This window comes from Pedobacter steynii, assembly GCF_900103665.1.
GTDB lineage: Bacteria > Bacteroidota > Bacteroidia > Sphingobacteriales > Sphingobacteriaceae > Pedobacter > Pedobacter steynii.
In genome coordinates this window covers 461,372-576,714 of sequence record NZ_FNGY01000003.1, presented here as the reverse complement: position 1 = coordinate 576,714, position 115,343 = coordinate 461,372, and the positions used below count along the sequence as shown (strand labels likewise).

The 115,343-nt window shown below is 41.9% G+C and carries 81 protein-coding genes (2 of these 81 running past the window's edge); 55 read left to right on the top strand and 26 right to left on the bottom strand.

The features are described from left to right. Positions 1-2,356, bottom strand: partial view of a TonB-dependent receptor gene (locus BLQ87_RS10690; protein ID WP_074606298.1) — the 5' portion only. Its footprint begins 311 nt before the window's first position; 2,356 of the gene's 2,667 nt are visible here — the first part of the coding sequence; it begins with the start codon at positions 2,354-2,356; the stop codon falls past the left edge of the window. Further along, on the bottom strand, positions 2,353-3,294 hold the full coding sequence (locus tag BLQ87_RS10685) for a GLPGLI family protein (protein WP_074606296.1): 942 nt from the start codon (positions 3,292-3,294) through the stop codon (positions 2,353-2,355). The genes BLQ87_RS10690 and BLQ87_RS10685 overlap by 4 nt, the downstream gene beginning before the upstream one ends. Positions 3,295-3,497: 203 nt before the next feature. On the opposite strand from BLQ87_RS10685, the gene BLQ87_RS10680 reads away from it, so the two are divergent. The 29 genes from BLQ87_RS10680 (at position 3,498) to BLQ87_RS10540 (ending at position 51,592) form a co-directional block, all read left to right on the top strand. Next, positions 3,498-4,826, top strand: a complete 1,329-nt coding sequence (locus BLQ87_RS10680; protein ID WP_074606294.1) for a cytochrome ubiquinol oxidase subunit I — start codon at positions 3,498-3,500, stop codon at positions 4,824-4,826. Positions 4,827-4,830: 4 nt separating this feature from the next. Further along, positions 4,831-5,850, top strand: coding sequence for a cytochrome d ubiquinol oxidase subunit II (locus BLQ87_RS10675; RefSeq protein ID WP_074606292.1), 1,020 nt, complete (start codon positions 4,831-4,833; stop codon positions 5,848-5,850). A 552-nt stretch (positions 5,851-6,402) separates the two neighbouring features. Beyond that, positions 6,403-7,284, top strand: coding sequence for a hypothetical protein (locus BLQ87_RS10670; protein WP_074606291.1), 882 nt, complete (start codon positions 6,403-6,405; stop codon positions 7,282-7,284). 35 nt (positions 7,285-7,319) lie between these two features. Continuing rightward, on the top strand, positions 7,320-10,241 hold the full coding sequence (locus BLQ87_RS10665; protein WP_074606289.1) for an outer membrane beta-barrel protein: 2,922 nt from the start codon (positions 7,320-7,322) through the stop codon (positions 10,239-10,241). 254 nt (positions 10,242-10,495) lie between these two features. After that, positions 10,496-13,417 (top strand): triple tyrosine motif-containing protein, encoded by a 2,922-nt coding sequence (locus BLQ87_RS10660; protein WP_074606287.1) that lies wholly within the window; start codon positions 10,496-10,498, stop codon positions 13,415-13,417. Between the two features lie 217 nt (positions 13,418-13,634). Next, entirely contained in the window at positions 13,635-16,754 is a 3,120-nt protein-coding gene (locus BLQ87_RS10655) for a SusC/RagA family TonB-linked outer membrane protein (RefSeq protein ID WP_074606285.1), read from the top strand. Between the two features lie 16 nt (positions 16,755-16,770). Beyond that, positions 16,771-18,264 carry a RagB/SusD family nutrient uptake outer membrane protein gene (locus tag BLQ87_RS10650; RefSeq protein ID WP_074606283.1) on the top strand — a complete coding sequence of 498 codons (1,494 nt, stop codon included), beginning with the start codon at positions 16,771-16,773 and terminating at the stop codon, positions 18,262-18,264. Between the two features lie 11 nt (positions 18,265-18,275). Further along, positions 18,276-19,676 carry a PKD domain-containing protein gene (locus tag BLQ87_RS10645; protein WP_074606281.1) on the top strand — a complete coding sequence of 467 codons (1,401 nt, stop codon included), beginning with the start codon at positions 18,276-18,278 and terminating at the stop codon, positions 19,674-19,676. 67 nt (positions 19,677-19,743) lie between these two features. After that, positions 19,744-20,622, top strand: coding sequence for a glycoside hydrolase family 16 protein (locus BLQ87_RS10640; RefSeq protein WP_245723833.1), 879 nt, complete (start codon positions 19,744-19,746; stop codon positions 20,620-20,622). 18 nt (positions 20,623-20,640) lie between these two features. After that, the gene (locus BLQ87_RS10635; protein WP_074606277.1) at positions 20,641-22,407 is read left to right on the top strand and encodes a cellulase family glycosylhydrolase; all 1,767 of its coding nucleotides are present in this window, start codon (positions 20,641-20,643) and stop codon (positions 22,405-22,407) included. Between the two features lie 290 nt (positions 22,408-22,697). Further along, positions 22,698-23,069: a hypothetical protein gene (locus tag BLQ87_RS10630; protein WP_143010406.1), complete on the top strand. Its 372-nt coding sequence runs from the start codon at positions 22,698-22,700 to the stop codon at positions 23,067-23,069. A gap of 150 nt (positions 23,070-23,219) precedes the next feature. Further along, a complete protein-coding gene (locus BLQ87_RS10625) occupies positions 23,220-23,813 on the top strand; it encodes an RNA polymerase sigma factor (protein WP_074606272.1) in 594 nt (197 codons plus the stop codon). 60 nt (positions 23,814-23,873) lie between these two features. Further along, positions 23,874-25,076 carry a FecR family protein gene (locus BLQ87_RS10620; protein WP_074606270.1) on the top strand — a complete coding sequence of 401 codons (1,203 nt, stop codon included), beginning with the start codon at positions 23,874-23,876 and terminating at the stop codon, positions 25,074-25,076. Positions 25,077-25,350: 274 nt separating this feature from the next. Beyond that, the gene (locus tag BLQ87_RS10615) at positions 25,351-28,746 is read left to right on the top strand and encodes a TonB-dependent receptor (protein WP_172664754.1); all 3,396 of its coding nucleotides are present in this window, start codon (positions 25,351-25,353) and stop codon (positions 28,744-28,746) included. Between the two features lie 9 nt (positions 28,747-28,755). Further along, the gene (locus BLQ87_RS10610; protein WP_074606266.1) at positions 28,756-30,249 is read left to right on the top strand and encodes a RagB/SusD family nutrient uptake outer membrane protein; all 1,494 of its coding nucleotides are present in this window, start codon (positions 28,756-28,758) and stop codon (positions 30,247-30,249) included. 14 nt (positions 30,250-30,263) lie between these two features. Beyond that, positions 30,264-31,292, top strand: a complete 1,029-nt coding sequence (locus BLQ87_RS10605) for a DUF4465 domain-containing protein (RefSeq protein WP_074606263.1) — start codon at positions 30,264-30,266, stop codon at positions 31,290-31,292. 24 nt (positions 31,293-31,316) lie between these two features. Next, complete coding sequence (locus BLQ87_RS10600; protein ID WP_074606261.1) at positions 31,317-32,444, top strand: TlpA disulfide reductase family protein; 1,128 nt, start codon at positions 31,317-31,319, stop codon at positions 32,442-32,444. Between the two features lie 111 nt (positions 32,445-32,555). Beyond that, complete coding sequence (locus BLQ87_RS10595; protein ID WP_074606258.1) at positions 32,556-33,155, top strand: RNA polymerase sigma-70 factor; 600 nt, start codon at positions 32,556-32,558, stop codon at positions 33,153-33,155. A 108-nt stretch (positions 33,156-33,263) separates the two neighbouring features. Continuing rightward, complete coding sequence (locus BLQ87_RS10590) at positions 33,264-34,424, top strand: FecR family protein (RefSeq protein ID WP_074606256.1); 1,161 nt, start codon at positions 33,264-33,266, stop codon at positions 34,422-34,424. Positions 34,425-34,628: 204 nt separating this feature from the next. Beyond that, positions 34,629-38,138: a SusC/RagA family TonB-linked outer membrane protein gene (locus BLQ87_RS10585; RefSeq protein ID WP_172664755.1), complete on the top strand. Its 3,510-nt coding sequence runs from the start codon at positions 34,629-34,631 to the stop codon at positions 38,136-38,138. Positions 38,139-38,179: 41 nt separating this feature from the next. After that, complete coding sequence (locus tag BLQ87_RS10580; protein WP_083361792.1) at positions 38,180-39,637, top strand: RagB/SusD family nutrient uptake outer membrane protein; 1,458 nt, start codon at positions 38,180-38,182, stop codon at positions 39,635-39,637. Between the two features lie 22 nt (positions 39,638-39,659). Then, the gene (locus tag BLQ87_RS10575; protein ID WP_074606249.1) at positions 39,660-40,580 is read left to right on the top strand and encodes a hypothetical protein; all 921 of its coding nucleotides are present in this window, start codon (positions 39,660-39,662) and stop codon (positions 40,578-40,580) included. Between the two features lie 40 nt (positions 40,581-40,620). Beyond that, positions 40,621-41,748, top strand: a complete 1,128-nt coding sequence (locus BLQ87_RS10570) for a TlpA disulfide reductase family protein (RefSeq protein WP_074606247.1) — start codon at positions 40,621-40,623, stop codon at positions 41,746-41,748. A gap of 104 nt (positions 41,749-41,852) precedes the next feature. After that, positions 41,853-42,431 (top strand): RNA polymerase sigma factor, encoded by a 579-nt coding sequence (locus tag BLQ87_RS10565; protein ID WP_074606245.1) that lies wholly within the window; start codon positions 41,853-41,855, stop codon positions 42,429-42,431. Between the two features lie 147 nt (positions 42,432-42,578). Further along, positions 42,579-43,742: a FecR family protein gene (locus BLQ87_RS10560; RefSeq protein WP_074606243.1), complete on the top strand. Its 1,164-nt coding sequence runs from the start codon at positions 42,579-42,581 to the stop codon at positions 43,740-43,742. A gap of 240 nt (positions 43,743-43,982) precedes the next feature. Then, entirely contained in the window at positions 43,983-47,603 is a 3,621-nt protein-coding gene (locus tag BLQ87_RS10555; protein ID WP_083361791.1) for a SusC/RagA family TonB-linked outer membrane protein, read from the top strand. A 12-nt stretch (positions 47,604-47,615) separates the two neighbouring features. Then, positions 47,616-49,061: a RagB/SusD family nutrient uptake outer membrane protein gene (locus BLQ87_RS10550; RefSeq protein WP_074606241.1), complete on the top strand. Its 1,446-nt coding sequence runs from the start codon at positions 47,616-47,618 to the stop codon at positions 49,059-49,061. A gap of 199 nt (positions 49,062-49,260) precedes the next feature. Further along, the gene (locus tag BLQ87_RS10545; protein ID WP_074606239.1) at positions 49,261-50,445 is read left to right on the top strand and encodes a thioredoxin family protein; all 1,185 of its coding nucleotides are present in this window, start codon (positions 49,261-49,263) and stop codon (positions 50,443-50,445) included. Between the two features lie 19 nt (positions 50,446-50,464). Continuing rightward, positions 50,465-51,592: a TlpA disulfide reductase family protein gene (locus tag BLQ87_RS10540; protein ID WP_172664757.1), complete on the top strand. Its 1,128-nt coding sequence runs from the start codon at positions 50,465-50,467 to the stop codon at positions 51,590-51,592. Between the two features lie 113 nt (positions 51,593-51,705). Here BLQ87_RS10540 and BLQ87_RS10535 read toward each other — a convergent pair whose 3' ends face one another. Then, positions 51,706-52,035, bottom strand: coding sequence for a DUF3276 family protein (locus BLQ87_RS10535; protein ID WP_069377834.1), 330 nt, complete (start codon positions 52,033-52,035; stop codon positions 51,706-51,708). Between the two features lie 177 nt (positions 52,036-52,212). Then, positions 52,213-54,015, bottom strand: a complete 1,803-nt coding sequence (locus BLQ87_RS10530; protein ID WP_074606235.1) for an ABC transporter ATP-binding protein — start codon at positions 54,013-54,015, stop codon at positions 52,213-52,215. 113 nt (positions 54,016-54,128) lie between these two features. On the opposite strand from BLQ87_RS10530, the gene BLQ87_RS10525 reads away from it, so the two are divergent. The 9 genes from BLQ87_RS10525 (at position 54,129) to BLQ87_RS10490 (ending at position 60,247) form a co-directional block, all read left to right on the top strand. After that, on the top strand, positions 54,129-55,217 hold the full coding sequence (locus BLQ87_RS10525) for a Glu/Leu/Phe/Val family dehydrogenase (RefSeq protein WP_074606233.1): 1,089 nt from the start codon (positions 54,129-54,131) through the stop codon (positions 55,215-55,217). A 46-nt stretch (positions 55,218-55,263) separates the two neighbouring features. Next, positions 55,264-56,214, top strand: coding sequence for a transcription antitermination factor NusB (gene nusB, locus BLQ87_RS10520; protein ID WP_074606232.1), 951 nt, complete (start codon positions 55,264-55,266; stop codon positions 56,212-56,214). Positions 56,215-56,219: 5 nt separating this feature from the next. Beyond that, positions 56,220-56,684 (top strand): DUF1573 domain-containing protein, encoded by a 465-nt coding sequence (locus BLQ87_RS10515; protein ID WP_074606230.1) that lies wholly within the window; start codon positions 56,220-56,222, stop codon positions 56,682-56,684. A gap of 28 nt (positions 56,685-56,712) precedes the next feature. Then, on the top strand, positions 56,713-57,054 hold the full coding sequence (gene yajC / locus BLQ87_RS10510) for a preprotein translocase subunit YajC (RefSeq protein ID WP_074606229.1): 342 nt from the start codon (positions 56,713-56,715) through the stop codon (positions 57,052-57,054). An 81-nt stretch (positions 57,055-57,135) separates the two neighbouring features. Then, positions 57,136-58,083: a CdaR family protein gene (locus BLQ87_RS10505; RefSeq protein ID WP_074606227.1), complete on the top strand. Its 948-nt coding sequence runs from the start codon at positions 57,136-57,138 to the stop codon at positions 58,081-58,083. Then, complete coding sequence (coaE, locus tag BLQ87_RS10500) at positions 58,083-58,679, top strand: dephospho-CoA kinase (RefSeq protein WP_074606226.1); 597 nt, start codon at positions 58,083-58,085, stop codon at positions 58,677-58,679. The genes BLQ87_RS10505 and coaE overlap by 1 nt, the downstream gene beginning before the upstream one ends. After that, positions 58,679-59,620: an exonuclease gene (locus BLQ87_RS10495; RefSeq protein ID WP_074606224.1), complete on the top strand. Its 942-nt coding sequence runs from the start codon at positions 58,679-58,681 to the stop codon at positions 59,618-59,620. The genes coaE and BLQ87_RS10495 overlap by 1 nt, the downstream gene beginning before the upstream one ends. A gap of 1 nt (position 59,621) precedes the next feature. Next, a complete protein-coding gene (locus BLQ87_RS33740) occupies positions 59,622-59,783 on the top strand; it encodes a C1orf53 family protein (protein WP_172664758.1) in 162 nt (53 codons plus the stop codon). After that, complete coding sequence (locus BLQ87_RS10490) at positions 59,783-60,247, top strand: MarR family winged helix-turn-helix transcriptional regulator (protein WP_317048270.1); 465 nt, start codon at positions 59,783-59,785, stop codon at positions 60,245-60,247. Before BLQ87_RS33740 ends, BLQ87_RS10490 begins: the two co-directional genes overlap by 1 nt. Before the next feature lie 8 nt (positions 60,248-60,255). Here BLQ87_RS10490 and BLQ87_RS10485 read toward each other — a convergent pair whose 3' ends face one another. The 3 genes from BLQ87_RS10485 to BLQ87_RS10475 are packed head-to-tail and all read right to left on the bottom strand — an operon-like array spanning position 60,256 to position 62,275. Continuing rightward, positions 60,256-60,984 (bottom strand): ZIP family metal transporter, encoded by a 729-nt coding sequence (locus BLQ87_RS10485; RefSeq protein WP_074606222.1) that lies wholly within the window; start codon positions 60,982-60,984, stop codon positions 60,256-60,258. Beyond that, a complete protein-coding gene (locus BLQ87_RS10480) occupies positions 60,984-61,547 on the bottom strand; it encodes a phosphatase PAP2 family protein (RefSeq protein ID WP_074606220.1) in 564 nt (187 codons plus the stop codon). Before BLQ87_RS10480 ends, BLQ87_RS10485 begins: the two co-directional genes overlap by 1 nt. After that, positions 61,544-62,275, bottom strand: a complete 732-nt coding sequence (locus BLQ87_RS10475) for a class I SAM-dependent methyltransferase (protein WP_074606218.1) — start codon at positions 62,273-62,275, stop codon at positions 61,544-61,546. The genes BLQ87_RS10480 and BLQ87_RS10475 overlap by 4 nt, the downstream gene beginning before the upstream one ends. Positions 62,276-62,450: 175 nt before the next feature. On the opposite strand from BLQ87_RS10475, the gene glmM reads away from it, so the two are divergent. The 4 genes from glmM (at position 62,451) to BLQ87_RS10455 (ending at position 68,324) form a co-directional block, all read left to right on the top strand. Then, positions 62,451-63,839, top strand: a complete 1,389-nt coding sequence (gene glmM, locus BLQ87_RS10470; RefSeq protein WP_074606929.1) for a phosphoglucosamine mutase — start codon at positions 62,451-62,453, stop codon at positions 63,837-63,839. Next, entirely contained in the window at positions 63,839-64,993 is a 1,155-nt protein-coding gene (locus BLQ87_RS10465) for a cysteine desulfurase family protein (protein ID WP_074606217.1), read from the top strand. Before glmM ends, BLQ87_RS10465 begins: the two co-directional genes overlap by 1 nt. Positions 64,994-65,005: 12 nt before the next feature. After that, positions 65,006-65,539, top strand: a complete 534-nt coding sequence (locus tag BLQ87_RS10460; RefSeq protein WP_074606215.1) for a GNAT family N-acetyltransferase — start codon at positions 65,006-65,008, stop codon at positions 65,537-65,539. A 490-nt stretch (positions 65,540-66,029) separates the two neighbouring features. After that, complete coding sequence (locus BLQ87_RS10455) at positions 66,030-68,324, top strand: GH92 family glycosyl hydrolase (protein WP_074606927.1); 2,295 nt, start codon at positions 66,030-66,032, stop codon at positions 68,322-68,324. Between the two features lie 77 nt (positions 68,325-68,401). Here BLQ87_RS10455 and accD read toward each other — a convergent pair whose 3' ends face one another. From accD to BLQ87_RS10440, 3 genes are all read right to left on the bottom strand, one after another. Then, entirely contained in the window at positions 68,402-69,247 is an 846-nt protein-coding gene (gene accD / locus BLQ87_RS10450) for an acetyl-CoA carboxylase, carboxyltransferase subunit beta (RefSeq protein ID WP_074606214.1), read from the bottom strand. Positions 69,248-69,355: 108 nt separating this feature from the next. Beyond that, on the bottom strand, positions 69,356-71,149 hold the full coding sequence (locus BLQ87_RS10445) for a RagB/SusD family nutrient uptake outer membrane protein (protein ID WP_074606212.1): 1,794 nt from the start codon (positions 71,147-71,149) through the stop codon (positions 69,356-69,358). A 34-nt stretch (positions 71,150-71,183) separates the two neighbouring features. After that, entirely contained in the window at positions 71,184-74,447 is a 3,264-nt protein-coding gene (locus BLQ87_RS10440) for a SusC/RagA family TonB-linked outer membrane protein (RefSeq protein WP_074606210.1), read from the bottom strand. 193 nt (positions 74,448-74,640) lie between these two features. On the opposite strand from BLQ87_RS10440, the gene BLQ87_RS10435 reads away from it, so the two are divergent. After that, positions 74,641-75,297: a TetR family transcriptional regulator gene (locus BLQ87_RS10435; RefSeq protein ID WP_074606206.1), complete on the top strand. Its 657-nt coding sequence runs from the start codon at positions 74,641-74,643 to the stop codon at positions 75,295-75,297. Here BLQ87_RS10435 and BLQ87_RS34325 read toward each other — a convergent pair. Continuing rightward, positions 75,236-75,499, bottom strand: coding sequence for a CBU_0592 family membrane protein (locus tag BLQ87_RS34325; RefSeq protein ID WP_074606204.1), 264 nt, complete (start codon positions 75,497-75,499; stop codon positions 75,236-75,238). The two genes, BLQ87_RS10435 and BLQ87_RS34325, sit on opposite strands and share 62 nt — an antisense overlap. 108 nt (positions 75,500-75,607) lie before the next feature. On the opposite strand from BLQ87_RS34325, the gene fbaA reads away from it, so the two are divergent. Next, on the top strand, positions 75,608-76,687 hold the full coding sequence (gene fbaA, locus BLQ87_RS10425; protein WP_074606202.1) for a class II fructose-bisphosphate aldolase: 1,080 nt from the start codon (positions 75,608-75,610) through the stop codon (positions 76,685-76,687). A 65-nt stretch (positions 76,688-76,752) separates the two neighbouring features. Here the strand turns inward: fbaA and BLQ87_RS10420 are convergent, their stop codons facing one another. Further along, on the bottom strand, positions 76,753-78,663 hold the full coding sequence (locus tag BLQ87_RS10420; protein ID WP_074606200.1) for a T9SS type B sorting domain-containing protein: 1,911 nt from the start codon (positions 78,661-78,663) through the stop codon (positions 76,753-76,755). Positions 78,664-78,957: 294 nt separating this feature from the next. On the opposite strand from BLQ87_RS10420, the gene BLQ87_RS10415 reads away from it, so the two are divergent. Then, positions 78,958-79,383: a GNAT family N-acetyltransferase gene (locus BLQ87_RS10415; protein WP_074606189.1), complete on the top strand. Its 426-nt coding sequence runs from the start codon at positions 78,958-78,960 to the stop codon at positions 79,381-79,383. Between the two features lie 29 nt (positions 79,384-79,412). Here BLQ87_RS10415 and BLQ87_RS10410 read toward each other — a convergent pair whose 3' ends face one another. Together BLQ87_RS10410 and BLQ87_RS10405 are read right to left on the bottom strand one after the other, a co-directional pair. Continuing rightward, positions 79,413-80,276, bottom strand: coding sequence for a hydroxymethylglutaryl-CoA lyase (locus tag BLQ87_RS10410; protein WP_074606187.1), 864 nt, complete (start codon positions 80,274-80,276; stop codon positions 79,413-79,415). Then, positions 80,254-81,558 carry an NAD(P)/FAD-dependent oxidoreductase gene (locus BLQ87_RS10405; protein WP_074606185.1) on the bottom strand — a complete coding sequence of 435 codons (1,305 nt, stop codon included), beginning with the start codon at positions 81,556-81,558 and terminating at the stop codon, positions 80,254-80,256. The genes BLQ87_RS10410 and BLQ87_RS10405 overlap by 23 nt, the downstream gene beginning before the upstream one ends. A gap of 520 nt (positions 81,559-82,078) precedes the next feature. Between BLQ87_RS10405 and BLQ87_RS10400 the strand changes: the two genes are divergently transcribed. From BLQ87_RS10400 to BLQ87_RS10385, 4 genes are read left to right on the top strand one after another with little or no spacing between them, the layout of a single operon-like run. After that, positions 82,079-82,621: an OmpH/Skp family outer membrane protein gene (locus tag BLQ87_RS10400; RefSeq protein WP_074606183.1), complete on the top strand. Its 543-nt coding sequence runs from the start codon at positions 82,079-82,081 to the stop codon at positions 82,619-82,621. Continuing rightward, positions 82,608-83,186, top strand: a complete 579-nt coding sequence (locus BLQ87_RS10395) for a hypothetical protein (RefSeq protein ID WP_074606181.1) — start codon at positions 82,608-82,610, stop codon at positions 83,184-83,186. Before BLQ87_RS10400 ends, BLQ87_RS10395 begins: the two co-directional genes overlap by 14 nt. Before the next feature lie 10 nt (positions 83,187-83,196). After that, complete coding sequence (locus BLQ87_RS10390; RefSeq protein ID WP_143010405.1) at positions 83,197-88,845, top strand: carbohydrate binding domain-containing protein; 5,649 nt, start codon at positions 83,197-83,199, stop codon at positions 88,843-88,845. 12 nt (positions 88,846-88,857) lie between these two features. Further along, positions 88,858-92,958, top strand: a complete 4,101-nt coding sequence (locus BLQ87_RS10385) for an RHS repeat domain-containing protein (protein WP_074606176.1) — start codon at positions 88,858-88,860, stop codon at positions 92,956-92,958. A gap of 357 nt (positions 92,959-93,315) precedes the next feature. Here the strand turns inward: BLQ87_RS10385 and BLQ87_RS10375 are convergent, their stop codons facing one another. The 4 genes from BLQ87_RS10375 to BLQ87_RS10360 form a co-directional block, all read right to left on the bottom strand. After that, on the bottom strand, positions 93,316-93,684 hold the full coding sequence (locus BLQ87_RS10375) for a hypothetical protein (RefSeq protein WP_074606172.1): 369 nt from the start codon (positions 93,682-93,684) through the stop codon (positions 93,316-93,318). A gap of 650 nt (positions 93,685-94,334) precedes the next feature. After that, complete coding sequence (gene secDF / locus BLQ87_RS10370) at positions 94,335-97,295, bottom strand: protein translocase subunit SecDF (RefSeq protein WP_074606170.1); 2,961 nt, start codon at positions 97,293-97,295, stop codon at positions 94,335-94,337. 114 nt (positions 97,296-97,409) lie between these two features. Then, entirely contained in the window at positions 97,410-97,895 is a 486-nt protein-coding gene (locus tag BLQ87_RS10365) for a dihydrofolate reductase (protein WP_074606168.1), read from the bottom strand. Next, positions 97,892-98,686, bottom strand: coding sequence for a thymidylate synthase (locus BLQ87_RS10360; protein ID WP_074606166.1), 795 nt, complete (start codon positions 98,684-98,686; stop codon positions 97,892-97,894). The genes BLQ87_RS10365 and BLQ87_RS10360 overlap by 4 nt, the downstream gene beginning before the upstream one ends. Before the next feature lie 639 nt (positions 98,687-99,325). Here BLQ87_RS10360 and ispE point away from each other — a divergent pair. Next, a complete protein-coding gene (gene ispE / locus BLQ87_RS10355) occupies positions 99,326-100,129 on the top strand; it encodes a 4-(cytidine 5'-diphospho)-2-C-methyl-D-erythritol kinase (protein WP_074606164.1) in 804 nt (267 codons plus the stop codon). Between the two features lie 6 nt (positions 100,130-100,135). Beyond that, a complete protein-coding gene (locus BLQ87_RS10350) occupies positions 100,136-100,552 on the top strand; it encodes an OsmC family protein (protein WP_074606162.1) in 417 nt (138 codons plus the stop codon). A gap of 6 nt (positions 100,553-100,558) precedes the next feature. Here BLQ87_RS10350 and BLQ87_RS10345 read toward each other — a convergent pair whose 3' ends face one another. From BLQ87_RS10345 to tgt, 5 genes are all read right to left on the bottom strand, one after another. Then, the gene (locus tag BLQ87_RS10345) at positions 100,559-100,840 is read right to left on the bottom strand and encodes a LapA family protein (RefSeq protein WP_074606161.1); all 282 of its coding nucleotides are present in this window, start codon (positions 100,838-100,840) and stop codon (positions 100,559-100,561) included. A 3-nt stretch (positions 100,841-100,843) separates the two neighbouring features. Continuing rightward, entirely contained in the window at positions 100,844-103,459 is a 2,616-nt protein-coding gene (locus tag BLQ87_RS10340; protein WP_245723832.1) for a TolB family protein, read from the bottom strand. Between the two features lie 999 nt (positions 103,460-104,458). After that, positions 104,459-105,352: a DMT family transporter gene (locus BLQ87_RS10335; protein WP_074606157.1), complete on the bottom strand. Its 894-nt coding sequence runs from the start codon at positions 105,350-105,352 to the stop codon at positions 104,459-104,461. Then, positions 105,353-106,456 (bottom strand): LptF/LptG family permease, encoded by a 1,104-nt coding sequence (locus BLQ87_RS10330; RefSeq protein WP_083361789.1) that lies wholly within the window; start codon positions 106,454-106,456, stop codon positions 105,353-105,355. It lies immediately after the preceding gene. Further along, positions 106,457-107,587, bottom strand: a complete 1,131-nt coding sequence (gene tgt / locus BLQ87_RS10325) for a tRNA guanosine(34) transglycosylase Tgt (protein WP_074606923.1) — start codon at positions 107,585-107,587, stop codon at positions 106,457-106,459. It abuts the gene before it with no gap. Positions 107,588-107,717: 130 nt separating this feature from the next. Between tgt and BLQ87_RS10320 the strand changes: the two genes are divergently transcribed. The 4 genes from BLQ87_RS10320 (at position 107,718) to BLQ87_RS10300 (ending at position 112,624) form a co-directional block, all read left to right on the top strand. Then, entirely contained in the window at positions 107,718-108,839 is a 1,122-nt protein-coding gene (locus tag BLQ87_RS10320; RefSeq protein ID WP_074606155.1) for a glycosyltransferase, read from the top strand. After that, positions 108,830-109,462, top strand: a complete 633-nt coding sequence (gene rsmG / locus BLQ87_RS10315; protein ID WP_074606152.1) for a 16S rRNA (guanine(527)-N(7))-methyltransferase RsmG — start codon at positions 108,830-108,832, stop codon at positions 109,460-109,462. Before BLQ87_RS10320 ends, rsmG begins: the two co-directional genes overlap by 10 nt. 556 nt (positions 109,463-110,018) lie before the next feature. Continuing rightward, entirely contained in the window at positions 110,019-111,137 is a 1,119-nt protein-coding gene (gene dprA, locus BLQ87_RS10305; RefSeq protein WP_074606147.1) for a DNA-processing protein DprA, read from the top strand. A gap of 125 nt (positions 111,138-111,262) precedes the next feature. Continuing rightward, positions 111,263-112,624, top strand: coding sequence for a pyridoxal-phosphate dependent enzyme (locus BLQ87_RS10300; protein ID WP_074606144.1), 1,362 nt, complete (start codon positions 111,263-111,265; stop codon positions 112,622-112,624). A gap of 94 nt (positions 112,625-112,718) precedes the next feature. On the opposite strand, the gene murA is transcribed toward BLQ87_RS10300, so the two are convergent. The 3 genes from murA to BLQ87_RS10285 all read right to left on the bottom strand — a co-directional run. After that, on the bottom strand, positions 112,719-114,044 hold the full coding sequence (gene murA / locus BLQ87_RS10295; protein WP_074606142.1) for a UDP-N-acetylglucosamine 1-carboxyvinyltransferase: 1,326 nt from the start codon (positions 114,042-114,044) through the stop codon (positions 112,719-112,721). A gap of 38 nt (positions 114,045-114,082) precedes the next feature. Then, on the bottom strand, positions 114,083-114,772 hold the full coding sequence (locus BLQ87_RS10290; RefSeq protein WP_074606140.1) for a DUF4290 domain-containing protein: 690 nt from the start codon (positions 114,770-114,772) through the stop codon (positions 114,083-114,085). 181 nt (positions 114,773-114,953) lie between these two features. Continuing rightward, on the bottom strand, positions 114,954-115,343 hold the end of the coding sequence (locus BLQ87_RS10285; RefSeq protein ID WP_074606138.1) for an ATP-dependent helicase. The gene runs 1,920 nt beyond the window's last position; 390 of the gene's 2,310 nt are visible here — the last part of the coding sequence; its start codon lies beyond the right edge, outside the window; its stop codon occupies positions 114,954-114,956.

Genomic DNA, 115,343 nt, shown 5'->3' with positions numbered 1-115,343 from the left:
GCTCCTCTTGATTTACGCTGCTTTTACTCTCCATCAGGTTGTAATTTACCCCATAGTTTAGATTGGTATTCTTGCTGATTTTACTTTGAAATCCTGCTTTTATGCCATTGTTTATTGCTTTGTATGGGAGAAGTGTGTTGTTCTGAAACTGGTTATTCATGCTTTGCGACCAGCTCAGTCCCATACTGAAGGTCGTTCTTAGTTCAAACCAATATTTACTGACATTTCCGGCCAGATTATACGCACTGATGTTGTTGTCGTAAGGCAATACAATTCTTTGCTGCAGGTTGTCGGTCAGGATGCTGGAAGATATGGTATTCAGGTTGATCCTGCTATAACTCGCCTGCAGATTGAAAAAGAACATCGTGATGGCTTTTCTGTAATTGAAAGTAAGTGCTGCCGTATGGTTCTTTTGTTCAGACAAGGGAGCATTGTTGGCGTACAAACTGCGGTAATTTTTCAATATAGCACCCCGGTAGACATCGTCCATAGTACCCAGTTCATTTTTTAAAGCATAAGAAAATTGCAAATAGTTTTCTACTCCTGTCTGATATTTGAGCCTTACACCCGGATTCACAAAGAACTTATTCATTTTTTGATCAAGTGCATACCCGGGATCCCGGTAATGAATGTACTGATAGCTCAATGGTATACTGAGACTGGCCTTTAGTTTTTCATCTTCAGTTTCATATTCATACAATCCTTCCGTATAGAGGTTCGATCGTTTCCATTTTAGGTTATTGAAGGCCTCAATTGCGGCCGGTTGTATTTGTGAGTCCTCCTGAATGGTGTTTAGTGTGGAGTTTAATTGCTGCGCCTGGAAACTAAAACCCGTTTTATAAGTCTGGATAATTCCGGAAGATACTTTTTTGAAAGAGAGGTAGGTATTGGTAAAATAAGCAGGCGTATTGCTGGTTTGTATCAACGCTGAATAGGGAATTCCATGGTTCAACTGATCTTCGTTTAAACCGGAATTGACCTGCAGTTTCTCCGGCTGACTGCTATAGCTAAGATAGGAGTACAGGTTGTAAATATTTCCATTTTTCAGCGTATTGAGGTAACTGAATTCATTAGATACATCAAATGCTTTTTGCTGGAGTTGCTGTCCGAATGGAGTTCCATTAGTGTTTAAGCCCACCTGATATTTCATTGGGTTATAATTGCTGATGAAGGTGTTGTTGAGGTAAGATTTCTCTCTGTTCATGTTCAGGCTTGCCTGTGCACGGAACTGATTCGGTTTTGAAGTATTGGACTGTTTTTCTGTAAAACTCACATTTCCTGAAGGCAGGTAATACTCCGTAAATTTATCGTAATCTCTTTGTTGCCGGTCTAAAAGGTAATAGAGATTTGTTTTTAACTGAATGTCTTTTTTCAGGTTAAACAGGTTATTTACATTGAGCAGGGCGGCGCGGTTAAAAAGATACCTGTTTTGTGGCAGGTCGGGTACACCTGCTGCTCCGGTAGATAAGATTGTGCCTGGCTTGTTATTATTGAGGCGGTCTTTGAGTTCTGAAAAGTTATGGGAGGTGATTTCTCTGGCTGGATCATTCCCGATGTTGTTCGCTTTGAGGTAGTTGATGCCTTTGTATTTTTTATTGAACATCATGCCATTGATATTCTCATCAAAGCGATTTGGCAGGCCGGCTCCCAGACTGGCCTGTCCTATGAGTTTGATTTTCGCCTCGTCTTTTATCGTTATGTTTAGGGCAACATCATCGCTGTGCATCTTGTTCCTGAGCACCTTGATCGGTTGATCATTTTGAATCACCTGGACCTTATCTACCGCTTCTTTGGGAATGCTCTTAGTGGCAATGTTATATTTATCATCCAGCAGGTTGTCTCCATCAATGTAAAAATTCGAAATGTTCTTGCCATTATAAGAGATTCTGCCGTCGGTAGCCACCTCGATTCCTGGCATTTTTTTTAGAACATCACCTAATACCCGGTCTTGCTTATTGCTAAAATCCGACAGTTTATAATTTAGGGTATCGCCATCTACTTTTAGTCGGGGTCTATTGTTAACGACTACCGTTGGCAGATCTATCGCCGATTCATTGAGCACAAAATCATAGCTTTTAGTCCGATCGGTAACCGGCAGGATTTCACGTTTATACCCCAGACTACTCACTTCAAGAGAAAAACCATTGGTTGGCACTGCGGGGACTTTGAGCTGGTAAGCTCCCTTTTCATCGCTGCGGGTATAGGCAATGATCTTTCCATCCCCGCTTTTCAAAGTTACGGTAGCTGAGTTTATGGCTTTGCCTTTAAGGTCTTTAACATGACCCTGAATCTGGCTTTGTGCGGTGCCCTGCTTCATCAAAAACAAAGAAAGGATCAGGAGAATGGTTAATTTCATTTTACGTCAGGTAATTCTATAGGGTTATTAACCGTCTCAGTGATGAATTTACTTCTGGTCATTGTTTTTTGTCCCGTTGTTATGCGTCCTTCGCCTGCCATCTGAGAATTAATGAAACCATCCGGGTCCTTTTTCATGGCCTCGTTAAGCTTATCAAATTCTTTTTGTGTGGTTTTTATACTTCCTTTAGGCAAGTAAAAGGTTGGAGAGTTTAACAGGTCGGCACTGCTTAATCCGGAGATTTTCACCTTTCCACCAATACTGACTCCTCCAATGGACGACTCGGGTTCGTCTTCTTTTATTGCGGCAGTATTGTGAACCTTCTCAAATCCCTGAAACTTGAAAACCACTTCTTTTTTTGCATCCTGTGCTTCCACAATCAATCCGGGTAAGCCATTGAGTTTCCATGGCCCGCTTTGGAAAGGAAGATCAGGACAAAACCAGGCCGTATAATCTCTGCCTTTAAAATGAGCTGTTGCTTTCTGACATTTCAAACCGGAAATTGTACTGGTATCTGAGCTAATGTTCCAATTGATTTCGGGAAGGGCTTCCTCGACGAGGTAATTGTTGACCAGTCTTTTTTTGATGATGATTTTCTTTTCTGCAGGATATTGATAGAACTCATCATTGGTGATACTCTTCGGGTTGCTTTTGATGTTGATGCTCATCTTTCCGGGAACAGAATTCCTGATCTGTTCTTCAATGTCTTTTTTACGTTGAATGTCGAACAGGATTTTATCCATGCTCAGGTATGCACTGGTTTTTGTACCGAGAAGAAGCACCATTTGTTCGCTCGAGGCCTTATCACGCTGTGTGGTGTCTTTGATATGGGTAAAACCGTAAATTGCTTTTGCGCGGATGCTGTCTGCTTTCTGGGCTTTAAGGGAGCCGAAAAGTAACAAGGTAAGGCCCGCTGTTAACAGAATTTGTTTTTTCATGTGGTTCGTTTTTGGTTCAATAATCAGGTTTATCTACGATAATATTGTAAACATACGAAACTATCGTAATAATACTAATTACTCGTAGATCTTTTTTACTTCATTATGTTTAATTAATCCCGAAATAATATGTTCTGCAGTCATTATGCATTAACTTTGCCGGCAGTATTCTTTTAGCCATTACCGTTTATTAAAATCTTAATATGGACGATTTTTTAGCTGCCCGCCTTCAGATGGCCTTTTCCCTTGGCTTTCACATTGTTTTTGCTTGTATAGGAATGGTGATGCCATTTTTCATGTCTTTAGCACACTTTTACTGGCTTAAAACCAAAAATGTAGTTTACCGGGATGTCACGAAGGCCTGGAGTAAGGGAGTGGCAATTTTCTTTGCTACCGGAGCGGTTTCAGGAACCGTATTGTCTTTTGAGCTGGGCCTGCTCTGGCCCAGGTTTATGGAACATGCAGGACCCATATTCGGAATGCCTTTCTCTTTAGAGGGAACGGCATTTTTTATTGAAGCGATTGCGCTTGGCTTCTACCTGTATGGCTGGAACAGGATCAATCCCTGGTTTCATTGGGCAACAGGTGTGGTGGTTGGCATCAGCGGTTTGTTATCAGGGATTTTGGTAGTCGCTGCAAATGCCTGGATGAACAGTCCGGCGGGTTTCGATTACATAGACGGACAATACCTTAATGTCGATCCGATCAAGGCCATGTTTAATGACGCCTGGTTCTCTCAGGCATTACACATGACGGTGGCGGCTTTTGTGTCCACAGGTTTTGCAGTTGCCGGAGTTCATGCCTTAATGATCCTTCGGGGTAGAAATGTAGCCTTTCATAGTAAAGCCTTTAAGATTGCCGCGGTATTCGGAACGATTGCAGCTTGTTTACAGCCAATCAGTGGCGATATCTCCGCTAAAGATGTAGCAAAGCGTCAGCCAGCGAAACTTGCCGCCATGGAAGCCCATTTTCATACCGAAAGAAATGCCCCCCTGATTATTGGAGGAATTCCGGATACTGCCGGAAAAAAAGTGGATTATGCGGTCAAAATTCCCGGATTACTCAGCTTTATGGCCACGGGTGATTTTAATGGCGAGGTAAAGGGACTGGACAGCGTACCCAGGGAAGATCAGCCACCGATAGCCGTAACCCATTATGCCTTCCAGATCATGGTTGGACTGGGGATGGCCATGGTAGGACTTGCAATCGTGTATTTCATCGCCCTTTGGAAGAAGAAGAAATGGCTGAGCAGCAACTGGCTGCTGAAATTATTTGTGATGGCTACTCCGATGGGCTTTATTGCCTTAGAAGCTGGCTGGACCGTGACTGAAGTTGGGCGGCAACCCTGGATCATTCATGGGATCATGAGGACTGCAGATGCCGTAACCCCAATGCCGGGAATTGCCTATTCTTTTTACCTTTTTACAGCAGTATACATTTCGCTTGCGGTAATTGTGAGTTTGTTATTGTACCGCCAGATTACTATGGTGGGTAAGTTATACGATTCTTCCACTGAAGTCCCTAAAAACTAATTCTATGATATACGTTGTTATTATTTTTCTCTGGACCGCGATTTTACTGTACATCCTTTTAGGGGGCGCCGACTTTGGCGCAGGAATTATTGAGCTTTTTACCTCCAAAGGAAATAAAGACCGGACCCGGAAAACCATGTATGAGGCCATAGGCCCGATCTGGGAAGCCAATCACATGTGGCTGATCATTGCTATTGTTATTCTTTTTGTAGGTTTTCCTAAAATATATACCACGGTTTCTGTTTACCTGCACATTCCGCTGGTTTGTATGTTGCTCGGCATTATTGCCCGCGGAACCGCTTTTGTTTTCAGAAATTACGATGCCGTAGAAGACGACATGCAAAAGTTATACACGCCGATATTTGTATATTCCAGCCTGATTACGCCTTTTTTTCTTGGGATCATCGCGGCAAGTGCCGTTTCCGGCAGGATAGACCTTTTGGCAAATGACTTTTTATCGGCCTATGTTTTTAGCTGGCTCAACTGGTTTTCTATAGCGGTCGGAATTTTTACAGTCAGCATTTGCGGATTTTTAGCCACTATCTTTATCATTGGGCAAACCGACAATGAAAGCGACCGAAAATACTTTACCGGAAAAGCAAGGAGAACGATTTTTATTGTAATGGGCTGTGGAGCACTGGTCTTTCTTGCCGCTTATCTGGAACAAATTCCTTTATTTAACTGGATCTTTGGAGATACTCCGGGGCTGATTGCAATTATTGCTGCCAGTATTTCATTGGTGCTGATGTTCTTTATTTTAGAACGCAACAAGCCGATTATGTTGAGGTTGCTGGCCGGTTTTCAGGTCTCCATGATTTTGTTTGCGGCAACTTACAGCCATTTTCCGGATATCGTGATGCTGAAGAACGGCACAAATCTTTCTTTGTTGATCCATCAGGGACAAGCGAAAACCATAGATTCTTTGGCCTATGCGTTGTTGATTGGAAGTATTTTCATTTTGCCCGCTTTATTTTACCTGATTTACGTTTTTACAAAACGGAAAGAAGTGCCTTCAGATCATTAGGTGTTTTTATCCCTAAAATAACGGCCTTAATCTGCAAATGGTTTCAGAACGGTAAAAGATCAGCATCATACAATATGTAAACTTATTGCAGTATAGGACAGTTATTCTATCACTATTCTTTAAAAGGTTTTATTCCCGATGAGAAGAGACTTCCTGTGTGGAAAACTACAGGAATCAGGTCTGCGCTGAAAAAAAATCAGAGACCGACTTAACTTCTGGGTTGAAAAATGAAGGCCCTGACCACCAGAAAAAGTATGATTAGACCCATCATCATGATCATTATTTCTGAAAATCCAACTTTTACTCCGTATATCATCATTTTTGCTCTTTTTTTCAAGGTATACAATAAAAACGCTAAACAATAGGTTTTCGTTTAAAAAATATCAATATACCTGTTTTCCGGATGTGGCATACCTGCTACCGAAATCTATAGGTCATTGTAACAAACTAATTGAAGCGGAAAAAAATTAATTATAGCGATTAAACCTAAATCATTTTACAAAGTCTTAACCACATCAACCATACAAAATACTGCCATTAATTTGACCCGTTATGAAAGCTAAACTCTTCAGATTCACCTTCCACACCATTTTACTAGCCGGTTTCAGTTTATCAGGATATGCACAGAAATTACCAGACGTACAGGCAACCGCGTTAATTGCGCCTGCCGGAATCAGGGTGGATGGTAAAAATAAAGAATGGAATGACAGTTTTCAGGCTTTGAATAAGCGGACAAATATTTATTATACCATCGCTAATGATGACAATAATCTTTATGTCGCGATTAAATCAACGGAGGGGGCAAATAACACTAAGATCATGGCTGGGGGGATTACATTCTCTGTAAATCCTGATGGTAAAAAGAAAGAAAAAGAAAGTATTACTCTGACTTATCCGTTGATAAACCGTGGCAATATGAACCGCGGAGGCGGACAGGGTGGAGGCCGAAGAATGATGATGGGAACGGTGATGTCTGGCAGTAGTGGTGGACAGCAGCAAAGTAAGCAACAGCGGGACTCGATGATGGCTGCCATGCAGAGAACACAACTTGCTCAGGTTAAGGAAATTAAAATCAGCGGATTTAAGAATACCACAGATACCTTGATATCTATATATAATGAACATGGAATTAAAGCGGTGGCATCAGTGGGTGCCGACAATGCTTTTTTCTATGAAATAGCGATTCCATTGGCCGCTTTTGGTCTTTCAAAAGACAGCAATACGGAGTTCGCTTATAACATCAAATTAAACGGATTACAAATACAAGGATTTGATGGTGGCGGTGGTGGTAGTTTCGTCGTTGGTGGCGGCGGAAGAGGTGGATTTGGCGGTGGCGGATTCGGACCAAGAGGCGGAGGGAATTCCGGAATAGATTTTCAGGCACTGATCAGCCCTACAGATTTTTGGGGTAAATATACCTTAGCCCGAAAATAAGACAGACACACACAAACCAAACCATATACACACAGATGAACCATTCTTACAAGCTCAAAGCCTTCTGGCTGCAGCAAGTCCATCGCGCCCGACACTCTGGAGCTTTGAAGAAATTGACCCTCTTATTGAGCCTTATTTTTAGTTCTGCTTTTCTTTTTGCGCAGGACCAGTCTAAAAATCCACCACCACCGCTTCCAACACGTGAAATCAGTGGGATTGTAAAAGATTCAACAGACCTGGGTGTAATTGGCGCGACGGTAAGTCTGACCTCAGATAAAGACACCCTGAAAACGAGTACAAATGCAGACGGGATCTTTGTTTTTAAAAATGTTAAATCAGCCACTTATACCCTTTTAGTTCAGAGTATAGGGTATAAAGCCTCAAAGCCGGTACGTTATAAACAAAACGATGCCGTTCCAAGAATTGTCATGGATCCCATCACCCTGAATGAAGAAAAGAACCAATTGAATGAAGTGGTGATCAACGGAACACCATCGATTACCTATAAAACGGATACGGTAGAATACAAAGCAAGCGATTACATCGTCAGAAAAAATGCTACAGTCGATGAGTTGCTGAAGAAGATGGAAGGAATGGAGGTTGGAACCGACGGTACCGTTACCCATCAGGGGCAAGCGCTAACAAAAGCCAAATTGAACGGAAAGTTATACCTGGGCGGGGATTTGACAAATGCCATTAAAAACCTGCCGGCTGAGATCGTTGAAAAGATTCAGGTGGTAGATGATTATGGAGATCAGGCAGCAAGGACCGGAGTGAAAGACGGAGATCCGGAAAAGATTTTAAACATTACCACCCGGACGGATAAATCTGTCGGAAATATGGCCAATGTAAACGTTGGAGCAGGGAGCAATAAGAGATTTGAATCCGGACTTTTTGCCACAAGGGTAAATGGAAACCAGACCATCGGTGTAAACGGAAGGTTTAACAATACGGTTAACGGAGTAGCGCCAACGGGCGATAATGGTGGCAATTCCGGCGGCGGCGGCGGAAGAGGTGGAAATGGCGGTGGAAATACCAACAGTGGCGCAGCAGGTGGAAGCGGGGGAACTACCCAAAACGGAAATGGCTCTTTTAGTTACCGGGATAAGGTGAGCAAGAAAGTGGAGGTGAACTTAAACTATGGTTTTAACACAACAGATGTAAACGCTATCAATAGCAGTACGGCAAAACGTTTCGCTGCAATAGATCCTACCACGCAAACACAACCCATAGACAATGTGACCAATGAAGTGAAACGCAGCATCGCTGATAACCTGACCAATGGCCATAACATCAGGCTGGAGGTGGAGGCCGAGCTGGACAGCAATAACTTCTTAAAGTTCATTCCTACATTCAGATACAATTCTACCCGGAACTCGAGGATTGATACGATTTTTCAGGATGGATTTAACCATAGGGATGAATTCAGTAATAACCTGAATAAAAATACCAGGCCACAGATTGGTGCCACTTTATTTTACCAGCATTTGTTTAAAAAACCAAGAAGAAATATCTCTGCTCAGGTAGAGCTCAACAGCAATAATCAGGATGCCGAACAGATTCAGGATTCCAGGTTTACTTATTACGAGAACGTGGAGGAAACCGACTTTACAAAATCAAGGATCAACAGGATCATCTCCCGTAAAAATCTTCAGGACAATTACCGGGGAAGTCTGACTTATGTAGAGCCCTTAACGTTGAATACGCAATTGGAATTTAATGCGCAGGTGAACTATAATGGCTATGACAATACCTCAACGACCAGAAATATTGAAGCGAACGGCAATTCCGGAATTATTGATTCTTTAAGTAATATTTACGACTACTCTTTTACTCAGGGCCGTATTGCACTGAATTACCGTTATGGAATGGACCGGATGTCTAAAGTCAGGTTCTCATTGGGTTTAACAGCAGTGCCGGCAGTACTTTCGGGAACCAAACAAAGCCTGGGAACAACCACGAACAGAAATAGTTTTAACCTGATCCCGATTGCCCGCTTTGAGTACCTATGGTCCAGGCAACATAAATTACAGGTTAACTATTCCGGAAACGCGGTAGAGCCTACTTTTGATCAGCTTCAACCGGTAAGGGACGTTTCCAGTCCGCTGAACCCAATCATCGGTAACCCTGACCTTTTGGCGAGTTTTACCCATAGCATCAATGCGAATTATAACAACTATATCGCGAACGCTAAACTGAACTACTCCCTTAACCTGAATGCGACTATGACCGATAATGCGGTGATCAGGAATGTTGTTCAGATTCCGGATCCGGATCAGCCAGCCAATAATATCAACGAAACGAGATACCTGAATACCAATGGCATTTATAATTTAAATGCAAATTATTCAGTGAATAAACAACTTAACGATAGAAAATATAACCTTGCTTTAAGTGGTTCGGTAAGCTATAACCATGGAATTTCCATGACAAACGGGTTAAAAAATAATACGAATGTATTGACCATGGTTGAACGTTTCGGTCCGAGGATCAATCCGACAGAATGGTTTGAAATCAATCCAAACGTTTCTTATACCCATACCAAATCGGTAAACACGTTGCTTGCAAACGCGAACAGGAATACCAATACACTCGCTCTGAACCTGGATGGAAGGGTATACCTGTGGGAAACCTACCTGTTTGGCTATAGTGCGAGCAAAAACTACGTGAGGGGAATTAGTGCCAATGTATCCAGCAATCCATTGGTGATCAATATGTATGTAGAGAAAGAATTGTTCGATCGCAGAGGGAAGATTACTTTCCAGGCCTTTGACGTGCTGAATCAGAATAACTTCATTACTCAGGATTATTCCGGTAACGCAGTAGTAGATACCAAATCAAATGCGCTGAGCAGATATTTTATGGTTCGTTTGAGCATGAGATTGCAAAAATGGACCGGTGCAAAGGGCAAAAATGGCAGAGGAATTATGCGTAGGGGGGATGGTAGTTTCATGTAGGACAAAATAAGTGCGCTGCTCAAAGGCTGGAATCTTTGCCCTGAAGGGGGCAAATGTTCCGAAGCCTTCTCGCAGACACTGATTTTGTTGGGGAAATTCTGGGCTAAGGTTTTTAATCTTGGTCCGGAAGTTCCAATTCAACTCCAGCATTGCCTGGGGAGGGGGCAGGGGTTGAATTTAAGCAGTGTTATCTACCTTAAAATCCGTATTTTGGCTTATTAGTCATTATACGGATTTTTTTTGCGCGATCATTTATGGGAAAAGCTTTACTGCTGTTTACACTTTTGTTTTTTTGTTTTATTGGAGTTGGATCCGCTCAGGATCAAATGGCGAGCCCGCAGATTATAAATTATAATAACGAACAGTATAAGGCCGGAATTCAAAACTGGGACGTCGCCCAGGATAAAAACGGAATTTTGTATTTTGGGAATAATGAAGGCTTACTCAGTTTTAACGGCGCGTTTTGGAACCTGATGAGGCTCCCTAATTTTACATCGGTACGTTCAGTAGAGATCGATGCTAAGAATCGGATTTTTGTTGGTGGACAAGATGAACTGGGCTATTTTTTTCCTGATGGGCAGGGGGTATTAAGATACCATTCCATTGTTCCAATGATTCCGGAGAAATACCGAAAATTTGCCGATGTCTGGAACTTAACGATTTTAAATGATGAAGTGGTTTTCAGAACCACGACCGCTATTATCCATTATAAAGATGGAGCCGTAAAGGTCTACAAACCGGAAATTTCCTGGGAGTTTGTCGGCCAGGCAAAAGGACAGCTGTTTGCACATGCCAAAGGAAAAGGGCTGATGGTCTACGAAGATAATGTATGGAAGCCCTATTGCACGGATCCTATACTGAACAATTCTGTAGTGACTGCAATTATGGAATATGCTCAGGACACTTTATTGGTTTCCACCTTAAAGAATGGGTTGTTCCTGATGCATGACCGAAAACTCATTGCGAAGAAAACAATGCTTGATGGCGTTTTTTATAATGACCGGATTTATTATGCAAAGCGAATTGAGGGAGAAAAGTATCTGATAGGGACAACCTCTGGAGGGGTAATCATCATCAATAAAGCAGGGAAGCTGATACAACGGTATACCTATAGGGATGGCCTGCAGAATAATAACGTGAGGGGCTGTATTATTGATCGGAATAAAAATCTGTGGCTGGCACTGGATGATGGCATTGATTATATCGCAATCAATAGCGCCGTTAAGAATATTTTTCCTGATAAAAGTAAACAGATTACCAGTTATGCTGTGGCCGGATTCAATAACCGCCTCTATATCGGGACTTCAAATGGGCTTTATGTAACAGCTGTAGAATCTGGTGTCAAAGACCTCAGTCTCTCCAAAGGAATGTTTTCTGAAGTTCAAAACACCAAAGGACAGGTTTGGAGTCTGGCTGAACTGAACAATCATCTGCTGATGGGACATGAGGATGGTTTTTCGGTTATTGAAGGAGAAGTAGCCCGGCAGATTTATTCGGTGCCGGGAACCTGGTTGTTTCAGCCGGTATCCAATGTTTTTCCATCTGCAGACATTATTGCAGGCTCTTATCTCGGACTTCAAAAAATCAGTTATCAGAACGGAAATTTCATCAATGGAAACAAGGTAGAAGGAATCACAGAGTCTTTAAGGTTCATTGCTTTTGATAACGATAACCACATTTGGGCCTCTCATCCTTATCATGGGGTATATAAATTTGAGCTCTCTGCTGACTATAAAAAGATCATTAAACAAGACGTGTATAATGATAAACATGGGCTCCCTTCGTTTATGTACAATTATGTGTTTAAGCTCAAAAACAGGATTGTGATCGCTACCGAAAATGGGGCATATGAGTATGATGCAGCTAAAAATAGATTTGCACCTTTTCCCTTGCTCAATAGTGCCTTTAAAGGAATGCCTATTCAATATTTAAAGGAGGATGCTAAAGGAAATGTCTGGTTTATCTCCAATAAAAAAGTGGGCGTGCTCGATTTTACACAGCCTCATGGAAACCGTCCTTTTTCTATTCATTATTTTCCTCAGTTGGATGGAAAGGTGGTTGGTGGTTTTGAATCCATTTATGTGATGAATGCTGAGAATGTATTTATAGGCGCAAATAAAGGAGCTTATCACCTGAATTATACCAAATACCTGGATAATATTTCCAGGCCTCAGGTGGTGATTGGAAATATCCGGTTAATCGGAAAAACGGATAGTTTGATTTTTGGTGGCTATTTTATGAAGAACGAGGTGATCAGCAACTCACAAGACCTCTCCGGGACGCTGAGGTTAGCCAATGCTTTCAATTCCCTGCATTTCGAATATTCCTCCACCTTGTTTGAACACCGCAAGAACATCGAGTTTAGTTACCAGCTGGTCGGTTTCGATAAGAGCTGGTCGCCATGGCTGCAAAAGACTGAAAAAGACTATACCAATCTGCCCGCCGGGAAGTACACCTTTAACGTAAAGGCAAGAAATAGCATTGGTAATGAATCTGAACCTGTTTCCTATACTTTCGAAGTATTACCGGCCTGGTACCAGAGTATCTGGATGTGCCTCCTTTATGCAGTGGTGTTTGGCCTCATCATGTACCTTTTATTTAAATGGCAGAAAAAGAAACACCGCATTGCGCAGGCAAAACTCAGTTACCTGCACCTGCTGGAAATGGAGCGTTCAGAAAAGGAAATTGTCCGGCTGGAGTATGAAAAGCTGGAGGCAGATGTGGATTATAAAAACCGGGAATTGTCGACCATGACCATGCATCTTGTGCAAAGGGGAGAGGTCCTGGCTAAGATTAAAAATGTGATCTCCAATGTCATTAAAAACCATGATATCAACGATAGCTCTCCAAGTTTCCGGCACCTGATCCGCCTGATCCGTGATGTAGAAAAGAGCGATCAGGACTGGGATAATTTCTCTATGCATTTCAACTCTGTAAATGCCGGCTTTTTTAATAAACTCAAGGATCTGTATCCGGACCTTACCCCCAATGAGCTCAAGCTGAGTGCTTACCTGAAAATGAATCTTTCTACCAAAGAAATTGCACAGCTGATGAACATCACCATCAAGGCAGTAGAGGTAGGCCGTTACCGTTTGAGGAAAAAGCTGCGCCTGCAGCCGGAAACTAACCTGTATGATTTTCTCATCACGATCTTTAGGTCTGATGTAACAGGTTGATTTGTTTTAAGTTCTTGTTATTTAGGTTGTTGAATATTTGATGTAGTAGTAATGTAGGGGCTGTTGGAAAGCTGTTTTCCTACTTCTCTGGCTGCTGTAGTGGCGGTGTAGGCCTACTTGTTTATACAAATAATTCCCTCCTGGTATAGATTTGATTCTGCCGGTGTAAAATGCACCGGCCAGCTAACCAAATATTAACTAACCTAAATTAAATCGTATGAAAAGAAGTATTACTCTTATTTTCTTCGCGTGCTGTTTACTTATTTCCCCCTTTGCCTCCAGGGCACAAGAAGTAACAGTAACGGGCAAGGTAACCGAGAAAGCAAATGGGCAACCATTGCCGGGTGTTACCGTCACAGTACAAGGGACTTCGAAAGCCACCAGCACAGATGCCGCAGGAAGGTATGCCATCACCGCAGCACCGGGTGCAAAACTCGAATTTCGTCAGTTGGGGATGAAACCTCAGATCATTACCGTATCAGGGACTACCCTCGATGTATCTTTGACAGGAGATGAAACTTCACTAAATGAAATTGTCGTAATCGGTTACGGTACACAAAAGAAAAGTGTGGTTACAGGTGCCATTTCCAGTGTAAAAGCTTCAGATTTGGAAAACATGCCGGTAACGAGAATAGAGCAGTCGCTACAAGGTAGAACCGCCGGACTCACCATCACCGGTGCTTCCGGACAGCCGGGATCGGGAGCCACCCTGAGAATCAGAGGAACAACAACTATTGGCAATAGCGACGCACTCTTTATCGTAGACGGCGTTCAGGTAGATGGTGGAATTGATTACCTGAGCCAATCAGATATCGAATCTATAGAAGTACTAAAAGACGCTGCATCGGCTTCCATTTACGGAGCAAGAGGTGGGAATGGAGTCGTACTGGTTACCACGAAAAAAGGAAAGGATACGGATGGGAAAATCCGGGTAAATTACAATGGTTTTGTAGGTACCCAGGCACCAGACCATAAGCTTAAACTGCTGAATGCCGCCCAATATGCAACCCTTTATAATGAAGCCGCTGTAGCAGGTTCCAAGGCTGCAAATCCTGCAACTGCGATCAGGTTTCCGGATCCTGCTGCGCTGGGCGAGGGGACGGACTGGCAATCGGAAGTCTTTAACAATAGTGCCCTTTGGCACAATCAGGAATTGAGTTTTCAGGGCGGATCGGCAAGGTCTACCTATTTTAGTTCCCTTGGTTATTTTGATCAGGAGGGGATTGTAGCGAGTAAAAACTCAAGATATAAACGTTTTACAGCAAGATTTAACTCACAGCATAAAATTACCGATGCCATCACTTTTGGAAACAATATCGGTTATACCAGGATTAATAGCATTGGTGTAGCTACAAATGATGAGTATGGGAGCCCTCTGGTAAGGGCAATTAATATGGATCCGATAACGCCTGCAGTAGAGCGTGATCCGGCGAAGTTTAATGCTCCTCCATATTCCAACTTTCCGGTGGTTAGAAACAGCGAAGGTTTTCCTTACGGGATTTCCCCATATGCCCAGTCGGAAATTTTAAACCCTTTGGGCGCATTGGCAGTCGCACAGGGAAACAATTGGTCAGATAAAATCGTAGCCAATTTATTTTTGGAAGTAGAACCTTTGAAAGGCCTCAAATTGCGCTCTTCAGGTGGGGTAGACCTTGCCTTTTGGGGAGACCAGAGTTTCAGACCCGTTTTTTACTTGTCGCCGACCACGGAGTTAAAACTGAATGCTTATACACGTAATATGAACCGGGGACTTTTCTGGACCCAGGAGAATACAGCGACCTATTCAGGGACTATTGGCGACCATCATTTCCAGGTTCTTGCCGGTATGTCCGCACAAAAGAATAAGGGCGAAAACCTGGGAGGTCTGAAAGAAGGGATCCCCGTGAATAACCTGAAAGATGCGTCGTTACAATTTCCGGTGGCCCGTTTGGATAATAACTTTTACGGCGGTGAATACCTGAGTACACTCAGTTCATTGTTTGGACGTGTTACCTATGATTTTAAAGAAAGGTACTTGTTTACCGGGGTCATCCGGAGAGATGGTTCTTCCCGTTTTGGTCCAAACAATAAATATGGCTATTTTCCATCAGTATCCCTTGGATGGGTAGCTTCCAAAGAAGCGTTTTTTCCTGAAAACAAAGTGATCAGCCTGTTGAAATTCAGAGGCTCTTATGGGGTAACCGGGAACGACAGGATTGGTGATTTCAGGTATTTATCTACGGTAAGCGGAGGCCGAAACTATAGTGTAGGTACTGGCCTGCTTCCTGTTCTGGTAAATGGGGTAAGTCCTAATGCTTTGTCAAACCCCGATCTTAAATGGGAGGAAACGACCTCTACAAATATTGGATTGGATGCAGTTCTGTTCAATACATTTACTTTCACCGCAGACGTATTTACAAAAAAGACGACAGATATGCTGTTGGATGTAAGGGTACCGCTTTATGTGGGGAATAACGGACCGATAGGCAATATTGCAACCCTGACAAATAAAGGGATTGAGTTTGAAATGGGATATTCCAAAACGGTAGGAGAGGTTAGTTTTAAAGCCAATGCCAATGCCACATTTATAAAAAACAGGATTGATTTTCTGGGTGAGGACAAGGAATTTCTTACTGGTGCAAGGATCACTCCTCAACAATTAGAGCTGACAAGAACTGCGGTTGGACATGCCATCGGATCCTTTTATGGATACCGCTCTGAAGGTTTGTTTCAGAATACCGCAGATGTGGCAAATTATAAAAATGCGGCAGGAAATCCCATTCAGCCAGATGCAAAACCCGGCGATATCCGTTTTGCAGATCTCAACGGAGATGGAAAAATCAACGATGCTGACAGAGAATTTATCGGAGATCCGACCCCTGATTTTAGTTATGGCTTAACGCTGTCTGCAGCCTGGAAAGGATTTGACTTTCTGATCTTTGGGCAGGGCGTTGCCGGAAATCAGATTTTTAATGGCTTACGCCGGTTTGACCTTCCTTCTTCAAATTATACCACCGAAGCCTTAGGAAGGTGGACTGGTGAAGGGTCTACCAATTCTTTTCCCAGGTTAACCACCGATGATGCCAATCAGAATTTCGGGAGGGTGTCTAAAATGTTTATAGAAAATGGTGATTATTTCAGGATCAAAACGGTACAGCTTGGCTATACAATTCCAAAGTTGATGAGTAAGAAAGCTGGTCTGGATAAAGTAAGGATCTATGCGATGGCCAATAACCTGTTAACGTTAACCAGATACAATGGCTACGATCCGGAGATCGGTGGGGGCAGTTTTGGTATTGATCGTGGTTATTACCCTCAGGCAAGAACTTTTTTCATTGGCTTAAACTTAGGTTTCTAACTTAAAAAGAGAAATTATGACATTCAATAAAATAAAATATGCAATCGCTATTGTAGTGATCATGCAAGCGGGAACGTCCTGCAAGAAGGATTTTTTAGAAGTGGCACCCAGAGGGACCGCTTTGGAAGGGAATTTTTATAAAACCGATGGAGAAGTATATCAGGGCCTGATTGCCACTTATGATGTGATGCAATGGGGGAACTCAGGAGGATATACGATGAAAATGCCGCTGCTGAGCGCGGCCTCAGATGATTGTTATGCGGGTGGAAGTAGTCCTTCCGATCAGCCAAACTGGGTTGCTTTTGATAATTTTAAAATGGATTCCAGGGTGGGACCGCAGGTAGGCTTGTGGAGTAAAAACTTTACAGGGGTTTACAGGGCAAATATATTGCTGGCCAAAATGGAACTCAACACTTCTTTAACTCCTGCTTTTAAAACACGTGTGGCCGCAGAGGCAAAATTCCTGCGGGCTTATTTTTACTTCGATCTGGTACGCTTTTTTGGACGGGTTCCATTGATCACAAAGATGTTGGAAACCAGCGAACTTTATACGCAGAAACAGGTTGATCCTGCATTGGTTTACACGCAGATTGAAAAAGACCTGAGGGAAGCATTTTCTGCTTTACCTGCGTCTGTAGCAGCCACAGAAAAAGGCAGAATCTCTCAGGGAGCAGCAAAAGCTTTACTCGGAAAAGTCTTGTTGTATTCCAATGAAAACGCGAAGATGACTGAGGCAGCAAGCTTATTAAAAGACGTTAACAGCAATTACGGATATCAGCTGCTTCCAAATTTTGGGGATATATTTGATCCGAAAAATAAGTTCAGTGCAGAGTCTATTCTCGAAATTCCACATTCTAATAATGCAGCATGGGGAGACTGGGGTTTTATAAATGGGGGTGAAGGTAATGTTGCACCTCAGTTTATCGGAGCAGACAGCTATAGCGGACCACTTTATTCCAATGGCTGGGGCTTCTGTCCGGTAACAGAAAGTCTGGTAGATTTCATGAAGAACGATCCCCGGTTTGCCTTTACCATCATTGACGGGAAGGACTTAAAATCACAGGGAGCAACCTATACGGCAAGGTATCAGAATACCGATTATTTCATCAAAAAATATGCACCCCTGGCAGCTGTAAGGGCAACAAGCGGTACTGCTGAGCTAAATTGGCCGATCAATGAAATCGAAATCAGACTTGCAGATACCTATCTGATGGAAGCTGAAGCTTTGGTTCGTGCAGGTGGTGATCAGGGAAGAGCACAGACCTTACTGGATCTGGTTAGAGCAAGGGTCGGGCTGACAAGTGTCCCGGCTACCATCGACAATATCTATAACGAGCGAAGGCTGGAACTGGCTACCGAAGGACATCGTTTCTTTGACCTGGTGCGCACGAAGAAAGCAGCAGCTGCTTTGACTGGATTTGCCGTTGGAAAGAGCGAGCATTTACCCATCCCTCAAGATGAAATCGACCTTACTAAAGGCGGAATTACACAGAATCCTGGATATAATTAATTAATAAGAAGATGAGAACTCCATATCACTCCATTAAATCCTGGACTTGCCTGTTGGCAGGACTGATCTTAATGATGGCATCCTGTAAGCGGACGGACTTTCCCGTAGATAAGGGTGCTGTACCCGGGACTGCAAAATTCAGCGCAAGCCCCAAGGCTTCCAATGCAAATATCATAGATTTTAAAAATGAATCCGGTGGCTTTAAGGCCATCTGGGACCTTGGAAATGGTACCTCAGGAGAAGGGAATACCATCAGTGCCGCTTATCCTGAAGCGGGCACCTATACCGTAAAACTCACTGTTTTTACAAAGGAAGGATTTGCCTCTGTGACCAAACAAGTGGTGATTGCTCAAACCAATACCGACATGCTCAGGGGACCTGAGTACGATGCCCTGACAGGTACTGCGACAAATGTAAATGGAAAGACCTGGGTCATAGAAAAGGGAACGGTAGGACACCTTGGATTAGGTCCGATAACAGGTACCACAGATGAATGGTTTAAAGCAGGTCCTGAGGAAAAGAAAGCTTTCGGTATTTACGATGATGAGATGACTTTCAACCTAAACGGCTGGAAGTATAGTTATGTAAATAACGGAACAACCTATGCCAATAAAGACAATGCGAAGGATCTTGGCGTAACCGGGGCTACGGAAGATGTCATGGTCAATTATACCCCGCCTGGCAATATGACCTGGAAACTGGTCTTCAGTGGCGGTAAAAAGTTTATCAATATATCGGATAATGGTTTTATCGCTTATTATACGGGCGCCTCTCAATATGAGATCCTCTCCATTACTGCTGATCAAATGTACCTGAGGACGACTAGCAAAGCGGTAGCCGATCAGGCCTGGTACCTGCGCTTGTCGAGAAAGGGCTTTACACCTACACCTCCTGTTGTAGTGGAAAAACCGCTAAAAGCAGCAAGTCTGAGCGATGATTTCGATGCCGCAGGAAACATTACCTGGCTGGCGGAAAATATCACCTATAAAAAGGCTTATGATAATCCTGCACCACTACCTGTGAATACCTCCGCCAAGGTTGGCTTCTATGCAAAAAAAGATGGTGTTGATGCGCAGTACGGAAATCTACAGGCTACATTACCATACAGGTTAGACCTGAGCACTAAAAATAAGGTGAAGATGAAGGTCTTCCTGCCTTCCTACAATGATTTTTCCAAAGTAAATCCGAAGGTGGTGGTCAAACTCCAGAACTCTTTACTTGGAGGCAATGCATGGACCACACAAAAGGAGGTTGCGAAAGTGCTGAATGTCTTCAACAGCTGGATCGAACTTGAATTTGATTTTTCTGCATACGCTGCAGATACTGTATACGACAGAATTGTAGTCCAGCTGGGAGGAGAAGGACATCCAAACCCTGGAATTTTCTACATTGATGATTTTGAATTTAAATAAGGAATCCAGGATAAAGCCTGAATCGTTTGCGTTCAGGCTTTATCCTTTTTTCTAAAAACAGCTTTATATGCTTATAAACAATAGAATAGCGATGATGACCATCTTTACTGCCCCAATTGTAGCCTTGCTTTCCTTAATCTCCTGTTCCACGTCCAGGGACGAGGGGCCGATAATCACTCCTCCGGTTCCAAATGTTCCCGTCGACAAAAACTGGACTTTTGAAGCTGTGCCATCCTGGTATGATGAATTTGATTATACCGGTTCAGCCTCTTCTGCAAAATGGGATTATGATCTTGGTGGGAGCGGATGGGGAAATAATGAAAAACAGAATTATACCAATAGCCTGGAGAACAGCAGGGTCGGTGATGGCCTGCTTACGATTACGGCAAGAAAAGAAAACAGTGGAGGAATGGCTTATTCCTCGACAAGACTGGTGACCCGCAATAAGCTCGACGTCCTTTACGGGCGAATTGAAGTAAAGGCAAAATTGCCTTCAGGTAAAGGAACCTGGCCCGCCATATGGATGTTGCCTACAGAAAGGGCCTATGGAGACTGGCCGAAATCAGGAGAGATTGACATCATGGAGCATGTTGGATATGATAAGGATAATGTTCATTTCACTACACATACCGAAGCCTATTATTTCAAAATCAATACGCAGAAATCGAGCACGGTGAAGATTCCAGGGGCAAGCGCTGCTTTCCATTTGTATCGGGTAGATTGGACGCCTTATGCGGTCAGGGGATATTTCGATAACCAGAAAGTCTTTGAGTTTGTGAATGAAGGAACAGGTTATAAGGTGTGGCCATTTGATAAGAAATTCCACCTGTTGTTAAACATTGCAGTAGGCGGTGATTGGGGAGGTGCACAGGGAATCGATGATGCCGTCTTCCCGCAAAAATTTGAACTGGATTATGTCAGGTACTATAAGATGATCGATAAATAGAAAGCGGAAATGAAGAATATGAAGATAAGACAAGCAATTCCGTTAAGTGTAGTGTGGTGTGTAATTCTGCTTTTTTCAGGCCTGAAAAATGCCGGTGCCCAGAGCTTCCTGAAAACAGAAGGGAAAAGGATTGTAAATGAAAAGGGTGAAAATGTGCTGTTGAGAGGAATGGGTTTTGGAGGATGGATGGTTCAGGAAGGGTACATGTTAGGCCTGAATAATGAGGGGCAGCAGTTTAAAATCCGGGAAAGGGTTAAGGACCTGATTGGGGAAGATAAGACCAAATTATTTTATAAAGCATGGCGCGCTAACCATACGCGTAAAGCAGACATTAAGGCGATGAAAGACTGGGGATTTAATTCTGTCCGCCTCCCAATGCATTTTAACTTGTATACTTTACCTGTAGATCAGGAGCCTGTACCGGGACAAAATACCTGGCTTGAACAGGGATTTGCCATGACGGATAGCCTGCTGGCCTGGTGTAAGGAGTATCAGCTCTACCTCATTCTGGACCTGCATGCCGCGCCCGGCGGACAAGGAAACGATTTAAATATTTCCGACCGTGATCCGCAGAAACCTTCTTTATGGGACAGTGAAGCCAATCAGCAAAAGACAGTGGCACTCTGGCGTAAACTGGCAGAAAGATATGCAAATGAACCCTGGGTTGGCGCCTATGATGTCATCAACGAGCCCAATTGGGGATTTGAAGATCTGGAAAATGACAAAAACGGATTAAAAGAACAGAAAAATGTAGGGTTGAGAAAGCTGATGGTAGAGATCACCAAAGCCATCAGGGAAGTGGATCAAAAGCACATGCTGATCATTGAAGGGAATGGCTGGGGAAATAACTATAACGGAATTTTTCCACTCTGGGATAACAATATGGTGCTCAGCTTTCATAAATACTGGGCCTTTAATGACCAGGCTTCAGTAGGGGGGATGGAAAAGGCAAGAACAGAACAGAATGTGCCGGTCTGGTTGGGAGAAACGGGAGAAAATTCAAACGTTTGGTTCACAGAAGCAATTCGTCTTTTTGAAAAGAATAACATCGGCTGGGCCTGGTGGCCATTGAAAAAGCTGGGACACAACAATCCATTGCAGGTAAAAAGCAATCCGGAATACGATGCGGTATTGAAGTACTGGAACGGGGATGGGCCAAAACCTTCGGCTGCTATTGCCGAAAAAGGTTTGATGCGGCTTTCGGAAGATTTGAAAATAGAGCACAATATCTTTCATGCAGATGTGGTAGACGCGATGTTTCGTCAGCCTTTTTCTTCGGAAACGAAGCCGTTTAAAGCGAATGTGATCAAACCAGGAGCTATCCTTGCTGCGGCAGATTATGATTTAGGGGTCAACGGACAAGCTTATTTTGATCAGGATACTGCAGATTACCATGTTTCCACGCAAAAGACAACCATTGGAAACCGGGGCAGGACCTATCGGAATGACGGGGTAGACATCCGAAAGAATGGGGCTCGGGAACAAGGGTGTTTTGTGAGTGATACCGAAGCCGGGGAATGGTTGCAGTATACTATTAACGTGCAGGAAGCAGGAGTTTATTGCTTGAACCTCGGTGTTGCTGCAAAAGACAGCAAGGGGAATGTTTCCATATTGAGGAATGGGAAAACAATCGTTGCCAATAAAAACATTCCACAAACCGGCGGACTGGCGCTTTTCAAGCCGCTACTGCTGAAAGGAATCAGGTTAACGAAAGGGATACAGAAATTGAAAGTTTATATAAATACCGGAGGCTTCAATTTTAGCAGCATCCGCTTTGAAAAGTAAACGCTCTCGTGTTTAATTGTAAATTGATAAGATGGTCTGGAGAGGCCATCTTTTTTTGTTTATAAATGGAGTGGGAGTAGCCGAATTCTCCGGTTTAGGCGGACTGTGGGGATAATGGTTGTGTTGAATTATTATTATGCGGTATGGTTATGGAATATCCGGGCTATTGGCGTCATTACCACATGAAGCCTACTCTTATTTTATACCTTATCCTGATTGCACTTACCTTAAGTTGTAACAGTCGCCACACCGAAGTACATGCTTATACTGCAGCTGAAAATACACTTTCAATGAAGAGATTTGAAACGAAACAATTGTTTGGGTTTTCAAATGAAGCGGATGATTATGTACTTATACCCCATTCAGATAGCGCTGGAAGATGGGTTGGGAACGTCATCGACTTTGTTGACAAGGAACACTTTGTAAGTAATTACGTTGCCTGGTGTGGAAATGACTGCTTCACCTCTGTGTTTGGAAGGTATTATTTTGAGGACAGTTCGAAAGTGGTTTTCTTTACCGACAGCATCACGTTTTCAGGAGAGTGTAGTGACCGGCCAAAACAAACAAAGACGGGGCCTCCAGTGGTTTTTTATCTTGGTGATTCTTCTTCAGATACCTTGAAATTGAGCCGGAACAGGGCTGCGGCCGAACCAGACAAATAGTTGTGCCTTTTTTTATGTTGGATTTTTGACGGATTATTGGAGGTTGTATTTTACAATGCCGATGGTTTCAAAATAATTATTTAACATTACGGTACGTATTTCAGGTCTTCAAAAAAGGCATTTCAGGATATGTAGGGGGAAATTAAGGGTATGACATTAAAACAAATTTTTAATGAACGGCTGTTGTTGAAGCAAATTTCGGAAGGGGATGAGCAGGCATTTGGTATTTTGTTCTATCATTACTTACCTGTATTACAAGCTTTCGCTTTGCGCTTTACAAAATCGTCTGCAGCCGCAGAAGAAATTATTCAGGATACTTTTTTGAGGGTTTGGTTAAACAGAGATAAGCTGGATGAGGTAGAGAATGTAAAAGCATGGTTGTATAAGTATGCTTCGAACGAATGTCTTGGTCACCTTAGAAAAGTACTGAAGCAAGCCAGGGCCATCGATAACCTCCGGCTAGATCAGCCCAATGAAAGCAATACGACAGTAGATACAATTCAGCTCAATGAAATCAATCACCTGATTACCGATGCTGTTGACCGGCTACCGTCGCAACGAAAAAAGATTTATCTGATGAGCAGGGGCCAGGGATTAAACATTCCTGAAATTGCTGCTTCGCTCAACCTTTCCCCAAATACGGTAAAAAATGCATTGGTGATCTCTCTGAAGTCCATACGGGAACATTTGCGCCATCACGGTGTGACCCTCAGTATATTGGCTTATCTCGCCTTATTGAAATAATATTTTTTTTTATTCCCGATAGTCCTTAATTGCCTTTGCGGCTTCTTAGTATCAGAAGCTATGAAGGAACAGGTAAAATATCTATTGGGGAAATTTGAAAAAGGGACACTCAGTGCAGCCGAAAGCCTGCAGTTGCTGGAATTGACGGGGACGGAAGAGGAAACTGTTGTGGAGGGAATTTCGGAAATGATGTCGGAACAGCAGGAACCTTCCCCAAATATGACCGGAGATTTGATTTGGTCCGGGATGTTGACGAAAATTGTCGGAATTGATCAGCCACTGGTCATCAAAAGGAAACCATTCCTTGCGCGGTTCCGATGGCTTGCGGCTGCGGTGTTGTTATTAACGCTCTCTGTAGGGCTATATTTTTATAGACAGGTTGTTCCGGAACCGATAAGTGCTTTTCCTGAACAGGTTACCGCCGATATTGCTCCCGGTGGGAATAAAGCCATCCTGATCCTTGCCGATGGATCGGAGATCTCATTGACCGATGCCGAAAATGGCGCCCTTGCCAGGCAGGCGGGAATTACTATCCGAAAGACAGCAGAGGGACAGGTGATCTATGATACGAGTTCTTCCGACGGGTCGGAAAATGAAGCCTCTGATGGACAGCCAAAATACAATACCATAGCCACTCCACGCGGTGGCCAATATCAGATCAATCTGCCTGATGGAACTAAGGTTTGGCTCAATGCCGCATCCGCTCTGACCTTTCCACAGTCTTTTAATAAACTCAAACAGCGCCATGTTATACTAAATGGGGAAGCTTATTTTGAAGTGGCAAAGAATAAAGAACAGCCATTTAAGGTAAGTACCGGCGCTGATATAGCCGGAAAAGCGCAGGTGATAGAGGTATTGGGAACGCATTTTAACGTAAATTCTTATGATGATGAGGAGAGTACGAAGACTACGCTGTTGGAAGGAAGCCTGAGGGTAATGCCAGGGACGGGGAGTTTCCTGCTTCGGCCAGGGCAGCAATCTATATTGAGTCAACATAAAATAAAGGTGGTTCCCGCCGATACGGAAGAATGTCTGGCCTGGAAAGCCGGATACCTGCAGTTTAACCGTGCCGACATCAAAACTGTGATGCGGCAGATCGCCCGTTGGTACGATGTGACGGTCCGTTATGAAGGGGCTGTTCCGGCATTGGAATTCGGAGGGGCGATTCAAAAAGACTTAACCTTGGTTCAGGCACTCAAAATATTGAATAAAAGCCAGATTCATTTTAGAATTGAAGGAAGGGAGGTGATCGTTATGCCATAATGTTACCCGTAAAGAATTAAACCAAAAGAAAGCCAGGAGCGCTTGCAACACTCCTGGCGAAGGGTCTTTATTAAGAAGATCCTGAGTCTAGGTTTAATTCAATAAAAAATGTTCAACAAACCTTATTCTTCAACCTAAACCTAACAAATGTATGATTTTTTTTATACCTGGTGATTGCTCGAAAGGCGGTCGCCATGATGATGACTTACAAAGATTTTGGCATCCGGTTCCTCGTATGCCAAAACTGCAGTTTTCAGCTCAACTAGGACTGATTATGAAACTCACCTTTTTTCTGACAACCTTGGTCGTGATGAATGTTTTTGCCAGCAGCTATTCACAAACGGTGACTTATACCGGAAAAGATGTGCCATTGGAGAAAGTCTTTTCCTCCATCAAAAAACAAACCGGCTATGTGTTCTTTTACAATTTTAGCCTGTTGCGATCGGCAAAGCCGGTGACGCTGAATGTGGTGAAAGCTGAGCTTTCTGAAGTTTTGCATTTATGCTTCAGGGACCAGCCTTTTGATTATAGCATAGAGAATAAAACGATTGTGATTGCCCAGAAGGTTTCGCTGGGAAAGGAAGCTAAAACAAGGGCAGAGCTCCCCCAGAAAGACCTTAAAGGTCGGGTTACAGATGCAAAAGGTCAACCTTTACCTGGAGCCACAGTAAAGGTAAAGGAGAGTGGGAAGGCAGTGATGACCAATGCTCAGGGAGAGTTTGTGCTAAAAAATATTGAGGACAAAGTGGTATTGTTGGTTTCCTTTATTGGCTATAAGCAAAAAGAAATCGCAGTACAAGGGGCAAGAGAGCTGAACATTGTACTGGAAGAAAGTCTGGGTTCTTTAGATCAGATTGTGGTGATGGCCTATGGTACTGCAAAAAAGAAGGACATTGCCGGGTCTATTGCCAGCCTCGGACAAAAGGAAATCCGAAATGCACCAATGGGCTCCACGGTTCAAAGCTTATTGCAAGGTAAAGCTTCCGGGGTAAACGTGGCGATCCAGTCGGCCTCCCCAACCTCTCCAATCAGTGTCGTGATCAGGGGGGCATCTTCCCTTTCCGGAAATAACCAGCCACTATGGGTCATTGATGGCGTCCCGGATTATTCTTCCGCTACTTCGGGAAACATTGCCAATTCTCTATATAACCTGAACCTGAATGATGTAGAAAGTATCGACATCCTTAAAGATGCCTCTGCAACGGCGTTGTATGGATCCAGGGCCGCAAATGGAGTCGTGATTGTGAGTACCAAAAGAGGAAAAGAAGGGATGAACCCTACCATTGAAGTCTCCACGCGTTTGGGTTATCAAAAGCAGGATTTTAATGGATATAAATATATGGAGGGGCCGGAATACCAGAACTTTGCCGATATCGCAGCAAGAAAAGAGGTGATGAACCAGGGAGGTTTCGACTACTTTACGAGATTATTTCTTGATGAACAGGCTTTTTTTAGTTTGAATACCAGTGAGTTCAAAGCCAGTGATCTTAAAAAACTGAAAGGTGCGTATTATGAGGGAAACACCAATTGGATGAAGGAAATGACCCGGAATCCATTGACCCAGCAGCATGATGTCTCTCTGAGGGGCGGAACTAAAAATATCGCGTACTATGTTTCTCTGAACAATACCAATATGGATGGTATTGTAAAAACGGGAGGAAGTAAGCTGTATGGTGGCCGGCTTAACCTGGAAGCTAAATTAAGAAAGGGCTTTAAATTTGGCTTGAACCTGAGCGGCTCTACCAGAAACACAAACAATAAGGATTATATGCTGGATGTGCTGAAAAAGATCAGGCCGGATATTCCTGTTTACAATCCGGATGGAACGTTGTTTACCAGGGATGCCTATACTGAAAATCCATACACCACGCTTCTGAACACGAGATCCGGATCGGGACAACTGTTTAACGGAACGGGATTTTTGGAATATACCATCCTCGACGGATTGCTTCTAAGGACTGCCTATACTGCCAATTATGCAAATACACAGCGATTGGATTACGATCGCAGAGGCAGTACTTTTAATACCGAAGGAAGCAGGTCCTGGAGCAATAACAAGAACCAGACGAGTGTCTGGGAAAATACGCTGACCTATGCAAAAACATTTGGAAAGCATGATGTATTGGGCCTGGCAGGTTATTCGATGGAGAAGAATAGCGGGTTGGGGTATAGCATGGAGGCCACAAACTTTCCTGATGATGACATCCTGAATGATTTTCCTTCTGCAGCAACGAGAGGAAGCCTTGGGGAGAGTTATACCGCAAGCGGACTGATCTCACAATTTGCAAGACTGCAATACAAGTATAACAACAGGTATATCCTTTCAGGAACGGTTCGCCGCGATGGCTCTTCCCGTTTCGGACCGGATAAGCGCTGGGGAATTTTTCCTTCAGCGGCAGTAGCCTGGTTGATTACGGAGGAAGATTTTATGAAAAATGAAAAACTGCGTAAAGTCATTTCCTATTTGAAATTAAGGGCTTCAACCGGAAAGGCGGGATCACAGAACCTAGGGGATTACGACTGGATGACCAGGGTTGGCTCTTCCAGGTATAATGAAAATCCTGCGATTGCACCGAATTCTATCGGAAATAATGATTTGCAATGGGAGCAAACGATGATGACAGATTTAGGGCTTGACTTCGGCCTTTGGGATGAACGGATCCGGGGCTCATTCGGGATTTATCAGAAGAAAACAGACAAGCTGATTTATAGCAGGCCATTGCCTTCCAGCACTTCCTTTAGCAGCGTGAGTTCCAATGTTGCTTCATTGAAGAATAATGGAATTGAGTTTGACATTAGTGTAGATGTGCTGAAAAGAACAGATTTTACCCTGACACTTGATTTTAACGCAGCAAGAAACAGCAATCGGATTATGAAGATTAACGGGGTGACCAGGGAGCTCAATTTTCCCGGTGACGCCACCACGTACATGAAAGTGAAAGAGGGAGAAAGGACGGGGCAATGGTTTGGCTATCAAACAGCCAACCGCTTATTTGTAACTGCCGAGGAGGTCATCGCCCTTCAGGGAAGAAAGTCTGCTGGTGCAAAGCAATATTACCGGGACGCGGCAGAAAACCCGGGAGACCTTTACTTTATGGATCAGAATGGTGATGGAATCATCAATGCAGACGACCGGGTGAAACTGGGAAGTTCAGACCCGAAACTATTCGGAGGATTTGGGATGACCTTCTTTTATAAAAGCTTTATGATCAACGGTACATTCACTTATGCTTACGGCAATAAACGTCTTTGGAGCATGCCGATGGATGATGCGGGGTATATGGGGAATTATAATCAGAGTAACCTGATTGCGGGCAGAAGTGCCACTTTATTAAGTCCTTATGATGCTTCAATGCCAAGGATAACACCTTATGGCCTGGGTGAAAATGGAGAGTTTTCTGATTTTTGGCTGTATGATGCTTCTTATTTGAGGCTTAGTGCTTTGAACATCAGCTACCGTTTACCGGAAAAGATCTTTAAAGACAAGATCATTCAGGGAATTGACCTGACTTTCCAGGCGAGCAACCTCTTTACTTTAACGCGTTATCCGGGCTTTGATCCTCAGGGAAACTGGTCGTCCAGTGCTATAGGGACGGGAATGGGGATCGATGGCAGCTATTACCCATCTGCGAAAAATTACAATCTAGGCATTAAGTTCACTTTTAAATAGGCTATCGTGATGAAAAAGAAATTATATGTTATCCTCCTGCTCTTCGTTGGCGCTGTTTTGCCATCCTGTAAAGATTTCCTTGACGAGCAACCTTTGCATTCCCTTACGGGTGAAAATGCAATTAAAGACCTGACTACGGCAAAAGCAGCCCTGGGAGGGGTGTATGCCAGTTTTCAGAATGACAGCTGGTCGGGCGCACTTTATGTAGCGCAGGCCACAAAATCAGGTTTTGTAAACATTACGGCGCAGACGGATTATGACCTGACTTATAACGAGTCGAATCCCGGATCCAATGTACCCGGGATCTGGCAGAATTTTTATAAGAGCCTGAATGCAGCAAACTTTGCAATTGAGGGCATAGGTAAATTATCAGATGCGGCAGTTCCTCTTGCAGAAAGGACAGCGATGGTGGCAGAAGGTAGGTGTCTGAGGGCCTGGATTCATGCGAATGTGCTTTGGAATTTTGGTCATTGGTGGGCAGAAGATGCGGATGCTTACGGTATCATTTGCCGGGATGAAGTAATCAGTCTTAAAAATGTGTTGAAAGCCCGTTCAACAGTCGGCGAAAGTTATCAGAAAATTTATGAGGATCTGGATTATGCCATTGCAAATTTAGGGGAGTTCAGTTCTCCGCGTTACCTGTCAAAGCAATTTGCAAAAGCATTAAAAGCGAAGTTATTGCTATACCGTGGAGGATACCGGAATACGACTGCGGATCTTCAACTGTCCTTAACATTGGTAAATGAAATTCTGGCCAATCCTTCGCCTTCTTTTGCCATGGAATCCAGCCTGGCTGATGTGTATGGTAAAGCATGGGATTCAAACGAGAATCTTTTTGTAAGGTATCTGGAAGATGATGGCTCCAGGGCTTATACCGGTGGTTTTAACTATACCTATGGAATTATCTATGGCGGGGACCGTTTGCCTTTACCGATAGATAAAACTTTAACAGCAGGACTGAAATATGGGGTAGATTGGTTTAAGGCGGATCCACGGTGGCCAGTGGTTACCGGATCGGTACGTGCACCGGAAACCTGGGACGATAAACAATGTTATTGTTTCAAAAAACTGGCCAGGCTGGGCAGGTATGCGGGAGCACAGGCGAATCCGAAGGATGAAAAGTATGCGGCCTATTATTTCAGGTATTCGGAATTGTACCTGATGAAGGCGGAGTTGCTGGCTAGAACAGGAGCTGCAATTTCAACGGCAATTGCGCCGATCAATGAAATGCGTTCCAAAAGAACGAACCCTGTGCTGATGCCTTTAAATCCGCAAAATTCTGATGAGTTGATGGACCTGATCTTTAAGGAAATTTTTATGGAGCTCTTTATGGAAAACGGAAGCGAAATGTTTGCCGCTGTCCGCTTCAAAAAAGATGGGCAACCCTGGATTGTTGCGATTAAAGAAAACAAAGCATTTGAGCTGAATAAACTCTGCTGGCCAATCCCGCGTGTGGAAATGGTGAACAATACGCTGATGGTACAAAACCCTGATTTAAAATAGACAAAACTGAAAATATGAAACAGAAATTTTCTTATAGCATGCTGCTGGTTACGGTAGCGATGCTCTCTTTCTTTTCCTGCTCAAAAGAGAAAAGGGAAATCCGGATTGCCTATCCCGATGACATTACTTTTGAAGAACAAGGTCTTCCTGAATTCTCTTTCAGGATTCCTGATGCCCCCTTTAAGGTGGGGAATGACCAAAGCGGAAGAATTACGGTTAATGTGAAGAAGAACGGGGATGGAACCTTTAGTGGCTTTGCGTTATCGAATAAAAACTGGCGTTCTTATCCATGGAACCTGAGTCCGGATTTTGCACCCCTGGGAGGCTTAACGGCGGCCCAAAAGCAGGCGAGCATAGATTCCACGATATTTAGCGTATTTACTTCTAAACCAAACCAGACGGGAAGTTACCTCGTGGCGAGTGTAAAGGATGAGGATGCGGCCATTACCCTGGAAAAACCAGGTGTGGTAGAGCACATTCTGGTCGCCAATACGACTTATAATGTATTGCTGGAATCTTATGGTTCTGCCTATTCAGGAACGCTGGATCCAAAGACTCAGGAATACCTGATGACTGGAGGAAAGGTTAAAAACATACTGATTGCCAATACCTCTACCACCCGTTATGGCCGGTTTAGCCTTCCCGGACCAGGAGGAACAAACATGATCCGCCTGTCGGGGGAAGAAAATCTGGTCAAGGCAGCGGCTGGACATACGGCAGCAGAGGCTGCAAGACTTGCCGGAAAAACGGAAGCTGCGGTAAAAGCAGATTCAACTAAGGCTGCGGAAGGCATTTCAAAAGGCTATGTGAAGTTGACTATAAAAGGCTTTAAGGCTGGGGCAACAACTGGAAATGTGGATTATTGGCTGGCCATCCGGCCCAAAGTCGATCCTGCAAATCCGGAGTTGAATTATGTACAGCAGGATTGGTTCAAAGTAGGATTGGCGACTTTAGGAACGGTAGACAAGCTGGTGTTTCAACTTTCTTCTTCCACACCTGTTCCTCCATATTTCTGCCTGGATGGGATCAGACTTAGAAAATAACCGAAAAAAAACAAATATATACTCATGAAAAAAATAATCTTCACATTAATATGTGCCCTGCCAGTAGTGTCCTACGGACAAAATGCTGCATTCAATTTACAAGGAGAAATAGCCGGGGCGGGAGCCAAATCAAAAGTTTACCTGAGTTACCGGCAAAATGGCGCCATGGTAAAAGATTCTGCTTTGTTAAAAAATGGAGTTTTTACCTTTAAAGGGGAGATTTCCGGCCCCAGTTCAGCCAAAATTATTTTAGACCATCAGGGATCTGGTCTCTCTGCAAAAAATCAGGATGTGTTATCGCTTTATCTGGATAAAGGAACGCTGAAATTGAAAAGCAGGGACTCTGTAAAGAATGCGGTGATCTCAGGTTCCCCGATCAATACAGCACATGCCTTATACCGGAAAGCGATTGCTGGCCCGGAGAAAATAATTGCTGATATCAATGTCGATTGGGCGGGAGCAAGTAAGGAACAGAAGGAGACAGAAGAATTCATGAAGGGTTTGCAGGACCGTTATAAGCCTGCTTCAGAAGAAAAGGCGAAAATTCAGGAGGCCTTTATTGGACAGCATCCGGATTCTTATTTTAGTCTGCTGGCTTTAAAGGAATTATCAGGAGAGATGGAAGCGGATAAAGCCGAGTCTATATTTCTGCGTTTAGCTAAAGTTTTAAGGGACAGTAAGGAAGGGCTGGACTTTACCAAACAAATTGCAATTGAGAAAGCTACGGCGGTTGGCGTTATGGCGCCGGATTTCACGCAAAACGATGTGAATGATAAGGCTGTTAAGCTTTCTGATTTTCGTGGAAAGTATGTGTTGCTGGACTTCTGGGCTTCCTGGTGTGGCCCTTGTCGGGCGGAAAACCCAAATGTCGTTAAGGCTTATACCGAATACAAGGATCAGAACTTTACGGTGCTTGGTGTTTCTCTGGACCAGCCTGGAGAAAAAGAGGCGTGGTTAAAGGCAATTAAAATGGATGCGCTAACCTGGACACAATTGAGTGATCTTCAAGGATGGAACAATGCAGTCTCCAAGATGTATGGCATCAAGGGAATTCCTCAAAACTACCTGATTGATCCAAATGGGAAAATTATTGCGAAGAACCTGAGGGGTGAAGCGCTTCAGGAGAAGTTAAAAAGTATTCTTTCTAAATAGGGCCCCCTTCTCCATTTTAATGGAACATGCTCAATGACAGCTACCAATAATCGCAGGGAGCCCTGTGATTATTGGTAGCTTGGTATTTTTTTTTTATCATTGAGGGAAATCATGTATCCTTATCGATCAGCTACCTTTACAGACGAGAGACTTCTGGAATTAATCCAGAATGAAGATAATCGTGTCGCTTTTGAAGAGATTTATCATCGCTACTGGCAACTGCTGGTGGATACCGCTTACCGGAGATTAAAATCCATTGAAGCGGCGGAAGAAATCACACAAGATATTTTTGTAAGTCTTTTTCTGAAGAGAAAGTCTGTGGAAATAAAGATCACACTTGCGGGATACCTGAAGACGGCTGTAAAATATAAAGTCTTAAATTATATCAGAACACAGCAGGTTCAGTACAATTTTGAAACGCAGATGAAGAACGAGCTTCGTTTTGAGCACGTTACTCCTCATCATACCTTACAGGCTAAGGAATTGTCACAAAAAATAAAAGAAAGTACGGCAGCACTGCCGGAAAAATGCAGGGAGGTTTTTATACTCAGCAGATTTGAAAAACTGCCCAATAAAGCCATTGCTCTTAGACTGGGAATCTCTGTCAGCACGGTGGAGAAACACATCAGCAAAGCGATGAAAATCATGAACGAGCATTTTGGTGATTATAAACTGGAACTGCTCATTACATTTTATCTCCTCCAGTCTTAAAATTATTCCATTGTTAATCAATTGTTTATGAAATAGTCCCGAAGGGGAGTAGCGGATTTTTCGTGTATGGGTGACTCTTATATAAACGGGGGTCTTAGGGAATAAATTATGGAATATCAGAAGCTGCTGGATCTTATAGAAAAATATGAAAAAGATCTGGCGACTACAGCAGAAGCAGCAGAATTGGATCAATGGTACGATTCATTTGAGCAGGAAGATGGGTATGTCGCGCATATGGAAGAAGGGGAGCGTGTAGTATTTAGCCAGCGTTTGTTTGGTCAGATTGACCAGCAGATAGAGGAAAGCCTATCCCGTCCAGTCTTGAAATTCCGACCTGTTTTCAGGTGGCTTGCTGCAGCGATGGTTTTCATCATCTTTGGCCTCGGCTTGTATTTTTATCCTGATTTCAGAGAGGCTGGAAAAGTGATTTATCCTTCACAGTACGCTTCCAAAATTCTCCCTGGTGGGAATAAGGCGATTCTTACCCTGTCTGATGGTTCGGAAATTTCCCTGACCGATGCCGAAAACGGAGCATTGACAAAACAATCCGGAATTAAGATCATAAAGACTGCAGATGGACAATTGGTTTATGACGCCCGCGCTGCAGGATCTTCCTCTGAAGCGAGCAATACCATTACCACCCCCAGGGGTGGCCAATATCAGGTCAATTTGCCAGATGGCACCAAAGTATGGCTGAATGCCGCTTCTTCTCTTAAGTTTCCCCTGACTTTTACGGATCAGAAGAACCGTATCGTAGAGTTGAGCGGCGAAGCCTACTTTGAAGTGGCAAAGAACAAACATCAGCCATTTAAGGTCATCACAGCAGTCCGCCCCGACCAGGAAGGCCGGGAACAAATTATTGAGGTATTGGGTACACACTTCAATGTTAACGCTTATCCCGACGAAGAAAGCATCGTTACAACTTTACTGGAGGGCAGTATCCGGCTTAACAATAAGCTTATCCTGAAGCCGAACCAGGAATCCATCTTTGCCTATGACCATTTTCATGTGGTTTCGGCAGATACAGAAGAAGCGGTGGCCTGGAAAAACGGCTATTTTATGTTTGCCAACGAGGATCTGCGCAGCATCATGAGGAAGATTTCCAGATGGTATAATCTGGAGATCGTTTATCAAGGGAAAACAACTGATAATACTTTTATAGGGACGGTATCACGATTTAAAGAGGTATCTGAAGTATTGAATATTTTGGAATTAACAAGAACGGTACACTTTAAAATCGAAGGGAGGAAAATTACAGTTATGCCATAAATCTACTTACACCTACGGTAAGCTTAATGGTTCAAATAAACATGCCAGACCCGACGGCCATCGTGGTCTGACACTGGCCTGGCTTACCCGATATTTTGCAGAAAACAATCAATCAACAAACCAAACCACCCAAATGTAATGAATATTTACGATCTCCTGAGGTCTAAGCGGCCCGCTTATGCCCAAAATAAAATACTGCGAATCATGAAGTTAACCATCCTTCTAATGACGACCATTTTCTTCCAGATCGCCGCAAAAAGTGTTGCCCAGAACATCACCATCTCTGAGCAAAACGCTTCTCTGGATAAAATTTTTAAAGAATTGCGGATACAAAGTGGCTACAACTTTGTATATACCGCCCAAACGCTGGAAGGCGTGAAAAAAGTAAATGTTAAACTCAAAAATGTATCCTTAAAAGAAGCATTGGAGGTCTGTTTTGAAGATCAGCCCATCACCTATGTCATCCAGCAAAATACGGTCGTTGTACAGCGGAAACCTCAGGTTCAAAAACCATTGTATATCGAAGTAAAGGGAAAGGTGACCGATGAAAACGGACTTCCTTTACCCGGAATCAGTGTTCGGCTCAAAGACAGTAAATTAGGAGTGGCCACAGATCAGTCCGGAGCTTTTGCCATCACTGTTCCAAACGGAGATGCGGTGCTGATCTTTTCATGCGTCGGTTATATCAGCAAAGAAGAACCTGTGAAAGGTAGAAATCAGCTCCTGATTAAACTTAAAGCAGATATGTCGGATCTTTCTGAAGTTGTCGTGAGCGGGTATCAGAAAATCGAAAGACGCCGGCTGACTTCCTCTATCACGACCGTGGACATGAATGTGCTGAAAACTATTAATCAACCTAATATCGATAAGCTGTTGCAGGGGCAGGTTCCCGGACTAACGATTGTCAGTACTTCCGGAGCACCCGGAGCCATCCCTCAGATCCGGATTCGGGGAACTTCTACCATCAGTGGCAATGTTCAGCCGCTTTGGGTAGTCGATGGGATCATTCTGGACGATCCCCTGAACGTATCGGTAGATGACATTATGAACAACAGAAACCTGATTGCTTCCGGAATCGGAGGGATCAATGTGGATGATATTGAGTCGATCAATGTGTTAAAAGATGCCGCAGCAACTGCCATTTATGGAACAAAAGCTGCAAATGGGGTAATTGTGATCACCTCTAAAAAAGGAGTTTCCGGCAAGACCAGGATTAGTTATTCCAGTCACCTTTCCGTAAACATGCGCCCTCAGATGGCCGATGCCTATATGATGAATTCAAAAGAACGCACGAATGTAAACCTGGAGATGATTTCCAGAGGCATCCTGAACACGAGTACTTCCAAACCAGGGGAGTATGGAACAGTATCCGATTTTGAGCGCTATTTTGTGGATGTACACGATAGGAAGCTGAGCTGGGCGCAGTTTAATGATAAAGTAAAACAGCTGGAAACGGTCAATACCGATTGGTTTAAACATTTATTCAGAAATGCTTTTACCCATAAACACAGTCTGAATTTTTCCGGAGGAACGGAGCAGACCACTTTTTATTTGTCGGGAAGCATGATGGACGACCAGGCTACCGCAAAAAAAGTCGGACAGAAAACCTATACCGGATCGGTTAAAGTCTATACCAGGCTAAGGGATAACATCCGTATCGGAGGAATGCTGGATATTAATGCAAGAGAAAACAATAGTTTCTTTGCGACTGATTCCCGTGAAAATCCTTATGAATGGGCAATATATACCACTCCGGCGCAGCATGCATTTGATGAAAACGGTGGATATAACCACTTGTACTATAACAGCCTTAAATACAATTTTCTGGAAAACAGGGAACAAGGCTGGAGGACCTCCAAAAACTTTGGGATGCGGGGAACTGTGGATCTGGAATGGAGGCTAATTCCGGACCTGATTTTTACCAGTTTGTTCTCTTTTTCGAAGCAAAACACCGTAGATGAGGATATTGCTACCGAGGACAGCTATTTTGTCCGTGCGCGAAAACGGGACATGTTTAAAACTGTCGATTATATTGGCGTTCCGATATGGTTTGACGGAGGTTTCAGACAGGACAGGTCAAACAACAACAACTCCCTGACTTTTAGAAATCAGCTGTCCTTTATGCCTGTGATCGGTTACGACCATCGATTTGATGGGATGGCTGGTCAGGAGATCAGAACCTCTAAATATAAGGAGGTAACTACGGATATCTATGGATATGTACACAACCGGGGGCACCAGCAGGTTCCTCAATTTGAGCTCATGGAGACCATGGGGATTCCATATTGGACAGAGAACCTGAACGAGACGGCTGCGGTATCCTATTTTGGGGTAGCCGGCTATACCTATAAAAACCGGTATACCATGAGTTTGAATGCCCGTACAGACGGATCAAACCGCTTTGGGATAAAGACAAATAAGCTTTTTCAGCCACTATGGGCGTTGGGATTAAACTACCAGATGAAAGAAGAGAATTTCCTGAAGGATCAGGATTGGCTCACCTATCTGACTTTAAAAGGGTCATATGGCAGTCAGGGGAATGTGGCTTCCCAGGCTTATTCTGATTTGGTGGCCAGGATAGGAACTACAGACGTGATCAATAAAGAAGGGTATCTCGTGATCTCCGCACCTAAAAATCCAAACCTGAAATGGGAGATGAACTATACCACTAACCTCGCCCTGGAGTTTGGTTTGTGGAAGCGCAGATTGAGCGGTACCATTGAGTATTACAACAAAAGGGGGGCTGATCTTTTAGGAACCAAGCAGGTATCACAGGTTTCCGGATTCAACTCCATCCAGGTCAACTGGGCTTCGATGAAGAATACGGGATTTGAACTGTCTTTAAATTCCATTAATATCGATGGAAAAGATTTCCGCTGGTCTACAAATGTCAACCTGGGCTATAATGAAAATAAGGTGCTCGAAGTATATTCCGTACCTACAGTAAGTAGCCTGACCAATGCACAACGTACCAATTTTGCCGCCTCAGCAGTCGTAGGGAAACCGATCAATGGACTTTGGTCTTACCGTTATGCAGGCTTAAATGCCGATGGAAGGGCATCATTCTATACTACTAAAGAAGGGGAAAAGGTTTTGTATGGGATGAATAAAACCGATGGACTGACCTATTCCGGAACAACAATGCCAATGATCCAGGGTGGATTGACGAATACTTTTTCTTATAAGAAATTTACCCTTTCCGCATTGCTGATTGGAAATTTCGGGAATGTGATCCGTTTGCGCAACCTTTCTCAGGGATATGCACTTGGTTTTCCCGATGCGACCCAGAACATGTCAAAAGAATGGACACAAAGATGGAGACAACCCGGGGATGAATTGCATACCAATGTTCCAAAGCTGGAATCTGATCCATGGGACCTTGCCGTCACCGGAACAAGCCCATATAACGGAAATATGTACGACAACAGTGACCTGAGAACGGTGAAAGGGGATTTTGTCCGCTTGCAAAACCTATCGCTAAGTTATGACCTTTTTACCCCCGCACTCCGGGCGAAGGGGATTCAGAACATCCGTTTGATGCTTCAGGGAAATAACCTTCATGTATGGAAAAATAAGGCGTTAAAGGGGCAGGATCCTGAATCTACCGGATCGTTGATGAACTACAACGATACCCGGAATGCAAATGTTTCCTTTGGAAATACCTTCCTGCCGCTACCCCGTTCTTACTCTGTTTCTTTATCTGTACAGTTTTAATCAAGGTTCCATCTAACAATTAAAAAACAATAAATAACGAGATGAAAAAGATATTTTATTTGAATTTTATAGGTATGCTGGTCCTCTTGTCTTCCAGCTGCCAGAAAATGCTCGACATCAAGCCGGTTAACAGTATGATGCCGGTAACTATTGCCGACTTTGAGTCTGTATTACTTGGCGGATATCCGAAACAGGATTTCTATTTTAAAACTGAACTCATGACGGATAATGCTTTTGTCAACCTGCAAACGAGTGCCAGTCTGGACCGCGCTAATGAACCCTGGTTTGTCTGGGCATCGACTCATCAGTTGGAAGGAGTGGCTGATGATCCCTATTGGGGACAGTTGTACAGATCCGTTTATTATGCAAATACGGTGCTGGATGAATTTTCTAAACGCAATCCCTCTTTAGCGGAAAAGGTACTTTTTGAAACGGTAAAAGGGGAAGCCTATGCACTGAGGGCCTTTAGTTATTTCTATCTGCTGAACTTATATGCGGATGTTTATGCGCCGGGAACACTGGCGGAGCCTGGGGTACCGATGCCCTTAACCGCTGTAGATATCCATCAAAATACACAGAACAATGTCAGGGCATCCATTGAGAAGGTGTGGGGCCAGATACAGATGGATATCGATCAGGCCTCGGCATTGCTGATGGGAAAGCCAATAAAAAGTAAGTTCCGTTTCAATTACAATTCCCTTCAGTTATTCAAGGCCAGGGTGAATCTTTTTATGGGAGATTATGAAGCTGCTATTGCGGCTTCAACTATAGTGATGAATACCAGAGGCTTATTTAATATGAATGAAACTCAGGCACATATTGACGGGAAAAACAGGGAAGCCGACGCCTTTACCAGCAATTATGGTATGATTGATTCTGATTATAAGAACGAGGTCTTATTCTTTATGGCCGGAAAGGCAAATAACAATATTTTTTACCATGGTATGGCTGCTTGTAAGCCATCGGTTGAATTGTTAGCCCTATGTCGTCGCAACGGCGTTAAGGACTATAGGAGCTACATTTTCAATTCCTTTGCTGATCTGACTACTGCAGATGGTATCCAGACCGGCCCTACCATTTATAACATGTTCGCCAAGCAGGAAAACGGCAGTTATCATATTGGATTGAAAGTGAGCGAAGCCTATGTGACACGTGCTGAGGCTTATGCAAAACTGGGGCGTTTGGAACTGGCGATTACGGATTTGAATAATCTTCTGATCAATAGGATTAAGAAGGAGGAATTTATTCCATTGAAATTGGCCGATTTTTCAGATAAGGACCAGCTTCTGAAGCGCATTTATGAAGAACGTCGGATTGAAACGGCATTTGAAGCAGGCTTGAGGTGGTTTGACCTGAGGAGACTGGGAAAACCTTCATTAACGCATACCTATAAAAACGGACAGGTATATACCTTAAAAGAGAAAGATCCGCGCTATGTCCTGCAAATTCCTTTATCTGAACAAATCAATAGTCCGGAAATGCCATTAAACAAGAGATAAGCTTAGCCTAAATTTAAAAGACATGAACTTAAAAAATAAATACGTTATAGCCTTTAGTCTGGCAGTTTTGCTGTGGTCCTGTAAAAAAGAGGAGGCCTTAATCCCTTCGGAAGGTTTAAAAATTGAAAATATGTTTTCGCCTCCGGCGGATGCAGATCCTGCGGTGAAAGAATTATACCAGAGTTACAATGTCTGGATGCGGATGGACTTTAAGGATTGGAAAGAGGTGACCAATGCGATTCTTGATAACGATCCCTTCAATCGCTTTGGGGTAGAGAAAATTGCAGATCAGGAGCGATCGGCTGCGATCCTTTATACGAAGGCATTGATGTCTGGTGTGGCTCCGAAATATGCAAAATCATTTTTTCCACTGGAATTGTTCTTTGTGAAAAGTTATGGAAGGGGATATTTTGCGGAGAACATCAAAAGAATTGGCAGGAGCAGGCTCGTGATTTGCTGGCCAAACAAAATGACTGATGCTTTACCTGTACTGAATCCCGATCGGCACTATTATCAGGATTCTGTGCTGAGCAACGCGATATGGGCGCAGCTCTCCTCCATGATTACGCTGCGCATTCCTGCACCGGTAAAAGCATTTGCAGATGCAGGAAAGGCCTATGATAACGGCGCTGCCGTAGATAAGATCAGGAAAGAGTATGATAAGGATAGAGATGTAGAAAAGAGAGATGCCGCATATGAGCTTCTTGCCATGACAGGGGGCTTTATTGAAGCTTCTGGCTCCAGTTCTTTTGAGAACGATTTCTCTTCCTGGCTGAGGTTGCTGGCATTGGAATCAAAAGAAAACATCAAAAGAAAATACCTGGATAATAGTCCTGCGCGGGCTAAAAAGTATGAGGCTTTTGTCGCCTACCTTCAGTCAGAGGGCTGGGACATTCAGGCGATGGGCAATACCTACAGAGAAAAACTCGACGCTTACAAATAAGAAATTTAACAATTAATAATTCAACTAAATCAATCAATCAATGAAAAAGTTAGTTTTTACACTAATATGTGCCGTTCCGGTATTGGCCAATGCACAAAATGCAGCATTTAATTTAAAGGGAGAAGTAGCGAAGGCAGCTGCCGGTTCAAAAGCTTACCTGAGTTACCGCCAGGATGGGGCAATGGTTAAAGATTCTGCTATCCTGAAAAATGGGATTTTTAACTTTAAAGGACAAGTATCTGGACCTACCTCTGCTAAAATCACTTTTGATCAGCAGGGAAAAAATGTAGCTTCAAAAAATCCGGATGTGCTGTCATTTTATCTGGATAAAGGAGATATTGCTTTAAAGGCTAAAGATTCTGTAAAAAATGCCCTGATCACAGGATCGGCAATCAATGCAGAACACGCGGTATATTTAAAAGCCGTTGCAGCACCTGAAAAGATCATCAATGGATTGAATGCAGAATGGGCGGCCGCGAGTAATGAACAAAAGCAAAAAGAAGAATTTGTAAAGAGCCTGCAAAGCAGACATAAGCCTGCGGCGGATGAAAAATTGAAAATTCAGGAGGGCTTTATTGCGCAACATCCCGATTCTTATTTTAGTCTGGTTGCTTTAAAAGAATCTTCGGAGTATGATATGGAGGTGGCTAAAGTAGAGCCTAAATTTTTGGCGCTGACTAAACGTCTGAGAGAAAGTAAGGCGGGATTGGATTTTGCCAAACAAATCGAGATTGCTAAAGCTACGGCAGTTGGTGCGGTAGCTCCTGATTTTACGCAGAATGATGTGAACGATAAGCCGGTTAAACTTTCTGAGTTTCGCGGAAAGTACGTGTTGTTGGATTTCTGGGCATCCTGGTGTGGCCCTTGTCGTGCGGAAAATCCTAATGTAGTGGCTGCCTATAACAAGTATAAAGAAAAGAACTTTACTGTTCTTGGTGTTTCCCTGGATCAGCCAGGTAAGAAAGACAACTGGTTAAATGCGATTAAAACGGATGGGCTGACCTGGACACAACTGAGTGATCTTCAGGGATGGAACAACGCGGCGTCAAAGCTATATGGTGTAAAAGGAATCCCACAGAATTACCTGATTGACCCTGCCGGAAAAATTGTTGCTGCAAATCTTAGAGGAGAGGAATTGCATAAAAAGCTCGAAGAGCTGATGAAATAAGCCATAACAGCATGGCAAAGAACTCCCATATTGGTCTTCCGGTATGGGAGTTCTTTTTTGAATAGGCCCATAATTACTATATTCGCCCCGGGGAGATTACAAAAATGCTTAATTATCAGGCGATATCGGACAACGAACTGGCCGGATTGTTAAAGGTAGGGGATAGAAAAGCTTATACAGAAATTTACAACAGGTATAAATGGCTGTTGCACATTCATGCGTATAAGTGGATGCAGGATCGCGAAGAAGCAAAGGACATTGTTCATGAGCTTTTTGCCAACTTGTGGACCAAACGTGAAAGTTTGTCTTTCCCGGAAAATCTTTCGGCCTATCTTTATACTGCGGTTAGAAACCGCATCTTTAATGCGATTTCCCATCAGAAGATCGCCTCCCAATACCTGAGTTCGCTTCAGGAATTTATCGATGAAGGGACTTGTGTAACGGACCATCTCGTTAGGGAAAAACAACTGACGGAATTGATAGAAAAGGAAATTGCGCTCCTGCCTCCTAAGATGCGTGAAGTTTTTGAGCTCAGCAGAAAATCCCAGTTGAGCCATAAGGAAATTGCAGAACAGCTGGACCTTTCCGAGCAAACCGTAAGGAAACATGTACAGCATGCTTTGAAAATATTGAGGATTAAGCTTGGGCTGATGGTATTCCTGTTTTTAATTTCTCATTACTAAGTGTGAGTGAGTTTCCCATTAAGTGCGAGTGAGCCTCCCATTAAGTCTAAGTGAGCCCGCTCTAAATCTTTTTTCATTTTTATTTACCCCCTCCGCCGCACTTAACTGTCTGTTGTTTTATAAGGGCAAACATTGCGCTTTCTGACTATGAAAAAATTAGATGCAAAAGAACTATTAGACAGGTACCTTTCCGGTAATTGTACTGAAGAAGAGCAGGCTTTATTGGAAAGCTGGCATCTGAGCAGGACGGCCCGTTTACATACGGATTTAAGCATGGACGACCGTAGTCAGGATCTTGATGAAGTTTGGGAAAGGCTGCAGCTTCCTGAAGAACGTCCCCGCCGTATTTCCTTATGGCCAAGGATTGCTGCCGCTGCGGTATTGTTACTCAGCCTCTCTGCGGGAATCGTTTTCTACTTATCTAAAGCACCGAAAAATAGCGAGGCAGAACAGATGGCCATTGCAAGAACAATAGTCCCTGGTGGAAACAGAGCGATCCTGACACTTGACAACGGAACACAGATTTCTTTGTCGGATGCAAAGGCAGGGACCCTTGCCAGTCAGTCTGGCATAAACATTTCCAAATCCAAAGATGGCCAGCTGGTGTATCACCTTTCAAAGGTAAACAAACCCAATTCCTATAATACCATTACGACACCACATGGCGGCCAATATCAGGTCGTGTTACCGGATGGCACCAGGGTTTGGTTAAATGCAGGGTCGTCATTAAGGTTCCCGTTGACCTTTGACCACCTCAATGAGCGAAAAGTAGAACTCAAAGGAGAGGCCTATTTTGAAGTTGCCAAACAGTTGAAAGAAGAAACAGGGAAACAGGAACGTGTTCCTTTTATTGTCATGACGGCTACACAGGAAGTCGAAGTTTTGGGCACTCATTTTAACATCAATGCTTATGCCGATGAACCAGCGGTGAGAACCACTTTACTGGAAGGCAGGGTGAAAGTCTTTGAACAGCTAAATGCAAAAGATGGGATGTTGCTTAAACCCGGGGAACAGGCGGTCTTAAAAGACAAGTTGTCTGTAGCAAAGGTAGATACTGAAGAAGTCATGAGCTGGAAAAATGGATTCTTCCGTTTTAACGAGAGTGACTTGAAAAGCATCATGCGTCAGGCCTCCAGGTGGTACAATGTAGACGTGGTCTACGAAGGAAATATTCCGCCAGTCAAATTTACCGGGGAGGTACCCAGAAGTGTCAATGCGGCTACTTTCCTGGAGATGCTGAGGTATCTGAACATAAAATTTAAAATAGAAAAGCAAACCAATACCAGAAATAAAATTGTGGTATCGCTTTAATCAACAGATCATAAACCATAAACTAAAAAAAGATGAATAGAAATTTACCAGCCAAAGAGTAGGAAGCTTGAAATGTTAACTTATAAATAACCGGGAAAGTGTTGAAGCACTTCCCCGGTCGACATCCTGTTGATACCAGGATTAATATTGGGTTAACCATTTCTTCCATTTGTTCCGATAAATCGGGATGAAAAACATGTAGCAATAGACCTTACTTATTTAACCCAACCTTACAAATGTATGTATTTATTTAATACTTCAACAGGTATGGACAGGCTACGCCTTGCGCCATATTTTAAACCATTTCAGGCCATTTACACTTGGATTTCAAGTGTAGATTCCTCAACCAGAAGACAAATTATTATGCGGATTAATTTGATAGCAATATTGATCACCATATCGCTGCTGCAGGCTGCGGCCAGCACCTTTGGGCAACGTGTTACCCTGCATGAAAATAATGCCAGTTTGCAACAGGTATTGTTGTCGATCAAGAAACAGACAAAATTCACTTTTCTATACAATAGCGATTTGATTAAAGCCGCCAAAAAGGTAAACCTGAATCTGGAGAACGTCAAACTGGAGCAGGCGCTGGAGGCCTGTTTTCAGGGCCAGGACCTCAGCTTTAAGATCATTGAAAATACGGTTGTGATCAAGAAAAAGGATTTCTCTGTATTGGAGCAGATGAAAAATTATTTCAGTTTTATTGAGCTGAAAGGAAAGGTCCTTGATGAAAAAGGAGGGCCCTTACCGGGGGCAACTGTACAGGTCAAGAATACCAAAAAGACGGCGATTACCAATGTGGATGGGGCATTTGAGCTTCATGCGGTAGACGATAAAGCGATCCTGGTGGTTTCTTATATTGGATATAAATCAAAGGAGGTCCCTGCAAACCAGGGAAGCCCGATGACCATCACACTGGAAATTAACCCGGCGCTGTTGTCAGAAATATCTGTGGTTTCTACCGGTTACCAGGATATTCCAAAAGAACGTGCGGCCGGATCTTTCAGCGTAATTAATGCGGATAAAGACCTGAGTGGGAAATTACAGGGCAATATCATGGACCGTATAGAGGGCATGTCTGCCGGATTAACCAGTTACAAAGTTGGTGGCGTACGAAAAACACAGATTCGTGGAATATCCACCATCAGTGGAGAAACAGCGCCTTTATATGTGCTCGATGGGGCTCCTTTTGAAGGAGATCCTCAATCGATAAACCCTGCTGATGTAGAAAGTGTTACCATTTTGAAAGACGCGACTGCGGCTTCTATTTATGGCGCCCGATCTGCCAATGGGGTCATTGTGATCAATACCAAAAGAGGCAAGAAAGGTCCTTTAAAGATCAGCTATAACGGTACGGTCAAGTTTACCCCGCTTCCGGATCGCGGTTATGCCAACAGAATGAGCAGTGCCGAGCTGGTAGATTTTCAAAGGGAAATGTTCAATTACCGCTCTGGTTCTTATTCGGCGATAGACCCGCGCAAGGCAATGAATGATGTGTATAAATTATTCTACGAACAGCGGGAAGGACACATGACTGAAGCGGAACTACAGACTGCTTTGGATGTTTACCGGAACAATGATCGCTATGATCAGGTGGTCACTGAGTTTATCCGGAAGACTGCGATAGATCAGCAGCATAACCTTTCCTTATCCGGAGGTTCAGATTTTTACACCTATAATTTTAGTGGTAATTATATGGGATCTAATCCCTATGATCGTGTACAAAGTAGTAATCGTATTGGATTCAATTTCAACAATACCCTCAATCTGACCAAATGGTTGAAGTTGAATATTGGCGTATTGGGCAGTAAACAGAATGAGGATTATGACAATGGAATCAGCGGGACGGGGATGTTGAATGCAGGTAAAGCTTCCTATTTTATGTTGAGAGATGCACAAGGCAATCCGGTAAACTGGTTGAATTCCAAGTCACAGTTTGAAATAAACCGCCTGAATGGTTTGCGTTTACAGGATGAAAATTTTGCTCCTGTAAATGAAATGAATACCAAACATTTAAACAACGAGAATAATTACCTGAATATCAATATAGGGGCGAATATTAAAATCATTGATGGACTGTCACTGAACCTTCTTTATCAAAAGGAAAGAACAGATGAGTATTTCAAACAATATTATAACAGAAATGCCTATAACGTGAAAACGCAGATCAACGACGCGACGCTGATCAAACCTGATGGAACGATCACGAATCTGATCCCCGTTGGTGGGCAACTGAGTGAAATCCGCGGTGATAAAAACTCCCATACTTTGAGGGCACAGGTTAATTTCAGTAAGTTATTTGGCAAACACCGTTTGGAAATGATTGCCGGTGCAGAACAACGTAAGATTCTGAGCACGGGGACAAACATCTACAAATATGGATACGATGATTATAACCTGAGCTATAAACTGATCAATGAAGCTGCACTTGCGGTAGCTACATTGGGTACAGAGTCTATCAATGACCGTTTTCAATTAACCAGGCTCGAGAAAGGATTCAGTTCTGCGGAAAACAGGTTTGTCTCTTTCTATGGGAATGGTTCCTATACCTACGACAATAAGATCACCGCGAGTGCCAGTATTCGTATGGATCAGTCGAATTTATTCGGGACAGACCCTAAATACCAATACAAACCACTGTGGTCTGCAGGTTTAATGTATGTGATTTCTGAAAATCAAAACGACTGGCTGGATCGCCTTACCGTTCGTGCTACCTATGGCATCAATGGTAATATCTCCAAGTTGAATGGTCCTTATATGATCACCAAGGATGCAGGGCCTAATTCTAACACGAACGAGTCGCAGGCTTATGTTCAAAGTCCGCCAAATTCTGGTTTGCGCTGGGAAAAGACGAATGTAACCAATCTTGCTTTTGATTTTAGTCTCCTTAAGAACCGTTTCTCCGGATCTGTTGAGTTTTATAATAAATCTACGAGTGATCTTCTGGGCTTTCAGACTACCGATCCTACGATCGGCTGGAGTTCTGTGATGCTGAATTACGGAAGCATGAGAAACCGTGGAACAGATATTTCCTTAACCAGTACAAATTTAACGACAAATGATTTTAAGTGGAGTACCACATTGAATTTCAATTACAATAAAAATGTACTGACCAAACTGGAAAATGAAGGGAAAAGCGTCTATTCTTATCTTGACAGGGGACAGAATAGAGTAGGGGTTCCGATGAATTCAATTTATAGCATTCGCTATAAAGGACTGGATGATAAAGGAAAGCCAATTGCTTTAACCAATGACGGAAGGGAAGTTAAAAGTACAGATCAGCTAACGGTATCAGATTTGATTCATGAAGGGACTGCGACTCCTCCTTATGCGGTTTCTTTGGCCAATAGCATGAGTTACAAAAATTTTGACCTGTTCTTTATGTTCATCTACTATGGAGGGCACGTGATGCGTGATGTTTATGCCCCTTTCTTAAGTAAATATGCGGAGTTAAACTATACCAGTAATATGGATAGGAATACATTGAACTATTGGAAAAAACCTGGCGACGAGTCGATTCCGGGAATCGCACCGGGCTTTACTACGGCCGCAAGTTCTGTCATCACCAATATCTGGGAAGCAGGAAATCAGGGGATCCAAAAGGCGGATTACATCAAATTGCGTGACATTACTTTAAGCTATAACCTCGCGAATGAATTCTTGAAAAGAAATCATGTTCAGCGTTTAAGGCTTAGTCTTCAGGTACAAAATGCATGGCGCTGGTCGGCAAATAAACAGAATCTGGATCCGGAAGTATGGTTGGGGACGACTAATTCTTCTGCGAGTAATCCGCTTTCTCCTCCTACGAGAGGAATATTGCTTCCGCCAACTTACACCTTTGGTCTTTCTGCTAATTTTTAATTCAAAACCATTATGAAAAAGATATTCACCATTTTATTCATCGCCATAGTTGCCCTATCCGGATGTAAAAAATACCTGGATATAAAACCCAAAGGATATACGATCCCGGAGTTTTATGACGATTACGAAAGGTTATTAAATAATTCTGCGCTATATGGCGTTTCTTCATCATATCCCGTTTACTTAACGGATGATGCACAATCGGGGGAAGTGAAAGATCCTAATAAAGCTGCTGATTATCCGGGTTATGACCTCTTTAAACGAAATTTATATGAGTTTAAGCCTGGGCGTATATTTGAATCCGGCCAGTCAGACCGGTTTTATGAAGCCGCTTACGAGCATATTTTTGTTTACAATACCATTATCAATAATATAGAAAATGTAAAAGACAGAACGCTGGCGGATAGATTGCAACTTAAAGCGGAAGCGCAAATTGGTCGTGCGTTCGAATACATGACCATTGTAAATGCTTATGCTGCACATTACGATCCGGCTACTGCAGCAACGGATCTTGGCGTACCCCTGGTATTGACGGAAGACATCAATGTGAAGTATAAAAGAGGTACGGTTGCAGAGGTCTATACTCAGATACAGAAGGATCTGGATGAAGCACTTCCTAATTTAGCATTGAAGGTTCCTAATAATTTTCACCCGACAAGGAGTGTTGGTTATGCGTTTTTAAGCCGGATGTACCTGTATATGGGAAAATATGCGGAGGCGCTGCAGAATGCAAATGAGGCGTTGAAATTAAACAGCAACCTGATTGATTACCGCATTTATACGAATAAAAAGGGAACCTGGGGAAGGGTTTGTACCATCGCAGACCAGACGGTTGTCTTTCCTCGTCCCAATGAAAGTACCGAAAGTATCTGGAGCCGTTTTGGTTCTTCCAGTTTTGGAAATGTATTTACGGAGCTGTATGCCAGTACCGATTTACTGGATGTTTATCAAAAAGACCTGCCGGCAAATGCTACAGATCAGCGTTTAAAACTTTTCTTCTGCGACGGGCAAGCCAATTTTGGAGGGGCGATCACTGTTTTTCCGGGAAGAAAGCTTTGGGCAGCGTATGTAGAGTTTAATCATGGATTCGGCACACCGGAACTTTACCTGATTGCAGCAGAATGTGAGGCAAGGGTGGGAAGTAAAGATGTCGCTGTGCAACATTTGAACAAATTGAGAAACATGCGTATCGCAGGTAATCAGCCTTTGGCTGCCGCAACTAAAGATGATGCACTGCGCATGGCACTCGAAGAAAGAAGAAGAGAAACTGCTTATCAGGGAAGTACACGTCTGATCGATTTGAAAAGATTAAATAAAGATCCCCGTTTCGCAAAAACAGTGACCCATAAAAACGGAACGGAAACTTATACTTTACCGGCAAATGATAAGCGCTATATTCTTCCATTGCCACCAAATGTCCTGGAGTTTAATCCTTCGATACCGGTGTACGATCGCTAAGCATCGATCAGTTAAAGAAATTGTAAAATGAAGGAATCTGTATCAGCTGTTGCCTAAACAAGTAATTCAGCTGATGCAGGTTTCTAAACCTATGTAAAGAAAACATGTCAATGAAACCATCATAAGCATACCGCTTACAAAAAAGCAATGAATATACTTATGATAGCTTCATAACCGATAAAAATCAAATTATATACTGATGAAAAATATAACCACAATCCTGCTTCTGCTCATTGGCGGAAGCTTAAAAGCACAGGAAGGCATTAAATTTAACCAGACCTCGAACTGGAAAGAAACCACTGAAAAGGCGGCAGCTGAAAATAAACTGATCTTCATAGATTGCTATACCTCCTGGTGTGGGCCTTGTAAATGGATGGATCAGAATGTCTTTGTAGACCCTGCTGTGGGGGCTTTCTTCAACAAGAATTTTATCAACGCTAAAATTGATATGGAAAAAGGGGAAGGGGTTGCTTTGGCGAAAAAATACAATGTGCGCTCTTTTCCGACTTTCCTGTTTGTCAATGATAAAGGGGAAGTGATCCATAGAACGGCTTCCAGAATGCCTGTTGCCGAATTTTTGGAGGAAGGGAAAATGGCCTCAGACCCGGCGAAAAATTTCTCCTCCATGAAGAAGAAATATGAATCCGGACAACGGGACATCCCCTTTGTTCTTGATTATTACCTGACTTTACAAAAATCAGAACGCGGAACTGCGGATCAGATCGGGAAAGACATTGTTACAAAAATTACGGAGCAGGAATTGAACTCTGCATTGGGATGGAAAGCGGTAAAGACCCTGGCCAGATCAGAAACGGATCGTTTGGGTGCTTACTTCATGGCAAATCCAGGCAGGTATGCTGCATGGAGTACAATCGCTGAAAGAGATGAACTAACAGACCGTCTGATCAGCAGCAGTATGTACGGTTATATTTATGCAAAAGATGAAGGGGCCTTTATGAAGAAACTGGCTTTTTTCAATACTTCTGATAAAGCAGACCGCAGGAAACAGGGAGCAATGCTGGAAGCTGATTTTTATCTGGAACAGAACAGATCTGCCGATTATAAAAAGGTGACCGATGCTGCACTGAAAGGAGTCTTGAAGTTGGATGCTGAAAAATTAAGTTTTCTGGCAAGGAGAGCCGATTATAAAGCAGCTGCAAATCCGGAGATTTTAGCGCAGGCCTACCTGTTGGCAAAGCGATCCGTAGAACTGGCACCTGAGGAATATTCCATTCAAAGTACGTTTGCTAAAGTATGCCTCTCCCTGAAAAAGAAAGAGGAGGGTTTAAAAGCAGCAAAGAAATCGAGATCGTTGGCGGATGCGGAGACTTCCAAAATTCAGAAGCTGTCTCAGGAATTACTGGATAAGATTGAATCATTATAAGCTCATAAAAGATAACAAGATGAAAAAGACATTAAAAGTCTCCATGCTTTCCTTAACCATCGTTTCATTGGTTGGTATTGCAGGAGTCAATGCACAAAATACAAAGGGTTTTACCATTAAAGGGGAACTGAGCGGCTTAAAAGACGGAGATAAGGTGATGCTGATCCATAGCATTGACCAGCGTAAAATGGATACTGTTTTTCAAACGGTAAAAAACAACAGGTTTGAACTGAAAGGGCAGGTGAAAAACGGCGCCGACTTTTATAGTTTAAGGGTAGAAAATAAGCGCATCAGGTATAATGCCTTTTTGGACAATTCTTCCATGGTATTAAAGGGAGATGCTGAAGACCTTTCTAAAGTCACACTTTCCGGTTCTGCCGCCCACGACGATTATCTGCGGTATACCGCAACGGTGGCTTCCACAACAGCGAAAATCAGAAGCCTGAACAAGGAATACCGTGATGCAAGTACCGCAAAAAACGAAGAGCTGGTTAAAAGTATCAGTAAACAATTCGACGAAGTGGAAGGGGAACAGGCGAAACTGACGGATGAATTTATCAGGAAGAACCCGCAGTCTTATTATACCGCAAACCTGATCTTTAACGGAGACATTGAGCCCTCCGTTACAGGACCGGTTTACAATGGTCTTTCCAAATCGGTAAAAGAGAGTGCTTATGGAATAAAGGTTAAAGAACGCCTGGCGGACCTTTCCAGGGTAGCTGTTGGAATCAAGGCTCCGGACTTTAGTGCATTAACCCCGGAGGGCGCAACACTTTCCCTGAATGAGGTGGTTAAAAAAGGGAAGTATACCCTGATTGATTTTTGGGCTTCCTGGTGTGGGCCATGCAGACAGGAGAACCCGAACGTCGTTGCTGCTTATGCTAAATTTCATGAAAAGGGCCTTAACGTGCTGGGTGTTTCACTCGATAAAACCGAAGGCGCTGCCGCATGGAAAAAGGCGATTGCTGATGATCAGCTGACCTGGTATCAGATTTCAGATTTAAAGTACTGGCAAAGCCCGGTGGTGAAGCTATATGCAATAAGAGGAATTCCTCATTCTGTGCTGGTGGATGCCAAAGGTGTTATCGTCGCGAAAGATCTTCGGGGTAAAGCGCTACACGATAAACTGGAAGAGTTGTTGAAATAGTTTTCTTAGGGAAGCTAAGCACATTAAAACGGTCCTGTCTATTTGACAAGACCGTTTTTTTTAGGGCACAAAAAAGCCCCTGTTTCATGAGGGGCCTTGTTTTTCTTTATATCTTAGAAAGAAAAATCATCATTGTGATTCTTGTTTCCTGCGCCTTCGTGGTTCTCAGAATATTCGTAGCGTTTTTCTACAACATCCTGGTGGCTTTTAATATAGTCAACAGTCTCATTTAATCCTTCTGCAAATTTCTCAAAGTCTTCTTTATATAGGAAGATTTTATGTTTCACAAAAACACCGTCTTCCAGTCTTTTTTTACTTTCAGTTAAAGTTAGGTAATAGTCTCCTGATCTTGTTGCTTTTACGTCGAAAAAGTACGTTCTTTTACCGGCCCTTACTTTCTTCGAAAAAACCTCTTCTCTCTCTTTGTTGTCAAATTCTCCCATGGTTGGTATTGATCTTGGTTTTTGGTTCGGGTAAATATAAAGCAATAATTATTAAACTTCAAAATAGAAAATTACACAAAATACCTTTTATCAGTGCAAAATTGTTAATTTATCGTTATTTTATTGCTTTTTATGCTGCTGAAGCCTCTAAAACGAGTGTTTTCATTTTTTTAGCCCTTATGCCAGCGGAGAATTACCAGAAGTTTCCTCTTCCAGCAATTGATTTTGGTACATTTCAGCATAAGCTCCTCCCAATTGGAGTAAATCAGCATGTGTACCCTGTTCAATGATCCGGCCATCGTCCAAAACAAGGATTTTGTTGGCATTTTTAATCGTTGATATCCGGTGGGCAATGAGAATGCTTGTTTTTCCTTTCATGACCCTTCCAAGATTATTCAGGATCTCTTCTTCTGTACGGGTATCCACTGCGGAAAGACAATCGTCGAAGATCAGGACTTTAGGTTCTTTAATTAAGGCGCGGGCGATGGATACACGCTGCTTTTGTCCGCCGGAAAGGGTAATCCCTCTTTCCCCAAGCATGGTTTCAAATTTAAGGTCGAAATTGATGATGTTTTGATACACTGCAGCATTTTTAGCCGCGTCGATGATTTCCTCCTCCTTCACCTGATCCAGTCCGAAAGCAATGTTATTTCTGATCGTATCGGAGAATAAGAAAACCTCCTGTGGAACGAAGCCAAACTGACTGCGGTAATGGTGCAGGTTCAGGTTGCCGATCGCTGTGCCATCCATTTTTATTTTCCCCTGATCTACATCGTACATGCGCATCAGCAGGTTGGCCAGTGTTGATTTTCCGGAGCCGGTGCGGCCAATAATGGCGACAAACTGACCTTGTTCGATCTCAAAGCTAATGTCTTTTAAAGCCTGAATTCCCGTGTCAGGATAGGTGAAACTTACATTTTGAAAACTGATGTTTCCGTTTAAAGGAATGATTTCGCTGCTACCCGAAACGATGTCCGGCTGAAGCTGCAAAAATTCATTGATCCTCTTCTGAGAAGCGGAAGCACGCTGGATCAGGGTCGTTACCCAACCCAGCATCGATACCGGAAAGGTCAGCTGATTTACATACACAATAAACTCTGCAATGTTTCCTGCGCTGATCGAGCCTTCGATGACCTGCTTCCCGCCAATATAAACGGTAAGGATGGTACTCAGCCCAACCAGTAACAACATGGTCGGATAAAACAGGGCCTGGACTTTTACCAGCCCCATAGCATTGTCTTTATAACCCTGGCTCTCCGCAGCAAATACGTTGTTCGTATGGCTTTCCCTTACATACGACTTAATCACACGGATTCCTGAAAATCTCTCCTGAACAAAACTGCTCAGCCTGGAAAGCTGTTCCTGGATCTGTTCACTTCTTTTATTGATCAGGGTGTTGACAAAATAAATGATCACCACCAAAACCGGTAAGGGAAGTAAGGAGAAAATCGCTAATGTACTGTTGACCGAGAACATGGCATAGATCACGAGTATAAAGAGTACTGCGGTATTGATCGTGTACATGATTGCCGGGCCTACATACATGCGGACCCTGTTGACATCTTCTGTTGCACGGTTCATTAAATCGCCGGTATTGTTCCTCCGGTAAAAACCAAGGCTCAGTTCCTGATAATGTGCGTAGATCTCATTTTTCATGTCATACTCTATATGTCTTGACATTAAAATAATGGTCTGACGCATGAAAAACAGAAAAAGACCCCTCATCAGATAAAGTACCAGTACCAATAAACCGAAATAAAATAAGCTCGTGCTAAAGATATCATAGATGATACTGCGGCGTTCGAAACCTTCGAACAGGCCATAGATTTGTATGTTTTCTGTAATTAGATTAAAGGCATGCCCGATGACCTGGGCGGGAATTACACCAAAGATATTGGAGATTATAACGAAAAATACCCCCGGAATAATCCACCATTTATATTTAAAGAAGTATTTGTTTAAGAATCTAAGGTGTTTCATGAGTTGGTAAAGTTAGCCAAATGAAGGTAATTTTTTTTAAGACTTTGGTTAAAACAGTGTAAATAATGTTTTTTTTATGCTAGTTTTGCGACATATCTGATAAACAAAATTATATGCCTGATAATAGTTCTCTTGTGAATTCAGTTTTAGACCAATTAAGTGCCGCAGGGCATAAAAAGGTCGTTTTTTGCAATGATCCCGATACTGGCTTGAAAGCAATCATAGCCATTCATGATACCACGCTTGGTCCGGCTTTAGGCGGAACACGCATGTGGAATTACGTTACAGAGGCTGAAGCATTGGAAGATGTACTCAGATTATCGAGGGGAATGACCTATAAAGCTGCGATCACAGGCCTGAATATTGGCGGTGGTAAAGCCGTAATTATCGGGGATTCCAGAAAAGGAAAGTCGGAAGCGATGATGCGCAGCTATGGAAGGTTCATCAAAAACCTGAATGGAGAGTTCATTACAGCAGAAGATTTAGGTACGACCACAAAAGATATGGAGTATATCCGTATGGAAACAGGTCATGTTACCGGTGTTCCTGAATCTTTAGGTGGGGCAGGTAACCCGGCACCACATACTGCAAAAGGCGTATTCCTTGGAATTAAAGCCTGTGTGAAAGAAGTATTTGGAACAGATATGCTGGCAGGACGCTCGGTAGTAGTGCAAGGGATAGGTAATGTAGGAGAGCACCTGGTAGAGTTATTGAGAGCGGAGAATGTAGAAGTATACATCAGCGACATCAACGAAGAACGTTTACAACATGTAGCACGTACTTATAAAGCGAAACCTATTGCTGCGGATAAAATCTTTGGAATTGATGCAGATATTTATGCGCCATGTGCTTTAGGTGCTACCGTAAATGACAAGACCATTCCTAAAATGAAGTTTGCGATTATTGCAGGTTCTGCAAATAATCAACTGGCAGATGAGCAGACACACGGTAAATTGTTATTGGATAAAGGGATTTTATTTGCGCCCGATTACCTGATCAATGCCGGCGGATTAATCAGCTGCTATTCTGAATTAACCGGTTTCGGTAAGAAACGGACGATACAGCTTACAGAGAACATTTACAATGCCACGCGTGACGTGATTAAAATGTCTAAGAAAGACAACATCCCAACGATATGGGCCGCTAACCGCATTGCTGAACAAAGAATCATCGACATCAAAAAAATAAAATCATCATTTTAATAAACAATTTTAATAAACCGGTAATTTACCACTCGTTCTTACATTCATGTTAAACAGAAGGCACTTAAGAATTAAAGCTTTGCAGAATATTTTTGCATGGCAAATGACAGACAAGAGAGATTTAGCTTCTTCCAAGAAAGCATTAATGCAGAGTATTGACAGCGTGTACGAAATGTACATCTGGATGCTTTCGCTCCTTGTTGAGGTCACGGAATACACCAGCACGGATGCTACAGAAAGGTCAAATAAACATTTGCCTACAGCAGAGGATCTCAATCCCAACATGAAACTGCTCCACAATAAGTTTGCGGTTACGCTGAAAGAGAACCCAGCCTTTATTGACATGGTCAACAAATACCAGATCAACTGGTTGTCTGACCCGGAATTTGTAAAAGGTATTTTCAATACCTTGAAAACCACTCCTGAATACCTGGCTTACCTTAACGATGAGGACAATAGCCTGGAGGAATCCAAAACCATTATCAAATACATTTTCAGAAAGATTATTTTGAAAAGCCACAACATCATTCAGGCTTTTGAGGATAAGTTTATCAACTGGTCTGTAGATAAAGAAGTGATGCAGGGAATGGTGGCCAAGACTTTGAAGAATTTTACCTCTGAAGATCCCCGTAAAAACAAGCTGACGCCAATCAGTCAGGATTGGGATGAAGACAAAAAATTTGTCGAAGATCTTTTTGTGTATACCTTGAAAAACAACAAAGAATACCAGGACCTGATCGCAGAGCGTACCAAAAACTGGGAATCGGAAAGGATTGCTTTAATGGATACCATTTTGATGAAAATGGCGATCTGTGAACTGTTAAATTTCCCGTCTATACCAGTTAAGGTAACGATTAATGAATACCTGGATCTATCAAAAGATTACAGTACTCCGAAAAGTAATTCATTTATTAACGGTATCTTGGACAAAATTTTAGGTGACCTGAAGCGGACAGACAGCATCCATAAAATCGGTCGCGGACTTATAGAAGAATAACGATTATGAAACAAATCTTGTTATTGGCAATTGCAGCGATGACATTTGCATCATGCCAGCAAAACACAGCAAAAACTCCTGCAGAAAACACTGCAGTTACCGGTACAACAGCAACAACTGAAGCTTCAGCAAACCCTGTTGCAGCGGCAGATGCACCTGTAATCACCTTTGATAGCGGAATCTATAACTTCGGTAAAATAGCTCCGGGAGAGAAAGTGAACTATAGCTACAAATTCAAAAACACAGGTAAAAGTCCGCTGATCATCAGCAATGCTACTGCTACTTGTGGTTGTACGATTCCTGAACCTCCAAAAGAGCCAATTCCACCGGGTGGAGAGGGAGTGATCAAAGTAGTTTTTGATAGCCATGGCAAATTTGGGATGCAGGATAAAGTGATCACGGTGACTTCAAATGCCAATCCGGCAGTTGCAGAATTGCACCTGACCGGAGAGATCAAAGAAGTAAAATAGGCAATACAAAAATCTTATAAACAACAATATGATATCAACAGTAATCTTACAGGCAGGTGGCAGCAATATGCTAGGTACCCTGGTACCGATGGTTTTAATCATGGTCGTATTTTATTTCTTTATGATCAGACCACAGGTTAAAAAAGCAAAAGACCATAAAAAACTGGTTGAAGACTTAAAAAAAGGCGATAAAATCGTAACTACTGCCGGAATTCACGGAAGGATCGTTGATATGAACGATACTACGTTTGTAATCGAAGTAGAAAGCGGTGCTAAAATCCGTTTTGATAAAACTGCGGTCTCTTTAGATGCAACGAAAGCTGCAGCTCCTAAAGTTGATCTTGCAAAAACTGACGCTCCTAAAGCATAGGTTTTTCAGCTATACTGGTAAAAGCCGCATCCTTGTTTGGTGCGGCTTTTGCATTTCAGTATATTTGTTTACTTTACCACCATGCCAATCATCAAACTCACAAAAGTAGAGCAAAAGCGTTTTCTGGCGCTGGTCACCTGCCTGTTCCTGGCAGTTGGTGCATGGCTGTTCATGGCTTTGAACAATAAATATGTCTATACCGCAAAGACGGTTCTGGACTATAGAAATTTCCCTCAGAAGAAAGCTTTCCATCCTTTACAGTCGGACACGGTAGATTTGCAGGTGGAAGGAACCGGATGGCAGTTGCTTTTTGCCCGTCTGCGGATTAAACCCCAATCGATTTCCATCAGTCTGGAAAAACTGAACAACAGGAATTTTGTGCTCTTTTCTGAGCAGCTGTTCAATGTGAACCGGCAACTGGAGACTTCTCAAAAGATCATTTCTGTAAAACCCGATACCCTTTATTTCGACTTTTCTGAAAGAAGGGTGAAGCGTGTACCGGTAAACCTGGTTTCTAACCTGCATTATATGCCACAGTATGGCGTTTCAAATGAGATTCAGATCAATCCCAGTTATGTGACCATTTCCGGACCTGAGCAGGACATCAGAAACATCAACGAATGGAATACCGATACTTTGAAAATAGAGAAAATCCAGGCGACCACAGTGGCCAGGGTAGCGATGATGCAAAATAAGATGAAGAACGTGAACATCTTTCCGACGAGTGTGGATGTGAAACTGCCGGTCGACGAGTTCACGGAAAAAATAATAGAAGTTCCGGTTAAAGTCATCAATAACAAAGAGTATTACAATATCAAACTTTACCCTAAAAAGGTAAAGATTACCCTGTTGGTTGCCCTTTCTAAATATACCCAGGTTAATGAAGAGTTCATTGAGGCAGTCGTAGACATGAATGAGTGGAAAGTTTTTCAGCACAATGAACTGACGGTAAAGCTCATCCGCTTTCCAGATTATTGTAAACTGGTGCAGTCGCAACCCGCAAAAATTGATTTTATCATAGAAAAATAATGTTAAAAATAGGAATAACAGGGGGTATAGGGAGTGGGAAAACCACGGTGTGTAAGGTGTTTGAAAGCCTGGGCATTCCTGTATTTTACGCAGATACGGTAGCGAAGGAGATCATGGTCAGCGATCCGATCCTGGTCGCAGGTGTTAAAGCTACTTTCGGCGCAGAAAGTTATACCGCTGATGGCAGCTTAAACAACAAGCATATCGCAGGCATTGTCTTTAATCAGGCGGAAGAGCTGGCGAAATTAAATGCGCTGGTGCATCCTGCCGTATTCCGGGCATTTGAACATTGGGTAAAAGATGTTCCGGCAGCGGTCCCTTATGTGTTGAAAGAAGCCGCATTGCTTTTTGAAAGCGGCTCTTATCAGATGTGCGACCGGAACGTATTGGTGGTCGCTCCTTTAGCGCTCAAATTACAACGCGTGATGCAACGTGATGGCGTAACTGAGGCACAAGTTCAGGCCCGGATGGATAAACAGCTCTCCGATGAGGAGAAAGCAAAAATGGCGGACATGCTGGTCCGCAACAATGAAACAGATTCTTTAATTATACAAGTGATGGAACTCCACCATCAATTTTTAAATATACTCCCTTAATGATATTAGATGATTTTATAGTTGCTACAAAAACAGGTTTATTTTGTAGATATGGTGATTTTTATCTGGATCCTAAGGAAATCGTAAAATATGCAGTGATTTCCCATGCCCATGGGGACCATGCCATAGGTGGAAATCTGAATGTATATTGCACGGAAGCCACTGCGCTCTTTATGAAGCACCGGTATAAGAAATTTGCCGGAGGGGAGTTTTTCCTTAAAGCTTATGAGGAAGCATTTGTCTTAAACGGCGTGAAAATAAGTTTTATCCCTGCCGGGCATATCCTGGGTTCTGCGATGATCCTGATGGAATATGAGGGCATTAAATACCTGTATACCGGAGATTATAAACTTCAGCCTGATGATACCTGTGAGCCTATTGAATATGTGCAGGCGGATGTGCTGATCACGGAGACGACTTTTGCAGATCCGAATACCAGGCACCCTGCAGCGGAGGAAGAAATTCTGAAGCTGAATGCGACACAGAGTAACATTCTGCTGGGTGCTTATGCCCTGGGCAAATGTCAGCGTCTGATCAGTCTGATGAATAAATATTGTCCGGAAAAACGGATATTGGTACACCATAGCATGATGCCTTTTGTAAAAATTTACGAGCAAAAGGGGATAGACATGGGTAAATATGAGATGTACGACAGAAAGGTGATGAAGAATAACCATACCAATATGGTTTACCTTGTGCCGCCGATGGTATTCAGGAGCTATTTCCGGGCAATCAATGTGATCAGGGTGTTTGCGACCGGTTGGAAACACCTGCAAAATAACAATGAGATTCAGTTGTATGTTTCTGATCATGCCGATTGGGAAGACATCATTTATACGATAGGACAGGTTAAACCTACAGAGGTCTGGACAAATCATGGAGATGGTTTACAATTAAAAAACCATTATGAGAACAGTTTGGTAGTTAAATTGCTTACTTAAAATGGAAGAAGGGGTAGACTATTATCTTAATGAAGATGGGTTAATGGTTTTCACAGCAGCTTATCATTTGAAAAGAGGATATTGTTGTAAAAATAAATGCAGACATTGCCCCTGGGGATTCGGTAAAAAGAAAGCCAAACCCAAAGAAGAGAAGGATACGTAATGAAAAGAACGGAGATGCAGTTGCAGAAAGAAATAAAAACGTCAAAATTTGAAAATGTTTACCAGCAGGCCATTGTAAACGTAGTGTTTACCTATAGCTGGTGTAATGAGAACTTCAGGCAGCTGATTCAGCCTTATGAAATCACGCCTCAGCAATTCAATATCCTGAGAATTCTGAGGGGGCAATACCCTGCGCCTTCTACGATCAACCTCCTGAAAGAACGGATGCTGGATAAGATGTGTGATGCTTCCAGGATCACAGAGCGGCTGGTTCAAAAAGAACTGGTGGCCAAAAAGATAAATCCAAATGATAAACGTGCCGTAGATATTCTGATCAGCGATAAGGGACTCTCTCTGTTGAAGAAGATGGACCAGGAGCTGGATCTTTCCGCACCGGTTTCTAAAAACCTGACCGAAGAGGAAGCCACGCTTTTAAACGAATTATTGGATAAAATGCGGGGATAATGCTCCGCCTAATGACTATGTCCGCCGGCAGAGAAATAACCGATCAGGGCGATTGCTACACCGCATAATACCGCAATCATTTTCCGTTTACTCACCTTATGGTCTACACTGGATTCAAACAGGATGGTCGTAGAGATATGAAGGAAGATTCCGATCACAATTCCCATGATCTTGTTGAAATAGTTTTCTACGCCTCCAATGGTGCCATTGCTGAGGCCGTAACTCACATAAAAACCAAGCGGGGCCATGATGGCAAAAATGCTGATGTAAAAAAGTACGCTGTTCCTGTTGAATTTGCTTTGCATCAGGATGCTGGCCAGTGCAAAGGCCGCAGGGATATGGTGTAATGAAATTCCAAAAATCAAGGCATTGTGCTGATCTTTAGCCAAAGGCATACCTTCCAGAAAGGCATGCAGACATAAACTGATCATGATGCCATAAGGAAAAGCTTTGGAATCCCCGTGTTTATGAATATGCCCATGTTCTACGCCTTCGGAGAACTGTTCCAGCAGGATCTGCAATAAAAAACCAATCAGGATAAAGATGCCGATTTCTGCATGGTCCGGACCGCTGTACGCATCAGGGATCAGGTGTAATACCGTAATGGCAAATAAATAGGCCCCACTAAAAGACAGGATGAGCTTCAGCAGCTGCGACTTATCGCTCTTTACCAGAAAGATGGCAGAGCCTCCTAAAAAGGCGCTAAAGAATAAAATAAACAGCTTCCAGACTTCCATTATACTTGCGGTTGTATTTTTTTGTAGATAAAAGATGTTGCGATACCGATGGAACTGCCCAATATTGCGCCTGCCATGGTATCAATCGGGTAATGTACCCCAACATAGATTTGTGAAAAAGAAATGATAAAGGCCCAGATCAATGCGATGGGCAAAATAGGTTTCCATTTGTCGTAAAAGACAAAGATGAGAAAGAGGGCGATGGCAAAATGGTTGGTGGCATGCGCAGAAGGAAAGCTATAACCGCTTCCGCAGGGCACGCGGCGGATCAGTTCATCTGCCAGACTGAGGTCATTGCAGGGCCTGATGCGTGCAACCAGAGGTTTGATGACCCTGGAGGATAATAAATCGCCTATGGCTACTGTAAAAAGCAACATACCAATGATGTACCATCCTTTTTTCTTATACTCCTTTACGCAGAAGATGATGATAAAAAGATAGAGTGGCGCCCAGAAGTAACGGTTCCTCATTAAAGGGAGCAGCCAATCGAAAAATGGATTGGCGAGACCTCTGTGAATTTTAAGGAACAATTCGACATCAAACTGCTGCAGGCTTTCTATCATACTTTTTTGCAGATTAAGATCAGGCGGTCGGACTTCATCTCGTCAAATGGCTCCAGGCCATAGCTTCCGAAAGTCTCAGTGATCTGCAGGCCGCTCTTTAAAAACATTCTTTCAAAATCTTCCAGCTGGAAGGCCTGTACCCGCTCTTCAAAAGCAAAGGCTTTGTTCCTGTGTTCAAAGTTGATGTGTTTAATGATCTTTCCTTCCGACACAAATTTATGGAGATGGAATTCTATACCTTCTACAGTTTTCGTTTCCTGCTGCGTTAGGTTTTTAATGATTTTCTGGGTGTTGAAATAGTCGATAACCAAAGTTCCGTCCGCTTTTATTCCCTTTCTGAAGGATTTTAGCGCATTCACATGGTCTTTTTCCGTATCAAAATATCCGAAACTGGTAAACAGGTTCATGGCGATATCAAAATAATTGATGAAGGCCAGCTTACGCATGTCATGAACAAAGAAATGAAGGTGTTTTTGCTCGAACTGCTGCGCATATTTTATGCTTTGTTCTGAAAGGTCTATTCCGGTCACATCATAACCTTTTTTATTCAGGTAAATGGAATGACGCCCCCTGCCACAGGCAATGTCCAGAATCCTGGAGTCTGCTGCAGGTTTTAAATATGCTGAAAGGTTATCGATTAAGAATTCTGCCTCAGCGTCATTACGTTGACTATATAAAATATGGTAATAGGGGGAATTGAACCAATATTGAAACCATTTACGCTGCATAGAGCCCGAATTTTTGATGTTTAGGAAAAAGACAAAGATAGTATTTTCAAATGCAACAAAGAGGATTATTTAAACCTGATCTACAATTTTAATGATGTTAATTTTACGATTGAGGGCCTTAAAAATCAATCATTCTGTTCTTTTTTTGCTATTTTTGGAAAAAAAACCGAATAACTTGACACTAATAAAATCTATCTCTGGAATAAGAGGAACCATCGGTGGAATTGCCGGTAATGGTTTGACTCCTATTGATATCGTTAAATTTACGGCAGCTTACGGCTCCTGGATTATCAATAAAACGAACATTAAAAAAATTGTTGTCGGTCGTGACGCCAGGATCTCCGGAGAAATGGTGAACCACCTCGTGATTGGCACACTTCAGGGCTTGGGAATTGAAGTCGTTGACCTTGGCTTGTCGACTACACCAACGGTGGAAATCGCTGTTCCGCTTGAAAAAGCAGGAGGCGGGATCATCTTAACGGCAAGTCACAATCCTAAACAATGGAATGCTTTAAAATTACTCAATGAAAGAGGGGAATTCATCAGCGATGCGGATGGAAAAGAACTTTTAGACATCGCTGAAAAAGCAGAATTCAGCTTTGCAGATGTCGATGATCTGGGTAAGGTGACCAATAACGATACGTATTTACAGAAACATATAGATGCCGTTCTTGCGCTGCCACTGGTAGATGTAGAAGCGATCAGAGCAGCCAATTTTAAGATTGCTATTGATTGTGTAAACTCTACAGGCGGGATTTTTGTGCCAGCCTTATTAAAGGCACTGGGCGTTGAAACCGTTTATGAATTGTACTGTACCCCAGATGGTCATTTCCCTCACAACCCGGAACCATTGCCGGAAAACCTGACCGAAATTGCCAAGCTGGTAAAAGAGAAAAATGCAGATTTAGGAATTGTAGTGGACCCGGATGTAGACCGTTTGGCCTTTGTATGTGAAGATGGCGGAATGTTTGGTGAAGAATATACCTTGGTTGCAGTAGCGGATTATGTGATTAAAAATACCCCGGGAAATACGGTTTCTAACTTGTCTTCGACCAGAGCATTGAGAGATGTGACGGAAAGAGCAGGAGGGGAGTATAACGCTTCTGCAGTTGGAGAGGTGAATGTAGTGAACCAAATGAAAGCAACCAATGCGGTGATTGGTGGTGAAGGTAATGGTGGAATCATCTATCCGGAATCTCATTATGGCCGTGATGCGCTGGTTGGAATCGGATTATTCCTGACGCACCTTGCGAAGTTTGGTAAGTCTGTTTCTCTTTTGAGAAGTAGCTATCCTGCTTATTACATTTCTAAGAATAAAATTACCTTAACTCCTGAAATGGACATTGATGCTTTATTGCTGAAGGTTCAGGAGAAATATAAAAACCAGCCTACCAGTACAATTGATGGGTTGAAAATAGAGTTTGATAAAGAATGGGTTCATTTGCGCAGGTCAAATACAGAACCGATTATTCGTATTTACAGTGAGGCTGGCAGCGAAACCGTTGCAGAGAACCTTGCTTCGAAAATCATATCAGATATTAAAGAAATTTTAAAATTGAACTAATGCAGACAAACAGGATCTATTTGGATAATGCGGCAACGACGCCTCTTGATGCAGAGGTGATCGCAGAGATGGTGAACGTGATGACTAATTATTACGGGAATCCATCTGCAATTCATGCTCAGGGCAGAGAGGTACGTACATTGGTGGAAAAAGCAAGAAAAACAGTTGCCGGTCTTTTAAATGCGACTCCTGCAGAGATCTTTTTTACCTCCGGAGGTACGGAAGCAGACAATACCGCGATTCGTTGTGGTATTGCCGCCTATAATATCAAACATGCCATCACTTCGAAAATTGAACACCATGCAGTAGAGCATACCCTGACGATGTTATTGAAGCAAGGGGTGATCGAAAAGCTGAGCTTTGTAAATATTGATGAAAAGGGAAATGTAGATTATGCACATCTGGAAGAATTGTTGAAAGACAATGAACGCAGTTTTGTGTCTCTGATGCATGCCAATAATGAACTGGGAACGCTAACAGATATTGAACGTGTAGGGGAGATCTGTGAGCAGTATGAAGCGATCTATCATTGTGATACCGTTCAGACCATGGGACATTACGTGCATGATGTAAGGAAATTAAAAGCGCATTTCATTGTTTGTGCGGCACATAAATTACATGGACCAAAAGGGGTAGGTTTCCTTTTTGTGAACCACAACATCAAGATCAGCCCACTGATCCATGGTGGTGCTCAGGAGCGTAATATGCGCGGTGGAACAGAAAATGTATATGGTATTATTGGTTTGGCGAAAGCTTTGGAAATGGCTTATTCAGAAATGGAAAGTCACCAGCAGCATATTCAGGAACTGAAAGACTACCTTAAAAACAGGCTGAGTACAGAAATTGCAGATCTAAATTTTAACGGAGAAACCGACGCGGATAAAAGTTTATATACCGTATTGAATGTTTCTTTCCCTGCGATGGACATGTCTGATATGTTGCTGTTTAACCTGGATATCAATGGCATCTCTGCTTCTGGTGGCAGCGCCTGTTCTTCCGGGTCCAACATTGGTTCACATGTACTGAATGGCATTAATGCCGATCCAAACCGACCTTCGGTGAGGTTCTCTTTCAGTAAGTACAATACTAAAGAAGAACTGGATATCGTGGTTGATAAAGTAAAACATATTGTAAGTCAAAACGTTACTGCATAAGGCAATATTTTTATGCAGTTTCAACGCATCACGTCGGTAAACGATCCGGCGCTGACTTTTATAAAGACCTTATATGAGGATGCCTTCCCTCCGCATGAGCGGAGGGACTGGGCAGCTCTTCTTCAGCTGGTTCCGGATACCAGAGAGATGCACCTTGATCTGGTGTATACTGCAGATCAAAACATTGGTTTGATCACCTGGTGGGAAATTGACGATTGTTTTTTTATCGAGCATTTTGCCATTGATGCTGCACTTCGCGGTCAGAATTATGGTGCACTTGTGCTGAACCACTATAAGGAACAGCTGCCGGGAACAATTATCCTGGAAGTGGAACATCCTGAAGATTCTTTTTCCATTAGAAGGATCGTTTTTTATGAAAGATTAGGTTATCATATCCTGTCTCTTCCTTACCGGCAGCCCGCTTACGGCAACCCGAAAGCATCTTTTCCATTTTTGTTGATGAGCAACAGGATGTTGTCCGATCAGGACGCCAGTCCGCTTGCCGAAAAGATCAAAAATAAAGTCTATCTGACGCCGGCTCGTTAAGTTGGTTTTAACACACATGATATCTTCTTTTTAACTGCCTGGAAACAGTGTCGGAAATCACTTGATTTATACTCCATATTTCCGCGTTGCTTACCCGCCTTTAACACGCTTCCAAGCGGGTCATCACCGAGTATAGACCGAGTTTAGACCTAGGTTAGAACCTGTATAGGTAAAACAGGAATTGGACTGAATATGATCCTGGTTTTTACCTTTTTGATGCTTAATTTCAAGACCTATCAACTCAATAAATAAAACGTTTTACTACCGACCGGGCTCTTTAACTAAAATGTTATACTTTTTATTTAGTTATTCCATAAAAATCTATTACTTTAGAGCTTAGCTAAAACGTTTTTAGATAAAAATAGGTAGGAAATAACAGCAGAAGAATCCGACTGTGACGACATTGGAATTCCGCTTTGTGCCGATTTCGTACAGGAGAAGCAAGATTTTAAACCAAATAGTATAATTTTAATTATTCAAGACCACAATGATGAAACGATACCTAACCGCATTATTAATTGCAGGCTGCTCTTCGGCGTTTGCGCAAACAGTTGGCAAACTGAGCGATCCTGTAGAATGGATCAATCCATTAATGGGAACAGCCAGCAAGCCTTCTATGTCTAACGGAAATACCTATCCCACCATTGCTTTACCATGGGGGATGAATTTCTGGACTCCTCAGACCGGTAAAATGGGCGACGGCTGGGCATATACTTACGATGCCGATAAAATCCGTGGGTTTAAGCAAACCCATCAGCCATCTCCATGGATGAATGATTACGGGCAATTCTCTATCATGCCGGTAACTGGAAAAAAGAAGTTTGAGCAGGACGATCGCGCCAGCTGGTATTCCCATAAAGCAGAAGTTGCAAAACCTTATTATTATAGCGTTTACCTTGCAGATGCAGATGTGACAACGGAGATTACACCAACCGAAAGAGCGGCTCAGTTCAGGTTCACTTTTCCAAAATCCGACAGCTCTTTTGTGGTATTGGATGCTTTCGATAAAGGGTCCTACATTAAGATCTTCCCTAAGGAAAGAAAAATCATTGGTTATACCACCAGACATAGTCATAAGTTAACTCCGGAGAACTTCAAAAATTATTTTGTAGCGTATTTTGACAAGGACTTCAGCTCGGCAAATGCCTGGAAAGGGAAAGAACTGCTAAAGGATGAGCTGGAAATCAAAGCAGATCATTCCGGTGCTATTGTCGGATTTAAAACGGCAAAAGGAGAAAAGGTGACCATGAAAGTGGCTTCCTCTTTCATCAGCTTTGAGCAGGCAGAACTGAACTTAAAGCGAGAGCTGGCGAATGATTCTTTCGATGCCACTAAAGCAAAAGCAAAAGCTGTCTGGAATAAAACACTGAGCAGGGTAGCTGTTGAAGGTGGAACAGTAGACCAGACCAGAACCTTTTACTCCAGCTTTTACCGGACTTTATTCTTTCCAAATAAGCTATATGAATTGGATGCCAGCAATAAGATTGTACACTGGAGTCCTTATAATGGAAAGATTTTACCGGGTTATATGTTTGCCGGAACAGGATTCTGGGATACTTTCAGGGCATTATATCCCTTCCTGAATCTGGTATATCCTTCGATCAATAAAGAAATGCAGGAAGGACTGATCAATGACTATAAAGAAGGAGGATGGTTACCGGAATGGTCGAGCCCGGGATATGCAAATGTAATGGTTGGAAACAACTCTGCTTCTGTGGTGGCTGATGCTTATATTAAAGGCCTTCGCGGTTACGACATCAATACCTTGTATGATGCATTGACGCATGGTGCCAATAATGAAGGTCCTTTAGAGGCTGTAGGAAGAGCAGGGGTGAAGTATTACAATGAATTGGGATATGTTCCCTATGATGTGAAAATCAATGAGAATGCAGCGCGTACTTTAGAATATGCTTACGATGACTTTACCATTTATCAATTGGGTAAAGCATTGAAAAAGCCAAAGGCGGAGCTTGACCTATATGCAAAACGCAGTATGAACTATAAAAACCTGTTCGATCCTTCGACTGGATTGATGAGGGGTAAAAATAAAGATGGTTCATTTCAGTCGCCGTTTAATCCTTTTAAATGGGGTGATGCATTTACAGAAGGAAACAGCTGGCATTATTCCTGGTCCGTATTTCAGGACATCGACGGATTATCGAAGTTGATGGGCGGTAAAGAAAAGTTTGTCAGCAAACTCGATTCTGTGTTTAGCCTGCCTCCGGTATATGACGAAAGCTATTATGGAAGTGTGATCCATGAAATCCGCGAAATGCAGATTGCCAATATGGGGCAGTATGCACATGGTAACCAACCGATCCAGCACATGATCTATCTTTATAATTATGCCGGAGCACCATGGAAAACGCAATATTGGGTAAGAGAAACGATGGACCGCATGTATAAAGCGACACCTGATGGCTATTGTGGAGATGAAGATAACGGGCAGACTTCTGCATGGTATATTTTCTCTGCGATGGGCTTTTATCCGGTAACTCCTGCAACAGATCAGTATGTACTTGGTGCACCTTTATTTAAAAAGGTAACGTTGAACCTGGAAAACGGCAAAACGGTAACGATCAATGCCGCCAATAACAGTGCAGACAATAAGTATGTTCAGGGCCTTAAATACAATGGTACTGCTTATCCTAAAAACTGGTTGAGCCATTCAGAGCTAACTAAAGGAGCAACTTTAGACTTTAACATGTCTGCGACGCCGAATAAACAAAGAGGAACTAAGGAAACCGATTTCCCTTACTCTTTCTCTACTGATCCGAATAAATAACGGAAATAAAGGGTATAAAAAAAGAGAGGCCGTATCATAAACTATTGATACGGCCTCTCTTTTTTAGTAGAATTTTATTAGTTGTTGAGCATTTTAAGGAAGGCGGCTAACTTAGCTTTCATCGCCCTGCGGTCAACAATAAAATCAAGGAAACCATGTTCCTGCACAAATTCTGCAGTTTGAAATCCTTTAGGAAGATCTTTCTTAATCGTCTCTTTAATTACCCTTGGGCCTGCAAAACCGATTAATGCACCAGGCTCAGCAATATTAATATCGCCCAGCATCGCATATGAAGCGGTTACACCACCTGTTGTCGGATCTGTGAGTAAAGAGATGTAAGGGATTTTTGCCTGGCTTAACAGGGCTAATTTAGCCGAAGTTTTAGCCATTTGCATTAAAGAGAATGCGGCTTCCATCATTCGGGCACCTCCGGATTTGGAGATCATCAGGAATGGAATTTTATGTTTGATGGAATAATCAATAGAACGGGCGATTTTTTCACCTACTACTGATCCCATCGATCCGCCAATGAAATTGAAGTCCATACAGGCAATGACCAGGTCCTGACCTTCGATTTTGCCATGTGCAGCTCTGATGGCATCTTTTAAGCCGGTCTTAGCCTGACTTTCTACCAATCGGTCTACATAAGGTTTACTGTCTGTAAAGTTCAATGGGTCACCTGAAGTCAGGTTCGGGAAAAGCTCTGTGAACTCATCATTATCAAATAATACCTGAAAATATTCTTTTGATCCTACCCTTAAATGAAAATCACAATATTGGCAAACGTATTTATTTTCAACCAGATCGGCACTGTGGAGTGCTTTTTTACAATTAGGACACTTGTTCCATAAACCGTCTGGCGCTTCTTTTTTTTCTTCTGTCAGTGTACTGATACCTTTTTTTTCTCTCTTAAACCAAGCCATGTTATTTGTTGAAAAATGCGAGTACAAAGAAACAAAAAAAAATTAGAACGGAAGCCCTAGTTTCTAACTGCCTCATACTTTATGATGAGGCAGTTAAGAAACAGGTGTTTACCAACCGAATATTTGTTTCAGATTTGGATTTAAAAGTACTTGTTGTTGTGGAACAGGGCGGTAATAATACTTAGGCTCCTCAAAGTTACGGGGTACGGATTCGGTCACAATAAGGCCTCCTGCAGTTCCGTTTTTCAGGTAAACTGTAGCATCGGTGCCGATTGCCCCGGTACGGTAATACATGAGTTTTACGCCTAAAGAATTGGATTCTTTTTTATCTTCTGCAGGAACGGTCATGGAGCGGTCTATCAAAATGATGTCTTCTATACCATCTCCGGTCAGGTCATATTTGCCTAAACCCTGGAAGTACATGCCCTCCGGACTTTTGGCCAACAGTTTCCCTGCTTTCCAGCGCATGATGTCGTCATATCTGGTGTTTTCAAAAGCAAACTCTATTCTGCGTTCTCTTCTGATTTCCAGAATGACCCCAACATTTGAGTTTACATTTTGAAACTGTTGTATCATCAATGGATCCGGGTTCGCATTTGCTGCGCCCATATTGAGGTTGGGCTGTCCGGCTCTTTTTCTAAGCAGGTTGACCGATTGATCCAGCTGAGCCTGGTTTAATGTGCCGAGCTCGGCCAATGCTTCCGCATAAGTCAGCAATACTTCTGCATAGCGGTAAACCGGGAAATCTACGCCATTCAGAATGCTTTGGTCGATGCTGTTTACATAGCCTTTCAATTGATGATAACCAGTGAAGTTTTTATTTAAACTCTGGATATAAGGTTTCGTATCCGGAACCCTGATCCATCCGGGATAAGCCATGGTTTGCATCAGGCGGGCATCGCGGTTTTCGAATTCTTTGACAAAGCTGATTTTATTATAATCAGGAAGGTCAGTGAAGCGGCTGCCATCCTTCATCAGGTAACTTTGAATCAGGTCTTTTGCCGGTGCCTGTTCATAATCACCAAAAACGACACCGTTGACGTTTTGGCTTCTGTTTTTGCTCATGTCAAAAGCATTAACCAGAATGATTTCAGGGTTTGTACTCAGATCCGGACTTCCAAATAAAGCCGCATAATCCTGTTCCGGTTTATTCGTGTTATAGATGGAAAATTTATTGGAAGCCATGATTTCTCCGGCTACTCTTGCTGCAGTTTCAAGAAAAGTATTGGCGGTACTTTTTAGGTTGAGCTCATCATGGTATTTACGGTAAGTACCTTCGTAAAGTGCAGCACGGGCATACAGTGTTGCTACAGACCATTTTCCAGGTGTTCCGCTGAGCACTTTTTCCCTCGTGTTTTTGTAAGCGAAATCCAGGTCGGCCATTACGCTATCCATCACCAGGGCGCGGGAATCCCGTGCTTTGAGTAACTTGTCATCATCACCTGGATTCAGGGTGTTTGAATACCATGGGACATCTGAGAAGCGTTTCACCTTGTCCAGGTAAAATTCTGCCCGGTAATACCTGGCCAGTCCAACATAGTGATTTTTGACTTCAGCACTAACTTTGGCTTTATTGTAATTCTCCAAAAAGTAATTGATATTGCGCAACCTGCCCCAGGTCCATCCGCTGGTAATGTTTTGTGCGTTGGCATTTCCTCCCATGACGCTTTTTACTTCTACTGCGGCAGTGGTGGCCACATTATCGCTACTCTGGTCGTTCAGGTAGCTGTCCCGGTCTGGTTGCGAGAGTAGACCATTAACGTACAAAGAAAGGTCCTCTTCTGTATTAAAGAAGATATTGGGGGCAATTTGTGTTTGTGGAAAGCGATCCAGATCTCCTTTTTTGCAGGCCGTTAGACTGCCTATGAGAACGATGAATGCGATATATATATTTTTCTTCATGACTGATTTTTTAATAATAATGAATACCTGATGGTTAAAAGTCCAGATTCAGACCAACTGCATATTTTCTCTGGAAAGGGTATGCCCAGGCACTTGCACCCTGGTTTACTGCTTCCGGATCTACATATTTTTTGATGGCAGAGAATTCATAAAGATTTTCTCCGGATACATATACGCGAAGGCGACCAAGTTTAAGGCGTTTGGTGATCTGTGCCGGTAAGGTATAACCCATTGTTATATTTTTGATCCTTAGGTAAGCACCATTTAACAGGTATTTTGTTTGTGGGATATCTAAGCCCTGACCAGTGTTGGCATCTGCCAGCCAGGATTGCAATACCGGATATTCAGAATTAAGGTTTGCATCGGCCAGACCAGCGGCGATATAAGAAGCAGAGTGTTTTGCCCTTTGCTCCGGAGAATCAGCTGCGCCCCTGTAAAAGTTCAGGTTCCATGGATATACGTTGGCATAAGGCTGTTGGTAAGGTCCCCAGAAGAGGTAATGGTGCGGGTAAAAATCTCTTTTTAGTACACCCTGAAGGAATATCCCTAAGTCGAAACCATTCCAGTCCATATTCAGGTTCGCGCCAACCGTGTAACGGTCTGTGCTGTTACCGATAATTCTGAGGTCTTTAGGGTCGTTACTGCTCAGGCCTTTTTCTATCTTATGATCGCCGTTCAGGTCTTTGTATTTAGGCCAGCCAGGAACGATATCCAGGGCTCCCCATGGTACAATACTCTTTTGATTTAAAGCGGCGATTTCCTCTTTATTCTGAAATAAGCCATCATTTTCCAGGCCCCAGATCTCGCCTATGTATTGGTCTTCACGATAAGCAGAAAAGAGCTTCTGATTGTTTTTGAATTTGGTGATCTTGGCACGGGAATCGGCAAGGGTAAATTTGGTCTCGAAACTAAAAGGTTTGGATCCCAGGTCAAAACGGTCTCTGTAGGTTACCGAGAGCTCCCAGCCTTTTGTTCTTAAATCCGCCGCATTTTGTTTAGGCACAGCTGTTCCAAGGACTCCTGGCAATTCCTGAGCTGCAGTTAGCATTCCCCTGGTATCGCGAATGAAATAATCAAATGCAATGAGGAACTTGTCTTTAAACAATCCGATGTCTGTACCGATATTCAATGTGGATACCTTTTCCCAGGTATAGGTGTTTGGATCTACAGCCAGGGCCGGAGCATTGGTGATCACCTGTTGCTGCGATCCATTGATGAGGTATGGTGAAGCGCCTGTAGGTAAAGTCTGGATGTATCCGAAATCTCTCAGGTAAGCATCGGAAGAGGGGTTTTGATTTCCAAGATTACCATAAGAAGTACGGATCTTAAAGGTCGAAAGCACATTGGCAAGCGGTTGAAAGAACTCTTCCGCACTTGCGATCCATGCTCCGGAAACAGAAGGGAAGAATCCCCATCGTCTGGAAATGGGAAAGCGGGAGGAGCCATCATACCTTCCTGTTGCTTCTAAAATATAGCGGTCTTTAAAGGTATAATTTAAGCGGCCAAATGCACTCGTCGTTGCATAGGCTTCATAACCAGCCCCAACGCTCATTTCCCCGCTGGTCAGGCTGAGGTAAGGCAATGATGAAGATATCAGCCCTTGTCTTGAAGCATTAACCTTCGAGTATCGGTAATTTTCGCTGTTATAACCGGCCATGGCGCTGAAAAAGTGATCACCAATGGTTTTTTTGTAGGTCGTATATAAGTTGAATGCGTTAGTATACAGATAGCCATTGTTCTCTGTCACAAAACCATTTCCTCCAGACAGCCTCACATCATTCGGGCCATAGCCGATGTTGTATTTTTTGGAATCGAAATGGTATTTCCACAGTTCCCTTTTAAAGGAAGCATCACCATTTACTTGTAGATCGCCGTTCAAAAAGGTAGCAGTTGCGCTGGTGATGTTCTGGAATCCGATCATATTTTCCAGATTCTTGCCTCCATCTGTCAGACGTGCTGCAAGGTTACCTGCTCCTGTATTTGCCCAGGTTCCGTCGGGATTTTTAGCCACATCAGTAGGCCTTAAGTAGTAAAGATCGGTGAGGCCGGCATTCGGCAATGCCTTTTTTGTCTCGTAAATATTGAGGTTGTTGTCCAGTTTAAGCCAGTTTAACGGGGAGAAACCCAGTTTTGAACGAAGTCCGTATCTATCCCAGAAATCGTCGGTTAGCTTATTCAGACCATTCTCTCTGGTATAATCAGCGGAAAGGTAATAGCTTAATGGCTTCTCGTTGATGTTGACTCCACCTGAAAAGGCAAGAGAATGGTTTTGAGAGAAACTGGCTTTATTGAAGAAGTAGTCATACCAGTCGTTACTGCCCATATAAGCCCATTTTGTAGGATCTTTAGGGTCTATTCTGGTATCTGCTATAGATGGATTTTCAGACCTTTCCTTTGCCCAGCGGTAATGCTCATCTGAATAATTTACGTAATCCCAGGGGGTATTGTCCGTGGCTGTTTCCAAAACTCTCGAAAAAATATAAGGATCGGTTACCGGTTCAGGAAGGCGGGTAGGTTTTCCCCAGGAAGCATAGGTATTGTAGCTGATGGTTTGTTTTCCAATAGCACCTTGTTTTGTGGTGATCAGAATTACTCCGAAAGCTGCTCTGGCACCATAAATGGCTGCTGAAGCTGCATCTCTTAATACCGTAAATGAAGAGATATCCGAAGGATTTAAGCGGAGCATATCATCGGTGCTCGTCGCAGGAATTCCATCAATAACAACCAAAGGAGATCCTCCGTTGATGGAAGTATAGCCCCTGATGTTGATGACAGGAATAGTTCCCGGTGCGCCACCTCCATAAGTGATGTTCAGGCCCGGGCTCAATCCCTGAAGCGCCTGTACCACATTGGCTGAGGGACGGGATTCCAGTGCTTTACCTGATATCTGGTCTATGGCTCCTGCAATGTTTATCTTTTTCTTGCTTCCGAAACCAACCACGACTACTTCATTCAGTTTGCCGTAATCCGGGCTCAGGCTGATGTTGAGTTGCGTTTGGCCGCTAAGTTTTCTTTCTTCCTGTTTGTATCCAATGTAAGTAAAGAGGATAGTCGACCCGGAAGGGACCGTGTTGAGCACATAATTTCCGTTTGCATCGGTGCTCGCCCGGAGGGCAGTTCCTTTGACGCTGACATTGACCGAAGGAATCGGACCGTTGGTCTCTGCATCTTTAACTACACCCTTTAAAGTGATGGTCTGTGCAAAGCAGATGGTGCTGCTGAACAGGAGGCAGATCGTCCAAAATAATGGATACACCTTGTTCCTCCATTCCGGAGAAAATGGTAATTTTTTTTTCATAATAACATTAATATTAAGTTTGTTTGGTTAGAAATTTATCCCCTTCAAGGCGGCACTAAGTTCTTGTGCTCATGTTATTTCAATGTTAAGATCAAATTAATAATTTAATTGAACATTCATTCAATCTATTAAAATAAATTTGTGTGATAACATTACTTTTGAGTAGTTTGGCTTATCAGAACTATTTAACAGTATGGGCAGAAAAAGTCTTAAAGAAGAAAGACAGCGGGAAATTATAAAAGTGTTTTATAAGGTTGCCAAAAAAGAAGGGTATGAGAATACCTCAATCGCAAAGATTGCGAAGGTGATGGACATCAATCCAAGTCTTGTGATCCACTATTTTGAGACCAAGGAAGACCTGACTTACGCATTAATAGATTATATCCTGGAAAGGTATCTGCTGATTTTTACGGTAGAACAAAAGAAAGGGGGCACGATTTTGGACCTGCAGAAAACAATAGAAATGCTCTTTTCTAAAAAATGGAACCTCCTGTTTGATGACGGGCTTTTCTATACCTTTTATGCCCTGGCTTTCCGTGAGAAGAAGATCAAGGTAAAGTATAAAGCAATTCTCGATTCTCTTCGGTTTACGCTGGCCACGATCATTGACCAGTGCAATAAAGCAAATACGTTAAAGATTGCAGACCCGCAAGGTACTGCTGACTTGATTTTTGTATTGGTAGACGGTGCTTATTTTTACCTTTCTCTGGAGAGTGATAAGCAGGCTTATGGAGAACGGTTGGATTATTATAAGAATAAGGCCTATCAGATTTTAGGTATAGCCCCTGCTATTTCTTCGACGGATTCCGCTGATTCTTTAATTGGCGGCCAAGTGCATACAGACCTATAAACATCCAAAGCAGGTTCGCTACCGCATTTGGCAGATCGTTACTCTCTAATGCAATCGTGACCAGGCAAAGGCCACCAACAATGTTCAGTAATTGGAAAATCCGGGACTCTGCAGTGAGGACCTTAATGCTTAATAAGAAATAGCCCAAAGTACAGAATATGACTCCGAGCCAGCCAATGCAAGTGAATAAGGTCTGTAGCATAATAAGATGTGTCGGGTTAAAGTTATTAAATAAGTTTAGATTTTGTTGTCCTTAGATTTGGTCAGCGTGATATTTTTCATAACTTCGGCATATAAAAAATTATAAAAAATGAGTTTAAAAGGCTATAAAGGCGTAATTTACGGAGATGCCGTTCAGGAACTATTTGAACAGGCTAAAAAACATCAGTTTGCATTACCTGCAGTAAATGTTACCGGTACCAATACCATTAATGCGGTAATGGAAACGGCAAAGGCGGTTAATTCACCTGTTATGATTCAGCTGTCAAATGGCGGTGCTCAATTTTACGCAGGAAAGACATTGAATAATGATAACTTAAATGCCTGTGTATTGGGAGCGGTATCTGCTGCTAAACACGTTCATTTATTAGCAGAACATTATGGTGTTGCGGTCGTATTACATACGGATCATGCGGCTAAGAAATTATTGCCATGGATCGACGGATTGTTAGACCACGGAGAAAAATTCTTCGCGGAGCACGGTAAACCATTGTTCTCTTCTCATATGCTTGATTTATCTGAAGAGTCTATCGAAGAAAATATGGAGATCTCTGCTAAATATCTTGCCCGTATGGCAAAGATGGGGATGACCATTGAAATCGAACTTGGTGTAACAGGTGGTGAAGAAGATGGTGTAGACAACAGCGATGTAGATAGCTCTAAATTATATACTCAGCCTTCAGAAGTAGCTTATGCTTACGAAGAATTGAGTAAAGTAAGTGATAAATTTACTGTAGCTGCTGCTTTTGGTAATGTTCACGGAGTTTATAAACCAGGTAACGTAAAATTACAACCGGTAATTCTTAAAAACTCTCAGGACTTTATCAAAGAAAAATTCGGATTGACTGCTGAAAAACCTATCAATTTTGTATTCCATGGCGGATCAGGTTCTTCTCAGGAAGAAATCAGAGAAGCGATTTCTTATGGAGCAATCAAAATGAATATCGATACAGATATGCAATGGGCATTCTGGGAAGGTATCTTAGATTATTACACTGCTAATGAAGCTTATCTTCAAGGCCAGATCGGTAACCCTGATGGAGAAGATAAACCAAATAAGAAATATTATGATCCACGCGTATGGTTACGTAAAGGTGAAGAAGCTTTTGTTAAACGTTTAACTCAGGCTTTTGAAGACTTAAACTGTAAAGACGCAAGCGATAAACTATAAGTTTTATTGATGAGCTTAAAAAGCGCGCTGAATTTATTTTCAGTGCGCTTTTTTATGTGCCGTACTTACCTTAGAATGGTAATGGATCCGGTAAGGGTTTTTTGTCCGTCATGCAGATCGATCATATAGTAATAGGTTCCTACCGGGACGTTTACGCCTTTTCGTTTCCCATCCCAACTTTTCGGACCAGAAGATCCGGAACTGAAAATCCGTTCGCCATACCGGTTTACAATTTTAATCTCAGCCTCGGGATAAGATTCCAGGGCTGCAATATTCCAGACATCATTAATGCCGTCGCCGTTGGGGGTAATGGTATTCGGAATTTCCAGTTTCTTATATACTTTAATGGAGACATCGGAGCTTGCACCCGGGCAGCCCTTTTCAGACCAGACATTCAGGGTGTAAGTCATGTCTTGTGGCGGATTGGCTATAGGATTCAGTTTCGATGGATCATCCAGATAATTGGAAGGTGTCCAGAAATAGCGGACATGATCGCCGGAAATTTTACCATTCAGGGTGATGGATTGTCCCTCGATGATTGACCTGTTGCTCCCCGCATCAGCGACCGCTTTTTTATATACATTGACAATGACATAAACGGTGTTTTCACAGGCACCGTTGGAAACTGTGACGCCATATACGGTGGTTATGGTGGGTGAAGCAATCGGGTTGGCTACGTCTGTAGCTGATAATCCGGTTGATGGTGCCCATTTATAAGTGACTCCTCCGGAGGCCTGGAGTCCAATCGATGCACCTTCACAAATGTCGACAGACTGTTCATCGACAACGGCAATATTTGGCGGGAAAACTTCAACATTGATTTGTGCAACAGCCGAACAATCACCGGAAGTAACCGTTACCTGGTAAACTCCGGAATGTGACAAGGTGGCATTTTCAATGACCGGTGATCTGGCTGTTGAACTGTAATTATTGGGCCCGGTCCAGGAATATGTGCCTTCTGTGCCATTTAGTTCCAGGATAATTGCGTTTCCGATACAAACCCTTTGATGATCAGTTACCAGGGGTTTTGGCGTAGGGTTTACCTGAACTTTGACAATCGGAGAGGCGGTTCTGCATGCCGGAGAACTAAAGTTCGTTGCTTCAGCGGCCACCATACGATATTGGTAAGTGCCTGGCGGCAAAGATTGAGCAGGAATCGTCATTTGTGTGCTGGTCTCATTGCTAAGATCAACCCATCCACTGCCACTATCCCTTTGCCACAGGTATTGAAGGCTTGCAGATCCCGTTACCTGAGCGGAAATAGATATGGGGGTATTTTCATCTTCACAAATGGTTTTTTCTGTCTGGCTGGTGTTGTTTACTCCAGCAGTGATGGCGGGACCGCAGGCCCTGAAAGTGATATCATCTAAAGCCAGGTCGTTCCCGCTACCACCGGGTGCATTGTTAATGATCCTGATTTTGACCCTGTTCACATTAGCAGGTGTAGAGAATAAAAAACCATATTGTTTCCAGGTGGGGCTGGAACTTTCCGCAATATCACCGGTGCTATAGGTACTCAATACCTGGTTGTCCATGGCGAGGATGACAAAGGTCAGGTTGGGTTTTATCCCCGAAAATGCAAGCAGGTTGGATACCCAGGCGGCAAATTCATAAGTTGTATTTGGGCATAAGTCTGTAGCCACATCAGTTTCATAAAAAATGCCCGGGTTATAGCTGGCGTTGATCATCATCAGGTAACCGTCCGGATCGTTTGGGGTATGATTGGGTAGTAAATACCAGGCTCCACCACTATTTACACTTTTTTCAATGGTATAAGAGCCATCAGAAGGTTGTCCGGAGGCTACATAAGTATAACTTGTATTGCTGCCCAATGGAGGACCAAAAAAATTGCTGCCCCTTCCAAAATCAATATGAACTACCGGATCGCCAAGACTTCCCTGGCAGGTCTGTGAAAATGTTTTGGTAATGCAGCTGAGAAAACAGCATACAGTGACCGTAAGAATAGTTTTATTCATCTTTTGTTTCAGTTAGTCCCGATATAAATCAACGTTTTGCAGCGGTATTTTTGAGCTTGCAAAACAAAGATTACAGAGGTATCCCCCCTCTGAATTAAAGACATTCCTCTAATCTAAAAAGATGTTTTGTGTTAACCAAGTGTTTGAATGACAATGATTTGCTGATTGATTCATTATAATTATGTATTGAATATTTTAATGAATTTAATTTCAAAATTTTGTCATTAATCTTGTTTCCATTCCGGAACGATCCATCCATTAGATTTTTAGCATATTTGTATAAATCTGTTAAATATGGAAACACTGTTTGTAAATAAGGCAACGAATAAGGAAGAACTGGAAAAGGTATTCGCGATCAGAAAGACGGTCTTTGTAGAGGAACAAAATTGCCCGCCTGAACTGGAATGGGAGCATGAAGAAGAATCGGTTCATTTTCTTGCATTGATGGACAATCAACCTTGCGGCGCTTGTCGCTGGAGAAAAACAGAGAACGGTTATAAGCTGGAAAGGTTTGCGGTGTTGCAGGAATTCAGAGGGAAACGAATTGGGCAGGCATTGGTTGCCGCTGCGTTGTCCGACCTTCCTGAAGATGCGCATTATATTTATTTGAATGCGCAGTTAACGGCTATGCCTTTATATGCCCGGTTTGGCTTTGTAGCGGAAGGACCGCAGTTTGAAGAAGCGGGAATTCAACATTTTAAAATGGTTAAAAAAGGGTAGAAGCCGGAAGGATCTACCCTGGAATGATATTACAGGAAAATTTTTGAGGAGAGCTGTACTGCAGCTTTCCATTTTTCCATATTCAGGTTTAGTTTTTCTCCTTTGCTTTCCAGGAACCAGATCAGGTCTTCTGTGGCCAGGTTTCCTGTCAGGTCATCAGTAGCCATCGGACAGCCTCCAAAGCCTTTTAATGCACTGTCAAAGCGTAAGCAGCCACTTTCATAGGCAGCCTCTATTTTTTCAATTCTTGTTTCCGGAGTACTGTGTAAATGGACGCCTACTTCTATCTGGGGGAATTTTGCAATCAGTCCGGGTAAGATTGCTTTTATCTTTTCGGGAGAGGATACGCCGGTGGTATCAGACAATGATAAAATCTTAACCCCGTTTTCTGCGAGTATGCCTGCCCAGTTTTCTACGATTTCCTCGTTCCATTCATCTCCGTAAGGATTTCCGAAACCCATAGATAAATAAACCACTGCAGTTTTATCATTTTGGTCACAAAGTTCCAGCATTTGTTTTACCGTATCCAGTGAGGCCGCAATCGTGGAATTGGTGTTGCGCATTTGGAAGGTCTCAGAGATCGAAAAAGGAAAACCGAGGTAACTGATCTCTTTATATTTCACAGCCTCTTCTACACCCCTTAAATTGGCTACAATGGCTAACAGTTTAGACTTTGACTGGCTCAGGTCCAGTTTGGAGAGTACTTCGGCCGTATCCTTGAGTTGAGGGATGGCTTTTGGAGAAACAAAACTGCCAAAATCGATGGTGTCAAAGCCCACTTGTAATAGTAAATTGATGTATTCCGCTTTCAGGTCGGTATCAATGAAGTGGTGGATACCCTGCATGGCATCCCTTGGGCATTCTATTAATTTAATCGATTTTTGCTGGTTCATGTTGTTCTTTCTTGTGGTATGGGCGAATGATTAATCGGGTTCCGCGGTCGTAACTAAAATAACTCCAGACCCAGTTTACAAAAACCACGAGTTTATTTCTGAAGCCTACGAGCGTCATCAAATGTACAAACATCCAGGTAAACCATGCGAATACCCCCTGAAATCTAATCTTATGAAGGTCAACTACTGCGCGGTTTCTTCCAACGGTTGCCATCGCTCCTTTGTCAAAATACTTAAAGTTTTCTGTGGGTTTCTTTTCTATGATGTTCAACAGATTTTTTGCCAGTAGTTTTCCTTGCTGGATTGCGGCAGGGGCTACGCCAGGATGTCCGTTCGGAAATTCTTCCGTGATCATTGCTGCTACATCGCCTATGGCATAAATGTTTTCATAGTGTTCTACTTTGTTGATCTCATTTACTTTCAGCCGGTTTCCCCTAACTACTGCATCCCCGCTTAGGCCCTCTAAAACGACGCCTTTAACTCCGGCAGACCAGATGACATTTGAGGAAGGTATTTTCTGCCCATCAGCAAGTGACAACTCCTTTCCGTTAAAAGACTGAACTCTGGACTCTGTCATAATTTTGACGCCGAGTTCTGTCAGAAAATCGTGGGCTTTCTTTTGAGCCTGAGGCGACATCGCACCTAATAATTCGGGAGATCCTTCAATCAGGTAAATGTGAACTTTATTGATATCCAGTTCCGGATAATCACTTTTTAGCACATGTTTTTTTAATTCAGCAATCGCACCCGCGGTCTCCACGCCCGTTGGGCCGCCACCCACCACTACAAAGCTAAGCAGCTCATTTGCGGTAAGGGCATCCGGGGCAATTTGTGCCGCTTCTAAATTCTGCAAAATCAGACTTCTCAGGTTTAATGCTTCAGGGATAGATTTCATCGGCATTGCATTGTCTTCGATCTCGGTGTTTCCGAAGAAATTGCTGGTAGAGCCTGTGGCAAGGACCAGATGGTCGTAATCAATGGTGCCTATGGAGGTTGCTATATAGTTGTTTTCCGGGCTTACCTTTTTTACTTCAGCTACGCGGAAGGTCAGGTTCTTTTGACCTTTAAAAATCTTTCTGAGTGGGAATGCAATGGAGTCTGCTTCGAGGCCACCGGTAGCCACCTGGTAGAGTAGGGGCTGGAAAGTATGGTAGTTGTGTTTGTCTACCATGATGATTTCAATATCCTTGTTTCTTAATTTTTTTGCCAGTTCTATACCTCCAAATCCTCCGCCTACAATTACTATTCTGGTTTTGTTGCCTTTTGGAAAATGTTGCTCCATAATGATCTGTTTTCGTAAAGATACATAACAATCAAAAAGGTGTCCAAAAAGAATAATCTTTGCTTAAATAATGTCAAAATTGTAAGGATAAGAATTGTGATGGAAAAATTTGTTCTTTACTGTTAGTCTGATTTGATAATAAAAGAGTATAAAATTAATTATTTAACATTTGGTGGGTTGCGAGTGTCATATATGTTTCATACATTTCACTCATAAATGAATTGTTTTTAATAAGCTCGTCAATTCTTACATATGCTCTCAAAAAAAATACCCTCTTGTTATACGTATCGTGGGATGATTTTCATCTCTATCACTTCCTGTGTATTCTTGTATTGTGTTGTTTTTAAGTTTTTTGCGGTATTTTTTTGTGTGCTATGTCAACAGAAGCTTCGGTTTTTCTGCAGATTTCAATGTCTTTTTAATTTGGTTAACTTCACTGATAAGATGAATTAGTCTTTGTCATTAGTGGAAATTTTAGAGTAAAATAACACCAGGTAACAAATAAATTAATAATATAATAATGAATAAGAATTTCAAAAATGGAATAAATGTATTTACGGTGTCTTATGTATTCGTGGTATTGCTGCTGTTGTTTCTGCTTTTTAAACAGATTTCAGGAGGGAACAAAATTGCTTATATCGATTCAATGAAGATTTACAATGATTATAAGGGAATAAAAGAGGCAAAGGTCGAGTTTGAGAAAAAAGTAGAATTATATAAAAGTCGGACAGATACGTTGTCTGCAAGAGTAAAGATTGATATGATGAAAATTGATCAAAATAGAAATGACAAAGCAAGATATAAACAGCTTGTGGATTCGGTTCGGTTTCATAAGCGTCAGTTGTCCGATTATCAATCTTCTATGATGGAGTCCCTGAAGCAGGAAGAAAGTAAGTTGACTCAAAAAGCGATGATCAAATTGAATGAATTTCTGAAAGAATATGGAAATAAAAATGGGTATGATATGATCCTTATTGCGAATCCATCGGGCACCATTGCTTTTTCTAAAGAGAAATTTGACATCACCGATCAGGTATTAAAAGCAGCCAATGAGAAACTATAGTCAACAGCTTTTATTGTTCCTGATTTCTGCTGTTTGTTTTTCCTGTACCAACAAGGAATTGACGAGGAAAGAATTACTTTCTTATGTGCAAAATGAAGATCATGGCCTTAAAAAAGTGATTGATGGTAAAGACGGTTTTAAAATAGAAGCTTACGTTTTAAAGAAAGAACTACTTCTGAATTATGTTAACCGTAAAAAATCATCTTTTGACGGGGACTCTCTAAGTTATTTTATGCTTTCTTTTAGTAATAAGGGTAGGGAAGCCCTGGGTCAAACTGTAGATTTCGACAGGTACGCACAATTAGTGAGTAACCTTTCTTTTAATGCAAAGCAATACTGTGTTTTGACCAGTAGAGGGGACACTGCCGATTTGGTCAATAGCTATTTTATGAATACTTATGGAACTGGCGCCTCAAATAATCTGTTGATTGTTTTTAAGAAGATGGAAAAATATAGCGATTTAGAATTGATTGTTTCTGAGATCGGATTTGGCGAAGGAGATAAGAAATTTCTTTTTAAGAAGCGTGATATTGAAAGATTTAATAGTATAAAAGTTACCGATTAATCGAATGAAAATGTTCAGAAGCTCTATTTTAAAAAAAACGGTCGCAGTTACGTTGCTGTTCTGTTTCCTCAATAATATTCTGGTTCCCGGGATTGCATTTGCTTTGACCTCAGGACCTGAAAATCCGAATGCGACAAGTTTTGAGCCGGTAGATACCACTGATATGGTGAATTTATTTAGTGGAGATTTAGCGTACAACATTCCGCTTCTCGACATTCCCGGACCAGAAGGGGGATATCCATTGTCTTTATCTTATCATGCAGGAATTATGCCCGGAGAAGAAGCTTCCTGGGTCGGATTAGGGTGGGGTTTAAACCCAGGAGCGATAAACAGAACGGTTAATGGATTTCCTGATGATTTCAACGGAGAGCAAAATGTGGTCAGGGATTATTGGGCCGGTGGCGAAAGAACCACCACGTCTGTTGGCGTAAATGTAGGGATTATTGGAGCATTATCTGCGGAAATTGGTTTGACAGTATCACATGACACCTTCCTGGGAACCGGGATTGGAGGTTTTGTTGGGTTATCCGCTGGATTTAACCTTGTTCCGGGAGTAGGAGCTTCTGCATCTATTGGTCTTTCTGTAGATCCCTTCGGAGGAACCTCTATTACCGGTGGGCTGGGCGTTGGAGTAAAACTTGCCGGAGCGAATGGAATAAATTTAAATGGTGGGATTGGGCTAGGTTTTTCTGCGAATTCAAAAGGAATATCTGTAGGGATGGGAGCGGATATAAGTGCTTCGTTAAGTAGAGGAAAACAGTATGAGAACTCAGCGTTTGGGGATATGTCAACATCTTTATTGGGTGCTTCCCTTGGTTCTGGAGGAGGAGGAGTTAGCCTTTCTGCTATCGGTGGATATAGCAGTGTAGAAAATGTGAATGCAGGAAGAATTCAAACTAAAACAAGAGGCTGGGGAATCACGATACCAGTGTGGTTTGGAATTTCGATCTCTTTAAAACGTAATTATGTTCGGTACTGGTCGGATGAAACGGCTTCAGTTCCTACATATGGAACACTCAATTATCCTGCGACAAAAGGAGAAGCACCTTATCGTTCAGAGTTTGATACTTATTATCTGGCTGATATCAATGACCCGAATTATAGTCTTTTAGCGAAAAATGATCCAATAAAGTCAAATGGAGGTACCTTTCCTGACTACGATGTTTATTCCGTTTTGGGGCAGGGGATTGGGGGGTATATCAGACCTTATGGCTATCAGTTGGATGTGGTAGGAAAAGGAAAGCATGCCTGGAGAGGGAATACAACCAATAGAGGTACTGTAAGTTCTTATACCGAGATGGTGGAAGTATGGGATTCCTATGAGGAACGATATTATTGGGAAGAACAGACATTTGAGGTTTATCACACGAATAACCCTTCTAAGCTAAATTTTCGGTTTGTTAATGATTTCTCTAATTCTTACACTCAACAAGACACTGATTTCAGTGGAAATGTTATGAATTTTGATTTGACCCCTAAGTATGGAAACAACGATGGTAATTACGGATATGATCCAGCATCTGAACGGTTAGCTTCTTCAAGAAATATTGAATATTTTTCTAATGATGAAATTAAAAACGGATCGGCAAAGCTTAAGGGATTCATAAATACTGCCGCTGTTGGCTTCGATCGGGCAAGAAATCCAAATGGTAGTTCTATTTCATCTGCAGATAAAAGAATTGGCGGATTTATGGTTACCAATGAAAGTGGAGTCACTTATCATTACGCACTACCTGTTTATGCATACGATGAGTCTACAAGAACGGAGAATATATCGGGTGTGAATACCTATAATTTACAATCACGGGCAAATCCCTATGCAACCAGTTGGCTCCTCACTGCTGTGACAGGACCTGATTATGTTGATATTAACAGTAATGGCTTGACAGATCAGGGAGACTGGGGTTATTGGGTTAGTTTCGAGTATGGAAAATGGTCTCAGAACTATACTTGGCGGAATCCTGGATTAGGGTTTAAAAAAGATTTAGATGCCCGGTTTAAGTACCATTCCTCTGGAAAAAAGGAATTATATTATTTGGATGCGGTTGTCACACCGAGCCATACTGCTCTTTTTGAAAAAGAGATCAGGGCAGATGGTAAGGGAACGGGAGTCGGTGGAGCATATACACCTTATGACGGTCTTCCAACTTCTGAACTTCGGTTAAATAATATACTTCTTTTCACGAACAGCTCCATGAATAGAAGCCTGGCTGATATTCGTTCGTCTTCCGGAAGGTACAATAAATCGACTGCCCATTTAGGCTATAATGTTGTGGATAAGTATGATATTGAGGAACTCCCCGATATGAATGGACAAATTTTAAGAAAAATAAATTTCGGATATGATTACAGTCTTTGTCCAAAGACACCAAATAGCTTTGATGAAAATGGATCCATATATGAGGAGCCTAATGTGAATACAATTCCTTACCCGAGGTTAGGTAAACTTACCTTGAATAGCCTGACTTTTTTGGGTAAAGGTGGGGAAGCAAGTGTTCCACCAATGGAGTTTGATTATGATATTCCCACCGACTTAATAAAAAGCTCAAATAAAGTGGTTTTTAACGGTAAAAAGGCCAATTCAAGTATTTTTAAGTTCAGTATTTCAAATGTTCTTAAGGATTCTAATGAAGATTTTAAACCCGGAGATATCATTAAGTTTAGTTTTAATGGGGCCTTGTTTTATGGGTTGATTAAGCAAGCTGATGACTTGCCTTTTGGAGCGGCGAACTTTACAAAAAACATGGAGGTGAAATTTCTAGATTTGGACCCACCGATAGTGGCCAGCAGTGATCAATATTCATGGACTACAACTAAAAACCCTCCCTATAATTCGGATAATTATGACATGTGGGGTATGTTTAAGGCTGATTATCAATTTTTTGTTGGTAATGAGAATCTTTCCCGTCTGCCTTCAAAAGCCTCTTCTCAATCGGCGGATGTTTGGTCTTTAAGGAGGATTCATCATGCCTTAGGTATGACTACTGATATTGTTTATGAATCCGATACGTATAGTCGTGTTGCACTGTATAGAAATGCTTCAATACAGGTTTCCGGAGTAGAGAAAATAAATGATACGTTTTTTAGAGCGGTTTCGACCGGTGACTTTGGAATTGACTTGCGAGATTTTATAAAACCTGGGGATAAGGTGCAGTTAAGCCTTACCGGGACTTCTCAATACGATGAATATGGTGATAATGGATTGGAAACGAGATATGTAGATGTGACTGCGTCTTCAGGAGAACAGCCAACTTTAATCGTAACAGAGGTGGGAGAAAATTTTGTCATTATAAATGATGCGGCTTTTTGCAGTGAATTGTTTCCGGTCCAATCGGGTTCTAGTTTTACCTCTTTTCATGAAGGAAATATGTCTGCAGGTGGAATTGGAAATAACTTAGGGGGCGGCTTACGGGTAAAAAGTGTGATCAATAATGAACCAATTACTGGAGTCAGTATGGCTATAAATTATAATTATAATTTGCCTCACAATATACAACTCAGCTCGGGAACGACTGCTTATGAGCCTTTGGGAGTTGATCTTAATGTTAGAATTGGAAATAATCCGGCCTATCAGAAAACTTTGCTGAAATCCTTTTCGAAACTATTGGGGGTGGCAAGGGATATTCCGGCTCCGGGTGTGATGTACGAGTTTGTATCTGTGACTTCTGAGCGTACATCTGACGGTCAGAAAGTTCAGCAAATCGGTAAATCACAGTATCAATTTGAAATTTTTAACGAAGGGATGATTGGCCTGAAAAAACTGAACCAGCAAGCTGATAATTATAAAGAATATTCTAAGATTACGCTGAAAAACTATACCAGTCGTATTGGTAATCTTCGTCGGATAATAAAATATGATGGAGATGGAAGTAAGCTAAGCGAAACGATTAATCACTATTTACACGATGAGCAATTAGGTAATTCAGCACGATCTAATGAAGATGAATATGGAACACTGTTGGCAAAATATAACAATCAGGGATTGGTTATGGAACGCATTGCTGAAGGTCGTTATAATGATGGAAAAAGCAGACTTGTAATGACTACGCGCGCAACATTTCCGACTGTTGCTACAGGGACAACCTCGATAGATTATAAAACGGGCATACAATCGGGTAGCCAGACATTAGCTTATGATTTTTATTCCGGTCAACCAATAAAAACCTTGACAATTGATGGGATGGGGAATCGTTTCGTCTCGGAAAAGAAATCAGCTTATAGAATTTATCCGGAGATGGGGTTGAAGTTTAACAATTCAAAAAATGCAAATATGCTGATTCAGATTGCTGAAGAGCTTGTGTTTAAAGTAGATCAGAACAACAATCCGATTGGTGTTATGTCTGCTTCGGCAAATACCTGGAGTAATCAGTTAACGATGCTCAATGACGAAGAAAATAAAATAAATACGAAAGACGCACATAGTAGTCAGCCTAATATCTGGAGGAAGCATCAGGCTTATCAGTGGATGCCTCAGACAAGGGGAGGTGCAATGACCAGCCTTAATGATTTTGCCTCTATATTTAATGGAGGAGCCAATCTACCTGGATGGAGCTTGACATCAGAAATTACGCTCTATAATAGATATTCAAGTGCTCTGGAACTGAAGGATATAAACAATCATTATGCGGCAACAAGAATGGGGTATAACCAATCCAAAGTTGTGGCAACTGCAAGCGCCTCCAGGTATTATGAAATGAATTATTCTGGGTTTGAAGACGGGGAGATCAAGGGCACACGTCTGGCAAGAGAATTTTCATTGGGAGGGGCTGTTGTTGTATCGAACTTGAGTCACACAGGAAATAAATCGGCAAGATTAAGTCCGGGTAAGAGTGGTGTTTCCTATACTGTAAATGGCGGTAATTTAAAGCCGGGAAGAAGTTATTCGGCTTCAGTTTGGATGAAGAATACCGGTGATCCATTAAGTTCGAATCTGTATTATCGTATTAATGGTGGGACATTAAATTACGGAATTGTAGACGCTAAAAAGAAAGCTGGAGAATGGTATCAGGTGAATCTGCAAATTCCGGGAAATTTAGTAACAGCCAATGTCAGTCTGGAAATAGGTTGTATTAATAATGGTACTGGCGAATCTTATTTTGATGACCTAAGGTTCAAACCAATTAATGCCAGCATGAATGCTTATGTATACAACAACAATACAGGTGAACTGGATTATACGTTGGACAACAATAACATCTTTACCAAATTTCTATATGATAGTCAGGGAAGATTAACAAAAACTTATCGGGAGACTTTTGGATATGGTGTAAAACTCATTACGGAGAGCACTTATAATTATGCTAAGTCTCTGAAAGCAATCTGGCAATTTACCAGTAATATGCGCTGTCAGTCTGTAAATTCTGCTTTTACCGGGCTAAGGGAGAGAGAGCAGATGGATACCAATCCATTGAGTTCAAGCTACCAGCAATATAGATGGGTTGTCATAGGCAGCGCTTCAGAATGTGGTGCTAATCCTACAAATTGTGTTGGAATGGATAGAAAATATGTGAATGGCCAATGTGAAATTGGTACGAAGGAGTTTGTCCGCTCAGAGTATCATCAAAATCAAGGGTACTACTGCTTCTTTGTTTATAAGTTTACTGATGGGACCAGCAGTTCCGACTTTTTTGAAGTGAGTCTATATGGATGTGAATATTAATTCGTTCTCAATATGAAATGTATTAAATTATTATCAACGACCTGTTTATCTATACTCCTGCTTTCTGCAAATGCTCAGGAGGTGATCAAGAGTGCTGCTCCGGTAGTACTGCCTGTACAATCAGGAGGTTCAAAAATAATCAGAGCTGGTCAATCCCTTCGCGTAACCAGTAATAAGTCAGTTACACTTTTGCCAGGTTTCCATTCGGAGAGTGGTTCTGATGTGATTATTAAGATTGAAACGGGAAATATCTATCCTGTGCCTCCGAATATAGCCAGTGCTAATCAGGAGCTTAATTGGGTCATTAGCCGTAGTTTTAACCTTAATGGTGATACGATTGCTGAAAGCAAAACCTTTTTTGATTTAAGCGGTGTTCAACTCCAAAGCCAAAGTAAGAGTTTTAGCACAAAACATGTGTTAGGATCACAAGCAATTTATGATCGTTTTGGTCGCGCAGCCCTACAAACTTTAACTGCCCCAATAAATAGTAGTGGCTTTAATTACAAACCTGATTTCGTGAAAAATTCTTCAGGAGAAAGGTATAATGTAAATAATTTTGATACAGATGTTAAGTTAAATAATCCCGACCCTGTTGCTGCAATACAGGAAGGAACCTTAGGGTGGTATTACAGCAATAATAATTCATGGGATAATTATGTACCCATTACTTCGTACCCTTATTCAAGAGAAGACTATTTTAAGGATGGTAGTGGAGAGTCATCCAGAAGTGCGGGGCCAGGTGAATTATTGCGAATGGGAAGTGGCCATGAGAGTTATGGGAGCAGTTTTGCTGTTCTGCAGCAACTCAATAATTATATGAGCATTCGGAATAAGTTTTTTAATGAGACAGATATGGGGGGAATTGGTCAGGTCGATATGACTGGTGTAGCTGCTGAAAGTATTGGCCGGGATCCACAAGGTAATTGGGGAATTACGATAAGTAATAAAGATGGAAATCCTTTGATGACCGCGTTGCCGGGTAATTGGTTAACAGTAAATAATACAATTGACCTTACTTCTTATAAAGAACAGTTTACTTTGGATGGAAATACCGGAGATTATTTAAATGGCATCCGTATTAAAGGTTCTGGCAAACTGAAGGTTTACGACAATAATGTACTGGTATATAGTGGCGATGTTAAAGATTTTGTTCCCCCTGCTTTTATAAATTCTTCGCATATCTATCAATTAAAATCCAATCAAGTATTTAACGTTTCTTATGGTGTGGTTTATAGTAGCGGGACAGATTTAATCTGTAACGAATGCCCTTCCAAAATCAATACTTCTTTACCTCAGATAGGACAGGATTTCCACTATTTTGGTTTAGCTCAATCTGGAACTGTTGGAGTGGTAGGTGGAAGTATTGCATTGACAAATTTGGTCAGTAATACGATTGTAACAGACTATAATAATTTGCCGGCGGGGTTATATAAGGCTGTCGCAACCAGTGGAACTCCTCATATTAGTTATACTGCCGGGTATAGTGATATCAGCTATAATTTTTATAATATAAAAGGGGAACTTGTTGCGTCAATTGCCCCAAATGGTGTTCAGCAACTTATTTCAAATGGTATTTCGGCTTATGGCTCAAAAGAGCAGATACCGTTTATTAATTTTTCCACTTACGATAAGCAGGGACGACTCACTTCCTTAAAAACAACTGATGCAGGTGTTATGGAGCTTATTTATCGAAAAGATGGTAAAGTCAGGTTTAGCCAGAATGCTGAACAGAGAAAAAATGGGAGGTTCTCCTATACTAACTATGATGATGTCGGGCGGGCAATAGAATCGGGCGAGTATCTCCCTGGAAGTATCAGCTTTGAGTCAGCGAAAACTAATTACGCTTTGCTTGAAAATACAGATAGCGAAGGTGGGCTTGGAGGAGGAGTAAAGAAGGATTGGACACGTATTCATTATGATTCGAGTGATAGTAGTCATGGGTTAACGGCGTACCAACAAAACTTTGTCGAAAATTCTGTTTCCTGGACTGAGAACTCGGTAAGTAAAACCTGGTATAGCTATGACGAACAAAGTAGAGTAACTTGGCTCATAAAACAAATCAATGGTTTAGGTGTAAAAACTATTGATTATACTTATGATTTTTTGGGTAATATTACTAAGGTTGCCTATCAAAAGGATATTGCTGCAGAAAGCTTTTATCACCATTATGAATATGATGTTGATCAACGTTTATTGAATGTTCAGACGAGTACCAATGGAACCAATAAAAAACAACAGGCTAATTATCAGTATTATCTTCATGGTCCGTTAAAAAGGATAGAAGTAGGAGATAACCTTCAGGGCATAGACTATATTTATACAGCACAGGGGGCTCTTAAAGGGGTTAATCATCCGGATAAAAATCTTGACCCGGGAAAAGATGGGATACAGAATAATTTCGCTGCGGATGTGTTTGGAATGACGCTTGAATATTTCAATGGTGATTATGTGCGTAATGGGACTGGTATTAACAGTTTATCTACTAATACCAGTAAAACATTTTATGACGGTAATATTGTTGGACAGAGTTGGCGGAGTCAAAAACCCAATGGTATTATTTCGGCTTATGGGAACGCGGTAAATAATCCGGTAATGGCAACTTATGAGTTCGATAATAAATATCAGTTTAATAGCAATAAGTATGGTGTTCCTAATTTCGAAACTGGTTCATTTACAGAGATCTTAAATTCAAATAAAGAATATAACCTCAGCTACGATCCCAACGGAAATATAAAGTCTATGAGTCGAAGTAATGCTTCCGGTAATGCTAAAAATATGGCCTACAATTATGAGGTAAACACAAACAAACTAGGTAGTGTTGACAACCATGCTAATTATAATTATAATGATTTAGGGCAAATGATAGGGCAGACTGAGCATAATGGGCAGGGCTATTTTCTTAACTATGATGCCAACGGCAATATCGTTGCCATATACTCAGACGAAGCACGGTTGCAACTCAAGGTCTCTTTTGCATATGATGAAGCCGGGATTCGAATTCGGAAAACGGATCATTTGCAGAATATAACAACTTATTATGTGGTGGATGCTGGAGGAGAGCCTCTTGCAATTTATGATAATGAGGGAGGTGTGTTACTACAAAAAGAAATTCCTGTATATGCCGATTCGAGGATAGGGTATTATAAGCGGACGGGCAATAATTATCAATATGAGTTCAGCGATAATCTTGGTAATGTTCGTGTTGTTATTAACAGCAATAAGCTGAGTAACGGACAGGCAGACGTCGTTTATTATTCAGACTATTATCCATTTGGAACACCGTTAACTTTACAGGGCGGAAATGACTATAGGAACGGTTTTCAGGGACAATATGCAGATGCAGATAAAGAAACCGGATGGAATAGTTTTGAACTCAGGATGTATGATCCGGAAATTGGTCGATGGATGAGCGTTGATCCGGCAGGGCAATATTCTTCTCCTTATCTCAGCATGGGTAATAACCCGGTCAATAAAGTGGATCCTGATGGAGGATATGATTTTTGGCATGGATTTGCAAAATGGCTGGCATCGGGATTTAGCGGTAAATTTAAAAGAGCTGAAAGTGGAGATCGTAAGGGGCAATATTACATTAGTAAGGTTGTTAATGACCATTCTCCTGGCGAGGTGAATATTATTCGGGCTTTGGACTTCGGCGCAGGTGATCATGGTGGTAAATTTTATCCAAATGGAACCATTGCTTCATATGAACCAGATCTGGTCGATAAATGGAGTGATTCTGATCATTGGATTGCGGAAATGACATATAATACAGCAGATGGGTTTTATTTAGGCTTTGGATCCCTCGTACCAGGTTCATCACAGAGTCATTTAAATGGTAGGGCTTCGATATCAACTGAAAGAATCGGTGCATTTATTAATTCAGGTACATCTATATTCCCTTTTGGAAAAGCTGTTCAGCTAATTCCGAAAATGAATGTCATCAAATTCTCATCGGTGATATCTGGGACCGCTATTTCCAGACTTCCACAGGCAACCCGTGGAACGTTGTTAAAAGTGGTAAACAAAGTGACTAACTTTGCCAAGATAACGACGATAGCTAAAAAAGGTGCTACTACGTTGAAGAATAATAGCAGCAATGACAAAAAGAAATAAAATATGTATGATATTCTATCTATCCTAATTGGGAAATGGTTTTTGGGAGGGGTTGGTTATTGTGTAAGAAAATTTTATTTTTTTTTATTAAGGTCGCTAGGCATACAACCAAAAAAGAAGAGAAGTAGATCTGACTTCTCTTCCGTGATTAAAATTGATGAATATCAAAATCGAATCACAGGATTTATGGTGATTCTGATTGTAATTATTATCATACAGATATTACAAGCCATTTAAAGTGGTCCTGTTTTGCTTTAGCGGGGATTAGCTCTATCGAGAATAGGTAATTCAGTTTGAACTACTGTGAATAGCTAATAACAAAAAAGACGGAGTGGATAAGCTGTCTTTTGGAAGATTTTAATTTTTCTTAGCAGATAACCTACGTTCTTGTCTCCATTGGATATAAAGCTGTTTTTGCGCTGGGTTCAGGAGACTGTCTATTCTTAAATTCCCTTTTTTAATAAGTGAACTAAACTGCAGCTTTTTAACCGGGTTATTAATTACTCCGGGACTTTTAATACTATCGGCAAGGATGTTCTGGTTGAAAAATATACTGTAAAGACTATCTTTCTGCTGGTCACTCAGATTTAATTTGATCTGTAATTCCTGGAGCTTTGTTGTAGCATCCTTTTGTGATCTGATTTGCTTGGCTTGTGATGAGCTTTGTGCTTTTAAGTTATAGGTGAATCCAATTAGGAAAATGAGCGCGTTAATTGTAGTTTTCATGGTTTTTATTTTATGTTGAAGATAAATAAAGTCCTGAAGAATATTGTTATTTTGACCGGGCTTTATTTATTATTTTCTCGTTAAATCTATAATCATCCCTCTATATGGTCTACTACTCGTTTTTTATCTTAAAATCGATTTAAAAAATCCTTTGGATATTCGTTCAATAATAATGTAATCTGTTCATTTTAGATGCTTTATGGCTTGTCTAACTGCAAGCCTCATCTGGTCATGACAGAGAAACGTATCATTACAGCTGTAATTGTTTACCCTCAGGCGTAAAAGGTAATGGTACTGAGCTGCCAATGCTTTTGGAAATGAGTCAGGACAATGGAACCGAGAGAGATACTGTCATTGGAAATTCGGTCTGTTTTGGCAAGGAAAACCTTAGATTGAAAAACAAAGACGATCAGAATTTAAAGATAGTGGTTTAGCTGAATACTTTCATAGCCCAAAGCTTTAAACCGGAAGAAGACAAGTTTGATTGCAATAGGGATGCTGGCTTTTTTGTATATCTCGCAGGTACTCACAAAATATATGGGTAATAAAAAAGCGATCAAGTAAAAAATCATATTTTACTTGATCGCTTTAGATGCTCCTAATTAAAGAGCCTCTTTCTAAGTGGCTTCCTTTTCTAGGATTATAGTTTCTTACTTATTCTTTCCTAAGTCAATTACAATCGGAGTAGAGATACACAATGAAGAATATGTACCGATGATACGACCGATCAATAAGGCAAAGATAAACCCACGTATACTTGCTCCACCGAAGATGAAGATCACAAGTAATACGAAGAATACAGTTAATGAAGTCAAAATAGTACGACTTAATGTGCTGTTTAGGGCAAAATTGATCAGCTTATTACGTTCTTCACCATGTAAATCTTCTTTTCCGCTTTCTGCAAGTTTCTCACGGATACGGTCAAATACAACAACCGTCTCTGTCATGGTATAACCCATTACCGTTAAGATCGCCGCGATGAAATCCTGTCCGATCTCTAAAGAGAATGGTAAAACACCATCTAAGATCGTATAGAATGAAAGTACCAGTAACACATCATGGAATAATGCGATTACTGCTCCCAGACCGTAGTTTAGTTTCCTAAACCTGATCACGATATAGATAAACATCACTAGACAAGAGAATAGAATTGCACCATAAGCCTTGTAAACAATGTCACTTGCTATGATTGGTCCTACCTTCTCATTACTTTCAATAGTATAATTAACACCTGTTTTAGCCAAGCCATCCTTCAATGCTTTTTCAACAAGTTTGTCGGCTCCGTTATCCTGATCAGTGATGTGGTAGGTGGTAGTAATTTTTAATTCATTATTTGCACCTGCAGTTTTAACAATGGTTTCAGATTCAGGGAATACTTCTGCTAATTTAGATTTAACATCTTCAGTGTGCATTCCTTTGTCGAAGTGAACGATATAAGTTCTACCACCTTTAAAGTCGATACCCAAGTTTAATCCGCCATTTTTGAAATAGAAGATGAAACCAAGAACGATGATTGCGGTAGAGATTGCATAATAAACTTTTCTATGTCCAACGAAATTAAACGCAATGTTTTTGAAAGCGTGAATCGTGTGTTTATTACCAAAAGTAATATTTGATTTTTTCTCCAATAACCATTCGAATACCAAACGCGAGATTAATACTGCACAGAATAGAGAAGAAAGGATACCAATACAAAGCGTTGTTGCAAAACCTTGAACCGGGCCTGTTCCGAAAAGAAAAAGAATAGCACCCAATACCAATACGGTAGCGTTGGAGTCAATGATAGAAGACATCGCATGTTTGAAACCTTCTTTGATCGCAACAGGTGTTGGCTTTCCTAAAGTCAGCTCTTCCCTTACACGTTCAAAGATCAGGATGTTCGCATCTACGGATAAACCGATTACCAATACGATACCTGCGATACCTGGCAAGGTTAATACTGCACCCAGTGAAACCAGGATTCCCATGATGAAGAATAAGTTGATCACCAATGCAAGGTTAGCTACCCATCCTGCTTTGTTGTAATATAAAGCCATGAAGACTAAGATCACGATAAAGGCAAGGACAAATGACAGTAAACCGTTGTCAATTGCTGCTTGTCCTAATGAAGGACCAACAACGAACTCACCAACGATTCTTGCAGGGGCAGGAAGTTTACCTGCTTTTAAGATGTTTGCCAAATCCTGAGTATCATTCACGGTAAAGTTACCGGTGATAGAAGAGATACCGTTAGGGATTTCGTTCTGAACAGTAGGAGCAGAGTAAACGGTATTGTCTAATACGATTGCAATAGATTTTTTATTGTTTGGATCTGCCGCAGCTTCAGCTGTAATTTTTTTCCATTTTGTAGCACCGTCACCAGTCATGTACATGGTTACTTCCGGTCTGCCTTTCTGATCGTAATCATGACGGGCATCGCTGATCGCATCACCACCTAAGTCTGGCTTGCCATCCATAGCTGTTGCTTTGATTGCATACAATTCAAAAACTTTAGCACCATTAGTGGTGGTTACGTCCATTGGTTTAACACTCCACATGAACTTGAAGCTCTGAGGAATGATAGAAGCAATTTCCGGTCTTTTGAAGTAAGCGTTTACTTTAGCAGTATCTTTTTGAGCTACCCAACCTACCACTGGTCCCGGACGCAATGAAGTCTGTCCGTTTTCTCCCTGGTAAGTAGGAACGTTTAATACTGCGAATAAAGGATTCGATTTTGTAAGTTCTTTCGTTTTTACAGATGCTGAATCTTTAGTGTCTTTATTTTTAGCCAGACCTGCAAGTTTACTTTCAGATTTAGCCGCAGTGTCTGTAGCTGTTGCCGGAGCAGCAGTTTCCGCAATTTTCAAAGTTGAAGCAAGTGTTTTGTTGATGTTCTCCATGATCGAGTACACTTCCTCATTGTTGTATACCTGCCAGAACTGTAGTTCTGCAGAACCTTGCAATAATTTGTGAACCCTTTCTTTATCCTGAACACCTGGCATCTCAATCAGGATACGGTTGGTACCTTCTTGTTTCTGCATGTTCGGACTTACCACACCGAAACCATCGATACGGCTTCTGATAATGATGAAGGAACGGTCGATCGCACTTGTCGCTTCTTTCGACAAATAATTTTTTACCTCTGAATTGCTTGCGTTCGCTTTAAGCAATTTGGCGTTGTCCTGATTGGAGAAGAAATCGGCTAACTTCACATTTGGAGAAAGTTTTTCGAATTCATCCACAAATAAAGCGATGAAATCTTTTCCACCTGCGTTTAGTTGTGTTTGTGCAGTAGATAATGCTTTGTTGAAATTAGCATCATCGGTATTGCCGGCTAAAGATTTAACCAATTCAGATAACGAGATCTCCATCGTTACGTTCATACCACCTTTAAGGTCTAGCCCAAGGTTAATTTCTTTTTCTTTACAGAACTGGTAGTTAAATCCAAAAACAGGATACACCGGCACTGTGGCCATGGAGTCTAAATAAGCTTTTTCCTTATCCACATTCCCTTTAGCATAAGCTTTTGCGTCTTTTTCAACTTTCGAAGTGACAAAGTTGAATGAGAGAGAATACACACAGACAATACCTAAAAGTATTGCCATAAATTTAATAAAACCTTTACCCTGCATTTGTTTGTAATTATTAGTCTATATAAGCTATATATTTTTTTAACAAGTCGGCAAATCTAATTATTTTTTTAAATAATAGGCCACGTTATTAAAGTTTTTATTATGGGGACTTAACTATTTGCGTTCAAGCGTTGAAAACGTATAAGCAAGCCCATTTTTTTCATCTGGCTGATGATTTTCTATACTTGTTTCATTCCAGGTTCCAGGCGCTATTTCCGGAAAAAAAGTATCCGCTTCAAAGGCTTGGTGTACTCTGGTGAGGTAAATCCTGTCTGTTACCTCCAGTGCATGTTTGTAGAGTTCGGCACCACCAATGATGAATACTTCTTCCTCGGTAGCACAAAGCTTTAAGGCTTCGTCCAGCCTGTTGGTCACTTCGGTTCCAGGCAAATTCAGTTCCGTGTTTCTTGTAATTACAATATTACGACGGTTAGGAAGGGGCCTGCCAATGGAATCATAGGTTTTTCTTCCCATGATGATGGTATGTCCGCTGGTGATGTCTTTGAAATGCTTTAAGTCGGCAGGAAGGTGCCATAATAACTGGTTGTCTTTGCCAATAGCGTTATTTTCGGCAATGGCGACTACTATGGAAAGGATCATACGGCAACAGCTCCTTTAATATGAGGATGTGGCTCATAACCTTCCAGTGTGAAATCTTCAAATTTGAAATCCAGCAGGTCTTTGACCTCAGGGTTAATCTTCATTAGTGGTAATTTTTTCGGCTCCCTGCTCAATTGCAGTCTGGCCTGTTCAATATGGTTGTTGTACAAATGGGCATCTCCAAGGGTATGAATGAAATCTCCGTATTGAAGTCCGCATACCTGGGCAACCATCATGGTCAATAAGGCGTAAGATGCAATATTAAATGGAACTCCCAAAAAGATATCTGCACTTCTTTGGTATAACTGGCAGCTTAATTTGCCATCTGCTACATAAAACTGAAAAAAAGCATGGCATGGAGGTAAGGCCATGTCTTCAATATCTGCTACGTTCCATGCGGAGACAATAATTCTTCTGGAATCCGGATTGTTTTTGATGGTGTTGATGATCTGACTGATCTGATCGATCTTCCGGCCATCAGGTGTTGGCCATGACCTCCATTGCGAGCCATATACTGGTCCAAGATTTCCATCGGCATCTGCCCATTCATCCCAGATCTTTACCCCGTTATCTTTCAGGTATTTTATATTGGTATCTCCACTCAGGAACCAGATCAGTTCATGGATAATGGATTTTAAGTGTAATTTCTTAGTGGTGACCATTGGAAAGCCTTCCTGAAGGTTAAACCTCATCTGATAGCCAAATACACTAATGGTTCCTGTTCCCGTCCGGTCATGCTTCTGTGCGCCCTGATCCAGCACATGCTGCATTAAATCTAAATATTGTTTCATGTATTGTTAAGCTCCTTTTTCTTTCTCCAATGCTTCACCGCAAGATACTACGGTTCTCCTGGTTTTCATCAGAATATATTTGTTTTTTAATGGTAATGAAGCTATCATGATCTTTTATATTCATTTCGTTAGGTGATCTGTAAGATAATGATGGTTTCATAGGACCGTGCAAAATTAAAAAATAATAATTGAGCATTGTTGAAATCGGTTCTTTTTTTCGGGATGTATTTTACGGGTTCGCTTTAGCCGTTCCTGCCCTGAGTTTACATCATGTCATCATAAATCCAATTTACGTTCCATTTTTCTGTAAGGTAAAAGACGTATAAGGTAAGGTCAAAGCCTTATAAGACAGCGGAGTATATCACTCCTGTAACGCTCCGGGAAGGCTCCTTACCTGGAAGGTTATTGGCAGGTAATTGGAAGGATATTGAAAAGTTGAAATAACCTTTGAACTACTCCGAACAACTTCCCAATATCCTTCCAATTACCTTCCAACCTAAGAGCGTGTCAGGAGCGTATTAGGAGACTTCCAAGCGCCTATAAGGCGCGTATCCCTAAGATTCGTTTACAGACAAAAGATTGCCGTTTGGTAATCTTTTGTCCTCATTTACGTAAGTTTGCGACACAATCAGAAAATCAATGCTTGCATTTGCCAACGCCAAAATCAACCTTGGGTTGCATGTTACCGGAAAACGTGCAGACGGTTATCATAACCTGGAAACCATTTTTTATCCGGTAAAGATTTACGATGTCGTCGAGACACTGGATGCCGATGTTGTAAGTTGTACCATTCGCGGTACGGACATTCCCGGCAGTACTGAAGATAACATCTGCCTCAAAGCTTATCATTTGTTGAAGAAAGATTTTGACCTTCCTGCACAGCACCTCTGTTTGCTGAAAAATATTCCAATAGGGGCGGGGCTTGGCGGAGGTTCTGCTGATGCAGCTTTCCTGATCAAGCTATGGAATGATAAATTCAAATTGTCCCTTTCGCAGGAGCAGATGGAAAATTATGCAAGGCAGCTTGGTGCAGATTGCGCTTTCTTTATCAGGAACAAGGCGGTCTATGCAGAAGGAAAAGGGGATGAGTTCAGTGAGATTCGTATTGACCTCAGCGAATATTTTTTGGTACTGGTTAAACCTGATGTTCATGTCTCCACTGCGGAGGCTTACGATGGAATAAAGTCTACTAAACCTATTACTTCGCTAAAAGATTTAATACATTTGCCTTTGAGTGAGTGGAAAGCGAACCTGAAGAATGATTTTGAGGCCTCAGTGTTTTTGAAATATCCGGAAATTGAAAGCATAAAAAACAGTCTTTACCAAAGTGGGGCAATCTATGCTTCGATGAGTGGAAGCGGATCTTGTGTTTATGCCATTTTTGGATCAGCGGTAAAACTTCCTGAACTCGAAAGAAGCAATAAAGTATTTTACAACGTTTAGTGAATTATGGAAATCAACCTGATAAGAAAAAGCGGTAAATTTAATTTTGAAGCAGAAAACTCCGGCGGACATACCGTGGAACTGGATGCTAAACCTGAAATAGGTGGTGAAGGAAAAGGCTTCAGGCCAATGGAAATGCTGCTGATTGGCCTTGGAGGTTGCAGTGGGATTGACATGGTCAATGTATTAAACAAGCAAAAGGAGCCTTTGGATGATGTGAAAATCAAGATCAAGGCCAGCAGAAAAACGGAGGAAATGCCTCCGATTTTCGATGTCATTGACATTCATTTTGAATTGTATGGTGCGTTAAATGTTCAAAAAGTAGAGCGTGCTCTGGCACTTACCTTTGATAAATATTGCTCGGTATCCAATATCCTTGGACGCTCGGCTACGATAAACTTCAGCTACACCATTCATCAGTAAGACATTTTAGCTGATATAATCGCGATCTTCATCGCTGATTGATTTTTTATGATCCTCAGGTTTTGCCTGGGGATTTTCTTTTTGATCGTAGCTGCTTACCGTCACTTTTGGCCTTCCAGCCCAATAACCAAGAATAAAGCCAATAAAAGTACATATCCCAACCACCAGCAGCTTAGAGATCTCTTTCTTAACGAATATGAAGTTGAACTCTACAACGTCTGTATTGATCATTAAAAAGATGGTAATGAGAACGGTAAAGATGATAATGAAAATTGTTTTAGTACGCATGACTTAAAAGCTATAATTTAAAATTAATTCTAATATAGGGTTTTGGTTGTATAATTTGTTGACAAAAACGACCCTTCCCCCAACATCCACCAGTGGTTTGTAACGAAGCAGGTTCATACTACTACGCAATTCGAAGCCAAAAGTTTTAGGTTCCGCCAGATTTGTTTCCTCTCCAAGGTTTTCATAATGACAGAATAAACCTCCGCGAAGATTTCTTATATAAGCGAGGGGGCCGATCTCTGCATCGGGAAAGACAATTGGAAAACGGTAATTGAGGAGTAAAGTATTGCTCAGTTTGTTTCTTGCAAGGATATTGCTGTATCCGTAGACGGTATTGATCTCCCGGTCGTACCTTCTGATTCCTGAGGTTCTCTGGAAACTAAAATTGGCAAGAAAGGAGTGATTCCTGGCGATACCTGGAAAATAAAGAAAACTTTCTGCGGCAAAAAGATCACCTCCCAGCTGTTTGTCAAATGGCTGATGAAGGTAAGTTAACCTAAGGATCTGTGCCCATTGTGGTGCAATGTCTCTTTCCGACTGACGGGTGGTATGGGTAAAAGTAAAATTGTACTCCATTGGAAACTTCAATGTCGTGATGTAGTTCTGCGGCATATTTTCAGGGAGGTACCTTTGGGTATAGCTGGTTGCCGTATTCAGCGAGAAATTGTAACTGTCGTTCAGCGCATTCAGGCTAATGGGAAGGGAAGCCTGAACCTTGACATAGTTTTCCCGCCAGTCGCCCTGTTGTACACCTGATTTACTGCTGTAGAATGTCCTTCTTGGCCGGTTGCGATAGACCGCGCTCAGTACGGGATAGAAGCCTTTGTAGGTTAGCCCTGCGTTATATTCGAAACGGTTGAGGTCACGGAAATAATTTACGCCGGCGAAAGCGTTCATGGTACTGAGCAGGTTGTCTGAGTTGATCTGCAGGCCGCCACGATATTCATCTTCAATTACCGGAATGATGCTGTGTACCTTAAACAGGTTTCCCAGGGTATGGTAAGGCCTGGAAGCAAAAGTGCTGTCCGGGATTGCGGAAAACACATTGCCTGAGTTCTCCTGAGCTGCGGCAGCTGCGCCGAGGAAGACAAAATTGTTTTCTCCTGGCGTTTCCGCCTTCAGCGGACTTTCGGAAATCTCATAACCCTGAACGCCATAATTATTGAAAACGATAGCTTGTCCGTCTGGTGAAAGGCTTGGATTGAAGGCGCCGTATTTTGCTGCGCTCAGAGCGCTTATCTTTTTGGTGCCGGGCTCTATGCAGTAAATGTTGTCGATCCCGTTATAGTGCGCGTTAAAAGCGATTCCCTGAGGAAAGTAAACCGGCCTGCTCAGTTGTTGTTGAGATTCTGCAATCAGCGTGCTGATTTTTCCGGAACGATCGATGGTACGTAAGGCTTTTCCTTTTTCGCTGACAGAGACGAAGGCAACCTCTTCTCCATCCGGCCGGTATGCCGGGGTTTGAAGAATCAGGTTGTCCGGATTCGGATAGGTGTGCAGCAATTTTCCATTGCTGGCGTCGATCTCTACCAGGTTACACTGATTGCTCAGGTCAAACCGTACCGCGACAATTTTTTTGGCATCAGCGGACAACGCAGGGGAGAAGAGTCTGCTGCGCGAGCTGAGTTTTTTTGTCCGCCCGCTTTGGAGGTCATAACTGCTGATGACACTGTAACTCCGCTGTCTGTACCTCGGGTCGTACCTTACCTCGTCCCAAACGACAACTCCATTGGCATAGCTGAACCAGGGTTGTTCCTGGTATCCGATGGAAAGTAATTTCTTTTCTTTTTTGTCCGGACTGATCAGTGCGAAATGTGCAGGTTCAGATTTGCTTTGTTTCAAGGTGAGCAGCTGATGGTCGTTGATTTTTACAGGGAGGAACCAGCTGGTTGCATAGCTTGCTTTTTTATTGAGGGAAGGGTAGTTTTTTGAAGGTGTCTTTTGCGCCTGAAGTTCCCATTCTTTCCGGAGGTTTTCGCTGGTATTGTCAAACCATTCTTTGCTGCCTTTTCCGCTGAATTTTTTTAGGCTTCCGGAGAAAGGGTAAGGGCGAAGCGGCCGTCGTTTGATGTCGGTCAGGACGCTGTCAAAAATGTTTCTTCCCGACTGTTTCCGGAGGTTGGAAGCCATGACATATCCAAGCTGATAATACCCGGGAGTGAGGTCTTTCTCCGAGTCGAAATTCACCTTGCTGTAGGAGAATTTTTTCCCCTCCAGGAGCTGAGTCCGGTAGGGCATAATCCAGGAAGGTATTCTTCCGCGTCCGGCATTGGTTAAAGATGTTTCTGTGCTGACGGCATCGCCCTCAAAAAACCAGAGTGGAATGCTTACCCCAAACCAGGCGAGGTAAACATCTTCAGGAAAAGGATGCGCCTGTCCACCGGTCAGTTTGTCGAATTGTGCAACATGGCGAAGTTCATGAACGGCAAGATTGTTCAGCCAATCCTGACTGTCGAATTGCTGAGGAGGGGTGGTGTAGAATTCCGATTTCTTTGGACCTAACTGAACAAAACCATTGGCAATGACGCCTTGGTTTTGCAAGAGGATCGGAATGCTGGTATTCCTTCGTCCGATGCTGGCGCCGACATATGGGTAGATGTGTCTTAAGGTGTTGGTCATTCTTTGGGCTTCCTTCTCCAGTTCGTCCGGGTAGATGATCCTAAATCCTGAAGCGTTAATTTGTCTCCATTTTACGCTTGGTGGATTTTGTTCTGAGTTGAAAATCTGAGAAAAGCCTGTATGTGATATTAAACTTAAAGCTGATAATGTTATTATGCTGATTATTAGTTTTTTATTTCTTTCTATTGTCGTCATTATTTTGAGATGCTAAAATAATTAGTTTTATTAGGTTTTTGTTGTCTGATCTTTAATTTTAGTTGGTAGTTGTTATTTTACTGATATTGATTTATTTATGTTTCTTTTTTGATGGTAATTTACATTCGGATTTAGCGTCTTTTTTAGGGAATAATCAGCGTTTGTTGGTTGATTTTCACCTTGAATTATGGTGGGTAAGAATCAGGGCATAAGGTACACTATTTGACCATTAGTTACAATATAAATATTGGCTTCTATATTTGGTTTTTAGAGTGCTAATCTGCGATTTCTGTCTTTAAATATCCTGGTGATTTTGCTGGATTTTGAGGTAGGTTTTCTCTCCCCTACCCCGGGGTAGGGAGCGCTTTATAAAAAAATAACATCCATTATTCCGATCAATCTGCATCATTTTGCGATGGGTTTATACGTTGTGTTCTCGTTTTTTTTGTCGCGGGTTTGGGTTTCTTGCTGACTTATTTCTAGAAGAATCTGAGGCTTTCCGGAGAAAATTTAATGGGTTTCTACCGAGATTTGTCTAATGGATTGAAGGGGGGAGTTGGTGGCTGTTTATTATTTTGTTACTGCAATTTTAAGGCTTTATTTTAACCTGTTTTCTTTCCTGATATTGGACCCGACTTATGCTGGTATTGAAGCTGACTTATGCTGATGTTGGAGTTGGTGTCTTTAGTTTATTCAGGGAAACAGGTTTGGATTTCAGCTTTTCTCTGAGGGATTTGAGCTGCTTTTAGTCTTGTTTTTTGGAAGATAGCTGGAGTTCCGGTAGTAGATCCGGTAGACAAATATCTAGCTTAAATTTCTGCGCTTTTTATAGATTGGGTATAGAAATACAGCTCCAATAATTAACGTTGCACCGAGATAAAATCCGACCGACATGGTCTCTTTTGTGCCGAAAAATAAGAAGGCTAAGATGATCCCGTAAACAGGTTCAAGATTGGTGATTAATGCTACCCGAAAAGCGGATAGCGTACGCATGACGGATACCCCTGCAACATAAGCTAAAGCGGTGCAGATGGTGCCTAATAAAAGCAGGTAAGACCAGTCCCTGACGCTTAAATTAAAAGACTCTGTAAGTAGGGATTTATCGAACAAACGGTAGAGGGTGATCCAGAAAAAAGCACCGGTTATTTCGTAAAAACCGATGATTTTCGGGTCGCTTTTTTGTACTAAGGTTGAATTGATTGTACCGAATAAACTAGAGGCCAGCGCAGATAAAAGGCCTAAGATGATACCCAATGTATAGCCTGATTCAAATTTAAAGACCATATAGATACCCAGGATCATAATTAACCCGATGACCACATCTGGTATTAAAATAGATTTTTTCTTGATCAGGGGCTCTAATATCGCGGTAAATAGGGTATAAGAAGATAGGGCGACGAGTGTAACGGATACTGTGGAGACCTTAATGGCATGAAAGAATAGAATCCAGTGAGCGGCGACAATACTTCCTGTAAAGAAAAACTGTAAAAATTGCTTCCTTGAAATTTTTAAACTTGTCTTACTAATTAAGAAATAAGCCAGTAAACTAAGGCTTGCAATGAGTACCCTGTACCATACTAATTGTACCGCATTGATAGAAATAACTGCGCCAAGAATGCCGGTAAATCCCCAGATAAAAACTGTAAAGTGTAAGATTAACAGGTTTCTATTTGAATGAATATCGACTGGATTGCCCATTTATTTTGGTGCTTTTCGGAGTAAATAGTATCCCAGTAACCCGAAAAATATGGTAGGTACGAGAACAGCTAATAATGGTGAAATACCTCCTTTAAGAGAGAACATCTTGGCGAATTGATTCAATACAATATAGCAGAAGCTTAAAATAATACCTATTCCAAGTGGAAGTCCAACCCCTCCGCGGACCTTTCTGGAGGATAAAGCAACTCCGATCAGGGTGAGTACGAAGGCAGATAAGGGTTGTAAATAGCGTTTGTAACGTTCAAAAAGCAGGTCGTTCATGATCCCAGATCCTCTGATCCTTTCCTTTTTTATCTTATCGGAAAGGTCTTTGTTGGATAGGTTTTCAAAGACGTTATCGTAAGCGGAGAAATCGTCCGGACGCATATCCAGAATGGTGTCTTTTGTTTTTGTAGCGCCATTGACCATGCTTTCTTTCAGGTTATCTATGTTCCTGACCGAATAGTTGGTTAGCTTCCAGGACCGCTTTAGTGAGTCCCATTTGATCTCATCAGCCACAATCTTTTTAGTCAGAATATCGCCTTTAAAGTTATCTAATGAGAACTGGCTTCCTACTTTACTCCTGTTGTCGAAGCTCCTCATATAGATATAAGTATGATCATCCAGTTTCATGTGGATATCCGTCTTACTGGTCGGATCATTCTTCTTTATAAAGGTATTTTCGAAGTTATTCTTGATCTGATTGGTATATGGAAGGATATATAGATTGGAAGCGAGGTTAACGGAAAAAATAATAAATGCAGATATAAAATAAGGCAATAAAAAGCGGTTAAAGCTAACGCCACCGCTTAATATGGGTACAATTTCCGTCTGATCGGCCATTTTTGCGGTGAAAAAGATCACCGCAATAAAATTGATTAGCGGGGAGAGCATATTCACATAAAAGGGAATAGAGCCCGCATAATATAAGGAAACCACTTGCCAGAAGGTCAGGTTGTTGCCGAGAAAATCGTCTAGTTTCTCTGAAAGGTCAAAGATCACAATGATGACTACAAATAGCGTCAGGGTATATATAAATGTACCCAGATACTTACTGATAATATACCAGTCGATAATCTTAATCCTGCCTTTGATGAAGTTCATTTACAATTTATTACCTAATATAGTCACCATTTTGTTCTTCCAGGCGTAAAACTCGCCACTGATAATTTTTTCCCTGGCCGTTTTAACGAGCCACAGGTAAAAATGCAGGTTGTGCAAGGTTGCAATTTGCGCGCCAAGCATTTCTTTGGAATGCATCAAGTGTCTTAAATAGGCTTTAGAATAAACCTGGTCTGCATGAAGGTCGCTTTCCGCATCAATCGGAGAGAAGTCATCTGCCCATTTCTTATTTCCAATGTTGATGATGCCATTTCTGGTAAACAACATTCCGTTTCTTGCATTTCTGGTAGGCATTACACAGTCGAACATATCTACACCTAAGGCGATGTTTTCCAGTATGTTAATTGGTGTTCCTACACCCATAAGGTATCTTGGTTTGTCGTACGGAAGAATGTCACATACTACTTCTGTCATTCCGTACATCTCCTCTGCAGGTTCTCCTACGGATAATCCACCGATTGCATTTCCCTCACGGTTCATTCCTGCAATAAATTCAGCAGATTTTTTCCTCAGGTCTTTGTATACTGATCCCTGTACAATAGGGAATAAGGTTTGATTGAACCCGTATTTTGGTTCTGTTGTGTCAAACCTGTTGCAGCAACGTTTCAACCAGCGATGGGTCATATTGATAGAATTCGCTGCGTATTTATAATCACAAGGATAAGGCGTACATTCGTCAAAAGCCATGATGATATCCGCACCGATGGTCCGTTGAATATCCATCGCATATTCCGGTGTAAACAGGTGTTTTGATCCATCGATATGTGAACGGAAAGTAACCCCTTCTTCCTTAATCTTCCTTACTTTACTCAGGGAATAAACCTGATAACCTCCGCTATCTGTTAAAATAGGACGGTCCCAGCCAATGAATTTATGCAATCCACCGGCGCCTTCTATAATGTCTAAGCCTGGTCTGAGGTATAAATGATAGGTATTGCCCAAGATGATCTTGGCGTCAATATCATTTTTAAGTTCCCGTTGATGAACTGCTTTTACAGTCCCTGCAGTGCCTACGGGCATGAAAATAGGAGTTTGTATGTCTCCGTGATCTGTTGTTACTGTTCCTGCTCTTGCCTTTGAATGTGTATCGTTTGCCTGTAAGGTAAATTTCATAAATCTGTATGCTCCACTAAAATCTGCCAAAAGTAGCAAAAATAGCGCTATAAATGGGTTAAATTTTTTATCAACAAAAAGGAACATTACAGATTAAAAAGCAGAAATTTGGCAGCTACAAAAATACATCGTGGAATTAACCTTACTAGAGAGTTGTCTGCTCGGCTCATTGATCTTCTGTTTCTTAATACAATTATACTTTAGTTTATTTGTTCACCTGAAACTGGCTTTTTTTCCGGTAGAACCCATATCGGAAACTGCTGCAAAACCCTTAAGCGTTGTCATTTGTGCACGCAATGAAGTGGACAATTTAAGAAATTACCTTCCTTCAGTTCTGGAACAAAATCACCCTGATTTTGAGGTGATTGTCGTAAATGACAGGTCATGGGATGGAACCAGACAACTTTTAGAAGAGTTTGCCAAACAATATAAACGGTTGAAGATCGTCACGATCTCAGAAGGGGAGAAGTTTATTGCGGGTAAGAAATTTGCAGTTACTATGGGAATTAAAGCCGCGTCCAACGACTGGCTGGTATTTACCGATGCCGACTGTGTTCCCGCTTCAGCAAACTGGTTGTTGGGGATGCAGCAGTCTGAAGATCCAAAGGTTGAGATTGTTTTGGGCTATTCCCCATACCTGAAAAGGCGGGGCATTCTAAATGCTTTAATTCGTTTTGAAACGTTTTTTACTGCTGTAAACTATCTTTCTTATGCGGTTAAAGGTATGCCATATATGGGCGTAGGAAGAAATATGGCTTATAAAAAGACGCTTTTCTTCAAGAATAAAGGTTTTGCAGCGCACATGCATATTCCTTCCGGTGATGACGATCTGTTTGTAAATGCGAATGCACATTCCCGCAATACAGAAATCCGGATCAATAAAGAAAGTCAGGTATGGTCTGAACCAAATACCAGCTTTGGCACCTATCTGAGACAAAAGAAAAGACATTTCGGTGCGGGTAAGTTGTATAAAGGCAAGCATAAGTTTATCCTTTCCTGCCAGATCATTTTTCAGTTCCTGTTTTATGCTTTCTTTACTGCATTGTTGTTCTTCAAAGCGACGTTATACCCTGCTTTAGGTATTTTATTTGTCAGTATCGCCATCAGGTGTTTCATCTATCCCCGAATTTTAAAGCGGTTAAATTATAGTGATTTACGATGGTGTTTTCCCATCCTGGACATTCTCTTGTTCATTTTTCTCGTGTTTAACGGCATTCTGTCTATATTTGTTAAAAAAGTAAAGTGGAAATAAGATCAACGCTAATACAAGAATATTTTAAGGATCTGACTGATGAACAAATTGCTCAGTTTGATCAGTTGTACGATTTATATAGTTTCTGGAATGCCCAGATCAATGTAATCTCCAGAAAAGATATTGATGAACTCTATGTTCGTCATATCCTTCACTCTCTTGGTATTGCAAAGTTTTGCACTTTCAAACCGGGAGAAAAAGTGCTGGACGTGGGGACAGGAGGAGGTTTTCCCGGAATCCCTTTGGCGATCCTGTTTCCTGAAACCCAGTTTCATCTGGTTGATTCTATCGGAAAGAAAATTAAAGTGGTTACGGAAGTTGCAGCTGGCCTGGGATTGAAAAATGTGAAGGCCAGTCATTTAAGGGCTGAGCAGGTAACAGATAAGTATGATTTCGTGGTGTCCAGAGCGGTTACAAGACTTATAGACTTTTATCCATGGGTAAGAGGAAAGTTTAATAAAGATTCTAAAAATGCAATTGCCAATGGTATCCTTTACCTGAAAGGCGGTGATCTTGCTGAAGAAATCGAGGAATCAAGGTTGAAAGCAGAGTTATATCCTTTAGCAGACTACTTTAAAGAAGATTTTTTTGAAACCAAATTTGTGGTTTATATTCCTCAATAATAAGGTTCTTCTCTTTGAAGAAATACTATAAAAAAAGCAGATATACTTTTCATCCCCGAATCTTTGCTGAAGGGCAAATATTCGAATGTCTTCAAAGTACATCTGCTTTTTTTGTGAAATCCTGCATGCAATCATCACATGGAATGTTGCACAAAATCATTCTAAGCTGGATTAAAACCCTCCGTCATTTTATAGCCTTAATCTCCTCTTCTCTGTGAACTGGAACTATGGGTTGTTGAAGTCAGGTATGCTAATTTTTTCTACTTCCAATTACCCGAAAAGGTGCGCTTTTGAGGTCAAACCTGCTAATTTTTGGTACTGAGTATCCTATTTCTCCGCTATTGGTTACAACGATCGCTGTTGAGGCAGAGCGCCCTTAACACTTTATTTGGAGCAATATTTCTCCTGAAAAAGATGCGTTCCGGGAAAAGGCATAGAAGAATTTTGGGCTTCTTCTGCCCAAAAGACTTCAGCCTTTGAGCGGTAATGCTTCTTTTTTCAGCAAGATATTTCTCTTCCATAGTGATTATTCAAGCGATAAATTATAAGTTAGCCAATGAGCTTAATACACAAAATTGCCCTTACTATGATCAAAAATGTAGGGCACATCACTGCTAAAAATCTCCTGGCACATTTCCTTACACCTGAAGCGATCTTTGGTGCTAACAAGAAAGAATTGATGGAAGTGCCTGGAATTGGTGCACAAACCGCGACATTGATTCTTGGGAAAGAGGCAATGACCAAAGCTAAAATACAATTAGAATTCATTAAGAAATATCAGGTTCAGGTATTGTTCCTGACAGATGATAATTATCCCGTACGACTAAAAAACTGTGTTGATGCGCCTGTCTTATTGTACTACAGAGGGAATGCAGATTTGAATCATCCCAGGATCATTAGTGTGGTCGGTACCCGGATGGCCACAGCCTATGGTAAGCTGCTCTGTAAGCAACTCGCGGAGGCACTTGCGGGATATGAGGTGTTGATCGTAAGCGGGCTTGCTTATGGGATAGATGTGACTGCTCATCAGGAGAGCCTCCAATATGGGATTCCAACGGTAGGGGTTTTAGCCCATGGATTAGATCGGATGTACCCTCAGGTTCATAGTCATATTGCGAAGAAGATGGTTCTTAATGGTGGTTTACTTACAGAATTTCCATCGCTTACAAATCCGGACAAGGAGAATTTTCCAAAAAGGAACCGGATCATTGCAGGAATATCAGACGTGACCATTGTGGTGGAAGCCGCCTCAAAAGGTGGGGCACTCATTACGGCAGATATAGCGAATTCTTATCACCGGGAGGTTTTTGCTTTTCCGGGAAGGGTGAACGATTTGAGTTCCGAAGGCTGTAACTTCCTGATTAAGACCAATAGGGCAGGGTTGATCAGCCATGCCAGAGATCTTGCTTATTACCTTGGCTGGGAGCTCCCTAAAGCTCAGGAGCTGATGGCAAGCTCAAATTTTCCTGTTGAATTGAGTGCGGAAGAGCAAGAAATTCTTCAGGCTTTGACGACTTCAGCAATCGCCATAGATGAGCTGGAGCTGCGTCTGAAAATTCCAAAAAGTAAGCTGGCTTTGCATTTATTGAACCTGGAAATGCAGGGGATTTTGACTTCTCTGCCCGGGAAGCGGTATCAGTTGAATCAGGATATTTCCTCTTTACCTATAAAATAGATTGCAGATAAGTCTATTGGACTAGTAGAATAAAATGTTATTTTGTTTATTTGTCTTTTTTAGAATTAAATATTGAATTATCATTTGTAAATAGAATTCTAAGCCTCAATTTGTATTTTTGTATCATGTGGTATAATAATATTTTGGAAACCATCGGCAATACGCCATTGGTAAAATTGAATAACATTACGAAAGAAATCCCGGCTACAGTGCTGGCTAAAATTGAGACGACCAATCCTGGGAACTCGATTAAAGATCGTATGGCAGTCAAAATGATTGAAGATGCAGAGAAAAGCGGCAAGCTTAAACCTGGTGGAACAATCATTGAAGGGACCTCCGGAAATACCGGAATGGGACTCGCTATGGCTGCGATCATTAAGGGCTACAAATGTATTTTCACGACTACGGATAAACAATCTAAAGAAAAGGTAGATGCTTTACGTGCTTTTGGTGCGGAAGTTATCGTATGCCCTACTAACGTAGAACCAGAAGATCCAAGGTCGTATTATTCGGTTTCTTCGCGTTTAGAGCGTGAAGTTCCAAATTCATGGAAACCAAATCAATATGATAACCTTTCTAACTCACAGGCTCATTATGAGCAGACAGGTCCTGAAATCTGGGAACAAACGGAAGGAAAGATTACGCATTTGGTGGTTGGAGTTGGAACCGGTGGAACCATTTCAGGTACCGGGAAATATTTAAAAGAGCAAAATCCGAACATTCAGGTTTGGGGAATTGATACTTATGGTTCTGTATTTAAAAAATATAAGGAGACCGGAATTCTGGATAAGAATGAGATCTATCCATATATTACAGAGGGGATTGGAGAAGATTTTCTGCCGAAGAATGTAGATTTTGACATCATTGACCTGTTCGAAAAAGTAACAGATAAAGATGCTGCACTGATGACCCGTGATATCGCACGCAAGGAAGGGATCTTTGTTGGAAACTCTGCAGGCTCTGCCATTGCAGGACTACTTCAGTTGAAGGATAAATTAAAGCCTGAGGATGTAGTGGTCGTGATCTTTCATGACCATGGCAGCCGTTACATGGGCAAAATGTATAATGAAGACTGGTTGAGAGAACGCGGGTTTCTGAAAGACGAGAAGCTTACGGCAAGAGCTATTCTTGCAAAGAGGGAGGCGACTGACATTGTTACGATCGACTGTGAGAAGACAATTCTTGAGGCGATCAATAACATGAATACTTTAAATATATCTCAGATTCCGGTAACTCAGAAGGGAATGGTGGTAGGAAAGGTCGCAGAAAGCGATATTCTTAAGGCGCTTTTGGAAAACCCTTCTTTAAAATCTGCCCCTGTTCAGGAAATCATGTCCAGTACTTTTCCTTTTGTGGATATGAACACTTCAATTGATAAGATTTCTGCGCTGATTAACAAAGAAAATAGTGCAGTATTGGTGGAAGATGAGCAAGGTAAAATTGAAATTATTACGCAATATGACATCATCAATGCGATCTCCGGATAGGGGATTTGACTTGATTAAGCATAAAAAAAGTCCCGGAATATTTTATTTTCCGGGACTTTTTTTATGTCCTGTGTTTTCGTAGGATCAAATGCGCTTAATGACTTGGGCTTGAAGCGTCGACACGTTTAATTTGGGCACCTAAAGCACGCAAACGGGTATCGATATCCTGGTAACCACGTTCAATCTGCTCAATATTAAATATCGTTGAAGTGCCTTCTGCAGATAATGCTGCAATCAGAAGGGAAACACCTGCACGGATATCCGGGGAAGTCATACTGATTCCTCTTAATTTATATTGTTTGTTGATCCCGTTTACAGTCGCTCTGTGTGGATCGCAAAGTATGATCTGTGCACCCATATCGATTAGTTTGTCGACAAAGAACAGGCGGCTTTCAAACATTTTTTGGTGAATCAATACAGAACCTTTAGCCTGCGTAGCCACTACCAATACAATACTCAATAAATCTGGTGTGAAACCAGGCCATGGTGAATCTGCAATGGTGAGCATTGAACCATCTATAAACGATTCAATTACATAATGTTTCTGAGAAGGAATGAAAATGTCATCGCCTCTTAATTCAAACTTTATACCCAGCTTTCTGAATACTTCAGGAATGATCCCAAGCTCCGAATAGCATACATTTTTAATCGTAATTTCTGATTCTGTCATGGCTGCAAGGCCAATAAAGGATCCGATTTCAATCATATCGGGCAACATGCGGTGTTCTGTTCCGCCTAATTTGGTAACGCCTTCGATCGTTAGCAGGTTTGAGCCTACTCCTGTAATCTTAGCGCCCATACGGTTCAGCATCTTGCACAATTGCTGTAAGTAAGGCTCACAAGCGGCGTTGTAAATGGTCGTGATTCCTTTTGCCATTACAGCAGTCATCACGATATTGGCAGTACCGGTTACGGAAGCCTCATCCATTAATATATAAGCACCCTGTAAGTTCGTGGCGTCTACATTGAAGAACTCTTTTTTAGCATCATAGACAAATTTGGCGCCTAGTTTTTCAAATCCCAGGAAATGGGTATCCAGTCTTCTGCGGCCGATTTTATCACCTCCCGGTTTCGGGATGGCTGCTTTTCCAAAACGGGCTAAAAGCGGTCCAACGATCATGATTGATCCCCTTAAGCTGCCCCCTTTGGCTTTAAATACATCAGACTGGAAGAATTCCAGGTTGATGTTCTTTGCTTCAAAAGTATAAGTGTCTTTAGATAAGCGTTCTACTGTTACTCCTAAGTCTCCTAAAAGTTCGATGAGTTTATTGACATCTTTAATATCCGGGATATTGCTGATGGTGACTTTCTGGTCGGTTAATAAAACTGCTGAGATAATTTGCAGGGCTTCATTTTTTGCTCCCTGAGGCTGGATTTCACCCTTTAACTTTTTTCCACCAATTATTTCGAATGCGTTCATGTTGTATTAAGCTTGTATAGTATAAAAATTGGTAAAATCTAGTGTCTTTGTTTTGGATTGTTGTTGCGTTGAGTGCGGTTATTGCTGTTGTTATTATTGTTGTTGTTTTGTCTGCCTTTACCGTTATTGTTGTTCCTTCCGCGGTTATTGTTGTTTACTGGTCTGGTCACCACAGGTTTGAATTCAACCTTATTTAGGTTAATGTTGTCGTCCAGTTGTAGTTGTCCTCCGGATAGTTCGCGTAAATTCTTTAGGATGGTCTCATCAGCTACGCTGTCTTTGTTCCAGGTCACGTAAGCCATTTTCATGAAATTGGCAATTCCCTGCACCATTGCAGCTCTGCGTTCCGGCTCTTCCACTGCTTTGGCTTTTTCGATCATCGTTTCTACGGTTTTACCATAGTGTTTATAAGTGATCTTTTGCTGAGGGTAACCGATGTGCTGGGGTTTTACCAAAGCATCCTCAGGACTAGGCTTTGGATATGGGCTGTCTACATCGATCTTATAACCGGAGATGATGTGTAAATGATCCCATAATTTGTGCTTAAAATCAGCTACATCACGCAAATGAGGATTTAAAAATCCCATGAGGTCTATCACTGCCTGAGCATATTTATTACGTTCTTCAAGGTCGGGTAATTCAATAATGTACTTCACCATGTTCTGTACATTACGGCCGTATTCGGCGAGGATTAACTCGTTTCTTGTGGTATTATAATCGAAATTCATCTGTATAATTATACTTTTTATTTTAATATTCGACCGGGTCTTTAATCCGGCCGGCCCTTTTGGGCATATTGAATCTTATTGAGTAAGCTATTTTCTGCCGGAGCTTTGTCGTATCAGGAGATAACGAAATAAAGTTAGATTAGGTATGTTCAAACTCATGCAGATTCTGTAAAGATATATTTTATTTAACAATTCGCAATTTAGCAAATTTTAATAATAACTGCTTATTACCCAGACCCTGAAAAAATACGGTTGCTTTTACGTCGGGAAGTGTACCTTCCAGACTCACAATCTTACCGAAGCCAAACTTTTCATGCTCTACTTCCATTCCATTTTGGAACAGGTTTGCCGCATCTGGGGCAAAACCAGGAGTAGGAATGTGTGCTTTTGGCAACATAGAGGTTGTTTTCGGTCTTGGCGCAGTAGAGGTTCCGCTGGTACCGGCTGATGATGCTGGTTTTGGCTTGCTGAAAGTATCCCTTTGTTGTGTCCAGCTTTTTCTTTCTGAAGAGAAGCTGTCGTCATTTAAAGTGCTTTTAGCAGGCTTTGCCACTTCAATCTCCAGGTAACG

Coding starts and splice junctions, on each gene's coding strand:
- BLQ87_RS10685 (WP_074606296.1), bottom strand. CDS start 3,294: ATGAAAAAACAAATTCTGTTAACAGCGGGCCTTACCTTGTTACTTTTC.
- BLQ87_RS10680 (WP_074606294.1), top strand. CDS start 3,498: ATGGACGATTTTTTAGCTGCCCGCCTTCAGATGGCCTTTTCCCTTGGC.
- BLQ87_RS10675 (WP_074606292.1), top strand. CDS start 4,831: ATGATATACGTTGTTATTATTTTTCTCTGGACCGCGATTTTACTGTAC.
- BLQ87_RS10670 (WP_074606291.1), top strand. CDS start 6,403: ATGAAAGCTAAACTCTTCAGATTCACCTTCCACACCATTTTACTAGCC.
- BLQ87_RS10665 (WP_074606289.1), top strand. CDS start 7,320: ATGAACCATTCTTACAAGCTCAAAGCCTTCTGGCTGCAGCAAGTCCAT.
- BLQ87_RS10660 (WP_074606287.1), top strand. CDS start 10,496: ATGGGAAAAGCTTTACTGCTGTTTACACTTTTGTTTTTTTGTTTTATT.
- BLQ87_RS10655 (WP_074606285.1), top strand. CDS start 13,635: ATGAAAAGAAGTATTACTCTTATTTTCTTCGCGTGCTGTTTACTTATT.
- BLQ87_RS10650 (WP_074606283.1), top strand. CDS start 16,771: ATGACATTCAATAAAATAAAATATGCAATCGCTATTGTAGTGATCATG.
- BLQ87_RS10645 (WP_074606281.1), top strand. CDS start 18,276: ATGAGAACTCCATATCACTCCATTAAATCCTGGACTTGCCTGTTGGCA.
- BLQ87_RS10640 (WP_245723833.1), top strand. CDS start 19,744: ATGCTTATAAACAATAGAATAGCGATGATGACCATCTTTACTGCCCCA.
- BLQ87_RS10635 (WP_074606277.1), top strand. CDS start 20,641: ATGAAGATAAGACAAGCAATTCCGTTAAGTGTAGTGTGGTGTGTAATT.
- BLQ87_RS10630 (WP_143010406.1), top strand. CDS start 22,698: ATGAAGAGATTTGAAACGAAACAATTGTTTGGGTTTTCAAATGAAGCG.
- BLQ87_RS10625 (WP_074606272.1), top strand. CDS start 23,220: ATGACATTAAAACAAATTTTTAATGAACGGCTGTTGTTGAAGCAAATT.
- BLQ87_RS10620 (WP_074606270.1), top strand. CDS start 23,874: ATGAAGGAACAGGTAAAATATCTATTGGGGAAATTTGAAAAAGGGACA.
- BLQ87_RS10615 (WP_172664754.1), top strand. CDS start 25,351: ATGAAACTCACCTTTTTTCTGACAACCTTGGTCGTGATGAATGTTTTT.
- BLQ87_RS10610 (WP_074606266.1), top strand. CDS start 28,756: ATGAAAAAGAAATTATATGTTATCCTCCTGCTCTTCGTTGGCGCTGTT.
- BLQ87_RS10605 (WP_074606263.1), top strand. CDS start 30,264: ATGAAACAGAAATTTTCTTATAGCATGCTGCTGGTTACGGTAGCGATG.
- BLQ87_RS10600 (WP_074606261.1), top strand. CDS start 31,317: ATGAAAAAAATAATCTTCACATTAATATGTGCCCTGCCAGTAGTGTCC.
- BLQ87_RS10595 (WP_074606258.1), top strand. CDS start 32,556: ATGTATCCTTATCGATCAGCTACCTTTACAGACGAGAGACTTCTGGAA.
- BLQ87_RS10590 (WP_074606256.1), top strand. CDS start 33,264: ATGGAATATCAGAAGCTGCTGGATCTTATAGAAAAATATGAAAAAGAT.
- BLQ87_RS10585 (WP_172664755.1), top strand. CDS start 34,629: ATGAAGTTAACCATCCTTCTAATGACGACCATTTTCTTCCAGATCGCC.
- BLQ87_RS10580 (WP_083361792.1), top strand. CDS start 38,180: ATGAAAAAGATATTTTATTTGAATTTTATAGGTATGCTGGTCCTCTTG.
- BLQ87_RS10575 (WP_074606249.1), top strand. CDS start 39,660: ATGAACTTAAAAAATAAATACGTTATAGCCTTTAGTCTGGCAGTTTTG.
- BLQ87_RS10570 (WP_074606247.1), top strand. CDS start 40,621: ATGAAAAAGTTAGTTTTTACACTAATATGTGCCGTTCCGGTATTGGCC.
- BLQ87_RS10565 (WP_074606245.1), top strand. CDS start 41,853: ATGCTTAATTATCAGGCGATATCGGACAACGAACTGGCCGGATTGTTA.
- BLQ87_RS10560 (WP_074606243.1), top strand. CDS start 42,579: ATGAAAAAATTAGATGCAAAAGAACTATTAGACAGGTACCTTTCCGGT.
- BLQ87_RS10555 (WP_083361791.1), top strand. CDS start 43,983: ATGTATTTATTTAATACTTCAACAGGTATGGACAGGCTACGCCTTGCG.
- BLQ87_RS10550 (WP_074606241.1), top strand. CDS start 47,616: ATGAAAAAGATATTCACCATTTTATTCATCGCCATAGTTGCCCTATCC.
- BLQ87_RS10545 (WP_074606239.1), top strand. CDS start 49,261: ATGAAAAATATAACCACAATCCTGCTTCTGCTCATTGGCGGAAGCTTA.
- BLQ87_RS10540 (WP_172664757.1), top strand. CDS start 50,465: ATGAAAAAGACATTAAAAGTCTCCATGCTTTCCTTAACCATCGTTTCA.
- BLQ87_RS10535 (WP_069377834.1), bottom strand. CDS start 52,035: ATGGGAGAATTTGACAACAAAGAGAGAGAAGAGGTTTTTTCGAAGAAA.
- BLQ87_RS10530 (WP_074606235.1), bottom strand. CDS start 54,015: ATGAAACACCTTAGATTCTTAAACAAATACTTCTTTAAATATAAATGG.
- BLQ87_RS10525 (WP_074606233.1), top strand. CDS start 54,129: ATGCCTGATAATAGTTCTCTTGTGAATTCAGTTTTAGACCAATTAAGT.
- nusB (WP_074606232.1), top strand. CDS start 55,264: ATGTTAAACAGAAGGCACTTAAGAATTAAAGCTTTGCAGAATATTTTT.
- BLQ87_RS10515 (WP_074606230.1), top strand. CDS start 56,220: ATGAAACAAATCTTGTTATTGGCAATTGCAGCGATGACATTTGCATCA.
- yajC (WP_074606229.1), top strand. CDS start 56,713: ATGATATCAACAGTAATCTTACAGGCAGGTGGCAGCAATATGCTAGGT.
- BLQ87_RS10505 (WP_074606227.1), top strand. CDS start 57,136: ATGCCAATCATCAAACTCACAAAAGTAGAGCAAAAGCGTTTTCTGGCG.
- coaE (WP_074606226.1), top strand. CDS start 58,083: ATGTTAAAAATAGGAATAACAGGGGGTATAGGGAGTGGGAAAACCACG.
- BLQ87_RS10495 (WP_074606224.1), top strand. CDS start 58,679: ATGATATTAGATGATTTTATAGTTGCTACAAAAACAGGTTTATTTTGT.
- BLQ87_RS33740 (WP_172664758.1), top strand. CDS start 59,622: ATGGAAGAAGGGGTAGACTATTATCTTAATGAAGATGGGTTAATGGTT.
- BLQ87_RS10490 (WP_317048270.1), top strand. CDS start 59,783: ATGAAAAGAACGGAGATGCAGTTGCAGAAAGAAATAAAAACGTCAAAA.
- BLQ87_RS10485 (WP_074606222.1), bottom strand. CDS start 60,984: ATGGAAGTCTGGAAGCTGTTTATTTTATTCTTTAGCGCCTTTTTAGGA.
- BLQ87_RS10480 (WP_074606220.1), bottom strand. CDS start 61,547: ATGATAGAAAGCCTGCAGCAGTTTGATGTCGAATTGTTCCTTAAAATT.
- BLQ87_RS10475 (WP_074606218.1), bottom strand. CDS start 62,275: ATGCAGCGTAAATGGTTTCAATATTGGTTCAATTCCCCCTATTACCAT.
- BLQ87_RS10465 (WP_074606217.1), top strand. CDS start 63,839: ATGCAGACAAACAGGATCTATTTGGATAATGCGGCAACGACGCCTCTT.
- BLQ87_RS10460 (WP_074606215.1), top strand. CDS start 65,006: ATGCAGTTTCAACGCATCACGTCGGTAAACGATCCGGCGCTGACTTTT.
- BLQ87_RS10455 (WP_074606927.1), top strand. CDS start 66,030: ATGAAACGATACCTAACCGCATTATTAATTGCAGGCTGCTCTTCGGCG.
- accD (WP_074606214.1), bottom strand. CDS start 69,247: ATGGCTTGGTTTAAGAGAGAAAAAAAAGGTATCAGTACACTGACAGAA.
- BLQ87_RS10445 (WP_074606212.1), bottom strand. CDS start 71,149: ATGAAGAAAAATATATATATCGCATTCATCGTTCTCATAGGCAGTCTA.
- BLQ87_RS10440 (WP_074606210.1), bottom strand. CDS start 74,447: ATGAAAAAAAAATTACCATTTTCTCCGGAATGGAGGAACAAGGTGTAT.
- BLQ87_RS10435 (WP_074606206.1), top strand. CDS start 74,641: ATGGGCAGAAAAAGTCTTAAAGAAGAAAGACAGCGGGAAATTATAAAA.
- BLQ87_RS34325 (WP_074606204.1), bottom strand. CDS start 75,499: ATGCTACAGACCTTATTCACTTGCATTGGCTGGCTCGGAGTCATATTC.
- fbaA (WP_074606202.1), top strand. CDS start 75,608: ATGAGTTTAAAAGGCTATAAAGGCGTAATTTACGGAGATGCCGTTCAG.
- BLQ87_RS10420 (WP_074606200.1), bottom strand. CDS start 78,663: ATGAATAAAACTATTCTTACGGTCACTGTATGCTGTTTTCTCAGCTGC.
- BLQ87_RS10415 (WP_074606189.1), top strand. CDS start 78,958: ATGGAAACACTGTTTGTAAATAAGGCAACGAATAAGGAAGAACTGGAA.
- BLQ87_RS10410 (WP_074606187.1), bottom strand. CDS start 80,276: ATGAACCAGCAAAAATCGATTAAATTAATAGAATGCCCAAGGGATGCC.
- BLQ87_RS10405 (WP_074606185.1), bottom strand. CDS start 81,558: ATGGAGCAACATTTTCCAAAAGGCAACAAAACCAGAATAGTAATTGTA.
- BLQ87_RS10400 (WP_074606183.1), top strand. CDS start 82,079: ATGAATAAGAATTTCAAAAATGGAATAAATGTATTTACGGTGTCTTAT.
- BLQ87_RS10395 (WP_074606181.1), top strand. CDS start 82,608: ATGAGAAACTATAGTCAACAGCTTTTATTGTTCCTGATTTCTGCTGTT.
- BLQ87_RS10390 (WP_143010405.1), top strand. CDS start 83,197: ATGTTCAGAAGCTCTATTTTAAAAAAAACGGTCGCAGTTACGTTGCTG.
- BLQ87_RS10385 (WP_074606176.1), top strand. CDS start 88,858: ATGAAATGTATTAAATTATTATCAACGACCTGTTTATCTATACTCCTG.
- BLQ87_RS10375 (WP_074606172.1), bottom strand. CDS start 93,684: ATGAAAACTACAATTAACGCGCTCATTTTCCTAATTGGATTCACCTAT.
- secDF (WP_074606170.1), bottom strand. CDS start 97,295: ATGCAGGGTAAAGGTTTTATTAAATTTATGGCAATACTTTTAGGTATT.
- BLQ87_RS10365 (WP_074606168.1), bottom strand. CDS start 97,895: ATGATCCTTTCCATAGTAGTCGCCATTGCCGAAAATAACGCTATTGGC.
- BLQ87_RS10360 (WP_074606166.1), bottom strand. CDS start 98,686: ATGAAACAATATTTAGATTTAATGCAGCATGTGCTGGATCAGGGCGCA.
- ispE (WP_074606164.1), top strand. CDS start 99,326: ATGCTTGCATTTGCCAACGCCAAAATCAACCTTGGGTTGCATGTTACC.
- BLQ87_RS10350 (WP_074606162.1), top strand. CDS start 100,136: ATGGAAATCAACCTGATAAGAAAAAGCGGTAAATTTAATTTTGAAGCA.
- BLQ87_RS10345 (WP_074606161.1), bottom strand. CDS start 100,840: ATGCGTACTAAAACAATTTTCATTATCATCTTTACCGTTCTCATTACC.
- BLQ87_RS10340 (WP_245723832.1), bottom strand. CDS start 103,459: ATGACCAACACCTTAAGACACATCTACCCATATGTCGGCGCCAGCATC.
- BLQ87_RS10335 (WP_074606157.1), bottom strand. CDS start 105,352: ATGGGCAATCCAGTCGATATTCATTCAAATAGAAACCTGTTAATCTTA.
- BLQ87_RS10330 (WP_083361789.1), bottom strand. CDS start 106,456: ATGAACTTCATCAAAGGCAGGATTAAGATTATCGACTGGTATATTATC.
- tgt (WP_074606923.1), bottom strand. CDS start 107,587: ATGAAATTTACCTTACAGGCAAACGATACACATTCAAAGGCAAGAGCA.
- dprA (WP_074606147.1), top strand. CDS start 110,019: ATGAGCTTAATACACAAAATTGCCCTTACTATGATCAAAAATGTAGGG.
- BLQ87_RS10300 (WP_074606144.1), top strand. CDS start 111,263: ATGTGGTATAATAATATTTTGGAAACCATCGGCAATACGCCATTGGTA.
- murA (WP_074606142.1), bottom strand. CDS start 114,044: ATGAACGCATTCGAAATAATTGGTGGAAAAAAGTTAAAGGGTGAAATC.
- BLQ87_RS10290 (WP_074606140.1), bottom strand. CDS start 114,772: ATGAATTTCGATTATAATACCACAAGAAACGAGTTAATCCTCGCCGAA.